This is a genomic window from Mesorhizobium sp. M0227 (assembly GCF_040321855.1).
Taxonomy (GTDB): domain Bacteria; phylum Pseudomonadota; class Alphaproteobacteria; order Rhizobiales; family Rhizobiaceae; genus Mesorhizobium.
In genome coordinates this window covers 57672-167974 of sequence record NZ_JAMYSJ010000003.1, presented here as the reverse complement: position 1 = coordinate 167974, position 110303 = coordinate 57672, and the positions used below count along the sequence as shown (strand labels likewise).

At 63.1% G+C, this 110303-nt stretch carries 118 protein-coding genes, 1 tRNA gene and 1 other RNA gene (2 of these 120 cut by a window edge); 36 read left to right on the top strand and 84 right to left on the bottom strand.

Annotated features, from left to right (window positions below; translation table 11 throughout):
* The 5 genes from serA to glmM all read right to left on the bottom strand — a co-directional run.
* Positions 1-1497, bottom strand: the 5' portion of a protein-coding gene (serA, locus tag NKJ00_RS06415) for a phosphoglycerate dehydrogenase (protein ID WP_352629201.1). The gene continues 105 nt to the left of window position 1, outside the view; 1497 of the gene's 1602 nt are visible here — the first part of the coding sequence; the start codon lies at positions 1495-1497; its stop codon lies off the left edge, out of view.
* Positions 1498-1564: 67 nt separating this feature from the next.
* Complete coding sequence (locus tag NKJ00_RS06410; protein WP_023811866.1) at positions 1565-2740, bottom strand: phosphoserine transaminase; 1176 nt, start codon at positions 2738-2740, stop codon at positions 1565-1567.
* A gap of 201 nt (positions 2741-2941) precedes the next feature.
* Positions 2942-3715 carry an outer membrane protein gene (locus tag NKJ00_RS06405; protein ID WP_023811865.1) on the bottom strand — a complete coding sequence of 258 codons (774 nt, stop codon included), beginning with the start codon at positions 3713-3715 and terminating at the stop codon, positions 2942-2944.
* A gap of 210 nt (positions 3716-3925) precedes the next feature.
* Positions 3926-4762: an outer membrane protein gene (locus tag NKJ00_RS06400; RefSeq protein ID WP_352629200.1), complete on the bottom strand. Its 837-nt coding sequence runs from the start codon at positions 4760-4762 to the stop codon at positions 3926-3928.
* Between the two features lie 270 nt (positions 4763-5032).
* Positions 5033-6385: a phosphoglucosamine mutase gene (gene glmM, locus NKJ00_RS06395; protein WP_023811863.1), complete on the bottom strand. Its 1353-nt coding sequence runs from the start codon at positions 6383-6385 to the stop codon at positions 5033-5035.
* 367 nt (positions 6386-6752) lie between these two features.
* On the opposite strand from glmM, the gene NKJ00_RS06390 reads away from it, so the two are divergent.
* Together NKJ00_RS06390 and NKJ00_RS06385 are read left to right on the top strand one after the other, a co-directional pair.
* Entirely contained in the window at positions 6753-7589 is an 837-nt protein-coding gene (locus NKJ00_RS06390; RefSeq protein WP_352629199.1) for a hypothetical protein, read from the top strand.
* A gap of 240 nt (positions 7590-7829) precedes the next feature.
* Positions 7830-8282 (top strand): hypothetical protein, encoded by a 453-nt coding sequence (locus NKJ00_RS06385; protein WP_023811860.1) that lies wholly within the window; start codon positions 7830-7832, stop codon positions 8280-8282.
* Between the two features lie 246 nt (positions 8283-8528).
* On the opposite strand, the gene ftsH is transcribed toward NKJ00_RS06385, so the two are convergent.
* The 9 genes from ftsH to ybgC all read right to left on the bottom strand — a co-directional run bounded on the left by ftsH (position 8529) and on the right by ybgC (position 18669).
* Complete coding sequence (gene ftsH / locus NKJ00_RS06380) at positions 8529-10457, bottom strand: ATP-dependent zinc metalloprotease FtsH (protein WP_023811859.1); 1929 nt, start codon at positions 10455-10457, stop codon at positions 8529-8531.
* A 125-nt stretch (positions 10458-10582) separates the two neighbouring features.
* Complete coding sequence (tilS, locus tag NKJ00_RS06375) at positions 10583-11974, bottom strand: tRNA lysidine(34) synthetase TilS (protein WP_352629197.1); 1392 nt, start codon at positions 11972-11974, stop codon at positions 10583-10585.
* A gap of 57 nt (positions 11975-12031) precedes the next feature.
* Positions 12032-13126 carry a tol-pal system protein YbgF gene (gene ybgF, locus NKJ00_RS06370; protein ID WP_352629196.1) on the bottom strand — a complete coding sequence of 365 codons (1095 nt, stop codon included), beginning with the start codon at positions 13124-13126 and terminating at the stop codon, positions 12032-12034.
* 225 nt (positions 13127-13351) lie between these two features.
* Positions 13352-13858: a peptidoglycan-associated lipoprotein Pal gene (gene pal / locus NKJ00_RS06365; protein WP_013529149.1), complete on the bottom strand. Its 507-nt coding sequence runs from the start codon at positions 13856-13858 to the stop codon at positions 13352-13354.
* A 250-nt stretch (positions 13859-14108) separates the two neighbouring features.
* A complete protein-coding gene (gene tolB, locus NKJ00_RS06360) occupies positions 14109-15392 on the bottom strand; it encodes a Tol-Pal system beta propeller repeat protein TolB (RefSeq protein ID WP_502895836.1) in 1284 nt (427 codons plus the stop codon).
* Positions 15393-15462: 70 nt separating this feature from the next.
* Positions 15463-16620, bottom strand: a complete 1158-nt coding sequence (tolA, locus tag NKJ00_RS06355) for a cell envelope integrity protein TolA (RefSeq protein ID WP_352440960.1) — start codon at positions 16618-16620, stop codon at positions 15463-15465.
* A 7-nt stretch (positions 16621-16627) separates the two neighbouring features.
* Positions 16628-17080 (bottom strand): protein TolR, encoded by a 453-nt coding sequence (gene tolR / locus NKJ00_RS06350; RefSeq protein ID WP_023811855.1) that lies wholly within the window; start codon positions 17078-17080, stop codon positions 16628-16630.
* 10 nt (positions 17081-17090) lie between these two features.
* Complete coding sequence (gene tolQ / locus NKJ00_RS06345; protein ID WP_013529145.1) at positions 17091-17801, bottom strand: protein TolQ; 711 nt, start codon at positions 17799-17801, stop codon at positions 17091-17093.
* A gap of 397 nt (positions 17802-18198) precedes the next feature.
* Positions 18199-18669 carry a tol-pal system-associated acyl-CoA thioesterase gene (gene ybgC / locus NKJ00_RS06340; protein ID WP_128305344.1) on the bottom strand — a complete coding sequence of 157 codons (471 nt, stop codon included), beginning with the start codon at positions 18667-18669 and terminating at the stop codon, positions 18199-18201.
* Positions 18670-18726: 57 nt separating this feature from the next.
* Here ybgC and NKJ00_RS06335 point away from each other — a divergent pair, with 57 nt between their 5' ends.
* Positions 18727-19977 carry a glycoside hydrolase family 5 protein gene (locus NKJ00_RS06335; RefSeq protein ID WP_128305343.1) on the top strand — a complete coding sequence of 417 codons (1251 nt, stop codon included), beginning with the start codon at positions 18727-18729 and terminating at the stop codon, positions 19975-19977.
* A 26-nt stretch (positions 19978-20003) separates the two neighbouring features.
* On the opposite strand, the gene ruvB is transcribed toward NKJ00_RS06335, so the two are convergent.
* The 9 genes from ruvB to NKJ00_RS06290 form a co-directional block, all read right to left on the bottom strand.
* A complete protein-coding gene (gene ruvB, locus NKJ00_RS06330) occupies positions 20004-21041 on the bottom strand; it encodes a Holliday junction branch migration DNA helicase RuvB (RefSeq protein WP_023811851.1) in 1038 nt (345 codons plus the stop codon).
* Complete coding sequence (locus NKJ00_RS06325; RefSeq protein WP_127296186.1) at positions 21038-21442, bottom strand: type II toxin-antitoxin system VapC family toxin; 405 nt, start codon at positions 21440-21442, stop codon at positions 21038-21040. The genes ruvB and NKJ00_RS06325 overlap by 4 nt, the downstream gene beginning before the upstream one ends.
* Positions 21439-21723, bottom strand: a complete 285-nt coding sequence (locus tag NKJ00_RS06320) for an AbrB/MazE/SpoVT family DNA-binding domain-containing protein (protein ID WP_023811849.1) — start codon at positions 21721-21723, stop codon at positions 21439-21441. Before NKJ00_RS06320 ends, NKJ00_RS06325 begins: the two co-directional genes overlap by 4 nt.
* Positions 21724-21791: 68 nt before the next feature.
* Positions 21792-22412: a Holliday junction branch migration protein RuvA gene (gene ruvA, locus NKJ00_RS06315; protein ID WP_352611400.1), complete on the bottom strand. Its 621-nt coding sequence runs from the start codon at positions 22410-22412 to the stop codon at positions 21792-21794.
* Between the two features lie 27 nt (positions 22413-22439).
* Positions 22440-22859 carry a type II toxin-antitoxin system VapC family toxin gene (locus NKJ00_RS06310; protein ID WP_023811847.1) on the bottom strand — a complete coding sequence of 140 codons (420 nt, stop codon included), beginning with the start codon at positions 22857-22859 and terminating at the stop codon, positions 22440-22442.
* The gene (locus NKJ00_RS06305) at positions 22837-23106 is read right to left on the bottom strand and encodes an AbrB/MazE/SpoVT family DNA-binding domain-containing protein (RefSeq protein WP_023811846.1); all 270 of its coding nucleotides are present in this window, start codon (positions 23104-23106) and stop codon (positions 22837-22839) included. Before NKJ00_RS06305 ends, NKJ00_RS06310 begins: the two co-directional genes overlap by 23 nt.
* A gap of 56 nt (positions 23107-23162) precedes the next feature.
* Entirely contained in the window at positions 23163-23672 is a 510-nt protein-coding gene (gene ruvC, locus NKJ00_RS06300; protein ID WP_127296188.1) for a crossover junction endodeoxyribonuclease RuvC, read from the bottom strand.
* A 76-nt stretch (positions 23673-23748) separates the two neighbouring features.
* On the bottom strand, positions 23749-24282 hold the full coding sequence (gene rcdA / locus NKJ00_RS06295) for a protease adaptor protein RcdA (RefSeq protein ID WP_023811844.1): 534 nt from the start codon (positions 24280-24282) through the stop codon (positions 23749-23751).
* Positions 24283-24680: 398 nt separating this feature from the next.
* Positions 24681-25061 carry a hypothetical protein gene (locus NKJ00_RS06290; protein ID WP_023811843.1) on the bottom strand — a complete coding sequence of 127 codons (381 nt, stop codon included), beginning with the start codon at positions 25059-25061 and terminating at the stop codon, positions 24681-24683.
* A gap of 335 nt (positions 25062-25396) precedes the next feature.
* On the opposite strand from NKJ00_RS06290, the gene NKJ00_RS06285 reads away from it, so the two are divergent.
* Positions 25397-25948, top strand: a complete 552-nt coding sequence (locus tag NKJ00_RS06285; RefSeq protein ID WP_352554254.1) for a DUF2269 family protein — start codon at positions 25397-25399, stop codon at positions 25946-25948.
* Between the two features lie 36 nt (positions 25949-25984).
* Here the strand turns inward: NKJ00_RS06285 and NKJ00_RS06280 are convergent, their stop codons facing one another.
* The 3 genes from NKJ00_RS06280 to NKJ00_RS06270 form a co-directional block, all read right to left on the bottom strand.
* Positions 25985-26755, bottom strand: coding sequence for a sulfite exporter TauE/SafE family protein (locus tag NKJ00_RS06280; protein WP_023811841.1), 771 nt, complete (start codon positions 26753-26755; stop codon positions 25985-25987).
* 118 nt (positions 26756-26873) lie between these two features.
* On the bottom strand, positions 26874-27602 hold the full coding sequence (locus NKJ00_RS06275; protein WP_128305340.1) for a class I SAM-dependent methyltransferase: 729 nt from the start codon (positions 27600-27602) through the stop codon (positions 26874-26876).
* A 99-nt stretch (positions 27603-27701) separates the two neighbouring features.
* The gene (locus NKJ00_RS06270) at positions 27702-28181 is read right to left on the bottom strand and encodes an Lrp/AsnC family transcriptional regulator (protein ID WP_352611399.1); all 480 of its coding nucleotides are present in this window, start codon (positions 28179-28181) and stop codon (positions 27702-27704) included.
* A 133-nt stretch (positions 28182-28314) separates the two neighbouring features.
* Here NKJ00_RS06270 and NKJ00_RS06265 point away from each other — a divergent pair, with 133 nt between their 5' ends.
* The 9 genes from NKJ00_RS06265 to NKJ00_RS06225 all read left to right on the top strand — a co-directional run bounded on the left by NKJ00_RS06265 (position 28315) and on the right by NKJ00_RS06225 (position 36306).
* Entirely contained in the window at positions 28315-29220 is a 906-nt protein-coding gene (locus NKJ00_RS06265) for a DMT family transporter (RefSeq protein ID WP_352629190.1), read from the top strand.
* A 132-nt stretch (positions 29221-29352) separates the two neighbouring features.
* Positions 29353-30000, top strand: coding sequence for a thiamine phosphate synthase (locus tag NKJ00_RS06260; RefSeq protein ID WP_352611397.1), 648 nt, complete (start codon positions 29353-29355; stop codon positions 29998-30000).
* A gap of 46 nt (positions 30001-30046) precedes the next feature.
* A complete protein-coding gene (locus NKJ00_RS06255) occupies positions 30047-31042 on the top strand; it encodes a tetratricopeptide repeat protein (RefSeq protein WP_502895834.1) in 996 nt (331 codons plus the stop codon).
* A 173-nt stretch (positions 31043-31215) separates the two neighbouring features.
* Positions 31216-31782: an elongation factor P gene (efp, locus tag NKJ00_RS06250; protein WP_013529127.1), complete on the top strand. Its 567-nt coding sequence runs from the start codon at positions 31216-31218 to the stop codon at positions 31780-31782.
* 86 nt (positions 31783-31868) lie between these two features.
* The gene (locus NKJ00_RS06245) at positions 31869-32669 is read left to right on the top strand and encodes an inositol monophosphatase family protein (RefSeq protein ID WP_352554258.1); all 801 of its coding nucleotides are present in this window, start codon (positions 31869-31871) and stop codon (positions 32667-32669) included.
* 106 nt (positions 32670-32775) lie between these two features.
* Complete coding sequence (gene trhA, locus NKJ00_RS06240; RefSeq protein ID WP_352629188.1) at positions 32776-33462, top strand: PAQR family membrane homeostasis protein TrhA; 687 nt, start codon at positions 32776-32778, stop codon at positions 33460-33462.
* A gap of 108 nt (positions 33463-33570) precedes the next feature.
* On the top strand, positions 33571-34596 hold the full coding sequence (locus tag NKJ00_RS06235) for a MotA/TolQ/ExbB proton channel family protein (RefSeq protein ID WP_013529124.1): 1026 nt from the start codon (positions 33571-33573) through the stop codon (positions 34594-34596).
* A 1-nt stretch (position 34597) separates the two neighbouring features.
* A complete protein-coding gene (locus NKJ00_RS06230; protein ID WP_352629186.1) occupies positions 34598-35629 on the top strand; it encodes a peptidoglycan -binding protein in 1032 nt (343 codons plus the stop codon).
* 248 nt (positions 35630-35877) lie between these two features.
* Positions 35878-36306: a hypothetical protein gene (locus tag NKJ00_RS06225; RefSeq protein WP_352629184.1), complete on the top strand. Its 429-nt coding sequence runs from the start codon at positions 35878-35880 to the stop codon at positions 36304-36306.
* Between the two features lie 58 nt (positions 36307-36364).
* Here NKJ00_RS06225 and NKJ00_RS06220 read toward each other — a convergent pair whose 3' ends face one another.
* On the bottom strand, positions 36365-36718 hold the full coding sequence (locus NKJ00_RS06220) for a DUF1304 domain-containing protein (RefSeq protein ID WP_352554260.1): 354 nt from the start codon (positions 36716-36718) through the stop codon (positions 36365-36367).
* Positions 36719-36860: 142 nt separating this feature from the next.
* Between NKJ00_RS06220 and NKJ00_RS06215 the strand changes: the two genes are divergently transcribed.
* Positions 36861-38348 (top strand): carboxypeptidase M32, encoded by a 1488-nt coding sequence (locus NKJ00_RS06215; RefSeq protein ID WP_352629182.1) that lies wholly within the window; start codon positions 36861-36863, stop codon positions 38346-38348.
* A gap of 31 nt (positions 38349-38379) precedes the next feature.
* On the opposite strand, the gene NKJ00_RS06210 is transcribed toward NKJ00_RS06215, so the two are convergent.
* A complete protein-coding gene (locus tag NKJ00_RS06210) occupies positions 38380-40179 on the bottom strand; it encodes an ABC transporter transmembrane domain-containing protein (RefSeq protein ID WP_352629180.1) in 1800 nt (599 codons plus the stop codon).
* A gap of 206 nt (positions 40180-40385) precedes the next feature.
* Here NKJ00_RS06210 and rpmE point away from each other — a divergent pair, with 206 nt between their 5' ends.
* Complete coding sequence (rpmE, locus tag NKJ00_RS06205; RefSeq protein WP_023811830.1) at positions 40386-40607, top strand: 50S ribosomal protein L31; 222 nt, start codon at positions 40386-40388, stop codon at positions 40605-40607.
* Positions 40608-40670: 63 nt separating this feature from the next.
* Here the strand turns inward: rpmE and NKJ00_RS06200 are convergent, their stop codons facing one another.
* Entirely contained in the window at positions 40671-41312 is a 642-nt protein-coding gene (locus tag NKJ00_RS06200; RefSeq protein ID WP_352629178.1) for a TetR family transcriptional regulator, read from the bottom strand.
* 128 nt (positions 41313-41440) lie between these two features.
* On the opposite strand from NKJ00_RS06200, the gene NKJ00_RS06195 reads away from it, so the two are divergent.
* Both NKJ00_RS06195 and NKJ00_RS06190 read left to right on the top strand, forming a co-directional pair.
* Complete coding sequence (locus NKJ00_RS06195; RefSeq protein ID WP_352554264.1) at positions 41441-41920, top strand: anthrone oxygenase family protein; 480 nt, start codon at positions 41441-41443, stop codon at positions 41918-41920.
* 5 nt (positions 41921-41925) lie between these two features.
* Positions 41926-42087 (top strand): glycine zipper domain-containing protein, encoded by a 162-nt coding sequence (locus NKJ00_RS06190; RefSeq protein WP_502895188.1) that lies wholly within the window; start codon positions 41926-41928, stop codon positions 42085-42087.
* 18 nt (positions 42088-42105) lie between these two features.
* Here the strand turns inward: NKJ00_RS06190 and NKJ00_RS06185 are convergent, their stop codons facing one another.
* The 3 genes from NKJ00_RS06185 to NKJ00_RS06175 form a co-directional block, all read right to left on the bottom strand.
* On the bottom strand, positions 42106-42402 hold the full coding sequence (locus NKJ00_RS06185; protein ID WP_352440973.1) for an Rdx family protein: 297 nt from the start codon (positions 42400-42402) through the stop codon (positions 42106-42108).
* Positions 42403-42415: 13 nt separating this feature from the next.
* Positions 42416-43165: a YebC/PmpR family DNA-binding transcriptional regulator gene (locus NKJ00_RS06180; RefSeq protein ID WP_352440974.1), complete on the bottom strand. Its 750-nt coding sequence runs from the start codon at positions 43163-43165 to the stop codon at positions 42416-42418.
* Between the two features lie 214 nt (positions 43166-43379).
* Positions 43380-43703 (bottom strand): ArsR/SmtB family transcription factor, encoded by a 324-nt coding sequence (locus NKJ00_RS06175; RefSeq protein ID WP_352629176.1) that lies wholly within the window; start codon positions 43701-43703, stop codon positions 43380-43382.
* A 52-nt stretch (positions 43704-43755) separates the two neighbouring features.
* On the opposite strand from NKJ00_RS06175, the gene NKJ00_RS06170 reads away from it, so the two are divergent.
* The 4 genes from NKJ00_RS06170 to NKJ00_RS06155 are packed head-to-tail and all read left to right on the top strand — an operon-like array spanning position 43756 to position 45582.
* Positions 43756-44235 carry an SRPBCC domain-containing protein gene (locus NKJ00_RS06170; RefSeq protein ID WP_352629174.1) on the top strand — a complete coding sequence of 160 codons (480 nt, stop codon included), beginning with the start codon at positions 43756-43758 and terminating at the stop codon, positions 44233-44235.
* Between the two features lie 45 nt (positions 44236-44280).
* Positions 44281-44787 (top strand): VOC family protein, encoded by a 507-nt coding sequence (locus NKJ00_RS06165; protein ID WP_352629172.1) that lies wholly within the window; start codon positions 44281-44283, stop codon positions 44785-44787.
* Positions 44726-45088 (top strand): glyoxalase/bleomycin resistance/dioxygenase family protein, encoded by a 363-nt coding sequence (locus NKJ00_RS06160; protein WP_023811820.1) that lies wholly within the window; start codon positions 44726-44728, stop codon positions 45086-45088. Before NKJ00_RS06165 ends, NKJ00_RS06160 begins: the two co-directional genes overlap by 62 nt.
* A 26-nt stretch (positions 45089-45114) precedes the next feature.
* Positions 45115-45582 carry an SRPBCC family protein gene (locus tag NKJ00_RS06155; RefSeq protein ID WP_352629170.1) on the top strand — a complete coding sequence of 156 codons (468 nt, stop codon included), beginning with the start codon at positions 45115-45117 and terminating at the stop codon, positions 45580-45582.
* 6 nt (positions 45583-45588) lie between these two features.
* Here NKJ00_RS06155 and NKJ00_RS06150 read toward each other — a convergent pair whose 3' ends face one another.
* The 6 genes from NKJ00_RS06150 to ssrS all read right to left on the bottom strand — a co-directional run bounded on the left by NKJ00_RS06150 (position 45589) and on the right by ssrS (position 48799).
* On the bottom strand, positions 45589-45876 hold the full coding sequence (locus NKJ00_RS06150; protein WP_023811818.1) for a BrnA antitoxin family protein: 288 nt from the start codon (positions 45874-45876) through the stop codon (positions 45589-45591).
* Complete coding sequence (locus NKJ00_RS06145) at positions 45857-46144, bottom strand: BrnT family toxin (protein ID WP_081734874.1); 288 nt, start codon at positions 46142-46144, stop codon at positions 45857-45859. The genes NKJ00_RS06150 and NKJ00_RS06145 overlap by 20 nt, the downstream gene beginning before the upstream one ends.
* Before the next feature lie 79 nt (positions 46145-46223).
* Positions 46224-46991: a TerC family protein gene (locus NKJ00_RS06140; RefSeq protein ID WP_031213449.1), complete on the bottom strand. Its 768-nt coding sequence runs from the start codon at positions 46989-46991 to the stop codon at positions 46224-46226.
* Positions 46992-47065: 74 nt separating this feature from the next.
* Complete coding sequence (locus NKJ00_RS06135; RefSeq protein WP_023811815.1) at positions 47066-47890, bottom strand: TIGR00282 family metallophosphoesterase; 825 nt, start codon at positions 47888-47890, stop codon at positions 47066-47068.
* 69 nt (positions 47891-47959) lie between these two features.
* The gene (locus NKJ00_RS06130) at positions 47960-48547 is read right to left on the bottom strand and encodes a 5-formyltetrahydrofolate cyclo-ligase (protein WP_128305328.1); all 588 of its coding nucleotides are present in this window, start codon (positions 48545-48547) and stop codon (positions 47960-47962) included.
* Positions 48548-48643: 96 nt separating this feature from the next.
* A non-coding RNA gene (gene ssrS, locus NKJ00_RS06125) (6S RNA) lies at positions 48644-48799 on the bottom strand.
* A gap of 148 nt (positions 48800-48947) precedes the next feature.
* On the opposite strand from ssrS, the gene NKJ00_RS06120 reads away from it, so the two are divergent.
* The 5 genes from NKJ00_RS06120 (at position 48948) to msrB (ending at position 52926) form a co-directional block, all read left to right on the top strand.
* A complete protein-coding gene (locus tag NKJ00_RS06120) occupies positions 48948-49787 on the top strand; it encodes an AAA family ATPase (protein ID WP_023811813.1) in 840 nt (279 codons plus the stop codon).
* A gap of 85 nt (positions 49788-49872) precedes the next feature.
* The gene (locus tag NKJ00_RS06115) at positions 49873-50319 is read left to right on the top strand and encodes a GNAT family N-acetyltransferase (protein WP_352629168.1); all 447 of its coding nucleotides are present in this window, start codon (positions 49873-49875) and stop codon (positions 50317-50319) included.
* A gap of 7 nt (positions 50320-50326) precedes the next feature.
* Positions 50327-51517, top strand: coding sequence for a vWA domain-containing protein (locus NKJ00_RS06110; protein ID WP_352629166.1), 1191 nt, complete (start codon positions 50327-50329; stop codon positions 51515-51517).
* Between the two features lie 19 nt (positions 51518-51536).
* Positions 51537-52334, top strand: coding sequence for an MBL fold metallo-hydrolase (locus tag NKJ00_RS06105; RefSeq protein ID WP_352629164.1), 798 nt, complete (start codon positions 51537-51539; stop codon positions 52332-52334).
* Between the two features lie 187 nt (positions 52335-52521).
* Positions 52522-52926, top strand: a complete 405-nt coding sequence (gene msrB, locus NKJ00_RS06100) for a peptide-methionine (R)-S-oxide reductase MsrB (RefSeq protein WP_127270383.1) — start codon at positions 52522-52524, stop codon at positions 52924-52926.
* A gap of 80 nt (positions 52927-53006) precedes the next feature.
* On the opposite strand, the gene NKJ00_RS06095 is transcribed toward msrB, so the two are convergent.
* From NKJ00_RS06095 to NKJ00_RS06035, 13 genes are all read right to left on the bottom strand, one after another.
* Positions 53007-53318, bottom strand: a complete 312-nt coding sequence (locus tag NKJ00_RS06095) for a hypothetical protein (RefSeq protein ID WP_127270382.1) — start codon at positions 53316-53318, stop codon at positions 53007-53009.
* 7 nt (positions 53319-53325) lie between these two features.
* Entirely contained in the window at positions 53326-53766 is a 441-nt protein-coding gene (locus NKJ00_RS06090) for a hypothetical protein (RefSeq protein WP_352629162.1), read from the bottom strand.
* 175 nt (positions 53767-53941) lie between these two features.
* Positions 53942-54202 carry a DUF2312 domain-containing protein gene (locus NKJ00_RS06085; protein ID WP_013529099.1) on the bottom strand — a complete coding sequence of 87 codons (261 nt, stop codon included), beginning with the start codon at positions 54200-54202 and terminating at the stop codon, positions 53942-53944.
* A gap of 155 nt (positions 54203-54357) precedes the next feature.
* Positions 54358-57816, bottom strand: a complete 3459-nt coding sequence (pyc, locus tag NKJ00_RS06080; RefSeq protein WP_352629160.1) for a pyruvate carboxylase — start codon at positions 57814-57816, stop codon at positions 54358-54360.
* A 284-nt stretch (positions 57817-58100) separates the two neighbouring features.
* On the bottom strand, positions 58101-59219 hold the full coding sequence (locus NKJ00_RS06075; protein WP_127296222.1) for a branched-chain amino acid ABC transporter substrate-binding protein: 1119 nt from the start codon (positions 59217-59219) through the stop codon (positions 58101-58103).
* A gap of 138 nt (positions 59220-59357) precedes the next feature.
* Positions 59358-59705: a DUF6867 family protein gene (locus tag NKJ00_RS06070; protein ID WP_023811804.1), complete on the bottom strand. Its 348-nt coding sequence runs from the start codon at positions 59703-59705 to the stop codon at positions 59358-59360.
* A gap of 111 nt (positions 59706-59816) precedes the next feature.
* On the bottom strand, positions 59817-60545 hold the full coding sequence (locus NKJ00_RS06065; RefSeq protein WP_127296224.1) for an ABC transporter ATP-binding protein: 729 nt from the start codon (positions 60543-60545) through the stop codon (positions 59817-59819).
* Positions 60545-62101 carry an ATP-binding cassette domain-containing protein gene (locus NKJ00_RS06060; protein WP_352629158.1) on the bottom strand — a complete coding sequence of 519 codons (1557 nt, stop codon included), beginning with the start codon at positions 62099-62101 and terminating at the stop codon, positions 60545-60547. The genes NKJ00_RS06065 and NKJ00_RS06060 overlap by 1 nt, the downstream gene beginning before the upstream one ends.
* Positions 62101-63696, bottom strand: coding sequence for a high-affinity branched-chain amino acid ABC transporter permease LivM (livM, locus tag NKJ00_RS06055; protein ID WP_023811802.1), 1596 nt, complete (start codon positions 63694-63696; stop codon positions 62101-62103). The genes NKJ00_RS06060 and livM overlap by 1 nt, the downstream gene beginning before the upstream one ends.
* A gap of 4 nt (positions 63697-63700) precedes the next feature.
* Positions 63701-64603 (bottom strand): branched-chain amino acid ABC transporter permease, encoded by a 903-nt coding sequence (locus NKJ00_RS06050; RefSeq protein WP_013529092.1) that lies wholly within the window; start codon positions 64601-64603, stop codon positions 63701-63703.
* A gap of 334 nt (positions 64604-64937) precedes the next feature.
* Positions 64938-65939 carry a 4-hydroxyproline epimerase gene (locus NKJ00_RS06045; RefSeq protein WP_352440984.1) on the bottom strand — a complete coding sequence of 334 codons (1002 nt, stop codon included), beginning with the start codon at positions 65937-65939 and terminating at the stop codon, positions 64938-64940.
* Positions 65940-65970: 31 nt separating this feature from the next.
* Positions 65971-67221 (bottom strand): NAD(P)/FAD-dependent oxidoreductase, encoded by a 1251-nt coding sequence (locus tag NKJ00_RS06040; RefSeq protein WP_352440985.1) that lies wholly within the window; start codon positions 67219-67221, stop codon positions 65971-65973.
* Between the two features lie 59 nt (positions 67222-67280).
* The gene (locus NKJ00_RS06035; protein WP_023811799.1) at positions 67281-68174 is read right to left on the bottom strand and encodes a dihydrodipicolinate synthase family protein; all 894 of its coding nucleotides are present in this window, start codon (positions 68172-68174) and stop codon (positions 67281-67283) included.
* A 102-nt stretch (positions 68175-68276) separates the two neighbouring features.
* Between NKJ00_RS06035 and NKJ00_RS06030 the strand changes: the two genes are divergently transcribed.
* Positions 68277-68936 (top strand): GntR family transcriptional regulator, encoded by a 660-nt coding sequence (locus NKJ00_RS06030; protein ID WP_023811798.1) that lies wholly within the window; start codon positions 68277-68279, stop codon positions 68934-68936.
* A gap of 54 nt (positions 68937-68990) precedes the next feature.
* Here the strand turns inward: NKJ00_RS06030 and NKJ00_RS06025 are convergent, their stop codons facing one another.
* Entirely contained in the window at positions 68991-69290 is a 300-nt protein-coding gene (locus NKJ00_RS06025; RefSeq protein ID WP_023811797.1) for a hypothetical protein, read from the bottom strand.
* 216 nt (positions 69291-69506) lie between these two features.
* Positions 69507-71003 (bottom strand): CoA-acylating methylmalonate-semialdehyde dehydrogenase, encoded by a 1497-nt coding sequence (locus tag NKJ00_RS06020; RefSeq protein WP_023811796.1) that lies wholly within the window; start codon positions 71001-71003, stop codon positions 69507-69509.
* 375 nt (positions 71004-71378) lie between these two features.
* Here NKJ00_RS06020 and NKJ00_RS06015 point away from each other — a divergent pair, with 375 nt between their 5' ends.
* From NKJ00_RS06015 to NKJ00_RS06005, 3 genes are all read left to right on the top strand, one after another.
* Positions 71379-72260, top strand: a complete 882-nt coding sequence (locus tag NKJ00_RS06015) for a LysR family transcriptional regulator (protein ID WP_352629156.1) — start codon at positions 71379-71381, stop codon at positions 72258-72260.
* Positions 72261-72478: 218 nt separating this feature from the next.
* The gene (locus NKJ00_RS06010) at positions 72479-72922 is read left to right on the top strand and encodes a phospholipase A2 family protein (RefSeq protein ID WP_352629154.1); all 444 of its coding nucleotides are present in this window, start codon (positions 72479-72481) and stop codon (positions 72920-72922) included.
* Positions 72919-75075 (top strand): phospholipase D-like domain-containing protein, encoded by a 2157-nt coding sequence (locus NKJ00_RS06005; RefSeq protein ID WP_352629152.1) that lies wholly within the window; start codon positions 72919-72921, stop codon positions 75073-75075. Before NKJ00_RS06010 ends, NKJ00_RS06005 begins: the two co-directional genes overlap by 4 nt.
* Positions 75076-75079: 4 nt before the next feature.
* Here the strand turns inward: NKJ00_RS06005 and NKJ00_RS06000 are convergent, their stop codons facing one another.
* The 10 genes from NKJ00_RS06000 to rsfS all read right to left on the bottom strand — a co-directional run bounded on the left by NKJ00_RS06000 (position 75080) and on the right by rsfS (position 84667).
* Entirely contained in the window at positions 75080-76336 is a 1257-nt protein-coding gene (locus NKJ00_RS06000) for a D-amino acid dehydrogenase (RefSeq protein ID WP_352629150.1), read from the bottom strand.
* Positions 76337-76459: 123 nt separating this feature from the next.
* The gene (locus NKJ00_RS05995) at positions 76460-77014 is read right to left on the bottom strand and encodes a GreA/GreB family elongation factor (protein ID WP_352554279.1); all 555 of its coding nucleotides are present in this window, start codon (positions 77012-77014) and stop codon (positions 76460-76462) included.
* A gap of 2 nt (positions 77015-77016) precedes the next feature.
* Positions 77017-77433 (bottom strand): nucleoside diphosphate kinase regulator, encoded by a 417-nt coding sequence (gene rnk / locus NKJ00_RS05990; protein ID WP_352629148.1) that lies wholly within the window; start codon positions 77431-77433, stop codon positions 77017-77019.
* A 273-nt stretch (positions 77434-77706) separates the two neighbouring features.
* Positions 77707-78846 (bottom strand): alanine racemase, encoded by a 1140-nt coding sequence (gene alr, locus NKJ00_RS05985; protein WP_352629146.1) that lies wholly within the window; start codon positions 78844-78846, stop codon positions 77707-77709.
* Positions 78847-78923: 77 nt separating this feature from the next.
* Entirely contained in the window at positions 78924-79439 is a 516-nt protein-coding gene (locus tag NKJ00_RS05980; RefSeq protein WP_352629144.1) for an RNA pyrophosphohydrolase, read from the bottom strand.
* A gap of 156 nt (positions 79440-79595) precedes the next feature.
* A complete protein-coding gene (locus NKJ00_RS05975; RefSeq protein WP_127296238.1) occupies positions 79596-80774 on the bottom strand; it encodes a divergent polysaccharide deacetylase family protein in 1179 nt (392 codons plus the stop codon).
* Positions 80775-80985: 211 nt separating this feature from the next.
* A complete protein-coding gene (locus NKJ00_RS05970; protein WP_023811786.1) occupies positions 80986-82317 on the bottom strand; it encodes a S41 family peptidase in 1332 nt (443 codons plus the stop codon).
* Positions 82318-83655 carry a murein hydrolase activator EnvC family protein gene (locus NKJ00_RS05965; protein WP_352629142.1) on the bottom strand — a complete coding sequence of 446 codons (1338 nt, stop codon included), beginning with the start codon at positions 83653-83655 and terminating at the stop codon, positions 82318-82320.
* A gap of 124 nt (positions 83656-83779) precedes the next feature.
* On the bottom strand, positions 83780-84262 hold the full coding sequence (gene rlmH, locus NKJ00_RS05960) for a 23S rRNA (pseudouridine(1915)-N(3))-methyltransferase RlmH (protein ID WP_023811784.1): 483 nt from the start codon (positions 84260-84262) through the stop codon (positions 83780-83782).
* A 27-nt stretch (positions 84263-84289) separates the two neighbouring features.
* Positions 84290-84667 carry a ribosome silencing factor gene (rsfS, locus tag NKJ00_RS05955; RefSeq protein ID WP_013529073.1) on the bottom strand — a complete coding sequence of 126 codons (378 nt, stop codon included), beginning with the start codon at positions 84665-84667 and terminating at the stop codon, positions 84290-84292.
* Positions 84668-84909: 242 nt separating this feature from the next.
* On the opposite strand from rsfS, the gene NKJ00_RS05950 reads away from it, so the two are divergent.
* Positions 84910-85761 carry a mechanosensitive ion channel family protein gene (locus NKJ00_RS05950; RefSeq protein WP_352440995.1) on the top strand — a complete coding sequence of 284 codons (852 nt, stop codon included), beginning with the start codon at positions 84910-84912 and terminating at the stop codon, positions 85759-85761.
* Between the two features lie 9 nt (positions 85762-85770).
* Here NKJ00_RS05950 and NKJ00_RS05945 read toward each other — a convergent pair whose 3' ends face one another.
* The 5 genes from NKJ00_RS05945 to obgE form a co-directional block, all read right to left on the bottom strand.
* Positions 85771-87054, bottom strand: a complete 1284-nt coding sequence (locus tag NKJ00_RS05945) for an MFS transporter (protein WP_352440996.1) — start codon at positions 87052-87054, stop codon at positions 85771-85773.
* Between the two features lie 68 nt (positions 87055-87122).
* Positions 87123-87755: a nicotinate-nucleotide adenylyltransferase gene (locus NKJ00_RS05940; protein WP_352629139.1), complete on the bottom strand. Its 633-nt coding sequence runs from the start codon at positions 87753-87755 to the stop codon at positions 87123-87125.
* Positions 87756-87959: 204 nt separating this feature from the next.
* Entirely contained in the window at positions 87960-89246 is a 1287-nt protein-coding gene (locus NKJ00_RS05935) for a glutamate-5-semialdehyde dehydrogenase (protein WP_352629136.1), read from the bottom strand.
* A gap of 2 nt (positions 89247-89248) precedes the next feature.
* Positions 89249-90421, bottom strand: coding sequence for a glutamate 5-kinase (gene proB, locus NKJ00_RS05930; protein ID WP_352629134.1), 1173 nt, complete (start codon positions 90419-90421; stop codon positions 89249-89251).
* Between the two features lie 3 nt (positions 90422-90424).
* Entirely contained in the window at positions 90425-91456 is a 1032-nt protein-coding gene (obgE, locus tag NKJ00_RS05925) for a GTPase ObgE (protein ID WP_352611367.1), read from the bottom strand.
* Positions 91457-91590: 134 nt separating this feature from the next.
* Here obgE and NKJ00_RS05920 point away from each other — a divergent pair, with 134 nt between their 5' ends.
* The gene (locus tag NKJ00_RS05920) at positions 91591-92460 is read left to right on the top strand and encodes an endonuclease/exonuclease/phosphatase family protein (RefSeq protein ID WP_352554290.1); all 870 of its coding nucleotides are present in this window, start codon (positions 91591-91593) and stop codon (positions 92458-92460) included.
* Between the two features lie 7 nt (positions 92461-92467).
* On the opposite strand, the gene NKJ00_RS05915 is transcribed toward NKJ00_RS05920, so the two are convergent.
* The 4 genes from NKJ00_RS05915 to NKJ00_RS05900 form a co-directional block, all read right to left on the bottom strand.
* On the bottom strand, positions 92468-92998 hold the full coding sequence (locus NKJ00_RS05915) for a GNAT family N-acetyltransferase (protein ID WP_352611366.1): 531 nt from the start codon (positions 92996-92998) through the stop codon (positions 92468-92470).
* A gap of 21 nt (positions 92999-93019) precedes the next feature.
* Positions 93020-93607, bottom strand: coding sequence for a GNAT family N-acetyltransferase (locus NKJ00_RS05910; protein ID WP_023811776.1), 588 nt, complete (start codon positions 93605-93607; stop codon positions 93020-93022).
* Between the two features lie 120 nt (positions 93608-93727).
* The gene (gene rpmA, locus NKJ00_RS05905; protein ID WP_013529063.1) at positions 93728-93997 is read right to left on the bottom strand and encodes a 50S ribosomal protein L27; all 270 of its coding nucleotides are present in this window, start codon (positions 93995-93997) and stop codon (positions 93728-93730) included.
* 97 nt (positions 93998-94094) lie between these two features.
* Positions 94095-94775 carry a 50S ribosomal protein L21 gene (locus NKJ00_RS05900; RefSeq protein ID WP_352611365.1) on the bottom strand — a complete coding sequence of 227 codons (681 nt, stop codon included), beginning with the start codon at positions 94773-94775 and terminating at the stop codon, positions 94095-94097.
* Positions 94776-95184: 409 nt separating this feature from the next.
* Here NKJ00_RS05900 and NKJ00_RS05895 point away from each other — a divergent pair.
* Together NKJ00_RS05895 and NKJ00_RS05890 are read left to right on the top strand one after the other, a co-directional pair.
* Positions 95185-95274: transfer RNA gene (locus tag NKJ00_RS05895), tRNA-Ser, on the top strand.
* Between the two features lie 276 nt (positions 95275-95550).
* Positions 95551-95844: a hypothetical protein gene (locus NKJ00_RS05890; RefSeq protein ID WP_352461316.1), complete on the top strand. Its 294-nt coding sequence runs from the start codon at positions 95551-95553 to the stop codon at positions 95842-95844.
* Between the two features lie 96 nt (positions 95845-95940).
* Here the strand turns inward: NKJ00_RS05890 and NKJ00_RS05885 are convergent, their stop codons facing one another.
* Both NKJ00_RS05885 and NKJ00_RS05880 read right to left on the bottom strand, forming a co-directional pair.
* Complete coding sequence (locus NKJ00_RS05885; RefSeq protein WP_352611364.1) at positions 95941-96540, bottom strand: NADPH-dependent F420 reductase; 600 nt, start codon at positions 96538-96540, stop codon at positions 95941-95943.
* 72 nt (positions 96541-96612) lie between these two features.
* Complete coding sequence (locus NKJ00_RS05880) at positions 96613-97347, bottom strand: SDR family NAD(P)-dependent oxidoreductase (RefSeq protein WP_352611363.1); 735 nt, start codon at positions 97345-97347, stop codon at positions 96613-96615.
* Between the two features lie 277 nt (positions 97348-97624).
* On the opposite strand from NKJ00_RS05880, the gene NKJ00_RS05875 reads away from it, so the two are divergent.
* On the top strand, positions 97625-98521 hold the full coding sequence (locus tag NKJ00_RS05875) for a LysR family transcriptional regulator (RefSeq protein WP_352611362.1): 897 nt from the start codon (positions 97625-97627) through the stop codon (positions 98519-98521).
* 260 nt (positions 98522-98781) lie between these two features.
* On the opposite strand, the gene recQ is transcribed toward NKJ00_RS05875, so the two are convergent.
* Together recQ and NKJ00_RS05865 are read right to left on the bottom strand one after the other, a co-directional pair.
* Positions 98782-100623: a DNA helicase RecQ gene (gene recQ / locus NKJ00_RS05870; RefSeq protein WP_352611361.1), complete on the bottom strand. Its 1842-nt coding sequence runs from the start codon at positions 100621-100623 to the stop codon at positions 98782-98784.
* On the bottom strand, positions 100623-101384 hold the full coding sequence (locus NKJ00_RS05865; protein WP_352629131.1) for a sulfotransferase family protein: 762 nt from the start codon (positions 101382-101384) through the stop codon (positions 100623-100625). Before NKJ00_RS05865 ends, recQ begins: the two co-directional genes overlap by 1 nt.
* A 380-nt stretch (positions 101385-101764) precedes the next feature.
* Here NKJ00_RS05865 and NKJ00_RS05860 point away from each other — a divergent pair, with 380 nt between their 5' ends.
* Complete coding sequence (locus tag NKJ00_RS05860) at positions 101765-103186, top strand: coniferyl aldehyde dehydrogenase (RefSeq protein WP_352629129.1); 1422 nt, start codon at positions 101765-101767, stop codon at positions 103184-103186.
* 157 nt (positions 103187-103343) lie between these two features.
* Here the strand turns inward: NKJ00_RS05860 and NKJ00_RS05855 are convergent, their stop codons facing one another.
* The 8 genes from NKJ00_RS05855 to uxaC all read right to left on the bottom strand — a co-directional run.
* Complete coding sequence (locus NKJ00_RS05855; protein ID WP_023811768.1) at positions 103344-103679, bottom strand: cupin domain-containing protein; 336 nt, start codon at positions 103677-103679, stop codon at positions 103344-103346.
* 10 nt (positions 103680-103689) lie between these two features.
* Complete coding sequence (kduD, locus tag NKJ00_RS05850) at positions 103690-104448, bottom strand: 2-dehydro-3-deoxy-D-gluconate 5-dehydrogenase KduD (protein WP_023811767.1); 759 nt, start codon at positions 104446-104448, stop codon at positions 103690-103692.
* Positions 104445-105296 carry a 5-dehydro-4-deoxy-D-glucuronate isomerase gene (kduI, locus tag NKJ00_RS05845; protein ID WP_128304057.1) on the bottom strand — a complete coding sequence of 284 codons (852 nt, stop codon included), beginning with the start codon at positions 105294-105296 and terminating at the stop codon, positions 104445-104447. Before kduI ends, kduD begins: the two co-directional genes overlap by 4 nt.
* Positions 105297-105318: 22 nt before the next feature.
* Complete coding sequence (locus NKJ00_RS05840; RefSeq protein ID WP_128304058.1) at positions 105319-106095, bottom strand: FadR/GntR family transcriptional regulator; 777 nt, start codon at positions 106093-106095, stop codon at positions 105319-105321.
* 7 nt (positions 106096-106102) lie between these two features.
* Entirely contained in the window at positions 106103-107383 is a 1281-nt protein-coding gene (locus tag NKJ00_RS05835; protein ID WP_127269374.1) for a TRAP transporter large permease, read from the bottom strand.
* A gap of 4 nt (positions 107384-107387) precedes the next feature.
* Positions 107388-107918, bottom strand: coding sequence for a TRAP transporter small permease (locus NKJ00_RS05830; RefSeq protein WP_031213442.1), 531 nt, complete (start codon positions 107916-107918; stop codon positions 107388-107390).
* Between the two features lie 100 nt (positions 107919-108018).
* A complete protein-coding gene (locus tag NKJ00_RS05825) occupies positions 108019-108996 on the bottom strand; it encodes a TRAP transporter substrate-binding protein (protein ID WP_128304059.1) in 978 nt (325 codons plus the stop codon).
* A gap of 36 nt (positions 108997-109032) precedes the next feature.
* Positions 109033-110303, bottom strand: the 3' portion of a protein-coding gene (gene uxaC / locus NKJ00_RS05820) for a glucuronate isomerase (protein ID WP_352629126.1). Its footprint extends 142 nt past the window's final position; 1271 of the gene's 1413 nt are visible here — the last part of the coding sequence; the start codon falls outside the window, past its right edge; its stop codon occupies positions 109033-109035.

Sequence of the window (110303 nt, the reverse complement as noted above, 5' to 3'; positions counted from 1 at the left end):
CAGCGCTATGGCATCGCCGCCCGGCCGGTTGCGGCCGAGCTGGAAGTTGGCGATGTTGACGCCATTCTCGCCGCAGACAGTGCCGAGCAGCCCGATAATGCCCGGCGCGTCGGCATTGGTGGTGTAGAGCATGTGCTGGCCGACCTCGGCATCAAGGTTGATGCCCTTGATCTGGATGAAGCGTGGCTTGCCATCCGAGAAGCATGTGCCGGCGATCGAACGCGTCATATGCTCGGTCTTCACGGTCAGCTTGATATAGCCGTCGAACACGCCCGATTTGTCGCGCTTGACCTCGGCGACGATGATGCCGCGCTCCTTCACCATGATCGGCGCCGACACCATGTTGACGTCCGAGACCTGAGGCCGGATCAGCCCGGCGAGTGCGGCGCTGATCAGCGCGCGCGTGTTCATCGTCGCGGTGGAGCCGTCGAACAGGATCTCGACCTCCTTGATCGGATCCTCGGTGACCTGGCCGACGAAGGCGCCGAGCACCTCGGCAAGCTTGACGAACGGCTTCAGCCGCGGCGCCTCCTCGGCGGTGATCGACGGCATGTTGATGGCGTTGGAGACGGCGCCCTTGATCAGATAGTCGGCCATCTGTTCGGCGACCTGCAGCGCGACATTCTCCTGGGCCTCCGTCGTCGAGGCGCCGAGATGCGGCGTCGCCACCACATTCTCCATGCCGAACAGTTCGTTGTTCTCGGCGGGTTCGACCTCGAAGACGTCGACGCCGGCGCCGCCGACCTTGCCGCTCTTCAGCGCCGCGATCAGGTCGGCCTCGACGATCAGACCGCCGCGTGCGCAATTGATGATGCGCACGCCCTTCTTCATCTTGGCGATCGCCGCGGCATCGATGATGTTGCGCGTCTTGTCGGTCAGCGGCGTGTGCAGGGTGATGAAGTCGGCGCGGGCGAACAGTTCGTCGAGCTCGACTTTGTCGACGCCAAGCTCCTCGGCACGACTGTCCGACAGGAACGGGTCGAAGGCGATGACGTGCATCTTGAGGCCAACGCCGCGCGTCGCGACGATCGAACCGATGTTGCCACAGCCGATGACGCCCAGCGTCTTGCCGGTGATCTCGACGCCCATGAATCGGTTCTTTTCCCATTTGCCGGCATGGGTCGAAGCGTTGGCTTCCGGTATCTGGCGGGCAAGCGCGAAGATCATCGCCACCGCATGTTCGGCCGTCGTGATCGAATTGCCGAACGGCGTGTTCATCACGATGATGCCCTTGCGGCTTGCCGCCGGGATATCGACATTGTCGACGCCGATGCCGGCGCGGCCGATGACTTTGAGATTGGTAGCGGCGTTGATCAGCTTTTCGGTGACCTTGGTCGCCGAGCGGATGGCGAGGCCATCATACTGGCCGATCACTTCGGCGAGCTTTTCCTTGTCCTTGCCGAGATCGGGCAGATAGTCGACCTCGACGCCACGATCCTTGAATATCTGCACGGCGGTGGGGGAGAGTTTGTCTGAGACGAGAACGCGGGGCGCCATGGCGACCTCCTTGAAATGGATTTGATCCTGATGGGAATGGGCGGCCCGGAGGCCGCCGCGAATGATCTCAGGCCGCCGCTTTGAGCGACGCCTTCTGTGCGGCGAAGGCCCAGTCGAGCCAGGGCAGCAGCGCTTCCAGATCCGACGTCTCGACCGTCGCGCCGCACCAGATGCGCAGGCCGGGCGGTGCGTCGCGATAGGCACCGATATCGTAGGCGACGCCTTCCTTGTCGAGCACCGACACCAGCCCCTTGGCGAAAGCCGCCTGCCCGTCGGCGTCGAGCTCGGACACGTCCGGATCGGTGAAGGACAGGCAGACGGACGTGTTCGACCGTGTCGCCGGCTGGACGGCGAGATGACCGAGCCAGGAGGATTTGCCGACAAAGCGATCGAGGACGGCCGCATTGGCATCCGCCCTGGCGATCAGCGCGTCGAGGCCGCCGGTCGACTTCGCCCAGTTGAGCGCATCGAGGTAATCCTCGACGCACAGCATCGAGGGGGTGTTGATGGTCTCGCCCTTGAAGATGCCTTCGATCAGCTTGCCGCCCGAAGTCAGGCGGAAGATTTTCGGCAGCGGCCATGAAGGCTTGTAGGTCTCCAGCCGCTCGACGGCACGAGGCGACAGGATCAGCATGCCGTGAGCGCCCTCGCCGCCCAGCACCTTCTGCCAGGAGAACGTGACGACATCGAGCTTTTCGAAGTCGAGCCTCTGCGCGAATGCGGCGGAAGTCGCATCGCAGACGGTCAGGCCCTTGCGGTCCGCGGGAATGAAATCGCCGTTCGGCACGCGCACGCCCGACGTGGTGCCGTTCCAGGTGAAGACCACATCGCGGTCGAAATCGATCCTGGTAAGATCAGGCAGTTCGCCGTAGCCGGCTTCGATCTTGCGCACATCGGCGAGCTTCAATTGCTTGATCACGTCGGTGACCCAGCCGGAGCCAAAGCTCTCCCAGGCGACCATGTCGACGCCGCGCTCGCCGAGCAGCGACCACAGCGCCATCTCGACCGCACCGGTGTCCGACGCCGGCACAATGCCGATGCGATAACCCGCCGGGACCTGGAGAATCTCCCGCGTCAGCTCGATCGCCTGTTCGAGCTTGGTCTTGCCGATCTTGGCGCGGTGGGAACGGCCGAGCGCGGCATTGTTCAGCGCCTCGACCGACCAGCCGGGACGTTTTGCACAGGGACCTGAGGAAAAATTGGGGTTTGCCGGACGGAGTCCGGGCTTCGTATGCGTCGTCATCGTGGTCTATCCTTCCAGATAGTGGCCCCTCGTTGGGGAGGGGTGGCCCACGGACGGCGATATGCGTTCAGGCTTCGGGCGTCAAGAGGAAAGTTTTTGTCGCTGCCGGGATACCGGCGATCCCTGATCGGGATGTCGTGACTTCAAACGCAAACGGCGGACCCCGAAGATCCGCCGTCCTGAACCTCGTGCTCGCCGCGCCTACCAGAGATCGTAGCGCAGCCCGAGCTTGACCTGATGGTTGCTGATACCTTTTTTGACCGGATAGGAGGTCAGGCTCTCAGCCGTCACATATTCAGCGTCCGGGGCGGAGAAATACTGATAGCCCAGGTCGACGGAAACGTTCTTCGATACCTGATAGGCGAGGCCCGCATTCAGCGTGTAGGCCAGCGAGTACTGGGTCTTGCTGTCACTTACGGCGAAATCGTCCGTGTCGTCGCCATTGTCGGTGAAATAGCTTGCCGACAGGCTGCGCTTGCTGCGGACGACCCCGATACCGGCGCCGAGATAGGGTGTGATGCCGACATAGGTGCCAAGATCGACATAGCCGTTGAGTATGCCCGACAAGGCGTAGTTCTTCAGGGATGCCGACGCCACGGTCGGCTCTGCCGCAGTCGCTGAATCGTCATAGCCGACGCCGATCTCGTTGCCAGGCAGATAGCCGAGATTGAGGTCGGCGCGCAGATAGTCATTGAAATGGTAGCCGAAGCCGATGCTGGCAAAGATCGGATCTTCTTTGTCGCTGAAGCTTGCAGGTGGCGAAGGTGTGAAGGCGAAATCCTCATTTTTGAAGCTCTTCTGCGCCAGATAGGAGACGTCGCCGCGCAGGTACCAGCCGGAACCGACCTCGACCGGGACGTAGTCGGGCGCCTGGTCGACATAGATCGGCGGGTCATAATCGGCCGCGTGCACCGGCGTCAGCGGCAGGAGGGCTAGTGCACCGAGCGCCAGCGCCATACGCGATGTAAGTTTCATGGTCCCCGACTCCCGAATTTGGCGCAGCCCGCAATCGCAGCGGCAGCCATCGTTTCAAGGAGCATTGTTAACCATAGTGGTTAAGTGCCGGTTAAGGCTAACAGAGCGTTAGCGAATTCATTTCCCCTGTCGATTCCAGGCGGCCCAAACGAAAAACCGCCCGGCTTGAGGCCGGACGGTTTTCGAAGAATTCAAGTGATGTAGATGGCGTTACTTGGTGTAGATCGGCTCGGGTTCGGGCTGGTAGGCCACGACCGGCGCGGCGCAACCATTGCTGCCACCGAACTGGTAGCGCAGGCCACCGCGCACTTCGTGCGTGTTGATGCCACGGTCGAAGCCGGGACCGGAGCTGGTGATGTTCCAGTCGAACATGCGGCCGCCCTGAATATGGGAGAAGCGGTAGCCGGCATCAAGAATGATCTTGTCGGTCAGGCAGTACGAAGCGCCGGCCATCAGACCGTAGGCGAAACGCCAGCTTGATCTGCCGGGATTGAACTCGGTGGTGTTCGGGTCGTAGACATCATCCCACTTGACGCGGGCGCCGCCGATGCCGGCGCCAACGTAAGGCGTGATGCCATGGTAGGTGCCGAGATCGACATAGGCATTCGCCAGCAGCAACAGGGCGCTCATCTTCGATACTTCGGTCGAAGTACCGTTGATGTCCGAGGTGCCCCCGTTGAAGTTCGACTTGAACCAGTAGTCGGCGGTCAAATCGGTCCGGAAGTGATCGTTGATCTTGTAGCCGACGCCGGCGCCGAGCGAGAAACCGCCCTTGAGTTTGCCGAAATCGAAGCTTCTGGTGCCGGGCGTAACCGTACAGTTACAGGGATCGACGGTGTAGGTCATATAGTCGATGCCGCGCACGGTCGACTTGTGATAGTCGATGTCGCCGCGGATGTACCAGCCGCCGACCTCGACCGGCTGCTCGTAGACAGCCTGAGGCGGAGCCTCTTCGACCATCGGTTCCGGCAGGTCGGCTGCGAACAGCGGTCCTGCCAGGCCTGCGAACAGGAAGGCGAGCAGGACCTTTCTTGCTGTATTGAACATGCTTGTCACCCCTGAGAAGCTCGGAACGGCGAATCCGTCCGAAATGCGATTGGCTTTCAGTCGTGGATAATGAATTGCAAAGGTTAAAAGGCGTTTAACCCTGTTGCTTAACCACGAATCTCGAAACTCTAGGGATTGGCGCGAGATTTACGGACACCGAAAAAAGTGGCGGCTGACAAGAAAAAGCCCGCCGAGGGGCGGGCCTTGGACCGGTTAAGGGAGCGCGGCGCGCCTGGTTGTCCGATCCACGTCCTGCTGGACGCGCTGGGGTCAGGCGGCGCTGCGCGTTTCCGAGATGACTTCAACGATGCCGTTGACGACGGACTCGACCAGCTGCGGGTCGTCGCCTTCGGCCATCACGCGGATCAGCGGTTCTGTCCCTGATGGCCGGATAACCAGCCGTCCGGTCTTGCCGAGGCGGTTACGGGCGTCTTCGATGGCGGCCTTGACCGGCGCCTCCTCGAGCGGCTTGCCGCCGGAAATATGGACGTTCTTCAGAAGCTGCGGCACCGGTTCGAACTTTTTCGACAGTTCGCTGACCGGCCGCCCCTGCCGCTTGATGCAGGCCAGCACCTGCAGCGCCGAGACCAGGCCGTCGCCGGTCGTCGAAAAATCGGACAGCACGATATGACCTGACTGTTCGCCGCCGACATTCAAGCCATGCGCGCGCATATGCTCGACGACATAACGGTCGCCAACCTTGGTGCGGTGCAATTGCAGCTTCATGCCGCCGAGGAAGCGCTCGAGGCCGAGATTGGACATCACCGTCGAAACGACGCCGCCGCCCGCAAGCCGCCCGCTCTGGTGCCAGGATTCGGCGATCAGCGCCATGATCTGGTCGCCATCGACGATCGCGCCGTTTTCATCGACGATGACGACGCGATCGGCGTCGCCGTCGAGCGCGATGCCGATGTCGGCGCGCACTTCGTGCACCTTCTTTTGCAGGCCGGCCGGATGGGTCGAGCCGCATTCCTTGTTGATGTTGAAGCCGTTGGGCTCGACATTGATGGCGACGACTTCGGCGCCCAGTTCCCACAGCGCCTCGGGCGCCACCTTGTAGGCCGCGCCATTGGCGCAATCGACGACGATCCTCAAGCCCGCGAGCGACATCGAGCGCGGCAAGGTGCGCTTGGCGAATTCGATGTAACGGTCATGCACGCCGTCGACGCGCTTGGCGCGGCCAAGCCCGTCGGAATCGGCGAGCGCCAGTTCGATATCCTTGTCGAGCATGCTCTCGATGCGCTCCTCGATTTCGTCGGAGAGCTTATAGCCGTCGGGTCCGAACAGCTTGATGCCGTTGTCGTAATAGGGGTTGTGCGAGGCCGAGATCATGACGCCGATATCGGCGCGCAGCGAACGCACCAGCATGGCGACAGCCGGCGTCGGGATCGGGCCGAGCAGGAACACGTCCATACCGGCGGCACAAAGACCGGCGACCATGGCATTCTCGATCATATAGCCGGAAAGCCTGGTGTCCTTGCCGAGCACGACACGATGTCGATGGCTGCCGCGCTGGAAGGAAAGGCCGGCGGCCATGCCGACCCGCATCGCGATTTCAGCCGTCATCGGAAACTTGTTGGCGCGTCCGCGAATGCCGTCCGTGCCGAAATAATTCCCTGCCATGCTAGTCAGCTTCCTCGACGTTTCTTCCCCGGCACGTCATGCCACAATTGGCCAGGGCGCTATGATCACATTGTGTGATTATACGTTACCAATCCTTAGAAAACCATTGTTGTGCACTGCACACATGTGGCCGCAACCTGACATGCCCAGACTGCCATGTTGCAATATACAAGTCATGCGAGCCTTTCAGCGCGGATGCACCAGCAAAATCTTGCTTTGGACCAGGCAACAAACAACGATTTCATCACCTTATCGGGAGAAACCGGTCTTCGGCGATATATACGCCACTTAGCATCTGGCGCAACCGCCCGTTGAGCGTTATTGATTTGCAGGGACGTATCATGGGCTGCTGCAACGGAGAAACGCTATGCTCATCCACCGACTTGCCACTTTGACCGGCCTCGCCGTCGCGACCTTGTTCCTGGCCGCGCCAGCCAACGCACTGACGATGGCCGAGTGCAGCACGAAGTATAACGCCGCCAAGGATGCGGGGACACTTGCCGGAGCGACCTGGAATCAGTTCCGCAAGGCTCAATGCGGCACCGATGCCTCGGCAACCACCGACGCCAAGCCAGCCGACACCAAGAAGGCCGCGGAAACGAAGCCGGCCAAGGCTGCCAAGGCTGCCGCCGCGACGGACGACAGCACAGCCAAGGGCCTGACGGCGAAGGAATGCAGCACCAAATACCAGGCGGCGAAGGCTGCCGGCACGCTGAACGGCATGAAGTGGAACGACTTCCGCAAGTCCGAATGCGCCGCCGGTGCATCCGCCGCTGCCGCCGCCAAGCCGGCAGCCACCAAGGCAGCCGCGGCTCCCGCCGACGGCAAGGGCCTGAGCATGGCCGAATGCAGCACCAAGTATCAGGCTGCCAAGACGGCCAACACGCTGAAAGGCATGAAGTGGAACGACTTCCGCAAGGCCGAATGCGGTACCGGCGCCTCGGATGACGACACCGTGCCGGCCGCCGACGAGGCGAGCTACACCAAGGAGCCGGCAAAGCCGACCACGGCCGCACCCAAGGGCGTCACTTTCCCGTCCGCGATCTCGGCTAAATATGCCAGCGAGACCCCCGGTAAAGGCCGCATGCACACTTGCCTCGACCAGTACTATGCCCTCAAGGACGCCAATGCGCTTGGCGGCCTGAAGTGGATCCAGAAGGGCGGCGGCTTCTACAGCCTGTGCAACGCCAAGCTGAAGAGCTGATCGCTTAGCCATAGTCTCCAAACAAAGGCCCGCGCATCGCAAGATGCGCGGGCTTTTTTGTTGCGCGAAGACGCACACTGCCTTGCTCGCATCTGCATGTCGCCGGGCTGCTGGCATCATCAATTCGCCTACACTGCCCACCGCCAAGCTCATCGGTAGTCCGAAAAGATTCTGTTGAACATATAAAGAACAAACCATATACAAAAAGACGTCAAACTTATCATCAACCAGGAGGGTCTTATGCACAGTTTGAAATTGGCGGTATTGGCTGCGACCGCATTTGTCGCTTGGAGCGTCGCCCCCGCAAGCGCACTGACGATGAAGGAATGCGGCGAGACCTATCGAACAGCCAAGGAAGGCGGCACTCTGAACGGCATGGACTGGACGGCTTTTCGCAAGGAGAAGTGCGCGACATCAGCAGCGGACAGTGTCAGCGAGGATACGGTCAAAACCGAGCCGCAGACGAAAAAGGAAACCAGCGCGGCGGTCGCCCCCACTGTAGCGCCCGCGGGCGTGACATTCCCGACCACGCTGGCCGCCGAGTTCAAGACCGAAAAGCCCGCGAAGGCGCGCATGAAGACCTGTCTCCAGGGCTACCATGGCAACAAGGACGCGGGCACGTTGAACGGCCTTCGCTGGATCCAGAAGGGCGGCGGTTATTACAGCCTGTGCAATGCCAAGCTGAAGAGCTGAGCGACAAGACATCTGAAGAAGAGAAGGCCTGCGAACCGCAGGGTTCGCGGGCCTTCTTGTTGCCTTCGAGGGCACGCCAGCGGCGACGTTGCCAATTTCCCCCGCAAGGGGGAGATTGGCTATCACCTAGGCTTTCGCCAATCGTCATCGTCGCAGATGCGAGGTCGCGGACAACTCCTCCCCAACGCCAAAAACAAAAAACGCCGCGGAGCAAGCCGCGGCGTTCGATGAAATCAGTGGTCAAGCTCAGCTCGATGGCTGTGGTTCCATGCCGCCTTCGGGCTCCGGCCCCTTCTTGCGGCGGCCGCCGGACTTCGGCACGGCAGAGCCACGGCTCGGCGGCGTGTCGTCGCCAAGGTCGCGCGCTGGCTTGTGGCCGGCGATCAACTGCTTGATCTCCTCGCCGGACAGCGTCTCGTATTCCAGCAGGCCCTGCGCCAGCGCGATCCATTCCTTCTTCTTCTTGGTCAGGATGGACTTCGCCGATGAGTAGGCCTCGTCGATCAGGCGGCGTACTTCGGCATCGATGATCTGCGCTGTCTCTTCCGAGACGTTCTGCGTGCGTGCCACCGAATGGCCGAGGAACACTTCTTCCTGGTTGTCGCCATAGGCGACATGGCCGAGCTTGTCGGAAAAGCCCCAGCGCGTGACCATGGCGCGCGCCAGTTTGGTCGCCTGCTCGATATCCGAAGAGGCACCCGAGGTGATGTTTTCCTTGCCGAACTTGAACTCCTCGGCGACACGGCCGCCCATCATGATGGCGAGCCGCGAGATCATGTATTTGTAGCTCATCGAATAACGGTCGCCTTCGGGCAACTGCATGACCATGCCGAGCGCGCGACCGCGTGGGATGATCGTGGCCTTGTGCAGCGGATCGGCCGATGGCACGTTCAGCGCGAGAATGGCGTGGCCTGCCTCGTGGTAGGCGGTCAGCTCCTTCTCGGCCTGCGTCATGGCCGACGAGCGGCGCTCGGCGCCCATCATGATCTTGTCCTTGGCGTCCTCGAATTCGGCCATGGTGACGAGGCGCTTGTTGCGCCGTGCCGCCATCAGCGCGGATTCGTTGACAAGGTTCATCAGGTCGGCGCCGGAAAAGCCCGGCGTACCGCGCGCGATCACCTTGAGATCGACATTGGGCGCCAGCGGCACGTTGCGCACATGCACCTTGAGGATCTTCTCGCGGCCGACGATGTCAGGGTTCGGCACCACGACCTGGCGGTCGAAGCGGCCTGGCCTCAGCAGTGCCGGATCGAGCACGTCGGGCCGGTTGGTGGCAGCGATCAGGATGATGCTTTCGTTGGATTCGAAACCGTCCATCTCGACCAGCAGCTGGTTCAGCGTCTGCTCGCGTTCGTCATTGCCGCCGCCGAGGCCGGCGCCGCGATGACGGCCGACAGCGTCGATTTCGTCGATGAAGATGATGCAGGGCGCGTTCTTCTTGGCCTGGTCGAACATGTCGCGGACGCGGCTTGCACCGACGCCGACGAACATCTCGACGAAGTCGGAACCGGAAATGGTGAAGAACGGCACATTGGCTTCGCCGGCAACCGAGCGCGCAAGCAGCGTCTTGCCGGTTCCCGGAGGGCCGACGAGCAGCACGCCGCGCGGAATCTTGCCGCCGAGCCGCTGGAATTTCTGCGGATCGCGCAGGAACTCGACGATCTCTTCCAGATCTTCCTTGGCTTCGTCGACGCCGGCAACGTCCTGGAAGGTGACGCGGCCATGCGCTTCGGTGAGCAGCTTGGCCTTCGACTTGCCGAAGCCCATGGCGCGACCGGAGCCGGACTGCATCTGGCGCATGAAGAATATCCAGACGCCGAGGATGAGGATCATCGGCAGCCACGAGATCAGATAGCCGAACAGCGAATTGGAACCGTCTGTTTCAGGCCGCGCATTGATGGTGACGTTCTTGTCCTGCAGCCGCGAGACCAGCGAAGGATCGCCGGGCGAATAGGTCTGGAAGCCGCTGGCATTGTCGGTGTAGGTGCCGCTGATACGGGCGCCCGCGATGGTCACCGTCTTGACCCGGCCCGCCGCGACATCCTGCAGGAACTGCGAATAAGGCACATCGCTGGAGGCCCCTCGCGTCTGCGGCGTCTGGAACAGATTGAACAGGGCTATGAGCAGGACCGCTATGATCGCCCAGAGCGCGAGGTTGCGATAGTTCGGATTCATCAATTGTCCCGTTGGCGTCCGCAGGGCGGACACGCATCATGAGAGGAAACTTGCGCCTAACATAGGGAGAGCGTCCCCCCTTGCCAAGCAGAACAGCACGTCTGGGTTAAGCTTTCGCGCAACCATCAGCCGGCACTGTGGCCGCTGAAAGGCAAGGGCGGCACCGGGGCCGCGCCAATCAGCCCGGCCACGGCCCGCGCCGGCGCCAGGTCGAAGGACGGCAGGAAGCGGGCAAAGGGCGCAACGACCGGCCGCACTTCAACCGCCATTGGCGCCCGGCTATCCCCCGACAAATCGAGGCATTCACCGGCCTGCCACAACGCCGGCTCGGCGGCGAGCGCGGCGCGCATCAGGCTCGGCGGGGTTTTTCCATCGCCCTTCGCCAGCCGCTTCGCCGCTGCTGCGCCGAACGGGGCAATCAACAATGCGCTGCTGCTGTCGTTCAATGTGATGCGCCGGCGGCCATCCCAGACGGTGCCGTCCGTGATGGCAGCGGCGGAGGGCAAGCCGCGCGCCTCGCGGCGCAGGAAGATGCCGGAGCGCCGGGAATCCACAACCGTCCGCGACAATGTGGCGCAAAGAAATCCAGCCCTAAGCCGACCGAACAGAGCCTCGCTGCGGGCCTGATCCGGCAGGAAGGCAATCCCGCCGGTCGTGGCCAGCAGGATGCGCAACGCATAGACAGCCGCTCGCTCGTCGCCTGGTAAGAGCAGGCACGGGTCGAGGCGGATGAGGCCGATGGCTGGCTGGCTGGCGAAGCGATCGATCAAATCGGCTGCGCTGGCGCCAAGCTGCCTGCGCTCGAGGGCGGCCTGGCCCGCGAGCATCAACATGCCCTTCACATGCTCGACACCCTCGCCGGCAAGTGCGGCCCGCACACGCGGCCGCTCGAAAGCCGCGTCGACATTGGTCGGGTCGTCGACCCAGCCGACATTTTGACGGCGCAGGACGTCGCGCAGCGCCGCGCGCCGCAACCCGAGAAGCGGTCGAACGATCCACCTGCGCCAGTCATACAGGGTGGCCGGTGCCATGCCGGCAAGTCCCCGGCCTGCCATTTCGGCAAACTCTCGGCCATCATTCCGCGCCGATCCTTCTTCGCGCGCTTGCCGCATCAGCACCGTTTCCGCCTGGTCATCGGCGGTATGGCCGGTGAGGATCATGCCGACGCCTTCGGCTTGTGCCGCTTCGGACAACAGCCGGTAGCGCGCCTCGCGAGCGGCGGCGGGCAGGCCGGTCGATGGCTTGGGGCCCGACCATGTCAGGATGCGGTGTGAAATTCCGAGTCTGGCGCACAGCTTCGCCACTGCTTGCGCTTCCGCAGCCGAACCGGACCGCAAACCGTGGTCGATCGTCACCGCCAGCAGCTTGGTTGCCGGCGCCGTACGGTCGAGATGGTGTCTGAGAAGAAGGAGCAGGGCGGTCGAGTCGCTGCCGCCGGACACGGCCGCAACAGCGCCGCTGGTAAAATCGATATGCGAAAAAGGGTTAGACGAAAGGTCCGGCTCGGTGTCGAGCATAATGCATGTCGCCCAAAAGTGATCCCGGTTTCAGGACAACGACATGTAGGACAAGGATCAGCAGGCAGCCAGAGCCTTCTCTTGCTTGACGCGTTCCTTGAGCGCACTGGAAATATCAGGGTAGCGCTTGCCGACCTCGCTGAAGGTGGCACAGGCAACATCATGCTGCTTGAGGCCGACCAGCGACACGCCGAGCTTCAGCAACATGTCGGGAGCTTTCTTGGCCTTGGGGTAGTCCTTGCTGGCGGCAAGGAAAGTCTCGGCCGCATCGCGGTATTTCTGCTGGCCGAGCAATGACTCGCCCAGCCAGTAATGCGCGTCCGCCGCCTTCGCATCCCTGGGGAAGCGGGCGATGTGGTCGCGAAAACCCTGCTCGGCGGTGCCGTAGTCGCCCGAGAGGATGAACTGGTATGAGTTGCGGTAAAGCTCCTCCGGGTTGTTGGTGGCGGGCAACGCCGCGACTACCGTGTCGGACTTGCCGGCCTTGGGCGCCGCCCCGGCGACTGGCGCGGTGTCCTGCGCCGGCGCGGTCGATTGTGTGTTGCCGCCGGCATCGATGACATTGCCATTCTTGTCGACGGTGATGGTGCCGAAATTCTTTTCCGGCGCTCCCGTACCGGGAATGACCTTGCCGGGGTCGCCATCGGGAGATTCGACGATGACGTCCTCGACCGTCTTGCCGCCTGCCAACTGGTCGTTGGCGGGCGCGGCGCCGGCATCGGCCGGCGCCCGTATTGCCGGGGCCGCCGCCACGTCGTTGTCGGGGCCGGTGGTGGCGTCCGATTTCTTCTGCGCCGGCGGCTGCCCGCCTTGCGTGCCGCCACCTTCCAGCTGCTGGAAGCGGAATTCATTATCTTCCTGCTGCTTGCGAATCTGCTCCTGCATCTGCAGGACCTGGAAATTGAGTTCCTCGATCTTGCCGTTCATCTGCCGCAGTTGCTCTTCCAGGCTGGTGACAGCGGCAGGATCGGACTGCACCAGCTGAACCTGGTCCGGTTTCTTCTTTTGACCAAAAAACCCCGGCAATTCGATACTGGGAAGATGGAAGGTAAAGCCGCTGTCGGTTGATTGCCCTGTGCCACTAGCCAAGGCGGTGACGCCTGATAGGAGCAGCAGCGCAAGCGTGCCGCTCAGAACCGATCTCAAATGCATGTGCCTCTCGCAGTGATTTCGTTAGCTTGTTCGCGCCTTCCAATCAGAATGGGACCAGCCAAGCGCCCTCGGCTCATAGCAGGAGCCGAGACTTCGGCCAAATTTTGTTTCGAGCATCCGGATATGAAAAAGGCGGCCCCAGGGCCGCCTTTCGCGCAGGTATGTTGCATTTTTACCGCTAGACGGCCGCGCGTTCTTTGACGCGCCGGTCGGCTGCGTGATGCCTCAGGAGCCAGCACCGCTGAGCGTGGTGACCGCGCGGCGATTCTGCGACCAGCAGGAGATGTCGTCGCAAACCGCGACCGGACGTTCCTTGCCGTAGGAAATGGTCTTGAGACGGCTGGCCGAGACGCCCTTGGCAACGAGGAAGTCGCGGGTGGCGGCGGCGCGGCGGGCGCCGAGCGCCAGATTGTATTCGCGCGTTCCGCGTTCGTCGGCATGACCTTCGACGACGATGGCATACTGCTTGTACTGGTTCAGCCACTGCGCCTGGCGCGAGAGCGTCGTCTGCGCGTCGGCACGGATCGAGGTCGAGTCGGTGTCGAAGAAGATACGGTCGCCGATGTTGACGGTGAAGTCCTGCGCCGAGCCGGGCGTCGCCGCGCCGGCGCCGTTGAGGCCAAGATCGGCCGCGTTGTTCGGCGTCTTCTTCGAGGCGCAACCTGCGATGGCGAGCATCGCCACCAGCGCGATCATGACCGGGTTTCTGGTAAGTGCTGCGATACGGCCCATGCCGCCTCTCCTTCGTATTTCGAGTGATCTACTTTGAGTGATTTCGTTGATCACCCAGTAACCACGTTTGGGTTAACCGGCATTCAAGAAACACGGTTAAATTTTGGTTTAAGCTGCCCGTCCGCAGCCGTTTCGGCCTGAAGCCACAGTTCACGCGGACCCTAGCCGTAAATACGGCCAAAAGGCGGCCAAGGCATGGAAAAGGGGCCGAAACGGCCCCTTTTCAGCATGTGTGGCAATTCAGCCGAACCTATTCGAGCAGCGGCGACCAGGCCGGGTCCGAAGCGAAATTCGCCGTTGGGATCGATTGCTCGTTGCGTCCGGTCAGATCGACCGAAACCAGTTTGGGGCCACCGGCGAAATCGCGGAAGAACATCAGCACGCGGCCGTTCGGCGCCCAGGTCGGTCCCTCCTGCTGGAAGCCGGAGGACAGGATGCGCTCTCCCGAGCCGTCGGTCTTCATGACGCCGATCTGGAATTCGCCGCCGGTCTGCTTGGTGAAGGCAATCAGGTCGCCGCGCGGCGACCAGACCGGTGTCGAATAGACGCCGTCGCCAAAGGAGATGCGGGTCTGGCCCGAGCCGTCGGCGCCCATCGCGTAGATCTGCGCACGGCCGCCACGGTCGGAGGTGAACACCACCTTGCTACCATCGGGCGAATAGGACGGCGAGGTGTCGATGGCGGTCGAGTTGGTCAGCCTCGTTGTCGAGCGGCTGCGCAGATCCATAGCGAAGATGTTGGAATTGCCGTCGTCGCGCAGCAGGCTCATGATCACCTTCTGGCCGTCGGGCGAAAAGCGCGGCGCAAAGGTCATGCCGGGGAAATTGCCGACCAGTTCGCGCTGCCCCGTTTCGATCTGCAGCAGGTAGACCCGCGGCTGACCGCTTTCATAGGACATGTAGGTGATTTCCTGCCGGTTCGGCGAGAAACGCGGCGTCAGCACGATCGACCTGCCGTCCGAGAGATAGCGCACATTGGCGCCGTCCTGGTCCATGATGGCAAGGCGCTTCTTGCGCGCGTTCTTGGCGCCGGATTCGTCGATGAAGACGACGCGGGTGTCGAAATAGCCTTTTTCGCCGGTCAGCCGCTCATAGATGGCGTCGGCGATGATGTGGGCGACACGGCGCTGATTGGCGTCGTTGGCGAAGAACTGCTCGCCGGCCATCTGCTGGCCCGCAAAAGTATCCCACAACCGGTACTGGGCGCGGATGCGGCCGTCGGCTTCCTTGCTGACGCTGCCGGTGACCAGCGCCTGCGCGTTGATCACCTTCCAGTCGTCGAAGCGCGGTGCTGCATCGGGGTTGGTGATCTTCTCGATAAAGGCGCTTTTGTCGATCGGAGCGAACAGACCCGAACGCTTCAAATCGGCGGTGACGATCTGCGAAATCTGCGCCCCAAGCGCGTCGCCGCCCTGGAAATCCGTGATGGCGATCGGCAGCGGCTCGACATTGCCCTTGTTGACGTTGAGCTCGACGAGCGCCAGCGCCGGCAACGTGCCTGCCGCGGTCATGCCCATCGCCATTGCTGCGACCATCAGGAGCGGCTTGAGGATTGATTTCATGTCTTCTCGCTTCTCGTACTGATTTTCGGATACGCGGGCCGCCTTAGAGGCCCAGCATCTCCCTTGGATCGAAGGTGACGCGGACGTCGGCCCAGATGTCCTGCTTGCCGGCGGGAACTTGCAGGCCGGTGACATCGCATTTTTGCACCGCACGAACGGCACTTTCGTCGAACTGGCGATTTCCGCTCGACTTTTCGACCGCCGGGCGCCCGTCCAGCTTGCCGGAACCATCCAGGTTGAACCGCACCACGACGACGAAGTTCTCGGAACCTTCCAGGCCCGCGGGAAGGGTCCAGCAGCCGCCAAGCTGGCTTTCCAGGGCGCCCATTTCGGACCTGGAAAGCTTCTGGCCCTGATCCTTGTCGCCGCCGAGCGATGCCTGCTGGGTCGAGCGCTTGGCGCCGCCGCCGGATGGCTTCTGCTTGTCGAGCAGCGCGGAGATCTCGTCGGCGTTGAATTGCTTGTCATCGGACTTCGGCTTCGACGACGCTTCCTTGACCGGCTTGTCGGCGTTCTTGCGCTCCGGCGCCTTGGCGCTTTCGGCCTGCGCCGGCTGCGGCTTCGGCCGTGCCTCCGGCGCGGGCGCCGAGTCGGGCAGCTGCGTCGCCTCGGCGGGGGGCTCCTGCGCTATGGCTTCGGCGACGGCGTCGGGCTTGACCTCGGGCGTCGGATCGATGGCGGCGGTCTTGTCCTGCGGCGGCGGGGTTGGCGCCGGCTTGGCCGGTGTCGGCTTGGGGTCGGGCTGCTTGACCGGCTCGGGCTTGACCTCTTCCTTGGGCGTCGGCGCCGGCGCCACTTCCGTTGCCGGGGTGGGCTTGGGCTTCTCCTGCGGCTTCGGCACGTCCTCGGGCTTCGGCTTTTCGATCGGGGTCGGCGCGGGCGGCGGAGCCGAGGTCATGTCGACGGGCTTGGGCTTGGCTTCCGGCGTTATCGGCTTGTCCGTGTCGACGCTGTTCTCGCCCACCTTCTGCGCATCCGGAACGATGTCCGGGCGCTGCGTCGGCACGGGTGCCGGCTTTTCATGCATCACGGCCTTCTTGTCGCCCTGCAACGTCTGCGCGATGGCTTCCATCGGCACGATATCGACCGCGACCGACTCGACGTCGGACGACGGAAGCGCGGCCGGCGCCGTCAGCGTGAACAGGCCGAAGGTCAGCGCCGCCGTATGCAAGATCACCGATGTGGTGAGGCCGGTCTTCATCGCGCGTCTATTGGTCCTGTTCCTGCAGTGAAACCAGCCCGATGTTCTTGTAGCCAGCGGCCGAAATGCGGGCCATCACCTTCATCGCCGTGCCATAGTCGGTGGACTTGTCGCCGCGGATGAAGATGCGCTCCTCATAGCCGGTCTTCGAGATCGCCTGCAGCTTGGCTACCAGCTCCTCGATCGGGATCTCGGTTTCCTGGAGATAGATCTGGCCGGCGGCGTTGATCGAGACGGTGATCGGCTGCGTGTCGGCATTCATCGCCTTGGCCTGCGTATCCGGCAGGTCGATCGGCACGCCGACCGTCAGCATTGGTGCGGCGACCATGAAGATGATCAGCAGCACCAGCATCACGTCGACCATCGGCGTGACGTTGATCTCGGACATCAGTGCATGGTGACGGCCGCGCCGCCTGTGGCCGCGTCCGCCGCGTCCTCCCATGCCCATGGACATACCCATCTGCTACTCCTCAGGCCTTGGGGGCCACTTTTTCATCGATTTGGCGCGAGAGTATGGCGGAGAACTCGTCGGAGAACCCTTCCATGCGCACGGCTATCTTGCTCGCGTCGGACGACAGCTTGTTGTAGGCGATGACGGCCGGAATGGCGGCGAGCAGGCCGATGGCCGTCGCCAGCAACGCTTCGGCAATGCCGGGCGCAACCACCGCGAGACTGGTGTTCTTGGAGCCGGCGATCGCCTGGAACGAGGTCATGATGCCGATGACGGTGCCGAACAGGCCGATAAAGGGTGCCGCCGAGCCGGTGGTGGCAAGGAAACCGAGGCGCCCTTCCAGCTTTTCCATCTCGCGGGTCAGCGCCAGGTCCATTGCCTTGTCGATGCGGGTCTGCAGGCCGAGCGGCGACTTGGCGCCCTTCTCGAAACTCTTCTTCCACTCGCGCATGGCGGCGACGAAAATGGCGCCCATGCCGGTGGTCTTGCGGTCGGCGAGCGTGCGGTAAAGCTCCTCCAGCGACTGCCCCGACCAGAACACCTGTTCGAACCGGTTGAGCGCCAGCCGCATGCGGGCATAGGAAACCAGCTTGTCGACGATGATCGCCCAGGTCCAGACCGAGGCGCAGAGCAGGCCGATCATGACCAGCTTGACCACCCAACTGGCCGAAACGAACAGCGACCAAACCGACAATTGCGCGCCCGGATCGGCGAGTGCGATATTTTCCATCGTTACGTCCTTAAGATTTTCCGGGCGAAGCTGGCGGCTGGCCCCTGGCATCCCTTGTGGTCGGTTCGCACGAAGCTACCGGAACAACCCCAAACTGTGCCGTTATCGGCCTTTTCGGGGCAAATATTGGTGAAAGGAAGGCGTTCGATAACGCCAATCTTCGCCAATCTCTTCATGAACCGTTATGGTTAAGGATGGGTTAGTATATAAGGCGCGGCGCATTGCCACGCCCCGCGGCAAGGCCATCAATTCAATGGCTGCGCCTAGGGTGTGCTGAGATTCAGGTCAGGCCGAGCCGAAAACGGTAGATTCCGAGAACCGGAGCGGAGCGTACTTTTCGTACGCGAGCACCGGAAGCGCAGGAAGCTGCTGTTTGCAGGCCGGCATCACCTGAATATCAGCGCACCCTCGGCATGAACGCCGCCACCCATTCCTTGGGAAAACGCCTTGGGCGGCCATTCTCGCCGATGATCGCCGCCTCGACCTTGGCCTTGACCAGCACCTCGTCGCTGCGCTTGAGCTGCTGCGCCATGAAGATGCGCGCGCCGGAAATCTCCTCGGTGCGGGTGTCGACCGTCAGGATGTCGTCAATGCGGGCGGGGCCGCGAAAGTCGATCTCCATGCGGCGCACCACCCAGACTATTCTTTCGCCATGCTTGCCGTCGGCAAGCTCGGTGTGGTGCACGCCGGTCAGCCGGAGATAGTCGGAGCGGCCGCGTTCGAAGAATTCGAGATAGCGCGCATGGTAGACGACGCCGGAGAAATCCGTGTCGGCATAATAGACCCGCGCCATCAGCCGGTGGCCGAACGCCGTCAGCGCACCGGAAAGCCCAGCCAGCAGCGTCGCCGATTCACCATGATCGCCCATTGCGCTTCCTTTTTCAGCCCCGACGAGGCACCTGTTTCCCGCGTGGCACAGCATCGGATGGCACTGTTGACGGAGATGATCAAGACCTTGATGGCGGCGCTGCTTGTGCTCGCGGCCTTGGCGTGGCCCAGCCAGGCGGCGAGCTTTTCGATGAAGCGCGGCCTCAATCTCGACCAATGGGTCACATGGCCCGGCGAAGACCAATGGGGCGACGCCAAGGCCATCCTGCCCTATCCGGAGTGGCGCAAATTCCTTGGGGAGAACGATCTCAAGGCACTGAAGGATGCCGGCCTCGATTTCCTGCGCATGCCGGTCGACCCTTCGCCTTTCCTGTCCGACCAGACCGTGGCCTTGCGTGACGACCTCTATGCCAGCGTGCTGGACTCCGTGCGCATGATCAACCGCGCCGGACTGAAAGTCGTCGTCGACATGCACCTGATCCCGGCCGGCGGCAGCCGCAAGATCGGCATGGCGCAAGTGATGGAAGACCCGCGGACCTTCGACGCCTATCTCGAGATGGTGCGCAAGATGGCCCGCACGCTGGCCGGCGAAGATCCCAGACAAGTGGCTCTCGAGCCGATGAACGAACCGATCGTCGACTGCGACAGCGACGGCACCAGCCTGTGGCCGGACCGCCAGCGCAAACTGTTCGCGGCAGCGCGATCCTCGGCCACCAAGCTAACCTTGATCCTGACTGGTGCCTGCTATTCCGCTGCGAACTCGCTGGAAAAGATCGACCCGAAAACAATACCGGACGACAACGTCATCTGGACCTTCCATTCCTACGATCCGTTCCTGCTCACCCATCAGGGCGCAACCTGGGCCGGCGACTTCATCCCCTATGTGACTGGCCTGCCCTATCCGCTGAGCGCGGTGCCCAAGGCACAGCTCGACGTGACGCTCGACACCATCCGCGCCAGGATCAAGGCCGAGGCGCCATGGACGCGGCAGAGCGGCCTGCTTGCCTATCTCGACGAACAGGTCGCCAGCATGGACAGCCCCGACAAACTGCTCGGCTTGATGGATGCGCCGTTCAAAAAGGTCGAGGCATGGGCGAAGGCCAACCGCGTCAAGCCGGAAGACATCACGCTGGGCGAGTTCGGCATGATCCGCCAGGAATACGGCAATGCCTATGTGATGCCGGCCGAGTTCCGGGCCGCCTATGTCAAGGACATGATCGCGCGCGCCGAAGCGCATGGCTTCTCATGGTCGGTGTGGAGCTATGGCGGCGCCTTCGGCATCGTCGACGCCTTCAACGGCGACAAGGCCGAGCCGGATGTAATGGACGTGATCCGTGGGCTGCGTTGATCGCTCACGGACGGCGCGCCGGAAAATTACTCTTCCTGGAACAGGTTGATCTGCTGCTGCGCCAGATCCTTCGGCGCGTCGAGGCCGAGATGGCGCCAGGCATTGGCCGTCAGCATGCGGCCGCGCGGCGTGCGCTGGATGAAGCCCTGCTGGATCAGATAAGGCTCGATGATGTCTTCGATGGCGTCGCGCGGCTCTGACAGGCCGGCGGCGATCGTCTCGATGCCGACCGGCCCGCCGCCGAAATTGCGCGCGATCATGCTGAGGTACCGCCGGTCGAGCGCGTCGAGGCCGAGCGCATCGACCTCCAGCCGAGTGAGCGCCTCGTCGGCGATCTTGCGGTCGACATGGCCGTCGCCGGCCACCGAGGCGAAATCGCGCACACGGCGCAAGAGCCGGCCGGCGATGCGTGGCGTGCCGCGCGCACGCCGCGCGATCTCCAGCGCACCGTCGTCGCCAAGCGGCATTTGCAGGATGCGCGCGCCGCGCCGCACGATCTGCTCCAGCTCCTCGACCGTGTAGAAATTGAGCCGTACCGGAATGCCGAAACGGTCGCGCAGCGGATTGGTGAGCAGGCCGAGCCGCGTGGTGGCGGCGACGAGCGTGAAGCGGGCAAGGTCGATCTTGACCGAACGCGCCGCCGGTCCTTCGCCGATGATCAGGTCGAGCTGGAAATCCTCCATCGCCGGATAGAGGATCTCCTCCACCGCCGGGCTCAGCCGATGGATCTCGTCGATGAACAGCACGTCGCCTTCCTCGAGATTGGTCAGCAGCGCGGCAAGATCGCCGGCCTTGGCGATGACCGGGCCGGAGGTCGAGCGGAAATTGACGCCGAGCTCACGCGCCATGATCTGCGCCAGCGTCGTCTTGCCCAGACCGGGTGGCCCGACGAACAGTACGTGGTCGAGTGCCTCGTTGCGGCCTTTGGCGGCCTCGATGAACACTTTGAGATTGGCCCGCACCGCCGCCTGGCCGACAAAATCGTCGAGCGTCTGCGGCCGCAAGGTCTGCTCGGCATCCTCGCCGCGTTTTTCCGGCGCAATCAGGCGGGGCGACAGGCTCATGCGAGCAGTTCCATACTGGCAATGGACTTGGCGGCCCGCTGATCGAACGTGACTGTATGCGAGCAACCCAGATTTCGATTGTGCTCGGCGATCAGCGCATCGGCAAAATCTACCTGCGGCAAATTTGATCTTTCGAGCGCAATCACGATGGCATCGAAATCTTCGAACAACAGTGTCTTGACCTTCAACAGTCTCTGGATTGCCGCCTGCATCTGCTCTTTCGGTAGTCTGTAGCGCGAAATCAACGACCAGCTGAATTCCACCAGCACGATCAAGCTGACGAAGCCGGGAGCATCGTCGCTGAGGCCTTCGCCGAATGCGAGGGCTTTCGCCCGTTGCTCTGCATCGTCGTTCAGCACCATTCGAAGCAGAACGTTCGTATCAATGCCGATCGACGTCACTCGTCGCCCTCTCGTCCGCCTTGCGATCCGTCTCCGACAACATGCCTACCAACTGCATCCCGCACCGCGAGGTCGATTTCCTCCAGTGACGCCGGACCGCCGGGCGGATCGCCCAGAAATCCGGCGAGGTCCGCAAAGTCGAGATTGCGCGGTGTTCCAATCAGGTAGCCATCCATGACCGTCCAGGCGATCATGTCACCCGTTTTGAGTGACAGCGCATCCCGGACATCTTTTGGAATTGTAAGCTGACCCTTCGAGGTCAGACTGGCGTAAGCACCCATTTTCTTACTTTCTAAGAAATTTCCTACCAATCATATGATAGTTGGAATTTTCTTTTCCAACAACCATATCACTGCGCCAGTTCCTTCAGCCCGAAGCGGATCAGCTTCGGCGCATCGGCATCCTCGCCCGCCGTCTTCAGCGCCGCCGCCACAGCATTGGCGGCGGTGTCGCGCGAATAGCCAAGATTGACCAGCGCCGAGACCGCGTCGGTTATCGGCGCGGATGCCACGCCGTCGCCGAGCTCTTGTTTCAGGCCGATGGTGCCCGAGGCGGTGCCGGCATAGGCCGGCGCCTTGTTCTTCAATTCGGTGACGATGCGCTCGGCCACTTTCTTGCCGACGCCGGGCGCGCGCGAAACCATGGCGATGTCGCGCAGCGCAATGGCGTTGGCGAGATCCGCCGGCGCCAGCGTCGACAGGATGGCCAGCGCCACCTTGGCGCCGACGCCCGGCACATTGTTCATCAGCAACCGGAACCACTCGCGCTCGAGCTGCGACTGGAAGCCGTAGAGGCGCAGCATGTCCTCGCGCACATAGGTCTCGATGAACAGCACCACCGCTTCGCCGGGCGAAGGCAGCGCGGCCAGCGTGCGCGCCGAGCAATAGGCGGCATAGCCGACGCCATGGATATCGACGAGACAATGGTCCTCGTCGACCTCGTCGAGCGTGCCCTTGAGCTTGCCGATCATGCCAGACCTTTCATGGAAGATGGGCTCTCATGGGTGCGTCTCAGGAGAGATGATGTCGAGCTCCGGGAAGTAACTGCGGTAACGCGCGGCGTCGCGGGTCAAAAGACGATGTCCAGCGACGGTCGCGTGAGCGCCGATAAAGAAATCGGGCAAGGTTCTTTCCCTGATGCCACCGGCCCGGCGATAGCGGGAATGCGTGACGCCGGCAAGGAATGCCGCGTCCCAAGGTACAAGTTCGCGATCCATCTCAAGCATGTCGACTGCTTTTCGAAGCGCCGTTTCCGTCGCTATCAGTGGCGCGAGTTCGGACCAAATGATGGTGTTGACCACCAAGGCTCCATCACGGCGGCAGGAAGCAATCGCCGACGCCGACCATGTTGTCAGCGGTCCGGCCGGTCCCCAGACGTCGATCAGGACATTTGTGTCAATCAACGTCGAGATCTTCACGCGGCCCCCTCAACCACTCCATGTACTGATCGGTGGTCATGCCTCCCAGATCCAACGTCCCCTCCATCCGGTCGAGGACATCGCTGAACCTGCGCAATTTGTCTTCCTGGGAGAGGTTCTCGTTGACGGCAACCAGCCGAACGCCCTCGTCGGTGGCCACAAACTCCACCTCGGAGCCCGGGGCGATGCCCAGACGGTCCCTTATCGGCTTGGGGATTGTAACTTGCCCCTTGGTGGTCACGCGCATGGTAATACCTCTGCGGTATTACTTATCCCTGCAACGTGAACAAGTCAAGAACATAGCTAGCCGGCCAGCGCCATCCTGTAGGCCACGCTTTGCCGATGATGCGCGTGGCAGATGGCGATGGCCAGCGCGTCGGCGGCATGTTCGGTGTCGAAGACGGCTTTTGGCAACAGCACCTTCACCATCATGTGGATCTGCTTCTTGTCGCCATGACCAACGCCGATCACCGCCTTCTTGACGGCGTTGGGCGCATATTCGGCAACGACGAGACCGGCACGCGCCGGCACCAGCATGGCGATGCCACGTGCCTGGCCGAGCTTCAGCGTCGCCACGGCGTCCTTGTTGACGAAGGTCTGTTCGACCGCCGCCTCGTGCGGCATCGCGCTGTGCAGGATATCCGCCAGCCCGTCATGCAGCTGGCACAGCCGCGTTGCCAGCGCCGCCTTGTCGTCGGACTTCACAGTGCCTGAAGCAATAAAGCGCAGCGAATTGCCGAGGCTTTCGACGATGCCCCAGCCGGTGCGCCGAAGCCCCGGATCGATACCGATGATGCGAATCGCTTCCGCCATTTGCCGACTTTACCTCCGGCCCACAGCGATGCCAGCGAAATGTGAACAAACCGGAAACAGAAAGACAGACCGAGGTCTAACCCCGAGCGAAAGCCGTGTTGAGCAGGCTGATCTGGTCGGAAACCGGATTGAGGCGGCGCGCCATCGGTTGCATGTCGACCAAGGCGCCCGAGCCATAGATCTCCTCGTCCATGCGGCGCACCAGTGCTTGCAGGCGCAGCGAGCGGGTGACGAGGTCGAGGAAATCCTCGGGCAGCTCGGCCCAGCCGGTGGCTTCGTCATGGGCGGAAGCGGTGTCGAGGCGCACCTTGGACTTTTCCGACGCGACCTGGTCGCGGGTCATCTCGCCGGAATTGGCGGCGCGCTGCAAAAGCAGCCAGGACGCAACCTGCATCAGCCTGGTGGTCAGCCGCATCGATTCGGCCGCATAGAGCGTGGCGCCCAGCCGCGACAGTTTCTTTGCCTCGGCCCGGCCCTTGCCGTCGAGATATTCGGCGGCCTGTTCGACCAGGCCCATGCCTTCCTGGTAAAGCGGCTTGAAGGATTGCGAGAAAACCCGGCGCTCCGCCAGCTTGACGGTTTTCGCACTGCCCTTCGAAGGCTCGTTCATTGATACGCCCCTGCACTTGCAACCGGCCGATTCGGCTCCCTGCCGATACACCCGGAACCCTATCTGACTGAAGCTTGAAAATGCGCTTCGTCACTGGCGAAGGCAAGCACATGTTTAACAGAAGGTTAACGGCGAGCCGCCATTGGGCGGCCCCCGCCGAGATGCGGACAAAAAGGGAAATGAAGACAAAAAAAGAGCCGCGGATAAGGCGGCTCTCAGGAGTTTAACAGGGAGGCGTCAAACAAAGTGGCTCCAACCACTCGGTAAGAATCCAGATCACTGGATGAACATAGTAAACACCTGTAAAGCTTAATGAAGCCTTAACGGCGCGGATGTTTTTTGACCGAACGCCGCCATACTGTGCCGTAACAGCACAGCATCTCCTACGTCAGGCTAGCTCAGGCTGTCCTCCAGACGGCGGGCAAGGCGATGAAGGCAAACAACAGCATGGCTGCGTAGAAGCCCATCGAGGAGGCCGCCACCAGCGGTTCGATCGCGGCATTACCGGCAAGCAGGAAATAGAGGCCGATCAGCAGGCCGATACCGCTGATTGCGGTCAGCCAGAAATGAACGGTAGCGAGCGTCTTCTGCCCGATTGCCGGAAACAAATGGTAGAAGAAGGCGAAGACCGCCGACATCAGCCATCCGGCCACCATCGTGTGGGCGTGGGTCGGCATCTGTCCGTGATCCTGGCTGATCGCCATGTACAGGCCGAGCGCCATGCCGCACAGCGAATAGATGATGGCCAGCGTGAAGAAATTCCGTGCTATCCCTTGCATAATAATGGTCCCCCGAATTGCCTTTTCCCGTTTGCGGGAATGGGTTGATCGTCAGGCGATTGTTGTCGCCACCGGGCTCCCGGCATTGGCGCACTAGCATCGGCAGCGTATCCGGACGATGTCGCGCCAACCCCTCCCGACATCCGTATATTAGCAGAAAATCAGATAGTGCATTCACAATCTCGGCGACTTCGTAAGTTGAGGGCAGGCTGAAACAGAGCCGAATTTTTCGCGACATCGTACCGAAACAGGCACCACGCAAAACGCCCGCTCCTCTGACGGCCGGCGCAAATCAGCGCTGCCGCAAACCTGACCGGACACTGCAGGAGCAACCCATGGACTGGTACTCGATCGTCAAATTCCTCCACGTCACTACCGCCATTCTGTGGGTCGGAGGCGGCTTCGTGCTGTTCCTGCTGGGCATGCTTGCCGAGCGGGCGGGCAACATCGAGGAAAAACTGCAGGCAATGCGCGCCAGCGGTCAGCTGGGCGGCAGGTTCTTCGCGCCGATGTCGATGCTGACGCTGATTTTCGGCCTCATCATGTGCTGGTTCTGGGTCGGCTTCTCCGACCTATGGATCCTCATCGGCCTGGCCGGCTACGCCACGACCTTTTCGATCGGCATGTTGATCTTCAAGCCGACGGGCGAGCGCATGGGCGAGATGATCGCCAAGGAGGGCGTCACACCGGCTGTTCTTGCCATCGGTCAGCGCATGATGAGCGCGGCACGCTTCGACTATGCGGTGATGCTGGTGATCATCGCCGACATGGTGCTCAAGCCGACCGCGCATGATATCGGCATCCTCGCCGGCATGGTGCTGGTCGTCGTGGCCGGCGCCACACTGGCCTTTGGCGGCAACCGTCGCCTCGTGCCGAGCGCCGCGTGACCCCCGGATAAACAGGGCGGCTGCGCGGCCGCCTTTCTACATCAAGCCAGCGATGCCGTCCCAAAGCAGCTTCAGCGCCACGACCGCGACGGTTGCGTAGGTGAAGGGATAGAATGTTTCCGGGCGCATCCGTCGCACCAGCCACGCCCCGGCGATGGTCGACAGCGGCGCCAGCGGCATCAGCACCGCCGACGCCGTCAGGTTGGCGGTGTCGAACTGGCCGAGCGCGAAATAGGGCACGAGCTTCAGCGCATTGGTGGCGGCAAAGAAGATCGCCGCCGTGCCCGACAACACCTTCGGGTCGAGCCGGATCGGCAAGGCATAGACCTGGAAGGGCGGGCCGCCGACATGGGCGACGAAGCTGGTGAAGCCGGCGACCGTGCCCCAGACGGCGGCGGCGACACGGTTGGGCTTGGCCGCGTGGTTGGCGCCATGGCGAAACTGCAGATAGAGCCAGCGCAGGACGAAAATGATGGCGACGGCGCCGACGATCAGCCGCACCGCTTCTTCGGTGACCAGTGCCGCCGTCAGCCAGCCAAGGCCGATGCCGATGACGGCGCCCGGCATCATGTCGATCAGCATCTTGCGGTCATAGACCCCCCACCATGTCCACACCGAGACGATGTCCATCAAGCACAGGATCGGCAACAGGATGGCGGCTGCCTGCACCGGTGGCATGGTCAGCGCCATCAGCGGCACGCCGACGAAACCGACGGCGCCGCCGAAGCCGCCCTTGGACAGGCCGACCAGAATGACCGCCGGAAGGGCAGCCGCGTAGAACCACGGATCGAGAAGCAGGCCGGACATGGGAGGGGGACTGGTCTGGAGGGAAAGCGTATCGACGCTTGAATAGCCCAGAATCCCGAGCGGGGCGACAACAAATATCGGCAGGGCCGCCCCATCCCTTGGCTGTCGGCGCCTTTGCCTATCGGCGGGCCGAGACCAGCAGGAACATCGGCCGCTCTAGCTCCTCAGCCAGTTCGGGTTTGGCCGCAATCTGTGCGTCGGTCGGGCGGAATTCCTCGACATGGTCGATGGTGAAGCCGGACCGGATCAGAGCGTTGAGCGTGGTGCCGATCGTGCGGTGATGTTTCACCACACCCTTGGCCAGCCAGTCCGTCCGGCGCGGTCCTTCAACCAGGTACTGGTCGACAGGCCATGTCTTGCGGCCCTCGGCATCGATTGCCCAGCCGGGATTGGTCGGCGCCATGAAAATCGGATGCTCGGTCGAGAAGACGAAATGCCCGCCGGGCGCCAGCGCCTGATGCACGGTCCTGAACAGACGCATCACGTCCTCGACATAGTGCAAGGCGAGCGAACTGTAGACGAAATCGAAGCTGGCTTGCCGCAGGCTGAGCTGATCGAGGTCGGCCGTCTCATAGGTGATGCCGGCGTCCGGGCCGGCCGCTCTCGCCCGGGCAAGCATCTTTTCCGACAGGTCCAGGCCAAGCACATGCACCGCCCCGTGCTCGTGCGCCCAGCGGCAGAACCAGCCGAATCCGCAGCCGAGATCGGCGACTCTCGAGCCGCTGACATCGGGCAGCATCGCGCGCAGCGCCGGCCACTCGGCGGCGCCATCCAGACCTTCGACGGAACGGCCGAGCTGGCTGTAGCCTGCGAAGAAATCCTCCCGGTCGTATATATTCTGCGCCATGACGGTCTCGATTCGTTTGGCCGGCACCCTAACCAACCGGCCCGGCTTTCCACCCGGCTTCGATCGGCCCTCTGAAAACATGGCCGAGCCCAGCCTGGCTCAGGAAGCCTGCAAGGCCTTTACCCTGTCACGAGGCGCGGTTGCATCGAGCGGCGGCGGCCGCCGCCGGATCGGCTGCGCCTTGATGATGGCGGTGCTGGTCTCGGCCTTGTCGGCGATGCGGTCGAGAATCCCGTCGAGATCACCGATCGAGCGCACGAACAGCCGGGCGACGAAACAGTCATCGCCCGTCACCTTGTCGCATTCGCCGAATTCGGGGATTTCCTCGATCAGCTTCTGGACGATGTGCAGCTTGCCCGGCAGAGGCCGGATGCGCACGATCGCCTGCAAGGTATAGCCGAGCGCCAGCGGATCGATCTCGACGGTGAATGCGCGAATGACGCCGCGCTCCTCGAGCCGTCGCAGCCGCTCCGAAACGCTTGGCGACGACAGTCCGACCTGGGCGGCCAGCTCCTTCAGCGAGGTTCGCGAATCCTTGACCAGGATTTCAAGGAGATTTCGGTCGAGATCGTCCAGCATCTTTTTCGTTTCCAGATAGTTTGGAGTTTTTCCTAATATAATTAGGCTAATCGGCCATACACCCTTTCCAATCGGATGGAAAGGTTCGCGGCCGCATGAGATTATAGCGGCTCAACCGATATGGAGATTCGTTGTGAACGAAACGGTGCGCGGCACGGTCGAAATGTCAGCCGCAATGGCCATCCTGGGAACGATCGGATGGTTCGTCGTCCTGTCCGGCCAGCCGATCATGGATGTGGTGTTCTGGCGTTGCGCTTTCGGCGCGCTGACGCTGCTCATCATCTGCACCGCCCTGGGGCTGCTGCGCAACCGACTGTCGTTGCGCATCATCGGCATCGCCGCGCTCGGTGGCGTCGCCATCGTCGTCAACTGGCTTTTGCTGTTCAGCGCCTTCTCCCGCGCGTCGATCTCGATCGCCACCGCCGTCTACAACACGCAGCCCTTCATGCTGGTCGGCTTCGGCGCGCTCTTCTTCGCCGAGCGGCTGACCTTGACCAAGCTGACCTGGCTGGCCATCGCCTTCGCCGGCATGGTGCTGATCGTTGAGGCCGCTCCCGACGCCGGTGATGTCGGGACGGATTACTTTACCGGCATCGTCATGGCATTAGGCGCGGCTTTCTTCTGGGCCGTCGCCGCCATCGTCACCAAGAAGCTCAAGGGCACGCCGCCGCACCTGATCGCGCTGATCCAGGTCTGCGTCGGCGTGGTCATGCTGGCGCCGTTCGCCAATTTTTCCCAGCTTCCGGCCGATGCGTGGAGCTGGACCATGCTGGCGACGCTCGGCATCGTCCACACCGGCCTCATGTACATATTGATGTACGGCGCCATCCAGAAGCTGCCGACGCATCTGCAGGGGTCGCTGTCCTTCATCTACCCCGTCGTCGCCATCCTGGTCGATGTCGTCGCCTTCGGCCATCGGCTGCATCTGAGCCAGATCGTCGGCGCCACCGCCATCCTGATCGCCGCCGCCGGCATGAATCTCGGCTGGACGCTGTGGAAGGGCAAACCGCCCGTCGCAAGCCCGCACCCGATCAAGTAAAGCGGTCCGCCGGCGTCTGGCGGGCCAACATCGCGATCCCGGCTGCCCGCCTGTTCAAAGCGGGCACTTTGCTCTATGCCGCAATCCAACCATCTTCGCCCGGCATAGGCGAAACGCGGGACCCGAAGAACCATGAATGACGTAACGCCCCCCAACCGCTGTCGCATTGTGCTGATCGCGCCGCCCGGCGTGCCGGCGGCCCGAATCGCCGCGGCATTCGAAGGCGGCGACGTCGCTTCGCTGATCCTGCCCGAGAACGGCATGGATGAGGCCTCCTTCCAGGCTTTCGCCGAACAGATCGTGCCGGCGGCGCAAGCCGCCGGTGCGGCCGTTATTATCGCCGGCGACACCCGCATAGCCGGCCGCGTCCAGGCCGACGGCATCCATGTCGAGGTCTCCAAGGCCGAGCTGGCCGAGACGATCGAACACTTCCAGGCAAAGATGATGGTCGGCACCGGCGGCGCCAAGACGCGTGACGACGCGCTCGAGCTTGGCGAGACACGGCCCGACTACATCTTCTTCGGCCGCTTCGGCTACGACAACAAGCCCGAACCACACCCGCGCAACCTGTCGCTCGGCAGATGGTGGGCGGATATGATCCAAATCCCGTGCATCGTCATGGCCGGATCCGACATCGCCTCGGTCGAAGCCGTGGGCGCCACCGGTGCCGAATTCGTGGCGCTGTCGAGCGCCGTGTTCGCCGACGGCACCGATCCCAAGACAGCGGTCGCCAGCGCCAACGCGCTGCTCGACGAAACCGCGCCACGCTTCGAGGACTGACGTGCCCTCGGCGAGGCTTCCCCTCCAGGCCCTGCTTGCGATGCTGATGGTCCAGGCAGCGGCCGCGGAGACCATCCCGCTGCCGCAGCCCAAGCCGGAAATCGGCGTGCACACCGACAAGCCGATCGACAAGCCGCTGCCGCAGCCCGCCACCACGGCAGAACCGGCGCCGCTGCCGTCGGCCGACACGGTCAATCCCGACCGCTTCGGCGCAAAACCCGCCGACGCGGCCTATGGCGCCTTCCAGCGCGGTCTCTACAAGACAGCTTACAATTTGGCATTGGTCCGGGCGCAAAACGGCGATCCGGCGGCGCAGACCTTGGTGGCCGAGATCCTGTCGCGGGGGCTCGGTGTACCGGTCAATTCGGCGCAGGCGGCGAAATGGTACGCGCTGGCCGCCGAACAGGGTGTGCCGGAATCGCAGTTCCAGTATGCGCTGATGCTGCTCGACGGCCGCTATGTCAAAAAGGATGGAAAAGAAGCCTACGCCCTGATGCAGGCCGCCGCCGAAGCCGGCAACCGGCTGGCGCAATTCAATTTCGCGCAGATGCTGGTCCAGCAGGACCCCGGCGATGCCGGCATGGCCAAGGCGGTCTCCTACTATGAGCGCGCCGCCGCGACCGGCCTCGCGGACGCGCAATATGCGATGTCGCAGATCTACGCCAATGGCGTCGGCGGCAAGCCACGCGACGACGCCCAGGCAAGGCGCCTGCTGGCGCAGGCAGCCAGGCAGAACTACGACACCGCGCAGATCGATCTCGCCGCCTGGATGATCGAAGGCCGCGGCGGTGCGCGCGACCTGAAATCCGCCTTCGGCTGGATGAAGCAGGCGGCGGAAGGCGGCAATGTCGCCGCCCAGAACCGCCTGGCCAAGCTCTATATGCAAGGCATCGGCACCGATCCGGACCTTGTGCTTGCCGGCGCCTGGTACGTCGTCGCCCGCCGTGCCGGCCTCATCGACCCCCAGATGGACGACTTCCTGCAGGGGCTGGACGACGACCAGACCAAGCAGGCGCTGCAGAAGGCCAACCGGCTGCCTTGACGGCGGTTCTCGCGGTCAAGGCAAGTGTAACCCCGGCTCCCTGGCCTGGTTCCAACCTGCCCGCTCCCTTGCCTCTTCTGGCGATTTGTGGTCTTGGGAGCCCGAAATCGCTTTCCCTGCGAACATCCCATACCAACGGCGTGGCCGTTGGCATCATTCCGGATCATCTCATCATGGCCAAGATCAATGGCAACGAAATCCGTCCCGGCTATGTCATCGAGCATGATGGCGGCCTTTGGGTGGCGGTCAGGACCAACACCGTCAAGCCCGGTAAGGGCGGCGCCTACAATCAGGTCGAACTGAAGAACCTCATCAACGGCACCAAGCTCAACGAGCGCTTCCGCTCGGCCGAGACCGTCGAACAGATCCGGCTCGACCTGAAGGATTTTTCCTTCCTCTACGCGCAGGAAGACGCACTGGTGTTCATGGACACCCAGAGCTACGAGCAGCTCGAATTGAACAAGGACTTCGTCGGCGATCGCGCCGCCTTCCTGCAGGACGGCATGATGGTGACGGTCCAGCTCTACGAAGAGCGGCCGATCGGCATTTCGCTGCCCGACTATGTGACGCTGACCATCACCGAGGCCGACCCGGTGGTGAAGGGTCAGACGGCGGCATCGTCCTACAAGCCGGCGATCCTGGAGAACGGCATCCGCGTCCTGGTGCCGCCCTTCATCGGCGCCGGCGAGCGCATCATCGTCGACACCAACGAAATCACTTACGTGCGCCGCGCCGACTGACGCATGTCGCCCAAAAGTGGCCCCGGTTCTGGGTCACCGACATGCATCGAGGCGGAGTTTAAAGCGCAGCACCGGGAAAAAGCACTATGGCACGCTCAGCCCTTCTCAACGTCATGGTCCAGGCCGCAATGAAGGCCGGCCGCTCGCTGTCGCGCGACTTCGGCGAGGTGCAGAACCTGCAGGTCTCGATGAAAGGCCCCGGCGACTATGTCAGCCAGGCCGACCGCAAGGCAGAGGACATCGTCTTTGCCGAACTGTCCAAGGCTCGGCCCGGCTATTCCTTCCTGATGGAAGAGCGCGGTGCGGTCGAAGGCGACGACGGCCAGCATCGCTGGATCGTCGACCCGCTCGACGGCACCACCAATTTCCTGCACGGCATTCCGCTCTTTGCCGTTTCGATCGCGCTGGAGCGCCAGGGCCAGATCGTCGCCGGCGTCATCTACAATCCGGCGATGGACGAACTCTACACCTGCGAACGCGGCGGCGGCGCCTTCATGAACGACCGCCGCTTGCGCGTCGCTGGCCGCATCAAGCTGGTCGACACCGTGATCGGCTGCGGCATGCCGCATCTCGGCCGCGGCCACCATGGCAATTTCCTCGTCGAACTGCGCAACGTCATGGCCGAGGTTTCCGGCGTCCGCCGCCTCGGCTCCGCCTCGCTCGATCTCGCCTATGTCGCCGCCGGCCGCATGGATGGCTTCTGGGAAACCGGCCTGTCGGCCTGGGACATCGCCGCCGGGCTGCTTTTGATCCGCGAGGCAGGCGGCTTCGTCTCCGACATGGACGGCGGCCAGGACATGCTCGACAACGGTTCGGTCGTCGCCGGCAACGAGGTCATCCAACGCGCTTTGCTTAAGGCCGTCAAGAAGCCGCTCTCGGCGCGCTGACAGGCACGCCGCGCTGATGCGCCGCAGTCGCAAAACCGCAACGAAAGCTTGAAATACTGCCCGGCATGCGCCCAAATTGGAGGGCGCGGTGCAGGAACCCGGCTTAGTGAGAGACAACGAACCCTACCCCGATATCCCGTTCATCGGACGCTGGCACTATTCGCGTGCCGAGATGATCGCAGACGGTGTCGTCCACGCGGTCGGCATCGTGCTGGCGATATCGGCCGGTTCCGCACTGCTGGCGCTGGCGGCGTTTCGTGTCGGACCGGGCGAATACATCGCCGCCGCCTTCTACGTGGTTTCGCTGCTCACCGTGCTCTCGGTGTCGATGACCTACAATCTGTGGCCGGTGTCGTCTCCGGCAAAATGGGTGTTGCGGCGTTTCGACCACGCCGCGATCTATCTGCTGATCGCCGCGACCTATACGCCTTTCCTGGCGCAGCTCGAAGGCTCGCCGCTGGCGCGCTGGATGATCGTGCTGGTCTGGACCGCGGCAGTGCTGGGCATTGCCATCAAGGTGTTCTTTCCCGGCCGTCTCGACCGGCTGGCGATCGGCTTCTATCTCGCCATCGGCTGGAGCGGCATCATCCTGGTCAAGCCGCTTGTCCAGACGCTACCGACGACATCGATAGCGCTGATCGTCGCCGGCGGCATCGTCTATTCCTGCGGCGTCATCTTCTTCGCCTGGAAGGGGCTGCGCTTCCACAATGCGCTGTGGCACGGTTTCGTCGTCACCGGCGCCGGCCTGCATCTGGCCGCCATGGTCGACTGTCTGGTCATCAATCGTCTCTGACGCAAACTGTCGACGCGGCAATATTGCCAAGCGCCATTCAATTTGGTCACAATTCCGTTTAGAGTCGCGGTCTACGTGATCGGCGGCGGCATCGGAAACGGGGCACGGATGGCTTTTCTCAGATCCTTCGGCATGGGCAGACGTTCTGATGTCCTGATCTACGACCCGCATAAACTATCGAGCCCGCAGGTCTTTTTGCTGACCATGGTGATCTTCCTGGTCATCGTCGCCTTCATCGCCGCCATTCTGACCCGACAAATCTCGACCGCCTTTGGCAGCAATCCCGGCCTCAATGGCCTGATCGTCGGCGTGCTGGTGGTCGGCATCCTTTTGGCCTTCGCCCAGGTCGGGCGACTGTTTCGCGAAGTGCGCTGGGTCAACTCCTTCCGTGCCGGCTCTGAGACGACCGAACCGGTGCTGCTGGCGCCGATGAAGGCGATGATCGGCCGTTCCTCGGCGATGGCCTTCTCGACCAGTTCGATGCGCACCATGCTCGATTCCATCGCCACCCGCCTCGACGAAAGCCGCGACACCTCGCGCTATCTCGTCGGCCTGCTGGTGTTCCTCGGCCTGCTCGGCACCTTCTGGGGCCTGTTGAACACCATCGGCTCGATCCGCGAGACCATCGAATCGCTCGATCCCGGCACCGGTGACGCCGCCGCGGTGCTCGATTCCCTGAAGCAGGGGCTTTCCGCGCCGCTGGCCGGCATGGGCACGGCCTTCTCGTCCTCGCTGTTCGGCCTCTCCGGCTCGCTGGTGCTCGGCTTCCTCGACCTGCAGGCCGGCCGCGCCCAGACGCGCTTCTACACCGAACTGGAAAACTGGCTGTCCTCGGTGACCGACCTGTCGTCGGACATCGTCGTCGCCGACCCGGCCAAGACCGAATCCTCCGACGAGATCCGGGTGCTGTCGGAACGGCTGCGCAGCATGCAGGAGAATGGCGGCGGCTCCAACCCGCGCGTCGCCACCGCCATGGCCAATCTCGCCGACGGCATTTCCGGCCTGGTCAAGAACATGCGCTCGGAACAGCAGATCATGCGCGACTGGGTCGAAGCCCAGTCCGACGAGCAGAAGGCGATGCGCAACACACTGGAAAAGATCGCCGATGCCCTGAAGAAGCCCGGAGTGCACTGAAGTGGCACTCGCCAGGGGCCGGCGCACCGATCGCCGCATCGACTACTGGCCGGGCTTCGTCGACGCGCTGTCGACGTTGTTGCTGGCAATCATGTTCCTGCTCACGGTCTTCGTGCTGGCGCAGTTCCTGCTGGGACGCGAAATCTCCGGCAAGGATACGGCACTCTCGCGCCTCAACTCCCAGATCAACGAACTGACGCAGTTGCTGGCGCTGGAGCGCTCGACGGCGCAGGACAAGGATGACTCGCTGGCCAATCTGCAGGCATCGCTGTCGGCGGCGGAAGCGGAAAGGAGCCGGCTCCAGCAGTTGCTGGCGCAAGGTGCGGGCGCCGACGACGCCGCCAACCAGCGCGCCGCGGCGCTCGGCGGCGAACTCGACAGCCAGCGCCAGATCAGCCAGCAGGCACTGAGCCAGGTCGAGATCCTCAACCAGCAGATCGCGGCACTGCGCAAGCAGATCGGCGCGCTCGAGGATGCGCTCAACGTCTCCGAAATCCGCGACCGCGATTCAAACACCAAGATCGCCGACCTCGGCCGTCGCCTCAACGTCGCACTGGCACAGCGCGTGCAGGAGTTGAACCGCTACCGCTCCGACTTCTTCGGCCGCTTACGCGAAATCCTCGCCGACCGCGAGAACATCCGCATCGTCGGCGACCGCTTCGTCTTCCAGTCGGAAGTGCTGTTCCCGACCGGCTCCGAGGTGATCAACGATGCCGGCAAGGTCGAGATGAAAAAACTCGCCGACGCCATCATCGAGCTGCAGAAGGAAATCCCGCCCGAGATCAACTGGGTGCTGCGCGTCGACGGTCATACCGACAACAAGCCGCTCTCCGGCGCCGGCCGTTACCGCGACAATTGGGAGCTGTCGACGGCCCGTTCGACCTCGGTGGTGAAATTCCTGATCGAGAACGGCGTGCCGGCCAACCGCCTCGTCGCCGCCGGTTTCGGTGAGTTCCAGCCGCTCGATCCCGCCGACACCGAAGAGGCGCGCAACAAGAACCGCCGTATTGAACTGAAGCTCACCGAACGTTGATCCATGATCACGCGAACTCACGCGAACTTGTTCGTCGGCTCAACTCTAGGGCGCATATCGAGGCCGGCAAGGCCTGAAAAGATTATCTTTTTTTAATTACACATTGTCGCGGGGCGGTCCTAGCTTGCCGCCCGGGCCGAGAACCGCCGGCGATGAATCCCCCTCATCGCGACGCGACGGAACCGGACGACCCAAGGCCGGAAGGCAGGCGGACAACCGCCGCTTTCCTCTACAAGAGGAGACGCGTGATGCGCTCTTTCAAGACCTCGCTTAGAACTGCTACACTCACGGCGTTCCTCATCGCCGTTCCGCTTGCCGGTGCCTATGCCGCGGGCCATCACAAGGGCGCTCTCGACGCGACCGATCCGACCGACATGACTGGCCCGCGTGTCGAGGCGCTTATCGCACAGGTGCAGGGCGTCCGGCAGGGCATCGTGGACGCAAGACAGGCCAACAACATCACCCCGGCCGTGGCGGAACGCCTGGAAATGCGCACGGCCCACATCAGTCAGGCGGCAGAGAAAGTCGCCGCGTCCTATCATGGCAGGATACCGGCCGCGCAATACCATGACCTGTTGCGTCGTATCGACAATGTCGACCAGCGGTTGATGATCGATACCGGCAGTGGTTTCCTGATCGGCGACGGCGCCGACGGCGGCAATTACCCGAACGGCTAAACGGTCCAAGAGGAAGGGACCGCCTGACGCCTTCGGGGGCCTCCCGCGGGCGTCCTTTTTACCAGCCGAGCCACACCGCGATCAGGGCAGCCGCCGCCGGCACGGTCTGGATGAACAGGATCTTGCGCCCGACCGTTGCCGCGCCATAGAGGCCGGCAATGGCCACGCAAGCCAGAAAGAAGACTTTGACCTGGAAACCGGCCGCACCAAGGTATAACCCCCAGATGAGCCCGGCGGCGAGGAACCCGTTGTAGAGTCCCTGATTGGCGGCGAGCACTTTCGAGGCACTGGCGAATTCCCGGGTCAGGTTGAAAGCCTTGTGTCCGCGCGGCGTGTCCCACAGCACCATCTCCAGATAGACGATGTAGGCATGGATCAAGGCCACCAGCCCGACCAGGATGTTGCCGATCATTTTTTCCCCCCTTGATGTGTTGCCGGCAGCATTTCATGCGCGGCCTCGCCTGCGCAAGGTGCATCTGCTGGACGGCGTCTGAGGGTTGCCAACGCCTTTGCGTTGGTATCTTTTCGCGCCGTCCCCAATCACGGAAGCCGCCATGTCCTTTCAGAAACTCGATAATCTCGGCCACAAGCTCGAAGCACTCGAGCATGCGCTGGCCATCCTCGGTGCCGACGAGGCCACCCACATGGCCGTCGGCGGCGGCGAGAAGCGTGCCGAGGCGATGTCGGCACTGGCCGGCATGTATCACACCAGGGCAACGGCGCCGGAGATAGCAGACTGGATCGCCGCGGCAGAGCAGGAAGCGTTGGGTGAAGAGCAGCGCACCGCGGTCTCGGAACTGCGGCGCCAATATACCAACCTGACCTGCCTGCCGGTCGAATTCGTCGAACGCCAGACGACCGCGCGCATGCGTTGCGAGCAGCTGTGGCGCGGCCTGCGCGGCAAGAACGACTGGGCAGGCTTCCAGCCGGCGCTGGAGGGCGTCGTGGCGCTGGTGCGCGAGGAGGCGGCGCTGCGTGCCGATGTGCTCGACCTAGCCCCCTATGACGCGCTGATGGAGCAATACGACCCCGGCAACCGCACCGCCGACATCACGCCAGTCTTCACCGACCTGAAGGCTTTCCTGAAAAGCTTCGTGCCGGAGGCGCTGGCGGTCCAGGACGCGCGGCTGCGCAAGCGCCCGCTGAAGCCGCTCTCAGGCACCTATGCGATCGACCGGCAGCGCGAGCTCGGCCTTGCCATGATGGCGGCGGTCGGCTTCGACCTGACACACGGGTCGCTGTCGGTGTCGCACCATCCTTTCTGCGGCGGCGTGCCGAGCGACGTGCGCATCACCACCCGCTACAAGACGTCCGACTTCCTGTCGGCGCTGATGGGCGTGCTTCACGAGACCGGCCATGCGCTCTACGAACAGAACCTGCCCAAGGCATGGTCGCACTGGCCGCTCGGCAAGGCGCGCGGCATGGCCGTGCATGAAAGCCAGAGCCTGTTCGTCGAAAAACAGCTCGGCCGCAACCCGGCCTTCTGGAACTGGGCGCTGCCGGTGGTTGAAAAGCATCTCGGTGAGGCCTGGTCGCTCGACGATATCCTGCCGCATGTGCATCGCGTCGAGCGCGGCCTGATCCGTGTCGATGCCGACGAGGTGACCTACCCCCTGCATGTCATCCTGCGCTACGAACTGGAGCAGGAGCTCGTCGCGGGCCGGCTGGAGGTCGCCGACCTGCCCGAAGCCTGGGACGCCAAGATGCGCGATTACCTCGGTCTTTCCACCATCGACAATCCCGCCGACGGGCCGATGCAGGACGTGCATTGGCCAGGGGCCGCCTTCGGCTATTTCCCCTCCTATACGCTGGGCGCGATGATGGCGGCGCAGCAATGGGCGGCGCTGACGCGGGATCATCCTGCCGCCGATGACGATCTCGCCAAAGGCAATTTCAAGGCGATCAACGAGTGGCGCCGCGAAAAAATCTGGTCGCAGGGATCACGCTGGTCGACGCCGGATCTGCTCGAACGCGCTACCGGCGAAAAGCTCAACGCCACCTATTTCGTGAACCATCTGAAGCAGCGATACGGAGCCGTATAGTGGCTGCCGGCACAGCGGCAGATGTTTCTGCCTACTCCGCCGCGCCTCTGAAGGCGCTGGCGCCGGTTTCGAACTGCAGCTTGGCCAGACGCGCATAGATGCCGCCCTTGGCGACAAGGCTCTGATGCGTGCCTTCCTCGACGATCGAGCCGCCATCCATGACCAGGATCCTGTCGGCCTTCAGCACCGTTGCCAGGCGGTGGGCGATGACGATCGTGGTGCGGCCCTGCATCAGGCGTTCCAACGCGGTCTGCACCAGCGTCTCGCTTTCGGCGTCGAGTGCCGAGGTGGCCTCATCGAGCAGTAGGATCGGCGCGTCGCGCAGGATGGCGCGGGCGATCGCCACCCGCTGGCGCTGGCCGCCTGACAGCGTCACGCCGCGCTCACCGACCTGGCTGTCATAGCCTTTTTCCAGCTTGAGGATGAATTCATCGGCAAGTGCATCCTTCGCCGCCGTCTCGATTTCGGCCTTGCTGGCTCCCGGCCGGCCGAAACCGATATTGTCACGCGCGCTTGCCGCGAAAATGGTGACGTCCTGCGGCACGATCGCGATGCGATGGCGGACCGAAACGGGATCGGCCTCGCGCACGTCGACACCGTCGATCAGGATCTTGCCTGTTTCGGGATCGTAGAAGCGCAGGATCAGTGAAAACACCGTGCTCTTGCCGGCCCCTGACGGCCCGACGATCGCCACCGTCTCGCCCGGCATGACCTGAAAGCTCAAGCCGTGCACGGCGGCGCGGTCGGGCCTTGCCGGGTAGGAGAAGGAGACATTGTCGAAGACGATCGCGCCCTTGGCGACGGCCGGCAGCGGTTTCGGATCGGCGGGAGCCTGGATCGCCGGCTTCTCGGCCAGGATCTCGGTCAGCCGTTCGGCGGCACCCGCCGCTTGCGCGAGCTCACCCCACACTTCCGACAGCGCCCCCAGCGCGCCGGCGGCGAACACCGAATAGAGCAGGAACTGGCCGAGCGTACCCGGCGATATCGAGCCTTCGAGCACGTCGCGCGAGCCGAACCACAGCACCGCCACAACGGACGAGAAGATGGTGAAAATGGCGAAGAAGGTAAGGAAGGAGCGCGCGAAGATCGAGGAGCGTGCCGCCTCGAAAGCAGCTTCCACCGCGGCCGAGAAATGCCCGGTGACCAGCTTCTCATTGGTGAAGGCCTGCAGCGTGCGCACCGCGCCGATCTGTTCGCTGGCATAGGCCGTGGCATCGGCCAGCGTATCCTGCGCCTGGCGTGACTTGCGCCGCACCGAGCGGCCGAAGGCGACCAGCGGCAGCACGATGACGGGTATAGCCGCAATGACGAGGCCTGACAGTTTCGGGCTGGTGATGACCATCATCCCCACCGCGCCAAGACCGAGGATTACGTTGCGCAGCGCCACCGAGGCCGTCGCTCCGACCGCCGACTTGACCTGCGTCGTGTCGGCGGCAAGCCGCGACACGATCTCGCCCGACTGGGCGGTGTCGAAAAAGGCAGGCGACAGCGTCGTCACATGGGCAAACACATCGCGCCGGATATCGGCGACGACGCGCTCGCCCAGCGTGATGACGAAATAGTAGCGGCCGGCCGATGCTGCCGCCAGCACGGCGGCCATCGCCACCAGAGCGGCGAAATATTCGGCGATGAAGGTGGTGCTGGCCGACGAGAAGCCATGATCGATCATGCGTCGCACCGCCAGCGGCAGCGCCAGCGTGGTTGCCGCCGCGATGACCAGCGAGATAATGGCGCCGACGACCAGTGTGCGATAGTGCGTGATGTACGGGAACAGGCGCCGGAGCGGCTTGAGCGAACGCCGGCGCTCGTCTGCGCTGGTGATTTGCGCCATCCCGATGTTTCCTCCAGCCGCCCTTGGGGTCTACGCCTCAATATGCGCTTGCCGCGGCCTTGTGATTCAATTCCGGCTGATGTATAGGCTCGCCGACCGTTTTAGAAGCCGTGGCTCCTCAATAGCTGCGGCTTCGAGTTTTAAAAAGAGGCGCATCGACGCAGGCTTATGCCCGTCGGCAGCGCCGTCAAGCCAGGAACCGAGCCATGAAGAGCGCTATTCATCCCGACTACCACACCATCAAGGTCGTCATGACCGATGGCACCGAATACACGACCCGTTCGACCTGGGGCAAGGAAGGCGATACGATGAACCTCGATATCGACCCGACCACCCACCCGGCCTGGACCGGCGGCCAGCAGACCCTGCTCGACCGCGGCGGCCGCCTGTCGAAGTTCAAGAAGCGTTTCGAAGGTTTCGGCATCTAACTCAACGAGCTTTCACAGATCGAAAACCCGTCCTTGTGGCGGGTTTTTTGTTGCGGCGCGGCGCTACTCGGCCAGCAATTCCCTTAGCGCCATGCGCTTGTAGGCGGCGATCAGCCTGTCGCCCTCCTGGCGCTCAACCGAGATCGCCAGCCGCATGGCGGCCTCGCCCATCTGCCAGACCAGAAACGCCGTGGTTTCCAGTGTCGCCGGATCGACCGCCGGCCGCAGCCGTTTCAGCACCGCGGTGAGGAATTCGGCGTTGGCGCGGCTGTCGGCGAGTTCGAGTTGGCGCAGCGCCTTGTCGGCCTGCGTGCCCGACCAGATGTCGCGCATCACCGGCTCGGTCAGGAACAGCCGGTAATAGATGTCGACTAACTCTGAAAACGCGGACTGCAGGCCTTCGGCGTCGCTGACGCCGGCGAGTGCCGCCGAGATGCAGGCTTGGCTTTCGGCGGTGTAGCGCTCGGCCAGCGCCCAGATGATCGCCCGCTTGTCCGGAAAGAACTGGTAGAGCGAGCCGATCGACACACCGGCCCGTTCCGCCACTTCTCCCATGCGCATGGCATCGCTGCCTTGCTCGGCGATCAGCGCCGAGGCAGCCGCCAGCATGCGCTCGACCCGCTCGCGGCTGCGCTGCTGGCTCGGCGCCCGGCGCGGTGAAGCAACCTGCTCCTGCGGGGAAACGGGGGCTGCCGTGTCTTCCAATGACTGACTCCAAATGCATCAAAATCGCTTGACTCACAAAATACGAGGGTTTATCACGTTTTGCAAACGTGAGGATTATTCATGTTTTGGCGCGAAGGAAAACATAACGGGCATATGGAGCAAATGACATGATCGCGAAACTTCTTCCCACCCTCATCTTCATTGCCGCACTCGGCTCAGGCGTCGTCGGCGGCGTCTTCTTTGCTTTCTCCAGCTTCGTCATGCCGGGCCTCGCCCGCATGCCGGCCGCAAGCGGCATTGCCGCGATGAATTCGATCAATGTCACAGCTGTGACCCCGCTGTTCATGACAGCGCTGTTCGGCACGGCGCTCGTCTGCATCGTTGTCGCCATCGGTGCGGTGATTGGCTGGAGCCAGCCGGGTTCGCTCTGGCTGATTGCCGGCAGCCTGCTCTATCTCATCGGCATCGTGGTGGTGACGATGATCTTCAACGTCCCGCTGAATGATGCGCTCGCCGCCGTCGATCCAGCCAGCAGCAATGGCGCAGCCCTGTGGCCACGCTACCTCAATGAATGGGTGATGTGGAACCATGTCCGCGCCATCAGCGGCATGGCCGCGCTGGCATCCTTCTGGTTCGCCACGCGTTGACGACGATGGAGCGACCGATGAAGGATCAATACGCAAATATGGCCTTCGGCATGGCAATCGGAGTTGGTGTCGGTGCCGCGATCGGCACCGCTCTGGATGACCTTCCGATGGGCGTCGCCGTGGGTATTGCGATTGGCGCCGCCTTCGGTGCGTGGCCACGCAAGTGACGGCAGCGCCGGCGACCTCTACGCCTTTGTCTTCCGATCGGAATGACCGAGGTCGCGATCCGGGTCGATGACGTCGCGGACCAGTTGCTTCAGTTTGGCCGCGTCCGGAAAACCGCCGTCGCGCTTGCGGTCCCAGACCAGCACGTCATTGCAGCTGATGGTGAAGATGCCCCCAGTGCCGGGCACCAATGTCACCTCGCCGAGATCGGTGCCGAAGGTCGACAGCAGTTCCTGAGCCATCCAGCCGGCGCGCAGCAGCCAATGGCACTGCGTGCAGTAGGTGATGCGGATGGCGGGGAGTATCTGCTCGCTCATGCCGGGCTTCCGCTCATGCCGCGCTGAGCTTGGCCATGGTCTCGTCGTCGACTTCAAAGTTGGCGTAGACGCTCTGCACGTCGTCGTCGTCCTCGAGCGTGGCAACCAGCTTCATCAGCGACTGTGCCCGGTCCTCGTCGACCGGAACATTGTTTTGCGGCTTCCAGATCAGCTTCACCGATTCCGCCTCGCCGAGTGCGCCTTCCAGCGCCTTCGAGACCTCGCCGAGATTTTCGAAGGCGCAATAGATCGTGTGGCCTTCCTCATCCGACTCGACATCATCGGCGCCGGCTTCGATTGCCGCGTCCATGACCTTGTCGGCACTGCCTGCGGAGGCCGGATAGTAGATTTCGCCGGCACGGTCCCACATGAACGACACCGAGCCGGTTTCACCGAGCGCTCCGCCGGCCTTGGTAAAGGCGGCGCGCACATTCGACGCCGAACGGTTACGGTTGTCGGTCAGCGCTTCGACGATGACCGCGACGCCGCCCGGGCCATAGCCCTCATACCGCACGGCTTCGTAGTTCTCGGCGTCGCCCATCGAGGCCTTGTTGACGGCACGCTGGATGTTGTCCTTCGGCATCGACACCGCCTTGGCGTTCTGGATCGCAAGGCGCAAGCGCGGGTTCATCGATGGATCGGGCGTCCCGCTCTTGGCGGCGACGGTGATTTCGCGCGCCAGCTTGGAAAACATTTTCGACCGCACCGCATCCTGGCGGCCCTTGCGGTGCATGATGTTCTTGAACTGTGAATGGCCAGCCATGGCACCCCTGTCGTCTTCTCGGCTAGAGCATCCCGAAGCGAAGTGATCTGACCTCGTCTGCCGCAATGCCCGAATTCAAAATTTCAGAGCGTCCCAGGTGCAACTCGTGGAAGCACGGCGTTCTCTGTCGGAATGGCCGGCTTATAGATAAATCGGCTCAATTCGTCCAGCCGCACCGCGCAAGACATGGCACTGCATGGCATGCTGCGACCGCTCACGCCTCGAGATCCGACTTCAGCCGGTCGATGATGCTGAGCGCATGACCGGCATACTGGCTGATCCAGCGATCATGGATCTGCTTGATCGGCAGCGCGTTGAGATGGTTCCAGCGCTCGCGGCCGTCGCGCCGCGCAACGATCAGGTCGGCCTCCTCCAATACGTTGAGATGCAGCATGACGGTGCAGCGATCGATGTCGGGAAAGGCCTCGCACAGCATGCCGGTCGTCTTCGGCGTGTCCTTCAGCTGATCCAGTATTTCACGCCGGCGCGGATGCGCCAGCGCCTTGAAAACATTGTCGTCTTGCGATCGGCTTGACATGTTATGTTTCTATAACATATTGTTGGGCCGATCAAGGGAAGGAGTTGTGGATATGTCACTTGGATTCAGCGTTTCCGGACGCATCGGCAAGCCGGTCGCCGACGTCTTCGACGCGGTCGTCAATCCGAAGAAACTGAGCGGCTATTTCACCACGATCGGCGGCGCCAGCGCCCCGCGGAAAGCTGGCGCCAGCGTCGTCTGGTGGGGCAAGGTGCCGGTCGAGGTCGACGAAGTGGTCAAGGACAGCCGCATCGTGCTGCGCTGGGATGCCACCGACGACGGCAAACCCGCCTACAAGACCCGCATCGAGATGAATTTCGAGCCGCTGGACGATGGCGGCACCTTCGTCACCATCGCCGAGAGCGGTTGGCAGGAAGGCGCGGTCGGCCTGAAGAAGTCCTACCTCAATTGCGAGGGCTGGTCGCAGATGCTGGCCTGCATGAAGGCCTATGTCGAGTACGGCATCAATTTGCGCGACGGCTACTACCGCAGCGAGATGAAGGGCGAACCCGCCAACGAGACCAATATCTGAGCGGCCCCCATATCTGAGCGCCAGGGAGCAAGACGGAGGTCAACGATGAAGAAAGTAACGCCATTCCTGATGTTCGAGGGCAAGGCCGAAGAGGCAATGACCCTCTATTGCGAGACCATTCCCGGCAGCAGCGTCCTTGACGTCACACGCTACGGCCCCGGCGAAGACGGCCCGGACGGCACGGTCAAGCTTGCGCGCGTGTCGATCGCCGGCCTGGAAGTCATGATCTTCAATACCCCCGTCAACCACGCTTTCACCTTCACGCCGTCGGTCTCGCTGTATGTGGACTGTTCCGCCGAGGACGAACTGGACCGGATTGTCGAGACACTGGCCAAGGACGGTGGATTTCTGATGCCGCCGACAATTACGGCTTCAGCTTCCGTTTCGCATGGCTCAACGACAGGTTCGGGGTCTCCTGGCAGGTCAATCTCGCATAACCAGCCTGGGCAAGGGCGACCAACAACAGCTGAACACGACAAGGGAGCCAGCAATGACCGCGACAATCACCGGCGGCATCAACATCGCCATGAAGGTGCCGCCGCACCAGTATGAGGCGACGATCGCCTTCTACCGCGACGTCGTCGGCCTGAAGCCCTTTACAGACAAGGCACCGGCCATCGGCTTCGAGCTTGGCCCCAACCGCTTGTGGATCGATAAGGCGCCGATGATGAGCCACGCCGAAGTGTGGCTGGAGCTGTTCACCAAGGATTTCCCCATGGCTGCGGATCATTTAGCCAAGGCTGGCGTTGTGCGTTGCGATGCCATCGAGCCACTGGGCGAGGGCTTCCGCGGCGGCTGGATCACCAACCCCGCCAACATCATCCACATGCTGCGCGAACCGGACGCCTGGTGAACGCCAAGCCTCGAAAGGAGCATCCGATGGACATCCGCGAAAAGCCAACCGCCGCGGCCGGCATGCTGATCCGGCGGCCTGTCGCCGATGTATTCGAGGCCATCGTCGATCCGGCCACAACCACGAAATTCTGGTTCACCCATGGCAGCGGCCGGCTGGACAGCGGCAAGCAAGTCCTCTGGGAGTGGCGCATGTACGGTGTCTCGACGACCATCGACGTCAGCGAGATCGTCGCGAATGAAAAGATCGTCATGCAATGGAGCGATCCGCCAACCACCGTGGTCTGGAGCTTCACCGAAATGCCAGGCGGTACGACCTTTCTCGAGGTTCGCAACTTCGGCTTTGCCGGCAATGGCGACGAGCAGGTAAAAGAAGCCATCGGCTCAACCGGCGGCTTCACGCTCGTGCTGGCCGGCGCCAAGGTCTGGCTTGAGCAGGGCCTGACGCTCGGCCTGATCGGCGACCGCCACCCGAAGGGCGTGCCGGCTAACTAAATCGGATCAACCTCGCCGCTTTTCCTGTTCGGTCACATGATGGCGAAGTACGCGATTGATTTCGGTTTGATAGCCACCGCCTCCGACATGTTCCTTAAACCAGGATAGCACATCGGCATCGAGCCTAATGGTGACCGGCTGCTTGAGTGGTCGGTAAAGATGTCCACGGCGAGCATGAATCCAGTTCTCGGCCGGAGCTTCTGGAATGTCCGAGGTATCAATCTCGCTGTCGGGCAAATCGGCCAGCTTGGCAAGTTGATTGCGCAGATCCTGGCTAAGGTCCTTCCTGTTCATAGCGCTTCCTTTCATGCGTTGTCGCTTTCCGAGCACCAACGATCCGAACCCGTTCTTCATCTTCGCGACCGGGGTAGGTATGCACAACCAGCAATACCGCGACAGCCTCAATCATCCCGATCGCGTGCCATCGTTGCTCACCATCTTCAAACCGGTCAGGCACGATGAGATGGAGCGGATCATCGAACACCTTTCGTGCAAGATCAAAGGCGATGCCGTGCTTGGCAAGATTGCGCCTCGCTTTTTCAGGATCCCATTCAAACTGCAAAGTAGCACCATCGACTACAGTATTGTATGTACAAATCCGTAAAAGTCAATCCAAACGCGGCATGCGCCCAAGCCCAAGCTCAGTGCCCGCCACCCGATTTCGCCTTCCTACGTCGCCGCGCCAGCATGTTGAGTCCCTCGACCAATGCCGAAAAGCCCATCGCCGCATAGATGTAGCCCTTGGGCACATGGTAGCCCATGCCGTCTGCGATCAGTGTCATGCCGATCATCAGAAGGAAGCCCAGCGCCAGCATGACAATGCTCGGGTTCTTGGCGATGAAGTTGGCCAGCGGCCCGGCCGCCAGCATCATCACGCTCACCGCCACGATCACGGCGATGTACATGATGGCGATCTCGTCGGTCATGCCGACGGCGGTGATGATCGAATCGATCGAGAAGACCAGGTCGAGCAGCAGGATCTGGAAGATCGCGCCGGCAAGGCTGATCTGCAGCGTCTCGCCCATCATCGTATCCTTGTGGTCGTCGGGATCGACCGTGTGATGGATCTCCTTGGTCGCCTTCCAGACCAGGAACAGGCCGCCGGCAATCAGGATCAGGTCGCGCCAGGAAAAACCGTGGCCGAAGGCCGTGAACACCGGCGTGGTCAGCTGGACGATGATCGAAATGGTGGCCAGCAGCACCAGCCGCATGATCAGCGCCGCCGAGATGCCGAGCCGGCGGGCACGGGCCCGTTGTGCTTCCGGCAGCTTGTTGGTCAGGATCGAGATGAAGATCAGGTTGTCGATGCCGAGCACGACCTCGAGCACAATCAGCGTCAGCAGCGCGACCCAGGCGGTCGGGTCGGACACGAATTGGAAATGCGGCGCCAGGAATTCGATGAGCTGCATGGAGGTCGTCCCCTCTTTTAACGATCTAGAGCAGTGTCGCCGGCAGTTAGGTACTAAGCGTGCCTATATCAATGTCAGGACCAGAAGGACGGTGCGGTTTCTTCCAGCCGTGGCCCGCGACGAAACGGCGCGATCCGCTCGGTCAGCCCTGTGCGGTCGGAAATATCGACGCCAACGCCGCACAAGGTCGCCGGTCCGGTCGCCGCCTCGAAGCGGCCTTTCGGCACCTTCGACAGGAACCGGTTGAGCGGCTCCTCCTTGTCCATGCCGAGCGAGGAATCGTAGTCCCCGCACATGCCGGCGTCGGACATATAACCGGTGCCGCCGTTGAGGACCTGGTGATCGCCGGTCGGCTGGTGGGTGTGGGTGCCGACGACGAGGCTGGCGCGGCCGTCGACGAAATGCGCGAAGCACATCTTTTCCGAGGTCGCCTCGGCGTGGAAGTCGATAATCACGGCATCCGCCTGCTCGCCGAGCGGACAGGCGGCAAGCTCGCGTTCGCCGGCCTGGAACGGATCGTCGAGCTCGGGATGCATGAACACCCGGCCCATGATGTTGGCGACCAGCACGCGCGCGCCGCTCCTGGCGATATAGACACCGGAGCCGCGCCCGGGCGTGCCCTTGGGAAAGTTGGAGGGACGCAGGAAGCGCTCTTCGCGCGGCGCGAAGGCGAGCGCGTCGCGTTGGTCCCAGACATGGTTGCCGGTGGTGACGACATCAGCACCAGCGGCGATCGTCTCGCGAAAGATATCTTCGGTGATGCCGAAGCCGCCCGCGGCGTTCTCGCCATTGACGATGACGAAATCGAGTTTGAAGTCGGAGATCAGGCCGGGCAGTTGTTCCCACACCGCCGTCCGTCCTGTCTTTCCAACCATGTCACCGAGGAAGAGAAGTCTCATATGATCCCGCACCGAAGGTCAGCGAAAGCTGCATGACGCCAGTGAAGATCATGCGTCCCTTGTACTTATCTACAATTTTGGCGCGAAGCGGCGCAACCCGCTCTCGGTCAGTATTTCCGGAATGACGACGTCATGTTCCTCATCCGGCACCATTGCCACCTCCTGGCAGTCGAAGGCGATGCCGACCAGCCGCGGCGGCTGTCCCTTGTCGATCAGCTTGGCGATGGCGCGGTCGTAATAGCCGGCACCATAGCCGATGCGATGGCCGCGCGCATCGAAAGCGGCGAGCGGCACCAGCATCACAGAGGGGTCGAGCACCTCGGCTTCCTCGTGAGGGCCGACCGTGCCGAAACCCATCTCGACCATCGGCGCGCCGCGCACCAGTTCGCGAAAGACAATGGTGGTCTTGTCGAGAATGGCCGGCAGGCAAAGCCGCGCGCCCTTTTCACGCAAGGCAAACATCAACGGCCGAACGTCGACTTCAGAACGCATCGGCCAGAAGCCGGAAACGATCTGGCCTGGCTCGACATGGAGATGATCGCGTGCCGTCTCTGCCATTTCAAGCGCGACCTCCACCCGCCAGAACTCATCGAGCGCATCGCGGCGTCCGAGGGCCTCACGGCGAAGTTGCTTTTTCAGGTCTTTGAGAGAGGTCATGCAGCCAGGGTAGAAAAGGTCAGATCTGGATGGAGTTTTGGGAGCGACGTTTTCCACCGCAATCATCCACCGAAATGCGGGACGCGTGGCAATAAGTGACGATCCACACAACCGGTGGAGAGAGCGATCCCGGGAACCTACAAAGTAGGTGGGCGCCGTGTGAGAAAACCCACGGGTCTTCCCAGGGACAGCTCCCTAAGGATCGTTAAGGCCCCGGGGAAAATGTTCTCCTGCCGGGAAGCACAGACCGTCCCGCCCAATATAGGCTGCCGGCCGGCTAAGCGCCAGTGAGACGGGCATATGTTTCCATCAGGGTTCAAGCCCATTCGTCGCGGCCGGCGCACCCTTGCACAGGGTGAGCCGCGTCCTTACGGTTGCCATGATCAACCGAGGAGCAAGAATGCGTTTCGAAGGCACGGCGGCCTATGTCGCCGACAAGGATCTGATGGTGGCCGTCAACGCGGCGATCGCGCTGGAGCGGCCCTTGCTGGTCAAGGGCGAGCCAGGCACCGGCAAGACGGAGCTGGCCCGCCAGGTGGCGTCAGCACTTGGCCTCGACCTCATCGAATGGCACGTCAAGTCGACCACCAGGGCGCAGCAGGGCCTTTACGAATATGACGCCGTCTCGCGCCTGCGCGACAGCCAGCTTGGCGACGAGCGCTTCAACGACATCAGGAACTACATCAAGCGCGGCAAGCTCTGGGAGGCGTTCGCCGCCGGCAGGAAGGTCGTGCTTTTGATCGACGAGATCGACAAGGCCGACATCGAATTCCCCAACGACCTCCTGCAGGAACTCGATCGGATGGAGTTCTTCGTCTACGAGACCGGCGAAACCATCCGCGCCGCCGTCAGGCCGATCGTCATCATCACCTCCAACAACGAGAAGGAGTTGCCGGACGCGTTCCTGCGCCGCTGCTTCTTCCACTACATCCGCTTTCCCGACGTCGACACGCTGCATAGAATCGTCGATGTCCACTATCCCGGCATCAAGCAGAACCTGGTGCGCGCGGCGCTGACCCAGTTCTACGAAATCCGCGACGTGCCCGGCTTGAAGAAGAAGCCGTCGACCTCCGAGGCGCTCGACTGGATAAGGCTGCTGGTCGCCGACGACATCGCGCCGGAAGATCTGCGCGCCGATCCGAAGAACGCCCTGCCCAAGTTGCATGGCGCATTGCTGAAGAACGAGCAGGACGTGCATTTGTTCGAGCGGCTGGCGTTCATGGCACGAAGGCAGCAATAGGTAGCAGCAGCGCTTTCGCTTCTGTGGACCGTTGCCAGCAGCCGAACAGGCAGGCAGCCTCGGCCAAACCTTCAGAGGAGATGACATGGCTGAGATTATCGTCCGCCCGCTCGCGCAGTCCGACCGCGCCGATTGGCGGCGGCTGTGGACCGACTACCTCACCTTCTATGAGACGAAGCTGCCGGAAGAGGTCTACGCCATCACCTGGAAGCGGCTGTTCACCGAAGGTGAGTTCGAGCCGAAAGGCTTCATCGCCACGCTGGACAGCAAGGCGGTTGGCCTCACCCACTATCTCTACCACCGCTCAGGCTGGTCGGAAAAAAACAACTGCTATCTGCAGGATCTGTTCGCCGACCCTGACGTGCGCGGCAAGGGCATTGGTGCTGCGCTGATCGAGGCAGTGAAACAGGAAGCCGAAAAAGTCGGCGTCAAGAACGTCTACTGGATGACACACGAGACCAACACCACCGCGCGCAAGCTCTACGACCATGTGGCGCGGCGCACGGGCTTCATTGAGTATGATCTGCTGTAGATAGACAATGTTCATCCCCTTCTTCCTCGAACTGAAGGCCGCGCGTGTTCCCGTTTCGCTCAGGGAATATCTGTCGCTGATGGAGGGACTGGAAGCCGGGTTGGTCGACTACGACGTCGAAGGCTTTTATTACCTCGCCCGTGCGGCGCTGGTGAAGGACGAGCGCCACATCGACCGCTTCGACCAAGTGTTCGCGCATGTCTTCAAGGGCATCGAAACACTGGGCGGGCCGGATGCCGTCGATGTCGCTGACATTCCCGAGGAATGGTTGCGCCGCCTCGCCGAAAAGCACCTGACCGACGAAGAGAAAAAGCTGGTCGAGGCGCTGGGCGGTTTCGAGAAACTGATGGAGACCTTGAAACAGCGGCTTGAAGAGCAAAAAGGCCGCCATCAGGGCGGCTCGAAATGGATCGGCACCGGCGGCACCTCGCCCTTCGGTGCCTATGGCTACAATCCCGAAGGTGTGCGTATCGGCCAGCATGAAAGCCGCAACCGCCGCGCGGTGAAGGTGTGGGACAGACGTGAGTTCAGGAATTTCGATGATGCCGTCGAACTCGGCACCCGCAACATCAAGATCGCGCTGAAGCGTTTGCGTCGCTGGGTGCGCGAAGGCGCCGAGGAGGAATTCGACCTGCCCGGCACCATCCACGCCACCGCCGAACATGGCTATCTCGACGTGCAGACGCGGCCCGAACGGCGCAACGCGGTGAAGCTTTTGATGTTCTTCGATGTCGGCGGCTCGATGGACGACCACATCAAGAGCGTCGAGGAGCTGTTCTCGGCCGCCCGCGCCGAATTCCGCCAGCTCGAATATTTTTACTTCCACAACTGCCTCTATGAGGGTGTGTGGAAGGATAATCGCCGCAGGCATGCCGAGGTGATTCCGACCTTCGACCTCCTCCACAAATATGGCCCGGACTACAAGGTGATCGTCGTCGGTGACGCCTCGATGAGCCCTTACGAGATCGCTCATCCCGGCGGTTCGGTCGAGCACTGGAATCCGGAGGCAGGCAGTGTCTGGCTCGGCCGTCTGCTGCAGCAATGGCCGAACGCGGTATGGCTGAACCCCGAAGACCCCAAGAACTGGGGCTACACCCATTCGATTGCGATGATCCGCGACATCTTCGGCGGCCGCATGTTCCCGCTGACTTTGGCCGGGCTTGAGGGCGCGACCAGGCAGCTTTCAAGAAAACACTGAAAGACTGACAGGAGATCCGATGACCTGCTTTCTCTGCCTGCAATGCGGCGTCCAGTTCGCGGCGACAGAGACGCCTCCAAAACATTGCCCGATCTGCGAGGACGAGCGCCAATATGTGCGCTGGGAAGGGCAGGCGTGGATCACGCCGGAGGAACTTGCTGAAGGGCATCGGCTTGTGATGAAGGATGATGCCGGCGTTCTCGCCTTCGGCATCGAGCCGCGCTTCGCCATCGGCCAGCGGGCGCTGCTGGCACAGACGCCACACGGCAACGTGCTGTGGGACTGCGTTTCGATGGTCAGCGACGAGGCGGTGGCCGAGATCAACCGCCGCGGCGGCCTGGCGGCGATCGCCATCTCGCACTGCCATTATTATTCGGTGATGGTCTGTTGGGGCGAGGCGTTTGGCGGTGTGCCGATTTATCTCCATGCCGATGACCGCCAATGGATCATGCAACCGCACAAGGCGATCGTCAGCTGGGAAGGCGAGACGCTGGCCATAAACCCTTCGCTGACGCTCATCCGCTGCGGTGGCCACTTTGCCGGCGGTCAGGTGCTGCACTGGAAACGCGATGGCGGCGACGTCTTGCTGGCCGGCGATATCCTGCAGGTGACGCCGACGCGCCGCCATGTCAGCTTCATGTACAGCTATCCGAACTACATTCCGCTCAATGCAGCGGCCGTGCGCCGCATCGCGGCGGCGCTGGAGCCATTCGCGTTCGACCATATCTACGGCGCGTGGTGGAACCAGAACATCATCGGGGGCGCAAAAGCGGCGTTGGCTGCTTCGGTCGATCGCTATCTGGCGGCGATCGCATGAGAACCCAATCGAAAATGCGGGAAAATGCCGTAACAAATGCCTATCTTGGTGCGAATATGAGGTTGCAATCCGCGCATGACCCCGAACCTCCGGTTCGGAAAGGAAAACCAAAGTGCTACAGCGTCCCTTGCGCGTCCGATGGACGCGCGGCGCTGTAGGAGCGAGCCGGCAAGGCTGAGGAGATCACATGGACACCCACACCTACCCTGTAACCCGCACCGACGCCGAATGGCGCGCCCGGCTGACGCCGGAGCAGTATGCCGTCATGCGCGGTCACGGCACCGAGCGGCCGGGAAGCTGCGCTTTGCTCTACGAGAAGCGCGCCGGCACCTTTTCCTGCGCCGGCTGCGACCAGCCTTTGTTCGAATCCAAGCTGAAGTTCGAGAGCGGCACCGGCTGGCCGAGCTTCAACGACCCGGTGCCGGGCTCGGTCGAAAACACCGTCGACCGCAGCTACGGCATGGTTCGCACCGAATGCCATTGCGCCCGCTGCGGCAGCCATCTCGGCCATGTCTTCGAGGACGGCCCGCCGCCGACCGGCCTGCGCTATTGCATCAACGGCGTGGCGCTGAAATTCGAGCCCTCGGCTTGAGCCATCCGGGTTCGACACTATAGGGCGGCATCTGTCGCCCTTTTCGTTTAAATATCCGTCGCCCCCCTCTGGGCAGACGATCAGACCACGATCATCGCCACCAGCCACAGCGTGGCGCCAAGCGTCATCATCCAGGCCTTGGCCCCGGGAATCTTTTCGGTGGTCCGCCACACCGCCAAGGTCAGGAACAGGCTGTAGGGCACCGACGCGAAATGCACTGCCAGCACAAGCCCGAGCGGCAACTTCAATCCGAGCAAGACGAGCGCCAGCACCGATGCGGCGATGCTGACCGCGGTGCCGACGAGGACAAGGTCGCGCCAGAACAGCCGATCGAGCGGCACCTGGCCTTGCCAGCGTGAGCGGAAAAAGGAGCCGATACCTTCTGGCAACACCGGATGTCTATCCCTGCCCCAGGACTTCGGTTACCGCACGCTCGAAGCGCGAACATTCGGTCACCAGCCAGTCGGCCATGGCTGGCCAGTTGTCCTCGGCATAGCAGTTCACCCGCCACATCGAATTGATGCCGAGGCCCTCGCAACTCTGTTCCGGCCTGAGCTTCAGCCTGTCTTCGATTTCACGCTGAAACGGCTTCAGCCGCGACCAGGCTTGCGTGGCGCCGAACTTCTCGTTGCGACCGAAGAAGACGCCGACCTGGCTCTGCGCCGGCGCGACATACATGGAAAGGACCAAGGCGAAGTCGGGCAGCCCGCGCTGCCAGAACCAGGGTCCGCGCCGCGCCATCAGAGCCCTTTCTTCCGGATGCCGCACAGCGAACAGCGTCCAGAAGCCGCGCTGGCGGAATTCAGAGGCGCGGCGGGCGCCGAAGTCGAATTCGCTCATGGCTCGATGCTCGCTCCGGCATCATGCTCGGCCCGAGCCTGTTTCGAAATTCGCTCTGGCGAGTCATATGGTGGTGGTTTCGAGAACCGGAGCGGAGCGTACTTAAAGTACGCGAGCACCGGAAGCGCAGAAAACGCCACCAGATGACCGCCGGAGTAGAATTTCCAGATAGTCTCTACACCATGCCGAGTGCGGCCTTATACAGATCGAGGATGGTTTCCTCTTCCTGCCGCTCGGCCTGGTCCTTCTTGCGCAGCCGGATGATCGTGCGCATCGCCTTGGTGTCGAACCCAGTGCCCTTGGCCTCGGCGAACACTTCCTTGATATCGTCGGAAATGGTTTTCTTCTCTTCCTCGAGCCGCTCTATGCGCTCGATGAAGGCACGCAGCTGGCCGGCGGCAACAGTCTGGCTGGTATCGGTGATATCGTCGGCCATATTTTTCTCCAAAAGCATCGGCTCCGCGACTCGCGGACGACTGCGGCAAAATTTGAGCCGGTTCGATGCCCGACCGGCGGCGACGGGTCAAGCCGTTATCGACCAAGCCACGCGGGCTGCCGCCAGAAGCCGACAACCAGTCCGTTTTGCGAACTCTAATTGAAAGCGATCAGCAGATCCTTGGCATCGATCTGGTCGCCTGCCTTGACCAGCACCTCGGCGACCGTACCGTCGCGCTCGGCATGCAGCGCCGTCTCCATCTTCATCGCTTCGATGGAAAGCAGCACGTCACCGGCCTTCACAGCCTGGCCGGCAGCCACCGAAAGCGCCGAGACGACGCCCGGCATCGGTGCGCCGACATGCGCCTCGTTGCCGGGTTCGGCCTTGCGGCGGGCCTTGGCGGCGGACGCGCCATGCGCCCGGTCGGGCACCTTGACACGACGCGGCTGGCCGTTGAGCTCGAAGAACACGGTGACCATGCCCTTTTCGTCGACATCGCCGATGGCAAGGCATCGGACCACCAGCGTCTTGCCTTTCTCGATGTCGACGAAGATCTCGTCTTCCGGCTTCATGCCGTAGAAATAGGTCGGCGTCGGCAGGACGCTGACCGGCCCATAGGTTTCCTGCGCTCCGGCGAAATCCGTAAACACCTTTGGATACATCAGCCACGAGGCGAATTCGAACTCCGACAGCTTGCGCTCGAGCTTCTCCTCGATTTCCTTGCGGTTGGCCTTTAGGTCGGCTGGCTTGAGCAGTGAGCCGGGCCGCACCGTGATCGGCTTGTCGCCCTTCAGCGCCTTCCCCTGCAGCGCCGCCGGCCACCCGCCTGGCGACTGGCCAAGGTCGCCGCGCAGCATCGAGACGACCGAATCCGGGAATGCGATATCCTTGTCCGGGTTTTCGACATCGGCAACGGTGAGATCCTGGCTGACCATCATCAATGCCATGTCGCCGACGACCTTGGAGGACGGCGTCACCTTGACGATGTCGCCGAACATCAGATTGACGTCGTGATAGGTCTGCGCCACCTCGTGCCAGCGCGTCTCCAGTCCGAGCGAGCGCGCCTGTTCCTTCAAATTGGTGAACTGCCCGCCCGGCATCTCGTGCAGATAGACTTCCGAAGCCGGCCCCTTGAGGTCGCTTTCAAAGGCGGCGTACTGGTTGCGCACCGCTTCCCAGTAGAACGAGATTTTCCTGATCCATTGCGGGTCGAGACCGGGGTCGCGTTCGGTGCCCTTCAGCGCCTCGACGAGCGAGCCAAGGCATGGCTGCGAGGTGTTGCCGGAGAAAGCATCCATCGCCGCGTCTATGGCGTCGACGCCGCTTTCCACCGCCGCCAGCACCGTCGCCGCCGACAGGCCCGACGTGTCGTGGGTGTGGAAATGGATCGGCAGGTCGGTCGCCTCGCGCAGCGCCTTGAACAGCACGCGTGCCGCCGCCGGCTTCAGCAGTCCGGCCATGTCCTTGACGGCAATGATGTGGGCGCCGGCCGCCTGCAATTCCCTGGCCAGGCCGACATAGTATTTGAGGTCGTATTTCGCCCGCGCCGGATCGAGGATGTCGCCGGTGTAGCAGATCGCCGCTTCGATCAGCTTACCCTCGGCGCCGACCGCATCCATGGCGACGCGCATATTGTCGACCCAGTTCAGGCAATCGAAGACCCGGAACAGGTCGATGCCACCGCTTGCTGCCTGCTTGACGAAATGCTGCACGACATTGTCGGGATAGTTGGTGTAGCCGACGCCATTGGCGCCGCGCAGTAGCATCTGCAACAGCAGATTGGGCGCCGCCTCGCGCACCAGCGACAGCCGCTCCCACGGATCCTCGGTGAGGAAGCGCATGGCGACGTCGAAGGTGGCGCCGCCCCAGCATTCCAGCGATAGAAGCTGCGGCAAGGCGCGCGCATACGTACCGGCGATGCCGGCAATGTCATGCGTACGCATGCGCGTCGCGAGCAGCGATTGATGGCCGTCGCGCATCGTCGTGTCGGTGACCAACACCTCTTTCTGGTCGCGCATCCAGGCGGCGAACTTCTCCGGCCCGAGCACATCCAGCTTCTGCTTGCTGCCGCCGGGCACATTGCCGTTGAGGTAAGGCACCACGGGCGCCGCGGCATCGGCCTTCGGCTGCGGCCGGCCGCGCGTCTCGGGATGGCCGTTGACGCTGACGTCGGCGAGATAGTTGATGAGCTTGGTGGCGCGATCCTGGCGCTTGACCTGCTGGAACAGTTCCGGCGTCGTGTCGATGAACTTGGTCGTGTAGGAATTATCGGCGAAGCTCGGATGGTTGATGATCGCTTCGAGGAAGGTCAGATTGGTGGCGACGCCGCGGATGCGGAACTCGCGCAGCGCCCGGTTCATGCGGGCGATCGTCTCGGCCGGCGTCGGCGCCCACGCCGTCACCTTCTCCAGCAGCGGATCGTAGAAGCGGGTGATGACAGCGCCCGAATAGGCGGTGCCGCCATCGAGGCGGATGCCGAAGCCTGTTGCGCCGCGATAGGCGGTGATGCGTCCGTAGTCGGGGATGAAATTGTGCTCGGGGTCTTCCGTGGTGATGCGGCACTGCAGCGCGTGGCCGTTCAGCCTTATGTCCTTCTGCGCCGGCACGCCTGATTCCGGTGTGCCGATGGCAAAGCCGTCGAGGATATGGATCTGCGCCTTGACGATATCGATGCCGGTCACCTGCTCGGTGACGGTGTGCTCGACCTGGATGCGCGGGTTGACCTCGATGAAATAGAATTTGCCGGTGTCGGCGTCCTGCAGGAACTCGACCGTGCCGGCGCCGATATAACTGGTCTCGCGGGCGATCTTCAGCGCATGGCCGCAAAGCTCCTCGCGCTGCGACATTTCGAGGTAGGGCGCCGGCGCCCGCTCGACGACCTTCTGGTTGCGGCGCTGGATCGAACAGTCGCGCTCGAACAGGTGCACCGCATTGCCATGGGTGTCGCCCAGCACCTGCACCTCGACATGGCGCGCGCGCTCGATCAGCTTTTCGAGATAGACCTCGTCCTTGCCGAAGGCGGCCTTCGCCTCGCGCTTGCCTTCCGTGACTTCACGGGCAAGGTCGGCTTCGGCGCGGATGGCGCGCATGCCGCGGCCGCCGCCGCCCCATGATGCCTTCAGCATCACCGGATAGCCGATTTCCTTTGCCAGTTTCTTGACCTCGTCCATGTCGTCCGGCAACGGATCTGTGGCGGGGATCACCGGCACGCCGAGTTCGATGGCGAGGTTGCGCGCGGCGACCTTGTTGCCGAGCCGCCGCATCGTGTCCGGCTTCGGCCCGATGAAGGTGATGCCGGCCTCGGCACAGGCGTCGGCGAATTCGGGGCTTTCCGACAAAAGGCCGTAGCCCGGATGAATGGCATCGGCGCCCGAAAGCCTGGTGACGCGGATCACCTCCTCGATCGACAGATAGCTTTCGATCGGTCCCATGTCCCGGGTCAGATGCGGCCCACGCCCAACCTGGTAGCTCTCGTCGGCCTTGAAACGGTGCAGGGAGTATTTGTCCTCCTCGGCCCAGATCGCCACGGTTTTGAGGCCGAGTTCGTTGGCCGCGCGAAAGACGCGAATGGCGATTTCGGACCGGTTGGCGACGAGGATCTTCGTGATGGCCAAGGACTGGGCTCCAGCAACGGAAGGAAGAGAAATCGGCGCAATGATTAGCGTGAAAATGCTGCAGTGCAAACAAATTTGACGCACATTTAAACCGATTGAAATGGAATCATTGCGCCAGAGGCCTTCGCATTCATCCAAACAGCCAGAAAAAGCGCCGGCTCTGCCGTGACGCGCGATCATTCCCGGCTAAGGGACCCGGCTCCATCGGCCGCCCCTGATGACAAAAAGAAAATGCCCGGCGCGAGGCGCCGGGCATCCGTAAACGGTCTGGAGACTGACGAGTCTTACATCTTCTGGATGTAGGTGTACTTGCCGTCGTCGCCCTTCTTCCATTCGTACATCACGTAGCCGGGCAGCGTGGGGTCGCCCTTGGCGTCATAGGACAGATCGCCGAGCACGGTCTTGAACGGGCCGTTTTCATGCAGCGCCTTGGCAACTGCCTGCGGATCGTTCGACTTGGCAGCGGTCGCTGCCTCGGCGATAGCCTGCACGGCGGCGTAGGAGTAGAGCGTGTAGGCTTCAGGTTCGAAACCCTGCGCGCGGAACTTCTCGACGAGTTCCTTGTTGGCGGGGATCAGGCGCGGATCCGGGCCGAACGTGTTGAGCGTGCCCGCAACCGCGTCACCCGCGATCGAAGCCAGTTCGTTCGACACGATGCCGTCGCCGGAGACCAGCGTCGCCTTGAGGCCCTGGTCGGCCGCCTGGCGGATGATCAGGCCGGCTTCGGTGTGCAGGCCGCCCCAATAGATGATCGAAACGCCGGCTTCCTTCATCTTGGCGATCAGCGCCGAGAAGTCCTTGTCGCCGACATTGATGCCTTCATACATGACTTCCGTCAGGCCCTTGGCATTCATTGCCTTCTTGGTTTCGTCGGCAAGGCCCTGGCCGTAGGTGGTCTTGTCGTGCACGACGGCGATCTTGGCGTCCTTGAAGTTCGCGGCGAGATAAGCGCCGGCAATGCTGCCCTGCTGGTCATCGCGTCCGCAGGTGCGGAACACGTTCCACAGACCGCGCTCGGTAAACTGCGGGTTGGTAGCGGCCGGCGTCACTTCGACGATGCCGTTTTCCGCATAGACTTCCGATGCCGGGATCGAGACGCCCGAGTTGAAGTGGCCGACCACGAACTTGACACCGTCGCCGACGAACTTGTTGGCGACCGAGATACCCTGCTTCGGATCGGAAACGTCGTCGCCGACCTCAAGCTTGATCTGCTCGCCATTGATGCCGCCCTTGGCATTGATGTCGGCGACAGCAGCTTCCGCGCCCTTCTGAAGCTGCGCGCCGAAGGCGGCGTTCGGACCGGTGATCGGACCTGCGACGCCGAACATGACGTCAGCCCACGCGTTGCCGCCGAACGCGACCAGCGCGGTCAGGGCGACGGCGGACAAAAGTGACTTTTTCATTTAAAACGCTCCCATTAACGGAGTGGGCGTGGATGAAGCTTTCATGCGATGCCCACCCTTATCGCAGAAAGCATAGTTTGCCGATTTTCAGGCACTTGTCACGCCGATTCAATTTCGAGGCGGCGTTAATGATGAACGTCAACCTTTCGGTTTCCAGCTCAAGAGTGAAGCTCTTTCGTAGAGCCAATTATACTGTGTCACCATCTGGTTGGTGCGCGTGTATTGATAGCCGACGAAGCCGAGGATCATCAGCACGATGGTGTCGACGACATAATAGTGCAGCGAGAACATGGTGCCGCCGAACAGCGCGTGATGGATGAAGCGGATCGCGATGCCGAGGCCCAGCATATAGGCGAACAGCTGGATGAAGCTGCGCCACGTCTGAGCACTGGCCTTGCCCGTCATCCACGCCGCCCAGCCGCCGAGCAGACAGGTGACGAAGAAGAACTGCCAGATCGAGGGTTCCTCGTAAAGAATGCCCTGCATGGTGAAGTCTCCTTAGCATGATCCCGAAAAGTTGCGGACTTTCCGGACAAGATCATGCGACAAACAAACAATCTGGAGCGGAATGGCGAATGCACGCATTCCGCTCCGAACTCAGTGGTGTCCGCCTTCGAGATAGGCGGCGCGCACTTCCGGATTGGCGAGCAGCTCCTTGCCGGTGCCGCTCATCGTCACATTGCCGTTGACCATGACGTAGCCGCGCGTGGCGAGCTTGAGCGCGCCGAAGGCGTTCTGCTCGACCAGGAACACGGTCAGCCCCTGGGTGCGGTTCAGTTCGCGGATGGCGTCGAAGATCTGCTTGACGATCAGCGGCGCGAGACCCAGCGACGGCTCGTCGAGCAAAAGCAGCTTCGGTCGTGCCATCAGCGCGCGTCCGATCGACAGCATCTGCTGCTCACCGCCCGACAGCGTGCCGCCGCGCTGGGTGATGCGCTCTTTCAAACGCGGGAACAGCGTGAACACCTTCTCGACGTCCTCGTCATAATGCTTGAGGTTGTCGAGGCTGGCGCCCATCTGCAGGTTTTCCATCACCGTCATGCGCGGAAAGATCCGCCGGCCCTCGGGCGACTGGGCAATGCGCATGCGCGCGATCTCGTGCGTCGGCATCTGGGTTATGTCGGTGCCGGCAAAGGTGATGGTGCCGGCGCGAGCCCGCGGCGCGCCGAAAATGGTCATCATCAGCGTCGACTTGCCGGCGCCATTGGCACCGATCAGCGCCACGATCTCACCTTCCTTCACAGTGACATCGACGCCGTTCAAGGCTCGGATGTTGCCGTAGTAAGTCTGCACGCCCTTGATATCGAGCAGCGTTGTCGCGGCCATCACTTGCCCCCTCCACGCTTGCCCGCCGCGGTCTTGCTCGCGGTCTTTCCGGAGGCTGCCTTTGCAGTCTTTGCGGAAGCATGGCTTGTCGCCACCTTGCCCGCGTCGACGCGGCGCGAGAATTCCGTGTCCTTGCCCTGGCCGAGCAGCCTGGCCTGTTTGACCCATTCCTCGCGCGCGATACGTCCGTCAAAGGCGAGATAGGCTTCGGCGGCCTCGACGTCGGCCTTTTTCCAGGCGCCGATCTGGTCGAAGTGGAAGATGCCGTGATCGTTGAGCTTCTTCTCGTTGACCGTACCGATGCCCTTGATGCGGGTCAAATTGTCGGCCTTGCCGCCGCGAGGCGCAGCCAGCCGGTTGGAGATCTCTCCAGCCTTCGCCGGGGCCTTGGCTGTAGGCTTGGCCGATGCGGTCGACTTCGCCGCCGTGCCGGTTGCCGCCTTTGACGCCGCTTTCGGAGCAGGCTTTGCCTTCGCCGCCGGCACGGCTGCCAGCGAGGCTGCCTTGTTTGCCGCGGCGAGCGACCTGGCGTCGACCTGACCGGCCTTTGACGCTCCCTTGGCCACCGTAACCCGCTCGCCCGAACTATGGCCGACAGTGTCGGTCACCGGCCCGGCGAGATAGGACGACGATGTTCCCGGACCATGCGCGGCATCCGGCCCTGTATCGAGCTGTTCGATGACATCTTCGTCGCCGACTTCGGTGAGGACCGCCTCGACTTCCTCGTCGTCGACGCCGAGATAGGCGGCGATGACGCGCGGATCTGTGCGTACCGACTGCGGACTGCCGTCGGAAATCTTGCGGCCGTACTCCAGCACCACGACATGGTCGGATATCTGCATGACCACCGACATGTCATGCTCGATCAACAGGATCGAGGTGCCGGATGTGTTCTTGATGTCGATCAGCAGCTCGTTGAGCGCCGCCGATTCCTTCGGATTGAGGCCGGCCGCCGGTTCATCGAGGCACAGAAGCTCGGGTCCCGTGCACATGGCGCGAGCGATTTCGAGACGGCGCTGCGCGCCATAGGGCAGGTCGCCGGCCGGGTCGTCGGCACGGTCGACAAGATCGGCCTTTTCCAGCCAATGCTTGGCGAGCTCCACCGATTCGGCCGAGGCCTTGCGATAGCCGCTGAAGCCGAACAGGCCAAGCACCGTGTAGCCCGATGCCTTCATCAGTTTGTTGTGCTGGGCGACCAGCAGGTTCTCCAGCAGGGTCATGCCGGAGAACAGGCGGATGTTCTGGAAGGTGCGCGCCACCTTGGCGCGCGCCGGGATTTCATGGTTGGGCAGCCGCTCGAGCAGGAAGGTCGAACCATCGTTCCGGTTGAGCGTGATCATGCCTTCCGAGGGCTTGTAGAAGCCGGTGATGCAGTTGAACACCGTGGTCTTGCCGGCGCCATTGGGGCCGATCAGCGCGGTGATCTCGCCGCGCTTGGCGGCGAAAGACAGATCGCCGATGGCCACCAGACCACCGAACTTCATCGACAGATGATCGACCTGCAGGATAGCGTCGTTCGTGCCCGAAGTGGCTTTCTGAACAGGGTTCGCATTCATCAGCCGTGTCCCTCCTTGGTGAAGGAGCTTGAGACAGCCTTTCGCTCCTTGAGGAAGGCGGTTGGTTCACGACTGCCGACGAAGCCGCGCGGCTTCCACAGCATGACGATGACCATGGCCATGCCGAACAGAAGCATGCGGTAGAGTTCCGGTGTGAAGTCCGGTCCGAAGACCTGCTTGAGGAAGTCGAGTTCGCGCAACGCCTCGGTACCGCCGATCATCACCATTGCGGCGACCGCGATGCCGACCAGCGAGCCCATGCCACCGAGAACGACGATGGCCAGGATGATGGCCGATTCCAGGAAGACGAAGGATTCCGGGCTGACGAAGCCCTGCCGTGCGGCGAAGAACGCGCCGGCGAAGCCGCCGAACATCGCACCCGTGGCAAAGGCTGTAAGCTTCGTAGTGGTGGTGTTGATGCCGAGCGAACGGCAGGCGATCTCGTCCTCCCGCAACGCTTCCCAGGCACGGCCGACCGGCATGCGCCGCAGCCGGATGGTAACGAAGGCTGTCAGCAGCGCCAGCGCCAGGATCAGGTAATAGAGGAAGATCTTGTAGTAGGCGCTCGATGTCGCGAGATGCAGCACCTTGGCGATGTAATTGGGGTCCGACACGTTGAAGGTCATCAGGCCGAAGAAGGTGACCTTCGGAATGCCGGAAATACCGGCCGAACCGTTGGTGACCTCACGCCAGTTGATCAGGACCAGGCGGATGATCTCACCGAAAGCCAAGGTGACGATCGCCAGATAGTCGCCACGCAGGCGCAGCACCGGAAAACCGAGCAGCACGCCCCAGAAGGCGGCCATGGCGCCGGCGGCCGGCAAAAGGATCCAGAACGACAGGCCGTATTGCGTGCCGAGCAGCGCATAGGCATAGGCGCCGACCGCGTAGAAAGCGACATAACCGAGGTCGAGCAGGCCGGCGAGGCCGACGACAATGTTCAGGCCCCAGGCCAGCATCACATAGATCAGGATCTGGATGCCGAAATTGTCGACCCATTTCAGCGAACCTTGCAGACCGCCGACGAACGACCAGGACATCAGCGACAGGATCGCCACTACCAGGATCGGATAGAGGATCAGCGCGGCAATGCCGAGTTTGGTGAAGTTAGCATGGATGAAGCCCCGGAAATAATAGATCACGCAGGCCAGCACATAGATGACTGCCAGGGCGCGCAGGAACTGCAGATAGCCCGCCGGCTCGGCTCCCACCCATCCGACGAGAGAGCTGTTGACCGCAAACAACACCACCGCCGCGACCAAGGCCACGATGAAGGCCGGCAACTGGAAGAAGCGTGACGCCACGCTGGCCGGCAGCAGGCCGGTGGCGACGTCGGTGATCTTCTGGTTGGCGAGGAAGGGCTGGCCATAAGCGACATAGAGGAAGCGCCCGACAGCCGTGGCGATCACCACGGCGGCAAGCAGGCCCCAGCGTGTCGTCAGGACCAGTTCATTGGAAATGTTCTGGCCGGTCTTCAGGCCGATGAACAGCACGAACAGGCCGAACGATATGGCAGCGGCATAAAGTGCCTCGCGCAACGCGCGCTGCATGGGGGTGGCGACGGTGTCGCGCTCCGGAGATACGGTGACGGCCATAGTCTCAGACCTTTTCGACTTCTGGCCGGCCCAATATGCCGGAAGGCAGGAAGATCAGCACGATGGCCAGGATCGAGAACGCCGCGACGTCCTTGTAGTCGATCGAGAAATAGGCCGACCACATGCTCTCGATGAAGCCGATCATCAGCCCGCCGACCACCGCCCCAGGCAGCGAACCAATGCCGCCCAGCACCGCCGCCGTGAAGGCCTTCACGCCCGGCGTGAAGCCATCCGAGAAGGCAATGACGCCGTAATACATCAGGAACAAAGTGCCGGCGACTGCGGCGAGGGCCGCACCCATGATGAAGGTGATCGAGATGGTACGGTCGACATCGATGCCGAGCAGCGCCGCCATCTTGCGGTCCTGCTCACAGGCCCGTTGCGCTCGCCCGAGCGAGGTCTTGTTGACCAGATACCAGAACAGCGCCAGCAGCAGCGCCGTGACGACGACGATGATGATCTGCTTCAGCGACACGCTGATGCCGTTGATGTTGTAAACCTGGCTGACCATCGGCGGGATCGGCTTGTTGCGTGGACCCTGCGTCACCTGGACGAAGTTCGACAGCGCGATCGACATGCCGATGGCAGTGATCAGCGGGGCCAGTCGGAACGAACCGCGCAACGGCCGGTAGGCGACCTTTTCGATCGTCCAGTTATAGAGGCTGGTGAGCAGCATCGCCACGATCATCATGATCAGCAGCGCCAGCACAACCGGCACCGAATAGAACAGCGCGCCAAGGGCGAGGAAGACGATCAGTGCCGTGAAGGCACCCACCATGAAGATGTCGCCATGGGCGAAATTGATCATGCCGATGATGCCGTAGACCATCGTGTAGCCGATCGCGATCAGCCCATAGATCGATCCCAGCGTCAGCCCGTTGATAAGCTGCTGGACAAAATACTGCATGTGTACATGGCTCCCCTGGAATGTCGCCCATGCAGACGCATTCCTTTTCGTATTTCCCCTAGTCGTAAAGTTTCGAGCCCGGATTGCAACGTCATTTTTCAATCGTCATGCGTGTTTTCGAAGCACGCTGTCCGATTGCCCGTTTTCCATCATCCAGCCCCTGGACTATCGCGGACCCTACCATTGGCATAACGCAATGTCTTTGACGATTCGACCGCATCATGCGCTCCGTTTCGAAGAAATCGCCGTCAAAATTAGGTGATGAAAGGAATCCTTGCGTTTTTGGCACGATCCATTTTTCAAGCCGTTGCTTTCCGCAAGGTCAGGATCCCCATCACTTGACAACAAATCCGTGAGCGAACGGGTCGCGGTCGTCGATGAAGATGGTGTTCAGTCCGGTCATCCGCGCCCAGCCGCCGATCGAGGGAATGATGGCCGGCTTGCCGGCCACGCTGACATCCTTTTCGACCTTGCCCTTGAACAGCGAACCGATGATCGATTCATGGACGAAGCTGTCGCCGGCCTTGAGTTTGCCCTTGGCATGAAGCTGCGCCATGCGCGCCGAGGTGCCGGTGCCGCAGGGCGAGCGGTCGATCGCCTTGTCGCCGTAGAACACGGCATTGCGGGCATCCGCGCCATCCACCGTCGGCGCACCGGTCCACAGCATGTGCGACAGCCGGTTGATGCCAGGGCTCTCGGGATGGACGAAGGAATATTTCTCGTTGAGCCGCTGGCGCACCACCGGGCTCCAGGCGATGAAGTCGCCCGCCGAATAATCGGCCATGTCGCGATAGTTCTTCTGTGGTTCGACGATGGCGTAGAAGTTGCCGCCATAGGCGACATCGACGGTGATTTCGCCGAGCCCAGGGCATTCGACCGTCAGCCCCTCGGCATGGAGGAAGGACGGCACATTGGTGATGCGCACCTCCTCGACATAGTCGCCGACCTGTTTGTATTCGGCGATGACAAGGCCGGCCGGCGTGTCGAGCCGAAGCACGCCCGGCGTCTTCGGCTTGATCAGTCCGTGCTCGATGGCCATCGTCACCGTACCGATGGTGCCATGACCGCACATCGGCAGGCAGCCGGAGGTTTCAATGAACAGGATGGCGATGTCGCAATCCTCGCGCGTCGGCGGATAGAGAATCGAACCGGACATCACGTCGTGGCCGCGCGGCTCGAACATCAGCCCGGTGCGTATCCAGTCATACTCGGCCAGAAAATGCGCACGCCGCTCCATCATCGTCGCGCCCTGCAGCAGCGGGCCGCCGCCAGCGACCAGCCGCACCGGATTGCCGCAGGTGTGGCCGTCTATGCAGAAGAAGGATTTCTTGGCCATGACGCTCCTCGAAAATCAAAACCCGAAAATATCAAAATCGTTGCGGACTGAAGGGGGCCAGATCGATCGGTGGAGTCTGCCCCAGGACAAGATCCCTGATCAACCGTCCGGTGGCCGCCGCCTGGGTCAGGCCGAGATGGCCATGGCCGAAGGCATAGACCACCGACCGCTTTCCCGGCGCGCCGCCGATGACTGGCACTGAATCCGGCAGCGAGGGGCGGAACCCCATCCATTCGCGCCCACCCGAGGGATCGAGCCCCGGCAAGAATTTCTGTGCCTTCCGCAGCAGCGCTTTCGACCTGGCATAATTGGGCGGCCGCTCGATGCCGCCGAGTTCAACGGCGCCACCGACACGCAGGCCCGTTTCGAGCGGCGTGACGACGAAACCATGGCCGGAGAAGATCAGCATCCGCTTCACGTCGAAGGCACTCGTCGGCAACGTGGTGTTGTAGCCGCGCTCGGTCTCCAGCGGAATGCGATCGCCGAGCTGCCGCGCCAGCAGATGCGACCATGCGCCGGCGGCGACGACGAGGTGTCGCGCCTGCCTTGTGGTGCCGTCTGCCAACGTCAGCGTCGCACCATCCTGATCCACCGCGACTTGGCTGATTCGGGCCAGCTCAAAGCGGGCGCCCTTGGCCTGCGCATAGGCCCACACCGCCTTGCCCAGCAGTTTCGGGTCGGCGACCGTCTTCCATCCCGGCACGAACGTGCCTTTGATGAAGCGCGGCGACAGCCCCGGCTGCAAGGCGGCCAGTTCCTCGCCCTCGACATGGCGGAAACCGATGCCGAAACGCTCACGCGCCGCCCAGCCAGGCAGCCCGGCCTGAAATTCGGCTTCGCTTTCATAGAGCTCCAGTGAACCGTCCTCGCGCAGCATCGACCGCGTACCGGAGCGATCGAGCAAGCCCATCCACTCCGCCTCGGCGAGCTTCATCATGCCCGCCTGAGCGGCAAGGCTCGCCTCGTATTTCCCGGGCGCCCCGGCGCGCCAGAAGCGGATTAGCCAGGGCAGAAGCCTCGGCAGATGGGCGGGCGGAATGCTGAGCGGGCCAAGCGGATCGGCCAGCCATTTCGGCAGCTGCCGGATCATGCCCTTGTGGGCCAGCGGCAGCACGTCGGAGAAGGCGAAGGCGGCGGCATTGCCGGAGCTCGTCTCCTCGCAAATGCCGGTGCGGTCGAAGACGGTGGCCCTGCGTCCGGCCTCGGCGAGAGACGCAGCGGCACAGATGCCGATGATGCCGCCACCGATGATGGCGATGTCGATTGGAACATCGCTATTCATCTTTGTACGTCACCCCTGCATGCATGTCCCAGTCTCCGCCCCGCTCGCTTCATACCAGCTCAGAACTGCGGCAGTGTCGGCCGCACGGCGAGCGCATCCTTGACGATCTTCTCGACAGCCTTGCGGCGCTCTCCAGACAGCGGCTGGCGCGGCATGCGAACGCGGTCATTTGTGTTGATCGCGAACACTTCGGCAAGCTTGATGTTTTGGACCAGGTAAGTCGAGACATCGAGATCGAGCAGCGGCCGGAACCAGCGGTAGATGGCGAGCGCCTCCTCGCGGCGGCCCTGCTTCATCAGCTGGAATATGGCGACGGTCTCGCGCGGGAAGGCTGTGACCAGTCCCGCGACCCAGCCGATGGCGCCGACCGACAGCGCCTCGAAGGCCAGATTGTCGACGCCGGTGAACAGGTCGTAGCGGGTGCCCAGGCGATTGATGATCTCGGTCGAACGACGGATGTCGTCGGAGGATTCCTTGATCGCGACAAAGCGCTTGTCCGACGCCAGCTCCTCCATCTGGTCGACGGTGACGTCGACACGGTAGGCGAGCCGGTTCGAGTAGATCATGACCGGCAGGTCGCCCGCCTCGGCGACCGCACGAAGCGCTGCAACCGTCTCTTCCGCATTGGTGTGGTAGATCGGGCTCGGCACGACCATGAGGCCGTTGGCGCCTTCCCGGCTCGCGCGCTTGGCGATGCTGGCCGCCTCGCGTGTGCCGGCCTCGTTGACGGTCAGCAGCACCGGCTTCTTGCCGGCGACCTTCTGTGCGGTCTTCAGCACCTCGATCTTCTCGTCGGGCGACAGCATCGGCCCCTCGCCGAGCGATCCGCAGACGATGATGCCGTCGCAGCCGGCCTCCATCTGCAGGCTGAAGCAGCGCTCCATCTCGGCATGATCGAGACGATCATCCGCGGTGAATTTGGTCGTGACGGCAGGAAAAACTCCGGTCCACATGATCATCTCTCCATCTGATATATCAGTGGTATATCTATTAACAAACCCGCTGTCAATGCGGATTCCGTTATGATATATTGAAGATATATCAGGAGAGCGCATTTGATATCCACGGCAGCAAGCACCGCGACGGAGCCAGCCGCGACCAGGGCCTACCATGTGCTCGAGCACATGATCGTCACGCTCGAACTGGCCCCGGCAAGCTTCGTCACCGAGGGCGCTCTGATCGACAGGCTCGGGCTTGGCAGGACACCAGTGCGCGAGGCGATCCAGCGGTTGGCCTGGGAAGGGCTGCTTGACATCAGGCCGCGCGCCGGGATCGCCATCGCCCCGCTCCATGCCGGCGACTGGCTGCGCGTCCTCGATGCACGTCGCGGCGTCGAGGTGGTGCTCGCCCGCTCGGCCGCCCGCTTCGTCACCCGCGAAGCCGCCGACTTGTTTCACGAAGCAGCGCTCGCCATGCAGAAAGCGGTGATCTCGGGCAATGTGCTTGCCTTCATCCAGGCCGACAAGGCACTCGACGAAGCGCTGGCGCTGGCTGCCGACAATCCCTTCGCCGCCCGTTTGGCCGCCCCCTTGCAGACCCACAGCCGCCGCTTCTGGTTCCGCTACAAGGCCGAAACCGGTCTTGCCGAATCCGCCGAGCACCATGTAGCGCTGATCCGCTCGATCCTTGCGGGCGACGAAGAGGCCGCGGCCAAGGACGCCAAACGCCTGATGGCGCTGTTGCGCGGCCACGCCGAGACGGCCGCCACGCGCTGAACGTCCTTTTATATCCGGTGCGCTCTCGTCGTTGGCGCTTCCTCGAAGCTCGGGTTAAGTCCCGGGCAAGGCAGCCGCCGCCATCAACGGACCGTCCCAGCCTTCGCCTGCCGTGATGACGCAGCTCTGACCATGCGTGTCGGTGGCAAGAATTGTCCAGGTGCCCTGGTCGGAGACGAATATCTCAAGAATCAGGCTCGGGTTGACCAGGCCCCGCGCCGCTTCGCTTTCGTGGAATTTTTCCCCGAGCGCTTTGATCATATCCGCACGGGCCGCGCATTGCTCTGCCATCGCCGGGGCGGCCGGAAACGCGGAAACCGCCGCGAAAAATAGCGTTGCGACAAGACGGGTCATCTGACACCTCCTTGCGCCAGACGATGTCCCCGAAGCTGTCGCCAGCGCCGTTGCTTGATCTGCCGTACCTCCTTGCGGCAGGACTGCAAACCAAGACGGCAGATGCTACTTGGTTCCATCACATTAGCGTTCAACGGATAGGGTCGCCACCGATTGCAAAAAAACGCCCGGGCGCGAGCGCCCGAGCGTTGAATCCAAACCAATTTGTTGTCCGGCTCAGTTCATCGTCGGGATGACGAATTCGGCACCGTCCTTGATGCCGGACGGCCAGCGCGAGGTCACCGTCTTGGTCTTGGTGTAGAAGCGGAACGCGTCCGGGCCGTGCTGGTTGAGATCGCCGAAGGAAGATGCCTTCCAGCCGCCGAAGGTGTAGTAGGCGATCGGCACCGGGATCGGCACGTTGATGCCGACCATGCCGACCTGGACACGGCTTGCAAAGTCGCGCGCGGCATCGCCGTCACGGGTGAAGATGGCGACGCCATTGCCCATCTCGTGATCGTTGGCGAGCTTGATCGCGCTCTCATAGGTCGGCGCGCGCACAACAGAGAGCACCGGCCCAAAGATCTCTTCCTTGTAGATGCGCATATCGGCGGTCACGTTGTCGAACAGGCAGCCACCCATATAGTAGCCGTCTTCATAACCCTGCATCGAGAAGCCGCGGCCGTCGACGACCAGCTTGGCGCCTTCCTTGACGCCGGTGTCAACATAGCCCTTAACGCGTTCCAATGCCTGCGCCGTCACCAGCGGGCCGAAATCGGCGGAAGAGTCCGTCGAAGGACCGACCTTCAGGCTTTCAACGCGCGGGATCAGTTTTTCCATCAGCCGGTTGGCGGTATCGTTGCCGACCGGGACGGCGACCGAGATCGCCATGCACCGCTCGCCGGCCGAGCCGTAGCCGGCGCCGATCAACGCATCGACGGTCTGGTCCATGTCGGCATCGGGCATGATGATCATGTGGTTCTTGGCGCCGCCGAAGCACTGCACGCGCTTGCCGGCGGCCGTGCCGCGCGAATAGATGTAATGGGCGATCGGCGTCGAGCCGACAAAGCCGATGGCCTTGATGTCGGGATCGTCGAGGATGGCGTCGACCACGTCCTTGTCGCCGTTGACGACGTTGAGGATGCCTGCCGGCAGGCCGGCTTCGAGGAACAGTTCGGCAATGCGCATCGGCACGCCGGGATCGCGCTCCGAAGGCTTCAGGATGAAGGCGTTGCCGCAGGCGATGGCCGGCGCGATCTTCCACAGCGGGATCATTGCCGGGAAGTTGAACGGCGTGATGCCGGCGACGACGCCGAGCGGCTGGCGCATCGAATAGACGTCGATGCCGGGGCCGGCGCCGTCGGTGAATTCGCCCTTCATCATATGCGGCGCGCCGATGCAGACTTCGACCACTTCGAGGCCGCGCTGGATGTCGCCCTTGGCGTCGGCGATCGTCTTGCCATGCTCACGCGCCAGGATGTCGGCCAGTTCGTCATAGTCGCGGGCGACCAGTTCGAGAAACTTCATCAGCACGCGCACGCGGCGCTGCGGGTTGGTCGCGGCCCATTTCGGCTGCGCTGCCTTGGCATTCTCGACCGCCGCGCGCAGTTCCGCCTGCGAGGCCAGCGCCACCGTGCCGCGCACGGAGCCGTCCATCGGCTGCATGACATCCTGCTTGCGGCCGCTGGTCCCGGCGACATGCTTGCCGCCGATGAAATGACCATAGTCGATCATGATTTCTCTCCCTTGTTTGTGATGCTGCATTGTCCGCCTTTGGCCGGCGGATGGCAACGCGAGTGAGAACGCAACCGTTGTGCGGAAAGTAGATAACGAGAGGCACCTGTGCATCAATTGCCGCAAATGATAGGGTGCGCCCGTCTTTACAGGATTTCTCAAGGTTGAGCTTCGTCACACCCCCCTCTGTCCTGCCGGACATCTCCCCCGCAAGGGGGGAGATCGGATGCAGCGGTCGCTTTCGCAAATCTTCAGCTCCGCAAAAGAGGCTCTGTCAGCGGAGCTGCCAATCTCCCCCCTTGCGGGGGAGATGTCCGGCAGGACAGAGGGGGGTGGGCGGGAACGCGACGCTCGTCATTAGATCGGACCATGCCCATGAACTGGGATGACGTCCGCATCTTCCTCGCCGTGGCGCGTGCCGGCCAGATCCTTGGCGCCGCCAAGCGGCTGGAGCTCAACCACGCCACCGTCTCGCGCCGCATCGCCGCACTCGAGGAGGCGCTGCGGACAAAGCTGTTTCGTCGGCTGACGACCGGCAGCGAGTTGACCCCGGCCGGCGAGCGCTTTCTCGACATTGCCGAGCGCATGGAAGGCGACATGATCGCCGCACGTTCGACCGTTGCCGGCGAAGGCGACGATGTCTCCGGCACGGTGCGCATCGGCGCGCCGGACGGGTTTGGTGTCGCCTTCCTGGCCAAGCGCCTTGGCGCGCTGACCGCCCTGCACCGCGAGCTGACGATCCAGTTGGTGCCGGTGCCGCGCTCCTTCTCTCTGTCGCGGCGCGAGGCCGACATCGCCATCACCGTCGAGCGGCCGACGGAGGGTCGGCTGGTGGCGGGAAAGCTGGTCGACTACTCTCTCGGCCTGTTTGCCTCCCGCGCCTATGCTGACGTGCATGGTTTGCCCCAAACCGCCGCCGAGCTTGGCCAGCACACATTGATCGGCTATGTGCCGGACCTCATCGTCAGTCCCTCGCTCGACTACGCGGCCGAATTCAGCGCCGACTGGCGCACCAGCTTCGCCATCTCCTCGGCGCTCGGCCAGGCCGAAGCGGTGCGCTCGGGCGCCGGCATCGGCATCCTGCACACATTCGTCGCCCGCTCGATGCCGGAACTTGTGTCCGTCGATGCTGTCGCGCCCATCCGCCGTGCCTACTGGCTGGTCTATCACGAATCGGTCAGGCCGCTGCGCCGCGTCCAGATCGTTGCCAGCTTCATCACCAAGGCAGTGGAGCGGGAGCGAAACCTGTTTGTCTGATGCATGTCGCCCAAAAGTGATCTCGGTTTTGGGAGAACGACATGCATAAACAAAGACGCTAAAGCGCATCGCATGAATCCGATCAAACGCGATGCGCTTTAGCCGTGCCGCCTTTTCCTTGCCACAAAACCGGCCAGTGTGGCATCAGGCGTGCGGTCGCCGGCTGTGGGCGGACGCCGCGCGCAGGGACATCTTTCAGAAAGCTGGCGCGAATAGACATGCGAGCCGTTCTTGCCATCCTGCCGCTGCTTTTCGTTTCCGCATGCGCCAATCCGTGGACGAAGGCCCCGGCGGCCGAACTGCCCAAACCGATCCGCTACGCCATGGCGCGGCCTTCGCCTTTCATCTTCGGCAATTATTGCGGCCCCGGAACCCGCACCGGCGACCTCTCGGCCCGGCCGGTCAACCGCCTCGATGCTGCCTGCCAGACGCATGACGCCTGTTACATCGCCCGCCACAACCATTGCGACTGCGACGGCACCCTCGTCGCCTCGGCGAAAGCGATCCGCGACGACAAGACAGCGCCGCGTAAAATGCGCGGCGAGGCCGAACTGCTGATCGCCACCTTCACCATTCCCGTCTGCAAGGTCTTCCCGCAGGGCTTCATGCCGCCGCGCGATCCGGCGCAATTGAGCGCCCTGAAGACCGGAGCGGCCGGGTGAAGGGTCACGCATCCATCGCCATCGCTCTGTTCGGGCTGGCTGTCCTTGCCGGCTGTGCCGTCGCTGGCCGCAATGCCTGCGATCTCCTGCAAGGTCAGAGCGCTTGCGCGCGACCCGCGCTCTCCGCCGAGACAGCTGGGCCGCGGATCGCCGCCGCACAGTTTTTCGGTGACGCCGGCACCAGCGACTACGAAAAGCGGTTCCTGGCGCTGCTCGCCCGCCATCAGCTTGGCGCCATGGACCGCGCCAACGGCACCGGCCCTTTCGGCCATGACCGCCATGAGATCCGCAACAGCGATTTCCAGGAGACCTACCGGACACTGCAACAACTGGCCCGGCCGGTGGCCGAAACGCATCTGCCGCCGGCCGGCGCCAATAGCGGCGAGGGCCGTTTCGACGGACGCTGGCGGGTGTCGCGGCAGACGCTCTACATCGATGCGGCAGCGCGGCCCTCAGTGCCCAGGATCTTCGATTTCTCCGGCCTGCAGGCGCGCAGCGTCGAGATCGTGCTGCGCCAGGCTGGAAAGCAACCGGCCGACATCGAGGGCACCTGCGACGGCTCGCTGGCGATCCGTGCCGGCGGCGGTTCACGCACAATCGCCACGGGCACCGCATTCCGCTTTCGCCTGTCCGGCGAGGACGACACGGTCAGCCTGTTCCCGAGTGACGGCCTGAACCGCTGCACGGCAAGGATCCGCTCCAGCCTTGCCCCGGCCGGCGCGCCGCTCACCATCCAGCGCGAAGAGACCGCCGATCCGGCTCTCGCCGCCTTCGACAGCCGCTACGAGCGTTGCCCGACGCCAGACCCAACCGGCCTCGATCCGCTCAGCCGCGCCTTCTATGCCAGCCGCTGGCTCTCGCAGACCTGTGCCTTGCCGATCGGAAAGCCGCGCCTGCTGCGCAAATCGCGCGACGGCTTCAACGCCAAGGTCGAGGCGCTGATGGGAGCACCACTGTCCGACAGCGCCATCGACAAGGGCGACCCGGAACTGCCGCTCGATTTCTCCAGGGCGCCAAGGCTGAAGCTGATCTATCTGTCGTCGCTGGAGTTCAAGGCCGACTTCTCCGGTCGCATCATCGAGCGGTTGATCCGCCATCATGCAGCACTAGGCACCAAGGTCCGCATCATCGTCACCGACGTTCTGGAGCGCGACAAGGACGACGCCCTGCTGCACCGGCTGGCCGCCGAATTCCCCAATGTCGAATTGCAAGAATATCGCTGGCGGGCGGACCATGGCGCGCCGATCGACGAGCAGACCTCACAACTGCACAAGGTCCATCACGTCAAGATGCTGGCAACGCTTGCCGACGATCCCGGGCGCTCACGCGCCATCATCGGTGGCCGCAACATCCATGACGGCTTCCTGTTCCACCAGCCGATCGATCTGTCGCGCTATCCAGACCTTGAGCAATACGACAAGACCGACGGGTTTTCGCTGAACTACTATTCGAACTGGAGCGACTTCGACATCGAGTTCGCCGATCCGGCCACGGTCGAAACGCTGGCTGCGCATCTTTCGACAATGTGGCTGCGCGACGCCGACACCAATCTGGCGCGCCCCTTCTCCATTCCGGTCCGGTCCGACGGCGCCCGCCCGTCAGGCACGGCACGACACTTCATTTCGGTGCCTTACGAGGATGGTCATGCGCTGGAGGACTATTTCGTCGAGCTGGTCGACGCCGCCCGGCACCATATCCAGATCGTCAACCCCTACCTCAACCTGACGCCCAAGCTTGCCCAGGCTGTTGACCGGGCGCTCGCCCGCGGCGTCAGGATCGACATTGTCGGCCGCATCGATCTCAAGGGCGATATCGGCGGCAAGTTTCTCACCGCGCTCAACAAGCTGTTCGTCGAGAAATATGGCGACCGCATCAACATCCGCGAGTTCAAGTCGCCTGACGTGGTGCTGCATTCCAAGATCATGATGATCGACGAAAGGCTGGTCGCCATCTCGTCGGTCAATCTCAACAACCGCAGCTTCTTTCACGACTCGGAGAACGGCATGATGGTGCTCGATCCGGCCTTCTACACCAGGATGAAGCCGATCTATGACGACTATGTCGCCCACTCGAACCCGGTCGCCACCAATGTGACGATACCGTGGGCCTACCGGCTGCTGTTCGACGAGGACTGGGTCCGACAGGCGTTCTGACCTTCTACCGCAAATAGCGCTCCTGCGCGAGGTCGCGGACGTCGATGTCGGGCACCCGGCTGGAGATGATGTCGGCCAGCACCTTGCCCGAGCCGCAAGCCATGGTCCAGCCGAGCGTGCCGTGGCCGGTGTTGAGATAGAGATTGGAGAGCTCGGTGCGGCCGATCAGCGGCGGACCGTCCGGCGTCATCGGCCGCAGCCCGCACCAGAACGTCGCGTCCCGCATCGCGCCGGCGCCCGGAAAGAGATCGCCGACCGAGTGTTCCAGCGTGCGCCGCCGCGATTCGTGCAGCCTGAGGTCGAAGCCGGAAATCTCGGCCGTACCGCCAACCCGGATGCGGTCGCCGAGCCGGGTGATCGCCACCTTGTAGGTCTCGTCCATCACCGTCGACACCGGCGCCGCGGCAGCGTCCTTGATCGGCACGGTGATCGAATAACCCTTTACCGGATAGACCGGGATCGGCCGCTTCACCCGGCGCATGAAACCTGCCGAATAACTGCCCAGCGCCATCACATAGGCGTCGGCGGCCTTCCAGCCCTTGCTGGTGCTGAGATTGGCAATGCGGTTACGGCTGCGGATGACCCGCCAGATCGTCACGTCGTATTCGAACTTGACGCCGCGCGCCACGCAAAGCTCGGCCAGCCTGTCGGTGAACATCTTGCAGTCGCCGGTCTCGTCGTGCGGCAGCCTGAGGCCGCCGACGAACTTTTCGCGCACCCCGGCAAGGCCAGGCTCAGCCGCGATGCAGCCGTCCTGGTCGAGGATCTCGTTAGGCACGCCGTACTTCTTCAGCACCTCGACATCGCCGCCGGTGCCGTCGAGCTGCTTTTGCGTACGGAACAGCTGCAGCGTGCCCTGGGTACGCTCGTCATAGGCGATGCCGGTCGCTTCGCGCAGCGCCTTCAGCGTGTCGCGGCTGTATTCGGCGAGCGGCACCATGCGCGCCTTGTTGATCGCATAGCGCTCGGCCGTGCAGTTGCGCAGCATCTTGATCAGCCATGTCCACATATGCGGGTCGAAGGCCGGCCGCACCACCAGCGGGCCATGCTTCATCAGCAGCCATTTGATCGCCTTCAGCGGAATGCCGGGTCCGGCCCAGGGCGAGGCGTAGCCGGGCGAAATCTCGCCGGCATTGGCGAAGCTGGTTTCCAGCGCCGGGCCTTTCTGGCGGTCGAGAACCGTCACCTCGTGGCCGGCCTCGGCAAGGAAGTACGCCGTGGTCACTCCGATGACGCCGCCGCCCAGCACCATGATCTTCATCGTTCACTCCTTGCGGCGCGCAGCACGTCCTTGGGGACGCCTGGACGCGGCCGCATTTCCGATTTGCGCACGATCCCCGGCGAAAATCGATGCTGACTTTCGGGATCGTGCAGTGTTGCCTGTTCACGCCGCCGTGGGACCGGGGTCGTCATCCCCTGTCTGCCGCATTCCGGCCCTTTCGCCAAGGGGCCGCCAATCGGCTGCGGCGCTGTAGACGAGGGTGAGCCCATGCGGCCGTCGCGCCTCGACTTGGGATCTCTCCCTGACGGCACGCCGCGCGGCCTCCGGCTGGTAGAGCACGGTTGCGACCAGGACCGACTCCCGCCTGCCGTCGGCCTGTTCGATCCATGCAGTCCGGCCCTCGGCCATGCCGAGCATGCAAAGCCCCCGCCTTGTCATGATCGACAGGCTGGAGCCGACCGGACCGCGCACCTCGTTCTGCACCAGGGTCCGGGTCTGGGCAGGGCCGGCATCGACACGAAACACCAGCCTGCTGTTCAGCGTCACGATATCGGATCCGACCGAATCGATCGCGACGACCTCGGCTTTGGAAAGCTTGTCTTCAAGCATTGGAACAATCGGATCCGCGAAAGCCCGCCGACGCTCCAACATGATCTCGAGGACGGCGAAGTCCTTTGTCGTCAGCCGGAAATTCGCGCCTGTCATCGCCGTCTCCATGATCAGGACCCTTCCCGCCCGCAGGCCGGCGCATCGACCACTTCGATGGTCGCCGACAGTTTCCGGCCGCCACGACTGCTCCAGCGCACTGTCTGCCCGATGGTGGCGCCGATGAGCGCCGTCCCCAACGGCGTCAGCACCGAGATCCTGTTTTCACTGATGTCGGCATCGCCGGGATAGACCAGTGTGATGCGCTCCCCGCCATCGTTGCGGATTGTCACCGTCGAACCCATCCGCACCACGTTGGCCGGCATGGAAGCCGCTGCCGTGACGATGGCGCGGTCCATTTCCGAAAGCAGTTCTTCGGCCGTCTCGGGCACGCGGTCGAGCGACGCCCGCGCCAGGCCGGTCAGCCTGTGGTGGTCGGCATCGCTGACCAGAGGCCGGCTCGGTGGACGCAATCCTGTTGCATGTTGCATGGCAAACCTCGATGACTTGGCGCATCGAACAGACGCGCGCCTGCCGCCGCACGAACGGTGGCTTGATGAAAAGCCGGCAGCCGCGAAGCTGTCTGGCTCGGGAATGATGATCAGGTAGAAATGCCCCGGTTCGGACGAACGCCAAAAGGCGACCGCGCCGGGGCTACGATCCCGCGATCGGGCAGACCCTGAACAAGGTTCTGATATAAGCTGGGTTGCTCATGCAAGGAGCCTTGCCGACAGGCGTCCGCTTGTCAAGCGTGGCCAAACCGCTCAACCGCCGACATAGCGCCGATGGAAGCGCGAGCCGAGGCTGGTCAGAATCTCGTAGCCGATGGTGCCGGCATGGCCGGCAGCGTCGTCGACACTTTGCGAGGGACCGAGCAGTTCGACGAGATCACCCTCGCGCAGCCTGCCGGCCGGCAGGGCGGAAATGTCGAGAACGATCGAATCCATCGACACCCGCCCGAGGAAAGGCAGCCGCACGCCCTCGAACCAGGCGGCGGACGCGGCGCGGCGTTGCCAGCCATCCGCGTAGCCGAACGAAATCGTCGCCAGCCTGAGCGGGCCTTGCGCATGATAGGTGTGGCCATAGCCGACGCCCGCGCCCTTTTCGACGCTGCGCGTCTGTGCCACCTTTGCCTGAAGCCGCACCACCGGCAGCATCGGATTGGGCTTGGCCGGCGTCGGATTGATGCCGTAGAGGGCGGCACCGGGGCGGGCGAGATCGTAGTAAAAGCGCTCCCCAAGAAAGATGCCGGAGGAATTGGTCAGCGATGCCGGCGCCTCCGGCAGCATCTTGCGCAGCCGCTCGAATGCCAGCCGCTGCCGCTCATTGGCCGGGTGCTCCGGCTCGTCGGCGCAGGCCAGATGACTCATCACGAACCGGATGTCGATGCCGTCGAAGGCCTGCGGATCGGCGGCAACGCGCTCCACATCCCGGGGCGCCATGCCGAGCCGCGACATGCCGCTGTCGACCTGGATCGCGGCCGGCAGTTTTCGGCCGGCGCGGCGAGCCGCCACACGCCAGGCCACCAGTTGCTCGGGGCTGTTAATGACAGCGCAAACGTCCGCTGCCACGGCGTCCGTCTCGGCACTGGACGGAATGCCGTTCAACACGAAAATGGCAGGGCCCGGACCAAGCGAGCGGCGCAGGGCCACGCCTTCGCCCAGAAGCGCAACGAAGAAGACATCGCAGCCTTCGCGCAGCAGCGCCGCCGCGACCTGGCCGGCGCCAACGCCGTAGCCGTCCGCCTTGAGCACACCGGCGCAGGCAACATCGCCCAACCGCGCTTTCAGCCGCCGGTAGTTTTCACGGATTGCACCGAGATCGATGGTGAGGATGGCCCCAGCCGCCACTTCGCTTGTGGCGGTGACCTCTTCTGGCGGCGGCTTTTGGGGGGCGTCGTTCATGGCGACCCTTCGCGTGGTAGTGGATACATCAATAGGACCGCCGGGCCGGCGCGGCAACCGCGGTTGTTGTATAGCGGCTATTGCACCAGATGCCGGAACGCCGCCACCACATCCTCATAGACATGGCGCTTGAACGGCACGATCAGGTCGGGCAAATCCTGCATAGGCCGCCATGCCCATTCGTCGAACTCTGCGGTGTGGCCGCCCGGCGGCGGGTTGATCTGGATCTCGCTGGTGTCGCCGTGGAAGCGAAAGGCGAACCATTTCTGCGTCTGGCCGCGATACCGGCCCTTGAAGGCGATGCCGACGAGATGGTCCGGCAAATCATAGTTGATCCAGTCCGGCGCCTCGGCCAGCAGCGAGACGCCTCGCATGCCGGTCTCCTCATGGAGTTCGCGCTCGGCCGCCTGCAGCGGCTCCTCGCCCTTGTCGATACCGCCTTGCGGCATCTGCCAGAGCTGCGTCGTGCCGGCAAATTCGCTGTCCGGTTCGGCAATCCGGTGCCCGACCCAGACCAGGCCCTGGGCATTGAGGATCATCAGCCCGACACAGGGACGGTAAGGCAGCGTTTCGCGGTCGATCTTTTTAGCCATGCGTGATGGGGTCCAGCCGTTTTGAGAATTCGCTCCGGTGAGGCAGGTGGCGAGCGGTTTCGAGAACCGGAGCGGAGCGTACTTAAAGTACGTGAGCACCGGAAGCGCAGAAAACGTCGCCAGATGCCCGCCGGAGTAGAATTATCAAGACGGCTGTTAGCCTTTTTGGGGGTCAATGGCCACCGCTGAAATCGGCACGATCTCGATGCCGCGCTTCTTGGCTTCGACCACCCAGGACGACACGGTATCGACCGTCAGGTCGAAGGCCGAACCGATGCCGACGGCAGTGCCTTTGGCCCGCGCGGTCGCCTCCAGGCTGTCGAGCTTCTTCAGGATTTCGCCGCGATCCTGCACGGCATCGATCGCCATGTCGCCGGAGACGAAGGGCACGCCATCCCTGAGCGCCAGGTCCGGCGCCAGGCTGCGAGCCGACGAGCCGTCATCGATATAGGCGAGGCCGCGTTTGCCGAGCTCGGCGATGAACGGCTCCATCGCCGCCGCGTCGGCGGAAAAGCGGGCGCCCATATAGTTCATGACGCCGGTGTAGTTGGTCGTCCGCGACAGCGCCCAGTGCAGGCTCTTCAGGTTCTCATCCGCGCTCGCCGCCACCGTCAGCGTGTTGCGTCCCGGATTGACCTTGGGATAGTCGAACGGTTCGAGCGGCACCTGCATGACGATCTCGTGGCCGCTCTGCCTGGCTGCCTGCATCCAGCGGCCGATGCTGTTGCCTTGCGGCGCGAAAGCCAGCGTCACTTCCGCCGGCAGCTTGGCGATGGCCGCCTGGGTGCCGGTCTGCGAAACCGAAAGCCCGCCGATGACGATCGCCACCCGTGCGCCGCGCCCGCCCGACCAGGGCCGCGCATAGACGTCGAACGGCCGCCTGCCATCGGCGGCGCGCACCGGCAAAGGCCCGGTCTCGCTGGCTTCGATCAGCGCCTTGTCTGGAATGTGCGCGATCTTCAGGTTCTGGCCGATGGTCGACGGATCGCGAATGACGATCGCTGCCTTGGGCGGCCCATCGCCCTCCTCCGTCTGCACATGGATGATCTGCGGCCCGCCTGATTTGACCGGCGCCTCCGGCTTCGGTGCCGCCGGGGCCAATGCAGGCGGCGCGGCGGCAGGCTCGGCGGCCGCGGTCACTTTCGGTGTTGAAACGGCAACCTCTTGCGGCTTTCGAAACGGCTTTTCCCTGAGCGCGATCGCGCCGGAGACGCCTGCCACCGCCAGCACGGCCACGGTCGCCATGATCGCACCGCCGCTGAGCTTGCCGGCGGCGCGCGGCGGCCGGACTGCCTGTCCGAGCGGGCGTTCGATGTCCTTGCCGATGTCAGCCAAGCCTAATCCCCGGGCGCATGGCTCCGAAGGCGAAGCCGCTTCGAAAGGACATGCGCGAATTCATCAATCCCGGCGCACCCCGCGCCATGTCTCGGGAGCATTGCCTCACCCCCCGAATCAAACTGCCGGAACCTTTCGGTCCCGGCAGCATCGCATTGCTTCCATCAGGCTCAAACAGAAAGATGGAGTGGCGCGTGGCCGCTCCAGATCCTTACTGGTTGAGAACCGCCTTTTGCGGATTGGGCGGGAAGGCCGGATCGGTCTTCTGGCCGCGCAGCAGCTGCTCGGCATAGATGAGCTGCAGATCGTCTTTCGGATCCGGCGGCACATAGGCTGCCGAGCCCGAACCGGTCGTGCTCTCATCGGCGCCCTTGATATGGCCCTTGAGGTCGGATTCGCCGCGCGTCAGGTCCCTGCCCTGCAGTTCCGGCGGCAGCGGCTGGTCGACCTTGATGTCGGGCGTGATGCCCTTGCCCTGGATCGACTTGCCGGACGGCGTGTAATAGAGCGCCGTCGTCAGCCTGAGCGCACCATTCTCGCCGAGCGGAATGATGGTCTGCACCGAACCCTTGCCGAAGGACTGCGTGCCGACCACCGTGACGCGGCGCAGGTCCTGCAGCGCGCCGGCGACGATTTCCGATGCACTGGCCGAACCGCCATTGACCAGGACGATCATCGGCTTGCCGTTGATGTCGTCGACCTGCTTGGGCTTGGCGTCGAAGCGGGTGACGTCCTTGGGGTCGCGGCCACGCGTCGAAACGATCTCGCCGCGGTTGAGGAAGGCATCGGACACGCTCACCGCCTGATCGAGCAGGCCACCCGGATTGAGGCGGAGATCCAGAACGTAGCCCTTCAGCTTGTCGTCGGGAATCTGCTTCTTGATGGTGTCGATGGCGTTCTCGAGGTCGTCATAGGTCTTTTCGGTGAAGGAGGTGATCTTCATGTAGCCGATGTCGTTCTCGACCCGGAACTTGACCGCCTTGACCTTGATGATGTCGCGCACGACCGTCAGTTCGATCGGCTTGTCGGCGCCCTGGCGCAGGATGGTCAGCTTGATCGGCGTGTTGACCAGGCCGCGCATCTTGTCGACCGCATCGTTGAGGGTCAGGCCGCGAACCTCTTCGCCATCGATCTTGGCGATGTAGTCGCCGGCCAGCACGCCTGCCTTGGCGGCCGGTGTGTCGTCGATCGGCGTGATCACCTTGACCAGATCGTTCTCCATGGTGACTTCGATGCCGAGGCCGCCAAACTCGCCCTTGGTCTGGACGCGCATATCCTGCGCCTGCTCGGCATTCATGTAGGAGGAGTGCGGGTCAAGCGAGGCCAGCATGCCGTTGATGGCGTTCTCGACCAGCGACTTGTCGTCGGGCGGTGTCACATACTGTGCCCGCACCCGCTCGAAGATATCGCCGAAGATCGCCAGTTGCTTGTAGGTCTCCGACCCTGCAGCGTTCGCCGCCGAGCCGGGTGCGCCATAGACCAGGCTCATGGCGGACGCGCCCATCAGCGCACCGGCAAACAGAAGCGACAGTTTCCGCATTATTCACGTCCTTCCAGAAAAACGGTCCGCCCACCATGGGGCCGGATCGACGGGTTTTCCATCCTTGCGGAACTCGACATAGAGTTCCGGCGTGGCATTTCCATTCTTCGAAACCGAGGTGCTCGCCACCCGGGCCTCTCCCATCGCACCGATCGGCTCTCCTGCAAGCACTGATTGACCGGTCGCGACGCTGATTCTGCTCATCCCCGCCAAAACGACATGATAGCCGTCGCCTGCGTTCAGGATCAAGAGTTGACCATAAGAGCGAAACGGCCCCGCATAAAGCACATTTCCATCCGCCGGCGCGGTGACGATGGCTCCCGATTGTGTCGCAACCATGTCGCCAAGCATCACTGCGCCGTTACCGCCATCGGCGCCGTATCGCCGTTTGATGCGGCCGGTCACCGGCAGCGCGATCTGTCCTTGCAAGGCTGAAAAGGGTGCCGCGGCGGCAAGTTGGTTGCCTTCCGGCACCGGCAGCGACGCCAATTCCGCCGGCGCAGATGCGTTGTCGCCATCCGCCGTCTTCTGCTCGGCGGCCTTGGCCGCATCGGCGGCCTTGCGGCTCTTGTCGGCCTGCGCTTCGAGCGAGGCGATCAACTCTTTCAGGCTGCCGGCCTTGGCCGCCAGCGCTTCGGATCGCTGCTTTTCCGCGGCCATTTGCGTTTGCGTGTCGGCTTCGAGCTTCTGCTTGGCCTCCAGCAGCATGCCGAGCCGCTTCTTTTCCGCCGTCTGGTCGCCGACCGCCGCCGTCAACCGCGCCCGTTCGGCCTCGATCGACGCCGTAATCCTGGTTTGTTCCTTGAGATCGCCAAGCAGGCTATCGGTCTGCTGGCGCAGTTCGGGCACCACCGCGCCGAGCAGGATGGCGCTGCGCACCGACGACAGCGCGTCCTCGGGCTTGACCAGGATCGCCGGCGGCGGGTTGAGGCCCATGCGCTGCAGCGCGCCCAGCACTTCGGCCAGAACGTCGCGCCGCGCCATCAGCGAGGCGCGGATCTTCTGCTCTTGGCCCTTCAGCCCTTCCAGCCTGGCGCCGATGTCCTCGATGTCCTGGCCGAGCTTCTGTTCGGTCATCGCCGACTGGATCAATGCGGCGGTGATCGAGGCGTGATCCTTCTTGATCGTCGCGATGTCGGCGGAGAGCTTGGCCAATCGTTCGGACGACAGCGTGATCTCCTTCGAGACCCGTTCGTATTCGGCCCGGCTCTGATCCGGATCGGGAGCCATGTCGAGCGTGTTTTCGGCCCGCCCAGCATGCAGCGACAGCACAAGCGCCGCCGCCGCGATGCCGCAGCGTGCGCGCCAGGAGCCCGTTCTTGATTTTCTGTCTCCAGACATTGAAGCCCGACTCTATGCGTGGCTTCGTTAACGAACAATCAACCATGTTCGAAACCGCCCACTCGATGCAATCTTGCCTCGGCATTGGGGCGGAAATCCGGGTGTGTCGCACCAATTCACCGGTTTACGAGCGATGGTAGGGATGTCCCGAAAGGATGGTGGCCACACGATAAAGCTGCTCTCCCAGCATCACGCGCACCAGTTGATGCGGCCATGTCAGCAATCCGAACGACATCACCAGTTCGGCCTGGTCGCGCAGCGACTGATCGTGGCCGTCGGCGCCGCCGATGGCGATGACCAACGCCTTGCGGCCACCGTCACGCAACAGGCCGAGGCGCCCGGCGAAATCTTCCGAGGAAAAGCTTTTGCCGCGTTCGTCAAGGAGGATCAAAGCGGTTCCGGGCTGCAACTGCGTCTGCAGTTTCTGGCCTTCCTCACGCCGCCGCTCGTTGGCGGTCTGGCCGCGCCCCTCGGCAATCTCGGCAATGCCGCCAAATTCAAGCCCCACTACCGGGCCGCTCTTGGCGAAACGCTCGAAATAGCGGTCGGCCAGCAGCTTTTCGGGGCCGGCTTTCATCCGGCCCACGGCATGAACTGATATCTTCATCCTCGCCTTGTAAGCCGCGCGAACGACTTAGTGGAGCGTTTCTTCCTCGAGGTCCGGCGCCTGCCACATCTTTTCGAGATTGTAGAATTCGCGGACTTCGGGGCGGAAGACATGGACGATGATGTCGCCAGAATCGATCAGGACCCAGTCGGCGCCGGATAGCCCCTCGACGCGCGCGGTGCCGAGACCGGCATCCTTGATCGCTTTGAGAAGATGATCGGCGACAGCCGCGACATGACGGTGCGATCGGCCCGAAGCGACGACCATGTAGTCGCCGAGGCTCGATTTCCCCTGGATGTCGATGGAGACAATGTTTTCGGCCTTGGAGTCTTCCAGACTGGCAAGGACTGTCTTGATGGCGCGGGACACGGCGTCGTCTACGCTGATCCTGGCCGGCGAAGGCATGATATCGGCCTTCTTCCGCAGTGCTGTTCTCAGTGTATTTCCTTTCGCAGCAAGAACAACCAAATCACCCCTTGAAGCAGGTGACACCACTTAGATAGGCAGAGTTCCCTGACAGTTTCAAGACGGGACCCTGCCTCGCACGAACGTATTGTCGCTCTTGTGGTTCCGCCGCACGCCGGAAAAGATCGGAACCCCCACCGCCCGCATGGGTTATCGGCTCACCGACCAACCGGATTTCCCCCATGCCGATCGACCCGCAAAACGCTTTTCTCAGCGTCCAGGCTGGCCTCGCCCAACTGAGCACGCTGATTGTTTCGTACTCCTTCTCGGCCATCGGTGCCGTCATCCTCTTGATTGTCGGCTACATCGTCGCCGGTCTTGCCGAACGTTCGATCTTCGCTGGTCTCGGCCATATCCATGGTTTCGACGCGACGTTGCGGCATTTCTTCTCGAAGATCGTCCGCTACGCCATCCTGATCCTCGTCACCATCATGGTGCTCGGCCAGTTCGGCGTGCAGACGGCCTCGATCATTGCCGCGATCGGTGCCATTGGCCTCGCCATCGGCCTGGCGTTGCAGGGCACGCTGCAAAACATCGCCGCCGGCATCATGCTTCTGGCGCTGCGGCCGTTCCGCATCGGCGAATCCGTCGAGGTCGGTTCGATCGCCGGTACGATCGAGGAGATCGGCCTGTTCGCGACCAAGCTCAGGACCGCCGACGGGGTCTACATATTGGCGCCGAACTCGACGCTGTGGAACCAGCCGGTGCGCAACTTTTCGCGCAACGGCGTACGCCGCAGCGACATCATACTCAGCATCGGCTCCTGGAACGACATCGACAGGGCGCAGAAAGCCTTGCTTGCCATTGCCGCGGCCGAACGGCGAGTGAAACGTGAGCCGGCACCGATCGCTTTCGTCTCGACATTGGGCGACAGCACTGTTTCGATTGCCCTGCGCTATTGGACATCGTCGGCGGACTTCTTCGCCACCCAGACCGATCTCACCAAGCGCGCCAAACAGGAGTTCGATAGCGAAGGCATATCGATCCCGCTGCCGCCGCCGGAAGCGCCCCAACCGGAAGCCCGTCGACAATAGTCGGTTGGCTCAGTGCCGGCCCTCATCGTCCGGTGCGAAGGCAAGTTCGACCGGCAACGGCGCCTGCGCCGTCATCGGTGCGAAGCTGCCGGTTTCACCGACCGGGACCGCACGCGTCGTGAACACGCGCAAAAGCACGAACAGGCAGAAGGCTGCGGCGATGAGAACAGCCACATAGATGAAAGCCTGCGTTCCGAAGACGGCTGAAAGCGCCGTCACGATGCCGGGCACGACGAAACCCGACAGCGACCAGGCAAACAAAAGCGAACTGGACAGCGCCACCATGTCGTCCTTGCCGGCGCGGTCGGCGGCATGTGCGCTGGCCAGCGAATAGATCGATTCCGAGGCGCCGTCCCACACGATATAGATCACAACCAACGCGGCCAACGCGCCGCCATCGAACCCGAGCGCAAACAGGCCGGCAACCATGGCGAGCGCGGATGCGGCGATCAGCACATAGCGGCGGTCGGTTCGGTCGGAAATCCAGCCAAGCGGGATCTGCAGGATCAGCGTGCCGAGAGGCATCGCCGAAAGCAGCAGCGCCACATCGGCCTGGCTGTAGCCCTTGGCCGTGGCGTGGATCGGCGCGAAGCCCGCAATCGACATCGACAGGCCGCCGACCGCAAGCATGCCGGCGACGCCGACCGGTGAAACCCGCCAGGCACGGCGCAGCGCCACCGAGGCCGCCTGCGGTGCCGGCGGCTGGGCAAGTTTGGTCATCCCGACAGGGAGGATCGATAGCGCGGTGAAGACGATGCCGATCAGCGGCGCATCCGCTGTCCTGATATCGACCAGCGCCAGCGTCGCGTAGCCGACGCCGAGCCCGGCGACATAGGCAACGTAGAAGAAAGCCATCACCCGGCCGCGGATGGCGTTGGCAACGGCATCGTTGAGCCAGCTCTGCGCGACGATGAACAGGCCGCAGATGGCAAAGCCGTAGAGCGCGCGGGCGGCTATCCACAGCAGCGGATGGACCCCGGCGCCGACCGCGGCGTTGGCCAGCGCGATCAGCGCCGACAACACCATGAAGGCACGGGCATGGCCGACCCTTCGCACCAGCGGTCCGGTCAGGATGCAGCCCGCCAGCCCGCCGGCCGAAAGTCCGGTGATGATCAGCCCGGCCCAGGTCGGATCGAAACCCTCGGCGCCGAGCCGAACCGGGATATAGGCAAACATCAGCCCGTTGCCGACGGCAATCAGTGCCATCGACACGATGACGCTGGCAATCGCGATCAGCGGCGTGGGCTCGGCGCCCTGCTCGGCTTCGCTGCGGGTTTTCCTGGGAATCGACATGCCTGCTCAGGATTGCCCATGAAACGGGCAAAGGGAGCGATAAAAGCGACATGGCCGGGCGGTCGGGCTCACCCCTTCGCCAGCTTGCGGATCGCGCTCGATGACAGCGACGAGCGCGGGCCGTGGATGAAGGTCCAGGCCGGTGCCTTCATGCGGGCAAGCCGCGGCGCATCGCCCTCGTCGATGCGGGCATAGTCGAAGGTCTTGGCGACGACCGAGGACAGGAACGACAGCGTCGCGCCCGGGCGGTCGATGACGGCGATCGGGAAGGTCATGACAATCTCGCGCCAGCGTTGCCAGCGATGGAAATCCCGCAAACTATCGGCACCCATGATCCAGACGAAGTCGACGCCGGGATTGCGCGCCTTAACCAGCGCCAGCGTGTCGGCGGTATAGCGGACGTGATGGGCGGCTTCGAAAGCGGTGACCTTGATCTTCGGGTTCTTGGCGATCTGCTCCGACAGCTGCAGCCGCTCGCCCAGCGGCGCCAATTCCCTGGTGTTCTTCAGCGGATTGCCCGGCGTCACCATCCACCACAGCTGGTCGAGCGACAGGCGTCGCAGCGCAATCTCGGCGACCAGCGCGTGGCCGGCATGCGGCGGATTGAACGAGCCGCCGAACAGGCCGACGGCGAGGCCTTTTTCGGCGTGCGGCATTTTGAGATAGTGGGAGGGAACGGGGGGGTGGGAAGGGGATAGCATCGCGCTAGGCACCCCCCTCTGCCCTGCCGGCCATCTCCCCCGCAAGGGGGGAGATCAGCAGTTTCGGCGAAGGCGTAAATCTTGCCGCGTTGGAGATCGGCGAAACCCGAAATGACATCCGATCTCCCCCCTTGCGGGGGAGATGTCCGGCAGGACAGAGGGGGGTGGCTGGGTGCAAGCTTCAGGCCCTTCGGGCGAAATACGTCAAGGCCTCACCTGTCCGGACCCGCGCACGCGGTATTTGAACGACGTCAGTTGCTCGACGCCGACCGGTCCGCGCGCGTGCATCTTGCCGGTGGCGATGCCGATCTCGGCGCCCATGCCGAATTCGCCGCCGTCGGCGAACTGCGTCGAGGCGTTGTGCAGCAGGATCGCCGAATCGATCTCGTTGAAGAATTTTTCGACGGTTTGCGCATCCTCGGCGACGATCGCTTCGGTGTGATGTGAGGAGAAATTCTCGATGTGGTCGATCGCACCACCGATACCGTCGACCAGTTTTACCGCGATGATGGCATCGAGATATTCGGTGATCCAGTCGGCGTCGGTAGCCGGTTTGGCGTCGAAAAACACTTTCAGCACCTCGGCATCGGCATGGATTTCGCAACCGGCGGCGCGCAGTGCGTCGAGGATCGGCACCAGATGGGTGGAGGCGACCGCCTGGTCGACCAGCAGCGTCTCTGCGGCACCGCAGACGCCGGTGCGCCGCATCTTGGCGTTGACGGCGATCCGCACCGCCATTTGGAGCTCGGCCGAACGGTCGATGTAGAGATGGCAGATGCCTTCGAGATGCGCGAAGACTGGCACCCGTGCCTCGGCCTGCACCCGCCCGACGAGGCTTTTGCCACCGCGCGGAATGATGACGTCGAGCATACCGCCCAAGCCTTTCAGCATCTCGCCGACGGCGGCGCGGTCGGTGATCGGCACCAGTTGGATGGCGTCCTCCGGCAGGCCGGCTTCCTTCAGCCCTTCGACCAGGCAGGCGTGGATGGCGGCCGAGGAATTGAGCGAATCCGAGCCGCCGCGCAGGATTACCGGATTGCCGGCCTTGAGGCACAGCGCGCCGGCATCGGCGGTGACGTTCGGGCGGCTCTCATAGATGACGCCGACGACGCCGAGCGGCGTGCGCACGCGCTCGATATGCAGACCGTTCGGCCGATCCCATTGTGCGATCACGTCGCCAACCGGGTCGCGCAATTCGGCGATCTCCCTGATGCCGTCGGCCATGGCGCGAATGCGCGCCGGATCGAGCTTCAGCCGGTCCATGAAGGAGGCGGAAAGCCCGGATTCCTGGCCGTTCGAGACATCGATGGCGTTGGCGTCGAGAATGTCTTGCTGCCTGGCGACGATCGCCTCGGCCATGGCGGCAAGTGCAGCATTCTTGGCGGCGGTGGTGGCAATGGCCAACGGTCGGGCGGCAGCGCGGGCGCGGCGGCCGATATCGGCCATCAGCGCCACTGTGTCTTCTCCGGATTTTTCATGCTGCTTCAGCATGCTCATCCTCCGCTTATGGCGCCACCGGCCAGTACTTGGTCGCTAGCCCCTACTTGGGCACCAGAATGACTCACCACAAGGTCGTCGCGGTGGATCATCGCCGAACGCGCCTCGTAGCCGAGCACGGTTTCGATCTCGGCCGTCTTCAGGCCCGCGATCCTTACGGCATCGGCTGCATCGTAGGCAACCAGCCCGCGCGCGATCTCGCGGCCGTCGGGCGACAGGATCGCCACCGTGTCGCCGCGCGAGAAATTGCCGCTGACCAGCTTGACGCCGGCCGGCAGCAGCGACTTGCCCGACAGCAGCGCGCCGATGGCGCCGGCATCGACTGTCAGCCGGCCGGCCGGTTCGAGTTGGCCGGCGATCCAGGTCTTGTAACCCTTGACCGGATTGGAACTCGGCCGGAAGAAGGTGGCGCGTTCGCCGCGTTCGATCGCCATCAGCGGCGACAGCCGCGTGCCCGACGTGATGATCATCGCGGTGCCGGCGGCGGTGGCGATCTTGCCGGCATCGAGCTTCGTGCGCATGCCGCCGCGCGACAGTTCGGAAGCGGCCGCACCCGCCATCGCCTCGATATCGGGCGTGATCCGGTCGACCACCGGAATGAATTTGGCATGGGGGTCACGCGCCGGCGGCGCCGTATAGAGCCCGTCGATGTCTGAGAGCAGCACCAGGAGGTCGGCGCCCATCATGGTGGCGACGCGAGCCGCCAGCCGGTCATTGTCGCCGTAGCGGATTTCGGAAGTCGCCACCGTGTCGTTCTCGTTGATGACCGGCACTGCCTTCATCTTCAAGAGTGTCGAGATCGTCGCCCGCGCATTGAGATAACGGCGGCGCTCCTCGGTGTCGCCGAGCGTCAGCAGGATCTGGCCCGATTTCAGGCTGCCCTTGCCGAGCGCGTCCGACCAGGCGCCGGCCAATGCGATCTGTCCCACGGCTGCCGCCGCCTGGCTCTCCTCCAGTTTCAGGGCTCGCTTGCCGAGGCCAAGGATGGTGCGGCCAAGCGCGATGGCGCCGGAGGAGACGACGAGGATTTCAGCGCCGCCCTGCGCAAGCACCGCAATATCGTCGGCAAGCGAGGCCAGCCAGTCTCGCTTGAGGCCCGTCGCGCGGTCGACGAGCAGCGCCGAGCCGATCTTGACGGTGATGCGCCGATATTTTTTCAGCGACTGCATGGCCTACTTGTCCCAGCGCGTCTCGACCGGGGTAGCCGTCCGCGCACGCGCCTCGCCCACCACCGACATCAGCGCCCGCAGCACCGCCTCGACGCCTTCGCCGGTGACCGCCGACAACAGCATCGGTGCTCGGCCGGCGGCGCGCTTCAGCGAGGCGACTTTCTTCTTGCGCGCATCGGCGTCGAGCGTGTCGACCTGGGAAAGTGCCACGATCTCGACCTTGTCGGTCAGGCCGTTGCCATAGGCCTCAAGTTCCGCGCGCACGGTCTTGTAGGCTTTGCCCGGATTTTCCTCCTGCGCCGAAACCAGATGCAGCAGCACGCGCGTGCGCTCGACATGGCCAAGAAAGCGATCGCCAATGCCGACGCCCTCATGCGCGCCTTCGATGAGACCCGGAATGTCGGCGATGACGAACTCGCGCGCGTCGATCCGGGCGACGCCGAGGCCGGGATGCAGCGTCGTGAACGGATAGTCGGCGATCTTCGGCTTGGCCGCGGTGACCGCCGCCAGGAATGTCGACTTGCCGGCATTGGGCAGCCCGACCAGCCCGGCATCGGCGATCAGCTTCAGCCGCAGCCAGATGTTGAGCTCCTGCCCCGGCAGGCCGGGATTGGCGCGGCGCGGCGCCTGGTTGGTCGAGGTCTTGAAATGTTGGTTGCCGAAACCGCCATTTCCGCCCTTGGCCAGCAGAAAGCGCTGGCCGACCACGGTCAGATCGCAGATCAGCGTCTCGTTGTCCTCTTCGAACACCTGCGTTCCCGCCGGCACCTTCAGCGTGACATCGGCGCCCTTGGCACCGGTCATGTTGCGGCCCATGCCGTGGACGCCGGTCTTGGCCTTGAAATGCTGCTGGTAGCGGTAGTCTATGAGCGTGTTCAACCCGTCGACCGCCTCCAGCCAGACATCGCCGCCACGGCCGCCATCACCGCCATCCGGCCCGCCGAACTCGATGAACTTTTCGCGCCGGAACGACACCGAACCGGCGCCACCGTCGCCGGAGCGGATGTAGACCTTGGCTTGATCGAGAAATTTCATGGGATTGTACAGTTTCTACTAGTGGCCTTGCGGCATTGCTCTAAACCTTGGCCCTTGCTCTAAACCAAGGCGCGGCGAAGGGCGAGGCCGTTTTGTGACAATGGCCGCGTGGGATCGGCCGGAGAGATGCCGGAATGAAGCTTGTAACTTACAACATCCAGTACGGCATCGGCCTCGACGGGCAATACGATGTCGGGCGCATCGCTGATGCCGTGCGCGGCGCCGACGTGATCGCTTTGCAGGAGGTGACCCGCAACAATCCCAGGAATAGCGGCCGCGACATGGTCGCCGAGATCGGCGAGGCGCTGCCCGACTACTTCGCCGTCTATGGCAGCAATTTCGAGGCCAATATCGGTTCGCACATCGACAATGGCCGCGCCATCACGAAAACCTTCCAGCTCGGCAACATGGTGCTGTCGAAAACGCCTATTCATCTGTCGCGCAACCTGCTTTTGCCGCGCAGCCGCAGCTTCGAGATGATGAACTTCCAGCGTGGCGCGCTGGAAGCGCTGATCGAGACGCCGCTTGGTTTCATCCGCTTCTATTCCATCCATCTCGATCACCGCAGCCCCGTCGAACGCGCCAGCCAGATCCAGTTCTTGCGCCAACGCATGCTGAACTACGCGCTCGAAGGCGGCGCGCTGTCCGGCGTCGCCGAGATCGGCCTGCCGGAACTGCCGCATCCCGAAGCCTTTGTCGGCATGGGCGATTTCAACATGCTGGCCGGTTCACCCGAATATGTCGAACTCGCCGGCCGGCCGGACCATGAATTCGGCATGCCGCTGACCGCCGACTTTGCCGTCGATGCCGCCTTGCGCCTGAACGCCACCGGCGACGATCTCATCAGCTGGGTCGACCCGAAACAACCCACCGACCCCAGCCGCCACAAGCGCATCGACTATATCTTCACAAGCGCTTCGCTTGCCAGATCCCTGCAGCGCCTGTGGGTCGACCGGAAAGCTGACGGTTCGGACCACCTGCCGGTGTGGGTCGAACTGGGCTGATGGCCTTTCATCCGGCAGTGTTTTCACGTTTGACGATCGCCATCATGATCGTATCGCGGTATTCCCCGTCGATATGGACGGCGTCGCGCTGCACGCCCTCCCTGACAAACCCGACCTTGTCGTAAAGAGAGATGGCGCGAGCATTGTCGGAATGCACGGAAAGCTCGACGCGGATAAAGCCGGTCTTGCGCGCCTGTGCCAAGGTCGCATTGATGAGCCGCAGTCCCAGGCCACGCTCCCGATAGGAAGGAATGATCCCCATTCCGAGGGAGCCGCGATGCGCATGGATGAGCCGATCGTGGCGTGAGATGTCGCACCAGCCGACGACCTCGCCACGAACAACGGCCACGAACCCCGGATCGCCTCTCCCGATACGGTCCATTGCGAAACTTCTGACTTGATCCAGCGGTGGCGCCTCTAGGAAGGACAGGTACTTTCGCTCACGCGCGACGACATCGAGCGCGCGATGAAAGCTTTCGATATCCCCGGGCGTCATCGGCGCGATCGCGACCGTTTCAATATCGCTGCTGTCGACCATTGGCTTGACCGTCGTCACACATCAAAAATGTACCCAGTTCCGCAGGCTGGTCCAGGTCTTGCGATCGAGCCGGTAGCGCTCGACGGGAACCTGGCCGGCAACGATCGAGTTCAGCATGCCCTGGCCGGCATACTGGAACCCGCATTTGTGGATCACCCGCCTGGAGGCCGGGTTGATGACCCGCGTCGAGGCCTGCAGAACCTGGATCGACGTCCTCTGGAAGGCGAGATCGACCAGCGCATGGGCTGCTTCCGTCGCATAGCCCTTCTTCCAGTAAGGCTCGCCGATCCAGTAGCCGAGTTCCAGCCCGCGTTCGGTGGTGTTGAGACCGGCACAGCCGACGAACGTGTCGGTTCCGGCCAGCGTCAGGGCATAGGCGATGCCGGCCCGGCGCGACCTGGTCATGGCGAGGAAGGAGCGCGCCTCGGCCTCGCCATAGGGGTGCGGCATGCGTGCCAGCATTTCGGCGACATGACGGTTGTCGGCAAGTTCGACCAGTTGCGCGACATCGCCTTCATGGGGCGCCCGCATCACCAGCCGCTCGGTGACCAGCACCGGGCAGTCTATCGCGTAACTTCCGTCTTCTGAGTCTTCCGCTTCGGCAACCATTTGAAAGTCCTCCAGGCACAAGAAAAAGGGGAGATGGAAACCCATCTCCCCTGATCCTTTTCCTGGCTTTGCCAGACACCGGTTCCCGAGATGGGCGCCGGTGTTCTAGTGCGGAACCGGCTACTCCGCGGCTTTGGCAATCGGATTGACCGATACGTAGGTTCGGCCGTTGGCTTTTTTGTTGAACGTCACGGCGCCGGTCTCGAGCGCAAAAAGCGTATGATCCGTGCCCATGCCGACATTGACGCCGGGATGCCACGTGGTGCCGCGTTGACGAATGATGATGTTGCCCGGGATGACGGCTTCGCCGCCGAACTTCTTCACGCCCAGACGCTTGGAATGCGAGTCGCGACCGTTGCGCGACGAGCCGCCAGCTTTCTTGTGTGCCATCTAACTAACTCCGTTGCGCCGCAAGGCGCCTAAAAGGCCTTATGAACGCGTTCGCGTTCCGTTTCAAGTCCGATCCGGCGACCCAATCGCCAGAAAATTACTTCGCAGCCAATTCCTTGGCCTGCTCGCGCCAGTCCTTGATCTGGTCGGCGCTGAAGGGCATGTGCTCGTCGATCTTGGCGACATCCTTCTCGGTCAGCTTGGCAAGCTGGGCGAAGGTGATGATGCCCTGCTCGTTAAGATCCTTGGCTGCGACCGGGCCGATGCCCTTGATCAAGGTCAGATCGTCCGGCTCACCCTTCGGTGCCTTGAACAGTGGCGCTGCGGCGGTCTCGGCTGCCTTTGTCTCGGCTGCCTTGGCCTTGGGCTCCTTCTTCGGCGCGGCTTCCGCCTGCACCTCGGTGGCGGCCTCGGCCTTCACCTTCTTCGGCGCCTTGGCCGCTGCCGTCTTGGTCGGCTTGGCGCCACCCAGCAGGATCTCGGAGATCCGCACGGTGGTCAAAAGCTGGCGATGGCCGATCTTGCGGCGCGAATTCTGCCGGCGGCGCTTCTTGAAGGCGATGACGGTGCGGTTCTTGCCCTGTTCGACGACTTCGGCGGTGACCACCGCGCCGTCGACGAACGGCGCGCCAAACGTGACATTCTCGCCTTCGCCATGCGCCAGAACGTGGCCGATTTCGACCATATCGCCGACATTGGCTTCAACTTTTTCGATCTTCAGGAGATCGTTGGCGGCAACGCGATACTGCTTGCCACCCGTTTTAATGACTGCGAACATTTTTTGCCTTTCGCTGTTCGGTCGGCCTTGATGAACCGCCTCTGGCAGTTCAGCCGTCTTTTTGTCAGTCTGCGGGTTCAAAAAACAAGCGGCGCGGAAGAACCCTCCACGCCGATTGCGCGCTGTCCCTAACCGAAGGTTGGGGGCGAGTCAAGGCAAACCAGCCGCGCCGTTTCCGAGACCGTCATTGGCGGGCACGGACCGGCTGTGCCGACATGCCCACGGCGTTGCCCCGCCTGGGCTGAGGATGGGTGACTGGGTCGGCAATCTGCCTCGGGTCTCGCTGTACCCCACCAGCCGTGAATCCGCCGCTTGCCAAGCAAGCCAAATAACTGCCGGATTGGCCTTGTAACCTGCCCGTTCAGCCGTTATCTAGTGCGCCGCGCCGGCAACGGCCGACCATGACCGCGGAGAGGTGGCAGAGTGGTCGAATGCACCGCACTCGAAATGCGGCATGGGTGCAAGCCCATCGGGGGTTCGAATCCCTCCCTCTCCGCCATTTAGCCCAAGAACCTGACATCTCCTGGGCTGCTAGCCGCCTGCCGCATATCGCGCAGCCAACAGGACAAAGCCGCCCGAGCCGGGACACTCTGGCCTTTGCGGAGGCGTAAAGCTTCGGCGATGGGCAGGCCCATTCGGCTCTCCGCACATGGTTTTCTGTCCGCAAGCGCAGCCATGTCGCTGTGAATTTGCCAGCCGGTTTGGCCCAAATGGGGGAAGTGGCCGGCCCAAGATCTCGTAATGGTTGGTTCGCCCAGCCAGTTAGGAGACCACTATGCGCAAAGCCTCTCTCGCCGTCACAGTCGTCGGCACGGCCTTCTTCAGTCTTTCCACTGTCGCATCGGCATGCGTGTCGATGGACGGCAACTTCGTCGTAAACAACTGCAATTATCGCGTCATGGGAAATTGCAAAGGCTCGGATGGCAGTTGGGGTGGCTTCGGACCCATCCGCCCGGGCGGTCGTGAGGTAACTTCCAAAAGACGCGATGCCGGCTGGGACGTCAGCTATTGCAATTACGATTCATGGGTGGCCGGCACATGTCGGCCGAAGGATCCCAGGCAGATGTAAGCCGCTTTCAAGCACGTCACTTTGCGCGCTCGGCTCGTTGCTGACGATGTGGCCGGCGTCGAACACCGGCCACTCTGTCGGTGCACGATAAATCCGTTACTGCTCCTTCTTGAACAGGTCCTGGAAGATCAGCTGGCCCCAAGTGCGGCCGCGTGCGTGCACCAGTGCGCCACCCTCGTTGAGCTTCCCCAGCTTGACCGGTGCGAACCCGAGTTGTTTGGCTAAGGCCGCCACGGGAGCGATCGCGTCCTCGTCGTCGCTCGACAGAAAGACGACCCGGTGCCCGCCCTCGACGATCGGATCGGCAGCCAAAGTGGCTGCAATCAGGTGATTGAACCCTTTGACGAGCTTGGCACCGGTGAACGCCTTTGCGACGAAGGCGGAGGACGGCAGACCGTCCAGCTCTTCAGGGGCTGGAAACACGTTCGTCGCGTCGATGATCGTCTTGCCTTCCCAGCTTGACAGCGCCTTCGCGACATCTGGGTGCGACTCGAAACGAACCGCCAGAAAGATGATGTCCGCCTTGATCGCTTCCGCCAGCGTTTTGGGGATAATCGTGGGTCCGATCGCGGCCGCATCGGCTGCAAAGCTTTCCGGGTCGCGCGTGGTTGCCACGGACACTTCGATGCCGTTGCGGGCAAACGCCTTGGCAAGAGCGTGGCCGATCTTGCCGAAGCCAATAATTGCATAGCTCATGTATATTCTCCTTCAGTTTACCACGCCCTGCGGGCCCGGAATATCGAATGGAATGAACGGCGGGGCGTAGCGTCAGATTTGCGCCAGGCCCCCGTCGACGGCGACCTCGCTGGCGGTCATGAAGCTGCTGTCGGGCGACGCGAGAAACGCAGCCGCCGCTCCAATCTCCGCCGGATCGGCCATGCGCTGGAGCGGGTTCATCGAGGCGAAGGCCTTCAAGCCCTCCTCCCCTATCGCTGCCTTCGCGAGTTCGGTCGCTGTCGGCCCGGGCGACAGCACGTTTACCCGGATGCCGGTGCCCTTCAGGTCCTCCGCCCAGCTCCGCGCAAGATTGCGCACGGCCGCCTTACTCGCGCTGTAGACGCTGAATGCGGGGGCGCCCGTGGTGCCGGCGCTCGATCCGGTCAGGATGATCGAACCGCCCTCGCCCATCAGTGGCAGCGCCTTCTGGACCGTGAATATCGTACCCTTCACATTGGTGTCGAAGGTTTCGTCAATGTGCTCGGCGGTGATCTCGCCGAGCGGAAGCAGGCCTCCCGCCCCGGCATTGGCGAAGACGATGTCGAGGGTTCCGCGCTCGGCCTTCACCGCCGCGTAGAGCCGGTCGAGGTCGGCCTCGTCGGAAACCGAGCCTTTCACCGCGCGGGCATTGGCCCCGAGGTTGGCCACAGCAGCGTCGAGCACATCCTGCCGACGGCCGAAAATGAAGACGAAAGCGCCCTCCTCGATGAAGCGCTTTGCAGCGGCGAGGCCGATGCCGGTGGCGCCACCCGTAATAACCGCAACCTTACCGTCTAGTTTTCCCATAACTCAATCCTTCCAGGCTCTGTCTTTGGTCGTTCGGGTACGCCCCGAGAACCTCTAGATGGGCCCGTCAGAGTCACGCGGTGAGTGCGGAAGCGCGCACATCGGTGGTGCAAAATCGATCCGCTTTCAGGAACTGACGCCAGCCGTGACGATCCGTGTCCGCCATTCGGAATTGCGCCGCCCCTGTCGACATAAGCTATGATGTCCCGCCCGTACTGCTGTAGCATGCGTTAGATACGGGCTTGGGAAGGCGCACCGCGCGGTGCCGGATTGCACCATGATCGACTGGGATGACATTCGCTACTTTCTTGCCGTCGCGCGCGGAGGCTCGGTGCGGGCTGCCGGCGCGCAGCTCGGGGTGAATCACTCGACCGTGCTGCGACGCGTCGCCCAGCTCGAGGAACGCCTCGGAGCGCACATGTTCGAAAAGCTGCCTTCGGGCTACCGCCTGACGGCTGTGGGCGAGGAGGTCCTCGATCTCGCGAACCAGATGGAAGCGTCGTCGCACCAGCTGGAGACGCGCGTCTTCGGGCGCGACCAGGGTGTGCGCGGGCTTCTGCGGGTGACGCTGGCACCTCCCCTCGCGACACACCTGCTCATGCCGGACTTCGCCGATTTCGCGCGTCTGCACCCGGACATCGAGATGGAAATCCTGTCGTCCGGCGAGCTGGCAAATCTGACCAACCGAGAGGCCGACGTCGCGATCCGCGTCGTCTACGACCGCAAAACCCTGCCGCTCAATCTTCACGGCCTGAAGGGACCGGAGGTGTTCGGCGGCGTCTACATGTCCCGCGATCGCCTGGCCGCGTGGCGTGCGGGCGCGCCTGATCCCATCCGGTGGATCGTCATAAGCGTTCATGGAATTCCAGAGTGGGCCGGCGCGGGTGAGGTTCGCACCGCGGGGGTTCCATTCAGGACCACGGACGCCGAGGCGCAGATCGTTGCCGTACGGCAAGGTCTCGGGATCACGACACTGCCGTGCTTCGTCGGAGATGCCGACCCCCTGCTGGTGAGGGTGCCGGGCACCGACCTGCACATGTACGGAACGCTCTGGCTTCTCACACAGGGGGAGACACGCAAGACGAAGCGCGTGCGGCTCTTCACGGAGTTCGTATCCCGCAGGCTCGCCGCCTACGCTCCGCTTTTCACGGGACTGTCCATATCGCGCGACTGACGCCCCGCGGGTCGACGCTGCGGTGGATAGGCGGACAGCGGCACCTATTGCGGTTGAAGATGCTCAGCCATGAAGTCGATGAACGCCTCAGTCTGGGCCTGATCTGTCGGCGGGCCGGCCAGAGAACATTGAACTGATCGGTCTCGGCGGGGGCATGGGCGGTGGAGGAATGGGCGGCGACGGAACAGGAGGTCTCGGAACGGATGCCCTCTCCGAAGATCGCTATGCTTCAGGACGCGTGACCAGTCGCTGATCTGACCTCAGGCCGAGCCATCGGATTGGTGCTCGGCAATCGTACTCAGAAAAACCTGGCCGAACTCCTTCAGCTTTGCCGCCCCAACCCCATTCACTTCAGCGAAGGCGTCGAGGTCGTTTGGGCGGCGCTCTGCCATGTCGATCAGGGTGCGATCGGAAAACACCACATAGGCCGGCACCTGGCGCTCCTTGGCGAGCCGCAGTCGCAAGGTCTTCAGCGCGGCCAGCAGCCCGGTGTCCACATCCGATTGCCCGAAATCCTGCCCGGAGCGCGTCTTGCCGCGCAAGGCGCGGCTGCGCACCTCGACGCGATAATGGAACGGCACCTCGCCACGGCCAAGCGCATGGCCTTTTTCGGCGATGGCGAGGCCGCCATGGCCGGCCGGATCCGGCATCAGAAACCCGCCGGCGACGAGCTGCCGGATTAGCGACAGCCAAAAGTCCTTCTTGTGCGCCAGTCCGCTGCCGAAGCTGGCGAGCCTCTGGTGGTTCCTGGCCAGCACCTTCTCGGTTTCATGGCCGAGCAGAATGTCGATGACATGGCCGGCACCGAAGCGTTCGCCACTCTGGGCGATGGCTGCCAGGATGATCCGCGCCTCCGCTCCGCCATCGGCGCGCGGCGCCTGGTCGAGGCAGGTGTCGCAATTGCCGCAAGGCTGCGCTTCTTCGCCGAAATAGCCGAGCAGCACCTGGCGGCGGCACTGCGCCGTCTCGCAATAGCCGATCAGCGTGTCGAGCCGGCCATGCGAGCGCCTCTTGTGCTCGGGCGGCGCATCCTCGTCGTCGATGAACATCCGGCGCATGCGGATATCGCCAAGGCCGAACAGCATATGCGCCTCGGCGTCCCGCCCATCGCGGCCGGCGCGGCCGATCTCCTGGTAGTAGGCCTCCAGGCTGCCCGGCATGTCGGTGTGGAAGACATAGGCGACATCAGGCTTGTCAATGCCCATGCCGAAAGCGATGGTCGCCACCATGACGACGCCTGAAAGGGTCATGAAGCTGTTCTGGTTGGCGTCTCGCGCCTCCTTGCTCATGCCGGCATGATAGGCGAGCGCGGTGACGCCGTTCTTCTCGAGGAAGGCCGCCATCTCCTCCGTCTTCTTGCGCGACAGGCAGTAGACGATGCCGCTGCGGCCGGGATGGCGCTCGACGAAGCGCAGCAATTGCCGCTTGCTGTCCTGCTTGGCCTCGATGGCAAGCTTGATGTTCGGCCGGTCGAAGCCCAGCACCAGGGTCTCGACGCGCTCGGCAAATAGCCGAGATTCGATGTCGGTGCGCGTGCCTTCGTCCGCCGTTGCCGTCAGCGCCATGATCGGCACGTTGGGAAAGATGCCGCGCAGACGCGACAGGTCCTCGTATTCGCGCCGGAACGCCGGCCCCCATTGCGAGATGCAATGCGCCTCGTCGACGGCGATCAGGCTGATATCGAGCCTGGCCAGCGCCTCGAGCATGCGCTCGGTCATCAGCCGCTCCGGCGCGAGATAGAGCAGGCGCGTCTGGCCCGAGGCGACGCGACGCCATGCGGCGATATTGGCATCGCGGTCGATCGAGGAATTGATCGTGTCGGCCGCCACGCCGGCAAGCCGCAAGGCGGCGACCTGATCCTGCATCAGCGCCACCAGCGGCGAAACGACAATGGTGAGCCCACCCAGGACCAGTGCCGGCACTTGGTAGCAGAGCGATTTGCCCGCACCTGTCGGCATGACGGCCAGCACATGACGCCCAGCCAGCAGCGCGTCCATGACATCGGCCTGGCCGGGGCGAAAATCATCGAAGCCGAACACGTCTTTCAGCACGCGCCGCTTGGGATCTCGCTCTTCTGTCGCGACGGCCGCCGGTGCCTGCATCACCGCGCGTCCACGGTCGGCGTGCTTATTGGCATGTCATAGCCGAACTCGGCGCAGAAACGCCGGACGCCGACGAGAAATGCCGGGGGCAGACCGTCGAGATAGGTCCTGAATTCTTCATTCCGTTCCCATTTTCTCAACGAAGCCACCCGGATCGGATTGTCCGGATCCTCGCTGAAACGAATGCGCGGTGTCAGTCCGAACGACTGCGCGATTCTGTCCTGCTGCGCATCGGGCGCGCCGATCATGTCTTCGTAGCGGACAAAGAGTATCTGCCGGTGCGGTTGTGCCTTCTTCAGCCGGGTCAGCGCGTCGTATTCGGCCAGCCAGCGATGCGGCGTGACGTGGAACCGACGCTCGTGGCGTGTTTGCGGATGCGAACTTGTCAGCGTGTCGAATGGATGGCGCACACAATAGATCAAGCCGATGGAGGGAGGTAGCTTCGCCAGATGCGCAAAACCGCGCGCATCGCGCTTGACGACGAGGTTCGATTCCGGCCGATCCAGCATGTCCAGCATTGTGTATCGCGCTTCGGGCGGATGGACGAAAATATCCCGGAAACACCTCATCAGCCGCTGTGTCAGCGTCGTCCCGCTGCGCGCGCAGCCCGAAATGAAAATTCTGTTGGCGGGCGTTGCGCGTGCGTATGTGCGTCTTTGCATGCGCTGTTTCAGAGACAGCGGCACGAATCGCAGAAACTCCCGCATAACCCTTCGCGCGGCCGCTCCAAACGCAGCCTCAAGCCTGCGCGCGCCCTTCATCCGCAATTCCGCTGGCGCAATGCGGCAACCCGATCTTGCATCAGGGCCACCCGGGACGAAACGCGCCGCCTGCGGGCCACGGCCAAGATGCTCATCGCCGATGCCTGCATCAGGCAGACACCGGGCTGCAATTTCGTGGATTGGAGAGGATGTGGAAACCGGTCAAAACGACTCTCCGCATGGGCACCTTGCCTTAGCGCAGCTGACACCGGACCACAACCAGAACAAGCCGGCACAAGGAAAGCCTGCGGCGCGAACGCGGAAGCTGACCGATTGATCCAAGGCTCGCCGCAGCACCTTCCCTTGCGAGACCTGCACCCCCGCTGGATTCCGCCACGCACCACGATGTAAGCTCGGCCCGACAAGTCAGGGAGGGCGCGATGCTGCAGGCCATTCAGGATGCTCTCGGCGAGCGGTTTCGGTTGCAGCGTGCTGCCTTCGAGGCGCAGCCTTTCCCCAACTTTGGCATCCGCAAGGATCGCCTGAAACGCCTGTTGGCGTTGACCGAGCGGCATGAAGCCGACATCTGCACCGCCATCGACACCGACTTTGGCGGCCGTTCCGCGCATGAGACGCGTCTTGCGGAACTGTTCGTCGTGCGCGCCGGTATCCGCCACGCGCTGTCGCACCTCAGGGGCTGGATGCGCGAACGCCGCGTCGCCACCACTATGCCGTTCCTGCCGGGCAGAAATCGCCTCCTTCCGCAGCCACTGGGTGTCGTCGGCATCGTGTCGCCCTGGAATTATCCTTTCCAGCTCGCTGTCGCGCCGGTCACCGCGGCCCTTGCCGCCGGCAACCGCGTACTCATAAAACCTTCCGAACTGACGCCGACATTTTCAACGCTGCTGGCCAAACTCGTTGCCGAGCATTTCGCACCCGATGAGCTCAGCGTCATCAGCGGCGACGCGGAGATGGGAAAGGCCTTCGTGTCGATGCCTTTCGATCATTTGCTGTTCACCGGCTCGACCGCGGTCGGACGCCAGGTCGCGATAGCCGCGGCAGCCAACCTGACCCCGGTCACGCTCGAACTCGGCGGCAAGTCGCCGGCAATCTTCGATCCGTCATGCGACCTCGACGCGGCGGTATCCAGCATTGCCTACGGCAAGCTGTTGAATGCCGGGCAGACCTGCATCGCGCCGGATTATCTTCTGGTCCCGAAGGGGCGAGCAGACGCGGTCGCCGCGAAGCTCGCAACGGCGATCGCGAAGCTCTACCCAACCCTGCGCGACAACCCCGATTATACCGCCATCATCAGCGAGCGGCACCACCAGCGCCTGCGCGACATGATCACCGAGGCGCGTAATGCCGGCGCCGATGTCACCGAAATCAACCCGGCCGGCGAGGCATTCGGCGCGACAAACCGGAAATTGCCGCCGACCCTGGTCCGCAACGCCGGCGCAAACCTGCGGCTGATGCGCGAGGAGATTTTTGGGCCGGTACTGCCCATCGTCGAATATGCCGGGATCGACGAGGCGATAGCCCATGTGAACGGGGCGGACCGGCCGCTGGCGCTCTACTGGTTCGGGCGCGACAGCGGCAACCGTCAACGCATCCTGCATGAGACCGTCGCCGGCGGCGTCACCATCAACGACTGCATGCTGCATCTGGTGCAGGAGAACCAGCCGTTCGGCGGCGTCGGCGCCAGCGGCGTGGGCGCCTATCACGGCGAATGGGGCTTTCGCACCTTCAGCAAGGAGAAGCCGGTTTTCCTGCAGTCCCGGCTGAGCGCGGGAGCCTTGTTGCGCCCGCCCTACGGCAAGACGTTCGAGCGGCTCTTCAGCCTGCTCCGGCATATCACCTGACCGACGCAGTCACCGCCATCACGAACACCCGGCGCGTTAAGCCTATGTTCACCATCATGCGGCAGGTTCGCATCCTGCGGTCATGTCTTGAGTACCGCGGCGCCACAAGCGCCCAGGCAACAACCCGCGCCTCTTTTGAGGTGCGGGTCTTCCCTGGCTAGCCGAGGAAATCGGCCCGGTGCGGCGTGAAGCTGTCGACCAGCCGCCCTGCTTCCAGCGCCTTGACGCCGTGCACCAGACCGGACGGCACAATGAAGCTGCCGCCGGTCTCGATGGTTTCGGTCCTACCGTCGATGGTCACCTCGAAGCGGCCCTCGGCGACATAGCTAGCCTGGACGTGTGGGTGCGAATGCAGGGCGCCGACGCCACCCTTGTCGAAGCCGAATTCGACCAGCATCAACTCGTCGGTATGCAGGAGAACGCGTCGCCTGTTGCCGTCCGGGGTCGGCGTCCAGGCGCCCTCGCCGGCATGCGCGAAAATCTTTGTGGTCATCGTCGTCTCCTCATCGCGCAAGCCAGCCGCCATCCACCGGCACCACCGCTCCATGCATGTAGTTCGACGCCGGCGCCAGCAGGAACACGGCGGCATCGCCAATGTCGCCCGCTTCCCCCCAGCGACCGGCCGGGATCCGCGCCAGGATGGCGGCGCTGCGGTCGGGATCGGCGCGCAGCGCCTGCGTGTTGTTGGTCTCGATATAGCCCGGCGCGATGGCGTTGACGTTGATGCCTTTTTGCGCCCATTCGCAGGCGAGCAGCCGGGTGATGCCGAGCACGCCATGCTTCGAGGCCGTGTAAGACGCGACACGGATGCCGCCCTGAAAGCCCAGCACCGAGGCGATGTTGACGATCTTGCCTTTCCGCTCAGCGGCCAAGGCACGCCTTGCAAAGCTTTGGCAGAGCAAGAAAACCGTCTTCAGGTTGACGTCCATGACGTCGTCCCAATCGGCCTCTCTGAGATCGACGGCATCGGCGCGGCGGATGATGCCGGCATTGTTGACCAGCCCGTCGAGCGGACCGCTTTCGTCCCAGATCCGGTCGAGCAACAGGCCGGCGGCCGAAGTGTCGGCAAGGTCGGCGCTCACCGCTTCGAATTGCCCGCCCACCGCCGCAATCTTGTCTGCCGTATCGTCCATCGACGAGCGGCCGACGCCGACCACCGCGCCCCCGGCGCGTGCGACGCACACGGCGATGCCTTGGCCGATGCCAGTGTTGGCGCCGGTGACCAGGATACGTTTTCCGGTAAGGCTGAAGGGGTCGCTCACCGCAGATCCCCCAACGCCACCGGGTCGACATCGGTATAGTCGACATTGTCGCCGGCCATCGCCCAGATGAAAGCATAATTGGAAGTGCCGGCACCGGAGTGGATCGACCATCCCGGCGACAGCACCGCCTCCTCATTGCCCATGACGATATGGCGCGTCTCGTCAGGCTCGCCCATGAAATGGAAGACGCGCGCCGTCTCGGCCAGGTCGAAATAGAGATAGGCCTCCATGCGCCGGTCATGCACATGGCATGGCATGGTGTTCCACACCGATCCTGGAGCCAACTGAGTCATGCCGACCACCAGCTGGCAGGTCTTCACGCCCTCGGCATGGATGAACTGGAAGATCGAACGCTCGTTGCAGGTGTCCTTGCTGCCGAGATCGAGGCGCTTGGCGTCGCCGATGCGGATCAGCCGGCTGGGCCAGGCCTGATGCGCAGGCGCGCTGAGCAGATAGAATTTAGCCGGCGCGGTCTTGTCCACCGAGGCGAAGGACACGTCGGTGGTGCCCATGCCGAGATAGAGCATGTCGCGCGCCTGCAATTCGAAGGACTGGCCGCCGGCCGTGATGACGCCCGCGCCGCCGATGTTGACGGCGATCAGCTCGCGGCGGTCGAGAAAGTTCTTCGTGCCGGTCGGCTTGATCGCTTCCAGCGGCAGCGGTGCGCCAGTCGGCACGGCGCCACCAACGATCATGCGGTCGTAATGGGTGTAGGTCAGGCTGATGCGGCCGCGCTGGAACAGGCCGTCAATGTGGAAATTGTGACGCAGCTCATCGGTTCCCATCGCCGCGGCGGCGACCGGGTCGATGGCAAAGCGTGATGTACAGTCGATATGGCTCTGGCTCATTTTCGTCCTGACTTGAGATGGGTCATTTGCCGGCGGCGGCCTTGACCGAACTGGAATAAAAAGCCTGACGTGCATGCAGCCGCTCGCGGTAACGCTGCTGGCTGGCGGTGAGGTGTGCGCGCATCGCCTCGCGCGCGGCCTCGGCATCGCCAGAGGTAATGGCGTTGAGGATCACCAGGTGCTCGCGTTGCAGCCCGCGCTGGTAGCTGTCGGATTGCGCCAGTTCGGTCGACCAGGGCGAAGTCACGTCGCACGGGATGGCGCGCCGGCCGAGCACGTCGAGCATCTCGACATAGAAGGGGTTGCTGGTGGCGCTGGCGATGGCGCGATGGAAGGCGAGGTCGGCCGGACCGGTCGGCTCGCTGGCAAGCAGCAGCCGCTCGAATTCGAAGAAGGCTTCCTGGATCGCCGCCTCCTGCGCGGCGTTGCGACGGATGGCGGCGAGCCCGGCCGATTCGATCTCGATCGCCAGCCGCACTTCGAGCACGTTGAGTGCGATCGAATCCTTGCTGCCCATGTCGGCGGCCAGCGCGCCGAACATTGTCGAGATGTGCTCTGTGACGAAGACGCCGGCGCCCTGGCGCGGTTCGACCAGCCCGTCGGCGGCAAGCTTGGCCAGCGCCTCGCGGATGACGGTGCGGCTGACGCCGAAGGTTTCGGTCAGTTGGCCTTCGGTCGGTAATTTATGGCCGGGCAGGATCTCACCCGCCTGCAACTGCTTGCGGATCGTCGCGACCACGGTCTCCGACAGTTTGGGTTTTCTCTCGACCCTGAGGTCGGTTGCGGTGTCCGATGCCATGTCGCCCCTATTTGAAGACGCTCGGTAGCCAGAGCGAAATGGCCGGAATGTAAGTGACGAGCCCCAGTACCACGAGCCCGGCCCCATAGAACGGCCAGATCGAGCGCATCGCTTCCCAGACGGATATCTTGCCCACTGCGCACGCCACGAACTGCACAGCGCCCACCGGCGGCGTATTCAGCCCGATGCCGAAGTTGAGGATCATGATAACGCCAAAATGCACCGGGTCGACGCCGTAGGCTTGCGCCACGGGCAGGAAGATCGGCGTGCAGATGATAATCGTCGGCCCCATGTCCATGAAGGTGCCGAGGAACAGCATCAAGACGTTGAGCAGGAGAAGCACGACCAGCGGATCGTCCGAGATCGCGTTCATGGAGGCTATGAGCGCTGCCGGCACTTTCAGGAAGGCCATCAACCACGAGAACGCCGCCGCCATGCCGATAATGAGCAGCACCATGGCCGTGGTGCGCACGGCACCATGGGTGGCATGAACGAAACCTTCCCAAGTCATCTGCCGGTAAACGAAGACAGTAACGAGCAACGCATAGATGACCGCGACGCAGGAACTCTCGGTCGCCGTGAAAACGCCCGATCGTACGCCACCGAAGATGATCGCGATCAGCAGCAGGCCGGGCACCGCGACAGCGAAGAGATGCGCGACGGCGGTGAAGCCCGGAAACGGCTCGGTCGGATAGCCGCGGGAGCGCGCCACGAAATAGGCGGTGATCATCAGCGACAGGGCCAACAGCAGGCCCGGAATGATGCCGGCCGTGAACAGGTCGGCGATGGAGATCTTTCCACCTGCCGAGATCGAGTAGATGATCATGTTGTGCGACGGCGGCAGGAGCAGCGCGATCAGCGCCGCCATCGACGTGACGTTGACGGCGTAATCCGCTCCATATCCACGCGCCTTCATCTGCGGGATCATCAAGCCGCCGACCGCCGCTGCCTCGGCCACGGCGGAGCCCGAAATGCCGCCGAATAGTGTAGCGGTCGCAATGTTGACCTGCCCGAGGCCGCCGCGCAAATGGCCAACGAGCGAGCCGGCGAAGGCAACGATCTTGCTGGCGATGCCGCCGCGCACCATCAAGTCGCCGGCATAGATGAAGAAGGGAATGGCCAGCAGCGAAAAGACGCTCATGCCGGAATTCAGGCGCTGGAACACGATGAGCGGCGGCAGGCCCATGTAGAGGACGGTGGCAAAGCTTGCGACGCCGAGGCAGAAAGCGATCGGCGTGCCGATAAGCATCAGAAGGGTGAAGACGCCGAAGAGGATCCAGAGTTCCATGCCGTCAGACCTTCACGTTCGCCGTGTCGAGTTCGGTTGCGACTTCCGCCGGCGGCAGTTCATCGAGCACATCGTCGATCGGCGCACCGGAGAGACGAAGCACGATGCGCTCCAGCGTGAAGAGCGCGACGAGCACGCCTCCCGCGACCAGCGGGACGTAGTCCCAGCCCCCCGATATGCCGAGCGACGGCAAGGTAGCGCCCCAGGTCAATGCGACCAGTTGGCTGCCATACCAGATCATACCGATGCCGAAGGCGAGCGCGACGAGGTCCGAGATCATCCGCAGCCAACGCTTGCCGCCTTTGGGCAGCACGTAGAGCAGGACGTCGAAGCCGAGGTGATAGTTCTCGCGCACCCCGACGGCAGCGCCGAGGAAAATGAACCAGCTCATCAGCATCACCGAGCCCTGCTCGGTCCAGCTTGGCGAGCGGTTCAGGACATAACGACCGAACACCTGCCAGGCGACGAAGGCGGTCATCAGCACCAGCCCGATGCCTGCGACCCATAGCGCCGCTGTGCTGACGCGCGACATCATGCGGGCGACGCCGGACAGGGGCGGTCTGTGTGCTGGGCTGGAGGTCACCGGTTCTCTCCGCAAGGGGATGGCGGCGCGGAATGCCCGCGCCGCCGCTTGATCACTGCACGGCCTTGATGGCTTCGACCATGGCCTTCAGCTTGTCGTCCTTGACGTGCTTCTCGTAGACCGGACCCATGGCGTCGATGAAGGGCTGCTTGTCCGGCGTCGTGATCTGCGAACCGGCCGCTTCGACTTTGGCGCGCGATTCCTTGACCTTGGCGGTCCACAGCTCGCGCTGCCTGGCGACGCTCTCCTTGGCGGCCGCCTTGAAGATCGCCTGATCCTCCGGCGTCAGCTTGTCCCAGCTCGACTTCGCCATGACGAAGGCTTCCGGCACCATAGTGTGCTCGTCGAGCGAATAGAACTTGGCGACTTCCGCATGCTTGGCGGTGTCGTAGCTAGGAAAATTGTTTTCCGCGCCGTCAATGACCCCGGTCTCGATCGCCGAATACACCTCGCCATACGGCATCGGAGTCGCGTTGGCGCCGAGTGCCGCCACCATGTCGACGAAGATGTCGGACTGGATGACGCGGAACTTCATGCCGGACAGATCGGCTAATGAGTTGATCGGTTTCTTCGAATTGTAGAAGGAGCGCGCGCCACTGTCATAGAAGGCGAGCAGCACCAGCCCGACCTGTTCGAACGCCGCCGCGATCTGATCGCCGACCGCCCCGTCCATGACCTTGTGCATATGGTCTTCCGAGCGGAAGATATAGGGCAGCGAGGGCACAGTGGTTTCGGGAATGAGCCCGTTGAACGGCGCCATCGAGATGCGGTTGAGGTCGATCACGCCGGTGCGAACCTGCTCGATCGTGTCCTTTTCTTCGCCTAGCTGCGCGGAATGATAGAGCTCGACCGCATAGCGGCCGGCCGTACGCTCCTTTACAAGCTCGCCGAAATATTTGACTGCCTCGACCGTCGGATAGCCGTCCGGGTGGGTGTCGGACGAGCGCAGAACCGTCTGGGCGCTTGCCATTCCGGCCATCAGTGCGGCGGCGAGCAGCGCAGCTCCCGTCAGTCTTGAAAAATGCAACATGGTTTCCTCCCTTTGCATTGCGGGCGAGTTGCCCCTTCAGAGCCGATACGCCTTTTTCGCCAGCGTATAGGTCAGTTCCCGCGCCAGCTCATGCGCCTCGTCCTCGCGCAGCCTGTGCTCGGCGACGAGACGCGCCAGGAACGCGCAGTCGACCCGCCGCGCCACATCGTGACGTGCCGGGATCGATGGAAAGGCGCGGGTATCGTCATTGAAGCCGACGGTGTTGTAGAAGCCGGCCGTCTCGGTGGTCATCTCTCGGAACCGCTGCATGCCTTCCGGGCTGTCGTGGAACCACCAGGCCGGCCCGAGCTTCAGCGCCGGGTAGACGCCGGCCAGCGGCGCCAGCTCGCGCGCATAGCTGGTTTCGTCGAGCGTAAAGAGAATGACGGTGAGGTCGCGCTCCAGCCCGACGCAGTCGAGCAGCGGCTTCAGCGCCGTCACATAGTCGGTCCGGGTCGGGATATCGAAGCCCTTGTCGCGGCCGAATTTTTGGAAGATTGCGGGCGAATGGTTGCGCCAGGAGCCGGGATGGATCTGCAGGACCAGCCCATCGTCGAGGCTCATCTTGGCCATCTCGGTCAGCATCTGGGCGCGGAACAGTTTTCGCTCGCGCTCATCGTCGGAACCACGGCGAACCCGATTGAACAGCTCTTGCGCCGCCGCATCCGAAAGATTGGCGGTCTCGGCCGTCGGATGGCCATGATCTGACGAAGTCGCGCCGAAGCTTTTGAAGAAGGCGCGCCGCTGGCGATGCGCGTCGAGATATCCGGCCCAGCTGCCGGTGTCGCAGCCGGTGATCTCGCCGAGCCGATCGAGATTGGGTGAAAACCCCTCGAAATCAGGATCGACGACGGCATCCGGCCGGTAGGCGGTGACCACACGGCCCTGCCAGCCGCTGTCGCGGATCATCTGGTGCCATTTGAGATCGTCGAGCGCGCCTTCCGTGGTCGCGATGACCTCGATGTTGAAACGCTCGAACAGCGCGCGCGGGCGAAAATTCTCCCACTGCAGCAGCGTTGCAATCGTGTCGTAGTGGCGGTCGGCCGTCGCGGCGGTCAGCGGTTCGTCGATGCCGAACAGATCGGCAAGTACGTGGTCGAACCACAGCCGGGTCGGTGTGCCCCGAAACAGATAATAGTGCTCGGCAAAGCGCCGCCAGATCGTCCGGCCGTCGGTTTCGACAGGCGCGCCGTCCAGCGTCGCGACGCCGAGATCCTCGAGGCGGACGCCCTGGCTGAACAGCATGCGGAAGATGTAGTGATCCGGGACGATGAGCAGTTGCGCCGGATCCGGGAATGGCTCGTTCA

What these genes read in the sequence shown, in the direction of transcription:
- ybgF (WP_352629196.1), bottom strand. Translation starts at nt 13,126, where the DNA reads ATGCATTTGAGATCGGTTCTGAGCGGCACGCTTGCGCTGCTGCTCCTA.
- NKJ00_RS05885 (WP_352611364.1), bottom strand. Translation starts at nt 96,540, where the DNA reads ATGAGCTATGCAATTATTGGCTTCGGCAAGATCGGCCACGCTCTTGCC.
- NKJ00_RS06130 (WP_128305328.1), bottom strand. Translation starts at nt 48,547, where the DNA reads ATGACCTCTCTCAAAGACCTGAAAAAGCAACTTCGCCGTGAGGCCCTC.
- NKJ00_RS05940 (WP_352629139.1), bottom strand. Translation starts at nt 87,755, where the DNA reads ATGCTATCCCCTTCCCACCCCCCCGTTCCCTCCCACTATCTCAAAATG.
- NKJ00_RS06320 (WP_023811849.1), bottom strand. Translation starts at nt 21,723, where the DNA reads ATGGGTGCTTACGCCAGTCTGACCTCGAAGGGTCAGCTTACAATTCCA.
- NKJ00_RS06120 (WP_023811813.1), top strand. Translation starts at nt 48,948, where the DNA reads ATGCGTTTCGAAGGCACGGCGGCCTATGTCGCCGACAAGGATCTGATG.
- NKJ00_RS05880 (WP_352611363.1), bottom strand. Translation starts at nt 97,347, where the DNA reads ATGGGAAAACTAGACGGTAAGGTTGCGGTTATTACGGGTGGCGCCACC.
- ftsH (WP_023811859.1), bottom strand. Translation starts at nt 10,457, where the DNA reads ATGAATCCGAACTATCGCAACCTCGCGCTCTGGGCGATCATAGCGGTC.
- NKJ00_RS06220 (WP_352554260.1), bottom strand. Translation starts at nt 36,718, where the DNA reads ATGATCGGCAACATCCTGGTCGGGCTGGTGGCCTTGATCCATGCCTAC.
- tolB (WP_502895836.1), bottom strand. Translation starts at nt 15,392, where the DNA reads ATGGTCGCAGCAATGGCGATGGGCATGACCGCGGCAGGCACGTTGCCG.
- efp (WP_013529127.1), top strand. Translation starts at nt 31,216, where the DNA reads ATGGCCAAGATCAATGGCAACGAAATCCGTCCCGGCTATGTCATCGAG.
- tolR (WP_023811855.1), bottom strand. Translation starts at nt 17,080, where the DNA reads ATGGGTATGTCCATGGGCATGGGAGGACGCGGCGGACGCGGCCACAGG.
- NKJ00_RS05825 (WP_128304059.1), bottom strand. Translation starts at nt 108,996, where the DNA reads ATGTTGCATTTTTCAAGACTGACGGGAGCTGCGCTGCTCGCCGCCGCA.
- NKJ00_RS05920 (WP_352554290.1), top strand. Translation starts at nt 91,591, where the DNA reads ATGAAGCTTGTAACTTACAACATCCAGTACGGCATCGGCCTCGACGGG.
- NKJ00_RS06020 (WP_023811796.1), bottom strand. Translation starts at nt 71,003, where the DNA reads ATGATCGACTATGGTCATTTCATCGGCGGCAAGCATGTCGCCGGGACC.
- NKJ00_RS06110 (WP_352629166.1), top strand. Translation starts at nt 50,327, where the DNA reads ATGTTCATCCCCTTCTTCCTCGAACTGAAGGCCGCGCGTGTTCCCGTT.
- NKJ00_RS06215 (WP_352629182.1), top strand. Translation starts at nt 36,861, where the DNA reads ATGTCCTTTCAGAAACTCGATAATCTCGGCCACAAGCTCGAAGCACTC.
- pal (WP_013529149.1), bottom strand. Translation starts at nt 13,858, where the DNA reads ATGGGCCGTATCGCAGCACTTACCAGAAACCCGGTCATGATCGCGCTG.
- NKJ00_RS06090 (WP_352629162.1), bottom strand. Translation starts at nt 53,766, where the DNA reads ATGAGCGAATTCGACTTCGGCGCCCGCCGCGCCTCTGAATTCCGCCAG.
- ruvA (WP_352611400.1), bottom strand. Translation starts at nt 22,412, where the DNA reads ATGATCGGCAAGCTCAAGGGCACGCTCGACGAGGTCGACGAGGACCAT.
- NKJ00_RS05910 (WP_023811776.1), bottom strand. Translation starts at nt 93,607, where the DNA reads ATGGTTGCCGAAGCGGAAGACTCAGAAGACGGAAGTTACGCGATAGAC.
- NKJ00_RS06085 (WP_013529099.1), bottom strand. Translation starts at nt 54,202, where the DNA reads ATGGCCGACGATATCACCGATACCAGCCAGACTGTTGCCGCCGGCCAG.
- NKJ00_RS06275 (WP_128305340.1), bottom strand. Translation starts at nt 27,602, where the DNA reads ATGGCGCAGAATATATACGACCGGGAGGATTTCTTCGCAGGCTACAGC.
- NKJ00_RS06155 (WP_352629170.1), top strand. Translation starts at nt 45,115, where the DNA reads ATGGACATCCGCGAAAAGCCAACCGCCGCGGCCGGCATGCTGATCCGG.
- msrB (WP_127270383.1), top strand. Translation starts at nt 52,522, where the DNA reads ATGGACACCCACACCTACCCTGTAACCCGCACCGACGCCGAATGGCGC.
- NKJ00_RS06385 (WP_023811860.1), top strand. Translation starts at nt 7,830, where the DNA reads ATGCACAGTTTGAAATTGGCGGTATTGGCTGCGACCGCATTTGTCGCT.
- NKJ00_RS06390 (WP_352629199.1), top strand. Translation starts at nt 6,753, where the DNA reads ATGCTCATCCACCGACTTGCCACTTTGACCGGCCTCGCCGTCGCGACC.
- NKJ00_RS06160 (WP_023811820.1), top strand. Translation starts at nt 44,726, where the DNA reads ATGACCGCGACAATCACCGGCGGCATCAACATCGCCATGAAGGTGCCG.
- NKJ00_RS05840 (WP_128304058.1), bottom strand. Translation starts at nt 106,095, where the DNA reads ATGGCATCGGACACCGCAACCGACCTCAGGGTCGAGAGAAAACCCAAA.
- NKJ00_RS06060 (WP_352629158.1), bottom strand. Translation starts at nt 62,101, where the DNA reads ATGAATGCGAACCCTGTTCAGAAAGCCACTTCGGGCACGAACGACGCT.
- NKJ00_RS06235 (WP_013529124.1), top strand. Translation starts at nt 33,571, where the DNA reads ATGGCTTTTCTCAGATCCTTCGGCATGGGCAGACGTTCTGATGTCCTG.
- NKJ00_RS06115 (WP_352629168.1), top strand. Translation starts at nt 49,873, where the DNA reads ATGGCTGAGATTATCGTCCGCCCGCTCGCGCAGTCCGACCGCGCCGAT.
- NKJ00_RS06040 (WP_352440985.1), bottom strand. Translation starts at nt 67,221, where the DNA reads ATGAATAGCGATGTTCCAATCGACATCGCCATCATCGGTGGCGGCATC.
- NKJ00_RS06290 (WP_023811843.1), bottom strand. Translation starts at nt 25,061, where the DNA reads ATGCAAGGGATAGCACGGAATTTCTTCACGCTGGCCATCATCTATTCG.
- NKJ00_RS06255 (WP_502895834.1), top strand. Translation starts at nt 30,047, where the DNA reads ATGGTCCAGGCAGCGGCCGCGGAGACCATCCCGCTGCCGCAGCCCAAG.
- NKJ00_RS06135 (WP_023811815.1), bottom strand. Translation starts at nt 47,890, where the DNA reads ATGAGACTTCTCTTCCTCGGTGACATGGTTGGAAAGACAGGACGGACG.
- NKJ00_RS05935 (WP_352629136.1), bottom strand. Translation starts at nt 89,246, where the DNA reads ATGCTGAAGCAGCATGAAAAATCCGGAGAAGACACAGTGGCGCTGATG.
- NKJ00_RS06190 (WP_502895188.1), top strand. Translation starts at nt 41,926, where the DNA reads ATGGAGCGACCGATGAAGGATCAATACGCAAATATGGCCTTCGGCATG.
- ybgC (WP_128305344.1), bottom strand. Translation starts at nt 18,669, where the DNA reads ATGGGCGATCATGGTGAATCGGCGACGCTGCTGGCTGGGCTTTCCGGT.
- NKJ00_RS06105 (WP_352629164.1), top strand. Translation starts at nt 51,537, where the DNA reads ATGACCTGCTTTCTCTGCCTGCAATGCGGCGTCCAGTTCGCGGCGACA.
- NKJ00_RS06400 (WP_352629200.1), bottom strand. Translation starts at nt 4,762, where the DNA reads ATGTTCAATACAGCAAGAAAGGTCCTGCTCGCCTTCCTGTTCGCAGGC.
- NKJ00_RS06000 (WP_352629150.1), bottom strand. Translation starts at nt 76,336, where the DNA reads ATGAAGATCATGGTGCTGGGCGGCGGCGTCATCGGAGTGACCACGGCG.
- tilS (WP_352629197.1), bottom strand. Translation starts at nt 11,974, where the DNA reads ATGCTCGACACCGAGCCGGACCTTTCGTCTAACCCTTTTTCGCATATC.
- NKJ00_RS06070 (WP_023811804.1), bottom strand. Translation starts at nt 59,705, where the DNA reads ATGCAGGGCATTCTTTACGAGGAACCCTCGATCTGGCAGTTCTTCTTC.
- rpmA (WP_013529063.1), bottom strand. Translation starts at nt 93,997, where the DNA reads ATGGCACACAAGAAAGCTGGCGGCTCGTCGCGCAACGGTCGCGACTCG.
- NKJ00_RS06210 (WP_352629180.1), bottom strand. Translation starts at nt 40,179, where the DNA reads ATGGCGCAAATCACCAGCGCAGACGAGCGCCGGCGTTCGCTCAAGCCG.
- NKJ00_RS06175 (WP_352629176.1), bottom strand. Translation starts at nt 43,703, where the DNA reads ATGTCAAGCCGATCGCAAGACGACAATGTTTTCAAGGCGCTGGCGCAT.
- rnk (WP_352629148.1), bottom strand. Translation starts at nt 77,433, where the DNA reads ATGCAACATGCAACAGGATTGCGTCCACCGAGCCGGCCTCTGGTCAGC.
- ruvC (WP_127296188.1), bottom strand. Translation starts at nt 23,672, where the DNA reads ATGGCGGAAGCGATTCGCATCATCGGTATCGATCCGGGGCTTCGGCGC.
- proB (WP_352629134.1), bottom strand. Translation starts at nt 90,421, where the DNA reads ATGCAGTCGCTGAAAAAATATCGGCGCATCACCGTCAAGATCGGCTCG.
- NKJ00_RS06270 (WP_352611399.1), bottom strand. Translation starts at nt 28,181, where the DNA reads ATGCTGGACGATCTCGACCGAAATCTCCTTGAAATCCTGGTCAAGGAT.
- NKJ00_RS06405 (WP_023811865.1), bottom strand. Translation starts at nt 3,715, where the DNA reads ATGAAACTTACATCGCGTATGGCGCTGGCGCTCGGTGCACTAGCCCTC.
- glmM (WP_023811863.1), bottom strand. Translation starts at nt 6,385, where the DNA reads ATGGCAGGGAATTATTTCGGCACGGACGGCATTCGCGGACGCGCCAAC.
- NKJ00_RS05875 (WP_352611362.1), top strand. Translation starts at nt 97,625, where the DNA reads ATGATCGACTGGGATGACATTCGCTACTTTCTTGCCGTCGCGCGCGGA.
- rsfS (WP_013529073.1), bottom strand. Translation starts at nt 84,667, where the DNA reads ATGCCTTCGCCGGCCAGGATCAGCGTAGACGACGCCGTGTCCCGCGCC.
- NKJ00_RS06035 (WP_023811799.1), bottom strand. Translation starts at nt 68,174, where the DNA reads ATGTGGACCGGAGTTTTTCCTGCCGTCACGACCAAATTCACCGCGGAT.
- NKJ00_RS05865 (WP_352629131.1), bottom strand. Translation starts at nt 101,384, where the DNA reads ATGAAGGGCGCGCGCAGGCTTGAGGCTGCGTTTGGAGCGGCCGCGCGA.
- NKJ00_RS05980 (WP_352629144.1), bottom strand. Translation starts at nt 79,439, where the DNA reads ATGGCTAAAAAGATCGACCGCGAAACGCTGCCTTACCGTCCCTGTGTC.
- kduI (WP_128304057.1), bottom strand. Translation starts at nt 105,296, where the DNA reads ATGAGCCAGAGCCATATCGACTGTACATCACGCTTTGCCATCGACCCG.
- NKJ00_RS05835 (WP_127269374.1), bottom strand. Translation starts at nt 107,383, where the DNA reads ATGGAACTCTGGATCCTCTTCGGCGTCTTCACCCTTCTGATGCTTATC.
- tolA (WP_352440960.1), bottom strand. Translation starts at nt 16,620, where the DNA reads ATGAAGACCGGCCTCACCACATCGGTGATCTTGCATACGGCGGCGCTG.
- alr (WP_352629146.1), bottom strand. Translation starts at nt 78,846, where the DNA reads ATGAACGACGCCCCCCAAAAGCCGCCGCCAGAAGAGGTCACCGCCACA.
- NKJ00_RS06185 (WP_352440973.1), bottom strand. Translation starts at nt 42,402, where the DNA reads ATGAGCGAGCAGATACTCCCCGCCATCCGCATCACCTACTGCACGCAG.
- NKJ00_RS05995 (WP_352554279.1), bottom strand. Translation starts at nt 77,014, where the DNA reads ATGGAGACGGCGATGACAGGCGCGAATTTCCGGCTGACGACAAAGGAC.
- NKJ00_RS05830 (WP_031213442.1), bottom strand. Translation starts at nt 107,918, where the DNA reads ATGATGTCGCGCGTCAGCACAGCGGCGCTATGGGTCGCAGGCATCGGG.
- NKJ00_RS06075 (WP_127296222.1), bottom strand. Translation starts at nt 59,219, where the DNA reads ATGAAAAAGTCACTTTTGTCCGCCGTCGCCCTGACCGCGCTGGTCGCG.
- NKJ00_RS06245 (WP_352554258.1), top strand. Translation starts at nt 31,869, where the DNA reads ATGGCACGCTCAGCCCTTCTCAACGTCATGGTCCAGGCCGCAATGAAG.
- ruvB (WP_023811851.1), bottom strand. Translation starts at nt 21,041, where the DNA reads ATGAGCCTGTCGCCCCGCCTGATTGCGCCGGAAAAACGCGGCGAGGAT.
- NKJ00_RS06010 (WP_352629154.1), top strand. Translation starts at nt 72,479, where the DNA reads ATGCGAGCCGTTCTTGCCATCCTGCCGCTGCTTTTCGTTTCCGCATGC.
- rlmH (WP_023811784.1), bottom strand. Translation starts at nt 84,262, where the DNA reads ATGAAGATATCAGTTCATGCCGTGGGCCGGATGAAAGCCGGCCCCGAA.
- NKJ00_RS06410 (WP_023811866.1), bottom strand. Translation starts at nt 2,740, where the DNA reads ATGACGACGCATACGAAGCCCGGACTCCGTCCGGCAAACCCCAATTTT.
- NKJ00_RS06305 (WP_023811846.1), bottom strand. Translation starts at nt 23,106, where the DNA reads ATGCGCGTGACCACCAAGGGGCAAGTTACAATCCCCAAGCCGATAAGG.
- NKJ00_RS06065 (WP_127296224.1), bottom strand. Translation starts at nt 60,545, where the DNA reads ATGGCCGCGACAACGCTGCTCGATATCAAGGGCGTGCAGACTTACTAC.
- tolQ (WP_013529145.1), bottom strand. Translation starts at nt 17,801, where the DNA reads ATGGAAAATATCGCACTCGCCGATCCGGGCGCGCAATTGTCGGTTTGG.
- NKJ00_RS06050 (WP_013529092.1), bottom strand. Translation starts at nt 64,603, where the DNA reads ATGCAGTATTTTGTCCAGCAGCTTATCAACGGGCTGACGCTGGGATCG.
- NKJ00_RS06260 (WP_352611397.1), top strand. Translation starts at nt 29,353, where the DNA reads ATGAATGACGTAACGCCCCCCAACCGCTGTCGCATTGTGCTGATCGCG.
- NKJ00_RS06045 (WP_352440984.1), bottom strand. Translation starts at nt 65,939, where the DNA reads ATGGCCAAGAAATCCTTCTTCTGCATAGACGGCCACACCTGCGGCAAT.
- NKJ00_RS06015 (WP_352629156.1), top strand. Translation starts at nt 71,379, where the DNA reads ATGAACTGGGATGACGTCCGCATCTTCCTCGCCGTGGCGCGTGCCGGC.
- NKJ00_RS06165 (WP_352629172.1), top strand. Translation starts at nt 44,281, where the DNA reads ATGAAGAAAGTAACGCCATTCCTGATGTTCGAGGGCAAGGCCGAAGAG.
- livM (WP_023811802.1), bottom strand. Translation starts at nt 63,696, where the DNA reads ATGGCCGTCACCGTATCTCCGGAGCGCGACACCGTCGCCACCCCCATG.
- NKJ00_RS05965 (WP_352629142.1), bottom strand. Translation starts at nt 83,655, where the DNA reads ATGTCTGGAGACAGAAAATCAAGAACGGGCTCCTGGCGCGCACGCTGC.
- NKJ00_RS06285 (WP_352554254.1), top strand. Translation starts at nt 25,397, where the DNA reads ATGGACTGGTACTCGATCGTCAAATTCCTCCACGTCACTACCGCCATT.
- rpmE (WP_023811830.1), top strand. Translation starts at nt 40,386, where the DNA reads ATGAAGAGCGCTATTCATCCCGACTACCACACCATCAAGGTCGTCATG.
- NKJ00_RS06150 (WP_023811818.1), bottom strand. Translation starts at nt 45,876, where the DNA reads ATGAACAGGAAGGACCTTAGCCAGGATCTGCGCAATCAACTTGCCAAG.
- obgE (WP_352611367.1), bottom strand. Translation starts at nt 91,456, where the DNA reads ATGAAATTTCTCGATCAAGCCAAGGTCTACATCCGCTCCGGCGACGGT.
- NKJ00_RS06225 (WP_352629184.1), top strand. Translation starts at nt 35,878, where the DNA reads ATGCGCTCTTTCAAGACCTCGCTTAGAACTGCTACACTCACGGCGTTC.
- NKJ00_RS06025 (WP_023811797.1), bottom strand. Translation starts at nt 69,290, where the DNA reads ATGACCCGTCTTGTCGCAACGCTATTTTTCGCGGCGGTTTCCGCGTTT.
- NKJ00_RS05855 (WP_023811768.1), bottom strand. Translation starts at nt 103,679, where the DNA reads ATGACCACAAAGATTTTCGCGCATGCCGGCGAGGGCGCCTGGACGCCG.
- recQ (WP_352611361.1), bottom strand. Translation starts at nt 100,623, where the DNA reads ATGCAGGCACCGGCGGCCGTCGCGACAGAAGAGCGAGATCCCAAGCGG.
- NKJ00_RS05900 (WP_352611365.1), bottom strand. Translation starts at nt 94,775, where the DNA reads ATGTTCGCAGTCATTAAAACGGGTGGCAAGCAGTATCGCGTTGCCGCC.
- NKJ00_RS06180 (WP_352440974.1), bottom strand. Translation starts at nt 43,165, where the DNA reads ATGGCTGGCCATTCACAGTTCAAGAACATCATGCACCGCAAGGGCCGC.
- NKJ00_RS06140 (WP_031213449.1), bottom strand. Translation starts at nt 46,991, where the DNA reads ATGCAGCTCATCGAATTCCTGGCGCCGCATTTCCAATTCGTGTCCGAC.
- NKJ00_RS05915 (WP_352611366.1), bottom strand. Translation starts at nt 92,998, where the DNA reads ATGGTCGACAGCAGCGATATTGAAACGGTCGCGATCGCGCCGATGACG.
- rcdA (WP_023811844.1), bottom strand. Translation starts at nt 24,282, where the DNA reads ATGAACGAGCCTTCGAAGGGCAGTGCGAAAACCGTCAAGCTGGCGGAG.
- NKJ00_RS05890 (WP_352461316.1), top strand. Translation starts at nt 95,551, where the DNA reads ATGCGCAAAGCCTCTCTCGCCGTCACAGTCGTCGGCACGGCCTTCTTC.
- NKJ00_RS05945 (WP_352440996.1), bottom strand. Translation starts at nt 87,054, where the DNA reads ATGTCGATTCCCAGGAAAACCCGCAGCGAAGCCGAGCAGGGCGCCGAG.
- NKJ00_RS05860 (WP_352629129.1), top strand. Translation starts at nt 101,765, where the DNA reads ATGCTGCAGGCCATTCAGGATGCTCTCGGCGAGCGGTTTCGGTTGCAG.
- NKJ00_RS06195 (WP_352554264.1), top strand. Translation starts at nt 41,441, where the DNA reads ATGATCGCGAAACTTCTTCCCACCCTCATCTTCATTGCCGCACTCGGC.
- NKJ00_RS05950 (WP_352440995.1), top strand. Translation starts at nt 84,910, where the DNA reads ATGCCGATCGACCCGCAAAACGCTTTTCTCAGCGTCCAGGCTGGCCTC.
- NKJ00_RS06280 (WP_023811841.1), bottom strand. Translation starts at nt 26,755, where the DNA reads ATGTCCGGCCTGCTTCTCGATCCGTGGTTCTACGCGGCTGCCCTTCCG.
- NKJ00_RS06335 (WP_128305343.1), top strand. Translation starts at nt 18,727, where the DNA reads ATGGCACTGTTGACGGAGATGATCAAGACCTTGATGGCGGCGCTGCTT.
- NKJ00_RS06170 (WP_352629174.1), top strand. Translation starts at nt 43,756, where the DNA reads ATGTCACTTGGATTCAGCGTTTCCGGACGCATCGGCAAGCCGGTCGCC.